Origin of the sequence: Streptomyces flavidovirens DSM 40150 (genome assembly GCF_000429085.1) — a bacterium.
GTDB lineage: Bacteria > Actinomycetota > Actinomycetes > Streptomycetales > Streptomycetaceae > Streptomyces > Streptomyces flavidovirens.
Map to the genome: position 1 here is coordinate 115,344 of NZ_AUBE01000003.1, position 112,465 is coordinate 227,808.

107 protein-coding genes, 1 other RNA gene, 1 pseudogene and 1 riboswitch (2 of these 110 only partly in view) are annotated in these 112,465 nt (G+C 71.5%); of the genes and pseudogenes, 50 read left to right on the plus strand and 59 right to left on the minus strand.

Annotation, left to right across the window (positions count from 1 at the left end; genetic code table 11):
• On the plus strand, positions 1-336 hold the end of the coding sequence (locus tag G412_RS0105765) for a steroid 3-ketoacyl-CoA thiolase (protein ID WP_028811225.1). It extends 834 nt beyond the left edge of the window; only the last 336 of its 1,170 coding nucleotides appear in the window; its start codon lies off the left edge, out of view; its stop codon occupies positions 334-336.
• 123 nt (positions 337-459) lie between these two features.
• On the opposite strand, the gene G412_RS0105770 is transcribed toward G412_RS0105765, so the two are convergent.
• The 7 genes from G412_RS0105770 to G412_RS0105800 all read right to left on the minus strand — a co-directional run bounded on the left by G412_RS0105770 (position 460) and on the right by G412_RS0105800 (position 8,401).
• A complete protein-coding gene (locus tag G412_RS0105770) occupies positions 460-867 on the minus strand; it encodes an aggregation-promoting factor C-terminal-like domain-containing protein (protein ID WP_028811226.1) in 408 nt (135 codons plus the stop codon).
• A gap of 275 nt (positions 868-1,142) precedes the next feature.
• The gene (locus tag G412_RS0105775) at positions 1,143-1,979 is read right to left on the minus strand and encodes an ECF transporter S component (protein WP_028811227.1); all 837 of its coding nucleotides are present in this window, start codon (positions 1,977-1,979) and stop codon (positions 1,143-1,145) included.
• On the minus strand, positions 1,976-3,832 hold the full coding sequence (locus G412_RS0105780) for an ABC transporter ATP-binding protein (protein WP_028811228.1): 1,857 nt from the start codon (positions 3,830-3,832) through the stop codon (positions 1,976-1,978). The genes G412_RS0105775 and G412_RS0105780 overlap by 4 nt, the downstream gene beginning before the upstream one ends.
• Complete coding sequence (locus G412_RS33480) at positions 3,829-4,944, minus strand: energy-coupling factor transporter transmembrane component T family protein (RefSeq protein WP_037647955.1); 1,116 nt, start codon at positions 4,942-4,944, stop codon at positions 3,829-3,831. The genes G412_RS0105780 and G412_RS33480 overlap by 4 nt, the downstream gene beginning before the upstream one ends.
• Complete coding sequence (locus G412_RS41560) at positions 4,941-5,657, minus strand: SCO2322 family protein (protein WP_106964038.1); 717 nt, start codon at positions 5,655-5,657, stop codon at positions 4,941-4,943. Before G412_RS41560 ends, G412_RS33480 begins: the two co-directional genes overlap by 4 nt.
• A 182-nt stretch (positions 5,658-5,839) precedes the next feature.
• On the minus strand, positions 5,840-7,105 hold the full coding sequence (locus tag G412_RS0105795) for an SCO2321 family membrane protein (protein WP_028811230.1): 1,266 nt from the start codon (positions 7,103-7,105) through the stop codon (positions 5,840-5,842).
• Positions 7,106-7,217: 112 nt separating this feature from the next.
• Positions 7,218-7,292, minus strand: a riboswitch (cobalamin riboswitch).
• A gap of 71 nt (positions 7,293-7,363) precedes the next feature.
• The gene (locus G412_RS0105800) at positions 7,364-8,401 is read right to left on the minus strand and encodes a Strvi_7410 family MBL fold metallo-hydrolase (protein ID WP_028811231.1); all 1,038 of its coding nucleotides are present in this window, start codon (positions 8,399-8,401) and stop codon (positions 7,364-7,366) included.
• A gap of 178 nt (positions 8,402-8,579) precedes the next feature.
• Between G412_RS0105800 and G412_RS0105805 the strand changes: the two genes are divergently transcribed.
• The 6 genes from G412_RS0105805 to G412_RS0105830 all read left to right on the plus strand — a co-directional run bounded on the left by G412_RS0105805 (position 8,580) and on the right by G412_RS0105830 (position 16,953).
• Positions 8,580-10,052, plus strand: coding sequence for an aldehyde dehydrogenase (locus G412_RS0105805; protein WP_028811232.1), 1,473 nt, complete (start codon positions 8,580-8,582; stop codon positions 10,050-10,052).
• The gene (locus G412_RS0105810) at positions 10,052-10,285 is read left to right on the plus strand and encodes a ferredoxin (RefSeq protein ID WP_028811233.1); all 234 of its coding nucleotides are present in this window, start codon (positions 10,052-10,054) and stop codon (positions 10,283-10,285) included. The genes G412_RS0105805 and G412_RS0105810 overlap by 1 nt, the downstream gene beginning before the upstream one ends.
• A gap of 155 nt (positions 10,286-10,440) precedes the next feature.
• Positions 10,441-13,038 (plus strand): class III lanthionine synthetase LanKC, encoded by a 2,598-nt coding sequence (gene lanKC, locus G412_RS0105815; RefSeq protein ID WP_028811234.1) that lies wholly within the window; start codon positions 10,441-10,443, stop codon positions 13,036-13,038.
• A gap of 80 nt (positions 13,039-13,118) precedes the next feature.
• Positions 13,119-13,238, plus strand: coding sequence for a SapB/AmfS family lanthipeptide (locus G412_RS38950; protein WP_106964031.1), 120 nt, complete (start codon positions 13,119-13,121; stop codon positions 13,236-13,238).
• A 117-nt stretch (positions 13,239-13,355) separates the two neighbouring features.
• The gene (locus G412_RS33485) at positions 13,356-15,086 is read left to right on the plus strand and encodes an ABC transporter ATP-binding protein (protein ID WP_051338166.1); all 1,731 of its coding nucleotides are present in this window, start codon (positions 13,356-13,358) and stop codon (positions 15,084-15,086) included.
• The gene (locus G412_RS0105830) at positions 15,076-16,953 is read left to right on the plus strand and encodes an ATP-binding cassette domain-containing protein (RefSeq protein ID WP_028811235.1); all 1,878 of its coding nucleotides are present in this window, start codon (positions 15,076-15,078) and stop codon (positions 16,951-16,953) included. Before G412_RS33485 ends, G412_RS0105830 begins: the two co-directional genes overlap by 11 nt.
• On the opposite strand, the pseudogene G412_RS37760 reads toward G412_RS0105830, so the two are convergent.
• Positions 16,879-17,403 (minus strand): annotated as a pseudogene (locus G412_RS37760) (response regulator transcription factor); the annotation flags it as partial. The gene G412_RS0105830 and the pseudogene G412_RS37760 overlap by 75 nt on opposite strands.
• 241 nt (positions 17,404-17,644) lie before the next feature.
• Complete coding sequence (locus G412_RS0105835) at positions 17,645-18,262, minus strand: TetR family transcriptional regulator (RefSeq protein ID WP_028811236.1); 618 nt, start codon at positions 18,260-18,262, stop codon at positions 17,645-17,647.
• A gap of 230 nt (positions 18,263-18,492) precedes the next feature.
• On the opposite strand from G412_RS0105835, the gene G412_RS0105840 reads away from it, so the two are divergent.
• The 3 genes from G412_RS0105840 (at position 18,493) to G412_RS0105850 (ending at position 21,761) form a co-directional block, all read left to right on the plus strand.
• Positions 18,493-19,809, plus strand: coding sequence for a glycosyltransferase family 4 protein (locus tag G412_RS0105840; protein WP_028811237.1), 1,317 nt, complete (start codon positions 18,493-18,495; stop codon positions 19,807-19,809).
• 129 nt (positions 19,810-19,938) lie between these two features.
• Complete coding sequence (locus tag G412_RS0105845; protein ID WP_028811238.1) at positions 19,939-20,694, plus strand: class I SAM-dependent methyltransferase; 756 nt, start codon at positions 19,939-19,941, stop codon at positions 20,692-20,694.
• Positions 20,691-21,761 carry a prenyltransferase/squalene oxidase repeat-containing protein gene (locus G412_RS0105850; RefSeq protein WP_028811239.1) on the plus strand — a complete coding sequence of 357 codons (1,071 nt, stop codon included), beginning with the start codon at positions 20,691-20,693 and terminating at the stop codon, positions 21,759-21,761. Before G412_RS0105845 ends, G412_RS0105850 begins: the two co-directional genes overlap by 4 nt.
• A gap of 15 nt (positions 21,762-21,776) precedes the next feature.
• On the opposite strand, the gene G412_RS0105855 is transcribed toward G412_RS0105850, so the two are convergent.
• From G412_RS0105855 to G412_RS0105900, 10 genes are all read right to left on the minus strand, one after another.
• Positions 21,777-22,070: a hypothetical protein gene (locus tag G412_RS0105855; RefSeq protein WP_028811240.1), complete on the minus strand. Its 294-nt coding sequence runs from the start codon at positions 22,068-22,070 to the stop codon at positions 21,777-21,779.
• A gap of 90 nt (positions 22,071-22,160) precedes the next feature.
• Entirely contained in the window at positions 22,161-22,613 is a 453-nt protein-coding gene (locus G412_RS0105860) for a type II toxin-antitoxin system VapC family toxin (RefSeq protein WP_037647865.1), read from the minus strand.
• Positions 22,592-22,852, minus strand: coding sequence for a ribbon-helix-helix domain-containing protein (locus G412_RS0105865; RefSeq protein ID WP_028811242.1), 261 nt, complete (start codon positions 22,850-22,852; stop codon positions 22,592-22,594). Before G412_RS0105865 ends, G412_RS0105860 begins: the two co-directional genes overlap by 22 nt.
• 27 nt (positions 22,853-22,879) lie before the next feature.
• Positions 22,880-23,890 (minus strand): LLM class F420-dependent oxidoreductase, encoded by a 1,011-nt coding sequence (locus G412_RS0105870; RefSeq protein ID WP_028811243.1) that lies wholly within the window; start codon positions 23,888-23,890, stop codon positions 22,880-22,882.
• 205 nt (positions 23,891-24,095) lie between these two features.
• On the minus strand, positions 24,096-25,283 hold the full coding sequence (locus G412_RS0105875; protein ID WP_028811244.1) for a cytochrome P450: 1,188 nt from the start codon (positions 25,281-25,283) through the stop codon (positions 24,096-24,098).
• Positions 25,270-25,980, minus strand: a complete 711-nt coding sequence (locus tag G412_RS0105880; protein ID WP_078606819.1) for a cyclodityrosine synthase — start codon at positions 25,978-25,980, stop codon at positions 25,270-25,272. The genes G412_RS0105875 and G412_RS0105880 overlap by 14 nt, the downstream gene beginning before the upstream one ends.
• Positions 25,981-26,221: 241 nt before the next feature.
• The gene (locus G412_RS0105885) at positions 26,222-27,094 is read right to left on the minus strand and encodes a DUF5336 domain-containing protein (RefSeq protein WP_028811246.1); all 873 of its coding nucleotides are present in this window, start codon (positions 27,092-27,094) and stop codon (positions 26,222-26,224) included.
• A 120-nt stretch (positions 27,095-27,214) separates the two neighbouring features.
• Entirely contained in the window at positions 27,215-28,228 is a 1,014-nt protein-coding gene (locus tag G412_RS0105890; protein ID WP_028811247.1) for an N-acetylmuramoyl-L-alanine amidase, read from the minus strand.
• Between the two features lie 22 nt (positions 28,229-28,250).
• On the minus strand, positions 28,251-28,898 hold the full coding sequence (locus tag G412_RS0105895) for a class I SAM-dependent methyltransferase (RefSeq protein ID WP_028811248.1): 648 nt from the start codon (positions 28,896-28,898) through the stop codon (positions 28,251-28,253).
• 40 nt (positions 28,899-28,938) lie between these two features.
• Positions 28,939-29,376: an ATP-binding protein gene (locus tag G412_RS0105900; protein ID WP_037647868.1), complete on the minus strand. Its 438-nt coding sequence runs from the start codon at positions 29,374-29,376 to the stop codon at positions 28,939-28,941.
• Positions 29,377-29,461: 85 nt separating this feature from the next.
• On the opposite strand from G412_RS0105900, the gene G412_RS0105905 reads away from it, so the two are divergent.
• The 3 genes from G412_RS0105905 to G412_RS0105915 all read left to right on the plus strand — a co-directional run bounded on the left by G412_RS0105905 (position 29,462) and on the right by G412_RS0105915 (position 32,038).
• Positions 29,462-30,310, plus strand: a complete 849-nt coding sequence (locus G412_RS0105905; protein ID WP_028811250.1) for a helix-turn-helix domain-containing protein — start codon at positions 29,462-29,464, stop codon at positions 30,308-30,310.
• The gene (locus G412_RS0105910; RefSeq protein ID WP_028811251.1) at positions 30,270-30,545 is read left to right on the plus strand and encodes a DUF397 domain-containing protein; all 276 of its coding nucleotides are present in this window, start codon (positions 30,270-30,272) and stop codon (positions 30,543-30,545) included. The genes G412_RS0105905 and G412_RS0105910 overlap by 41 nt, the downstream gene beginning before the upstream one ends.
• Before the next feature lie 302 nt (positions 30,546-30,847).
• On the plus strand, positions 30,848-32,038 hold the full coding sequence (locus G412_RS0105915) for a lipid-transfer protein (protein WP_028811252.1): 1,191 nt from the start codon (positions 30,848-30,850) through the stop codon (positions 32,036-32,038).
• 47 nt (positions 32,039-32,085) lie between these two features.
• Here G412_RS0105915 and G412_RS0105920 read toward each other — a convergent pair whose 3' ends face one another.
• The 3 genes from G412_RS0105920 to G412_RS0105930 form a co-directional block, all read right to left on the minus strand.
• A complete protein-coding gene (locus G412_RS0105920; RefSeq protein ID WP_028811253.1) occupies positions 32,086-32,910 on the minus strand; it encodes an MBL fold metallo-hydrolase in 825 nt (274 codons plus the stop codon).
• 52 nt (positions 32,911-32,962) lie between these two features.
• A complete protein-coding gene (locus G412_RS0105925; protein WP_244282864.1) occupies positions 32,963-33,520 on the minus strand; it encodes a TetR/AcrR family transcriptional regulator in 558 nt (185 codons plus the stop codon).
• 96 nt (positions 33,521-33,616) lie between these two features.
• Entirely contained in the window at positions 33,617-34,222 is a 606-nt protein-coding gene (locus G412_RS0105930; RefSeq protein WP_028811255.1) for a response regulator, read from the minus strand.
• A 319-nt stretch (positions 34,223-34,541) separates the two neighbouring features.
• Here G412_RS0105930 and G412_RS0105935 point away from each other — a divergent pair, with 319 nt between their 5' ends.
• The 3 genes from G412_RS0105935 to G412_RS0105945 are packed head-to-tail and all read left to right on the plus strand — an operon-like array spanning position 34,542 to position 37,476.
• Positions 34,542-35,396, plus strand: coding sequence for a MaoC/PaaZ C-terminal domain-containing protein (locus tag G412_RS0105935; RefSeq protein WP_028811256.1), 855 nt, complete (start codon positions 34,542-34,544; stop codon positions 35,394-35,396).
• A 27-nt stretch (positions 35,397-35,423) separates the two neighbouring features.
• On the plus strand, positions 35,424-36,500 hold the full coding sequence (locus G412_RS0105940) for a Zn-dependent alcohol dehydrogenase (RefSeq protein WP_028811257.1): 1,077 nt from the start codon (positions 35,424-35,426) through the stop codon (positions 36,498-36,500).
• 16 nt (positions 36,501-36,516) lie between these two features.
• Positions 36,517-37,476 carry a 3-oxoacyl-ACP reductase gene (locus tag G412_RS0105945; RefSeq protein WP_028811258.1) on the plus strand — a complete coding sequence of 320 codons (960 nt, stop codon included), beginning with the start codon at positions 36,517-36,519 and terminating at the stop codon, positions 37,474-37,476.
• 141 nt (positions 37,477-37,617) lie between these two features.
• On the opposite strand, the gene G412_RS40065 is transcribed toward G412_RS0105945, so the two are convergent.
• Together G412_RS40065 and G412_RS0105955 are read right to left on the minus strand one after the other, a co-directional pair.
• Entirely contained in the window at positions 37,618-37,773 is a 156-nt protein-coding gene (locus G412_RS40065; RefSeq protein WP_167546444.1) for a hypothetical protein, read from the minus strand.
• 110 nt (positions 37,774-37,883) lie between these two features.
• Positions 37,884-39,047: a hypothetical protein gene (locus G412_RS0105955; protein WP_208857844.1), complete on the minus strand. Its 1,164-nt coding sequence runs from the start codon at positions 39,045-39,047 to the stop codon at positions 37,884-37,886.
• A 297-nt stretch (positions 39,048-39,344) separates the two neighbouring features.
• Between G412_RS0105955 and G412_RS0105960 the strand changes: the two genes are divergently transcribed.
• From G412_RS0105960 to G412_RS0105970, 3 genes are read left to right on the plus strand one after another with little or no spacing between them, the layout of a single operon-like run.
• A complete protein-coding gene (locus G412_RS0105960) occupies positions 39,345-40,229 on the plus strand; it encodes a Nif3-like dinuclear metal center hexameric protein (RefSeq protein ID WP_028811260.1) in 885 nt (294 codons plus the stop codon).
• Complete coding sequence (locus G412_RS0105965) at positions 40,226-40,969, plus strand: CT398-like coiled coil hairpin domain-containing protein (protein WP_078606821.1); 744 nt, start codon at positions 40,226-40,228, stop codon at positions 40,967-40,969. The genes G412_RS0105960 and G412_RS0105965 overlap by 4 nt, the downstream gene beginning before the upstream one ends.
• Positions 40,970-40,971: 2 nt before the next feature.
• Positions 40,972-42,219 carry a bifunctional RNase H/acid phosphatase gene (locus G412_RS0105970; protein ID WP_028811262.1) on the plus strand — a complete coding sequence of 416 codons (1,248 nt, stop codon included), beginning with the start codon at positions 40,972-40,974 and terminating at the stop codon, positions 42,217-42,219.
• Positions 42,220-42,693: 474 nt separating this feature from the next.
• Here the strand turns inward: G412_RS0105970 and eda are convergent, their stop codons facing one another.
• Both eda and yaaA read right to left on the minus strand, forming a co-directional pair.
• Positions 42,694-43,311, minus strand: a complete 618-nt coding sequence (gene eda, locus G412_RS0105975; protein ID WP_028811263.1) for a bifunctional 4-hydroxy-2-oxoglutarate aldolase/2-dehydro-3-deoxy-phosphogluconate aldolase — start codon at positions 43,309-43,311, stop codon at positions 42,694-42,696.
• A 62-nt stretch (positions 43,312-43,373) separates the two neighbouring features.
• Positions 43,374-44,177 carry a peroxide stress protein YaaA gene (gene yaaA, locus G412_RS0105980; protein WP_028811264.1) on the minus strand — a complete coding sequence of 268 codons (804 nt, stop codon included), beginning with the start codon at positions 44,175-44,177 and terminating at the stop codon, positions 43,374-43,376.
• A 91-nt stretch (positions 44,178-44,268) separates the two neighbouring features.
• On the opposite strand from yaaA, the gene G412_RS0105985 reads away from it, so the two are divergent.
• Positions 44,269-45,711, plus strand: a complete 1,443-nt coding sequence (locus G412_RS0105985) for an RNB domain-containing ribonuclease (RefSeq protein ID WP_028811265.1) — start codon at positions 44,269-44,271, stop codon at positions 45,709-45,711.
• Here the strand turns inward: G412_RS0105985 and G412_RS0105990 are convergent.
• Positions 45,662-46,465, minus strand: coding sequence for a hypothetical protein (locus G412_RS0105990; RefSeq protein WP_037647873.1), 804 nt, complete (start codon positions 46,463-46,465; stop codon positions 45,662-45,664). The genes G412_RS0105985 and G412_RS0105990 overlap by 50 nt on opposite strands.
• The gene (locus tag G412_RS0105995) at positions 46,462-47,211 is read right to left on the minus strand and encodes a MerR family transcriptional regulator (RefSeq protein ID WP_028811267.1); all 750 of its coding nucleotides are present in this window, start codon (positions 47,209-47,211) and stop codon (positions 46,462-46,464) included. The genes G412_RS0105990 and G412_RS0105995 overlap by 4 nt, the downstream gene beginning before the upstream one ends.
• Before the next feature lie 142 nt (positions 47,212-47,353).
• On the opposite strand from G412_RS0105995, the gene rnpB reads away from it, so the two are divergent.
• Positions 47,354-47,757, plus strand: an RNA gene (gene rnpB / locus G412_RS37100) — RNase P RNA component class A.
• Positions 47,758-47,804: 47 nt separating this feature from the next.
• On the opposite strand, the gene G412_RS0106000 is transcribed toward rnpB, so the two are convergent.
• From G412_RS0106000 to G412_RS0106010, 3 genes are all read right to left on the minus strand, one after another.
• Positions 47,805-47,996: a hypothetical protein gene (locus G412_RS0106000; RefSeq protein WP_157839064.1), complete on the minus strand. Its 192-nt coding sequence runs from the start codon at positions 47,994-47,996 to the stop codon at positions 47,805-47,807.
• A 185-nt stretch (positions 47,997-48,181) separates the two neighbouring features.
• On the minus strand, positions 48,182-49,072 hold the full coding sequence (locus tag G412_RS0106005) for a PhzF family phenazine biosynthesis protein (protein ID WP_028811269.1): 891 nt from the start codon (positions 49,070-49,072) through the stop codon (positions 48,182-48,184).
• Between the two features lie 36 nt (positions 49,073-49,108).
• Complete coding sequence (locus tag G412_RS0106010; protein ID WP_028811270.1) at positions 49,109-49,861, minus strand: SDR family oxidoreductase; 753 nt, start codon at positions 49,859-49,861, stop codon at positions 49,109-49,111.
• Positions 49,862-49,953: 92 nt separating this feature from the next.
• Here G412_RS0106010 and G412_RS0106015 point away from each other — a divergent pair, with 92 nt between their 5' ends.
• Positions 49,954-51,630 carry an alkaline phosphatase D family protein gene (locus G412_RS0106015; RefSeq protein WP_078606822.1) on the plus strand — a complete coding sequence of 559 codons (1,677 nt, stop codon included), beginning with the start codon at positions 49,954-49,956 and terminating at the stop codon, positions 51,628-51,630.
• A 17-nt stretch (positions 51,631-51,647) separates the two neighbouring features.
• Here the strand turns inward: G412_RS0106015 and G412_RS0106020 are convergent, their stop codons facing one another.
• The gene (locus G412_RS0106020) at positions 51,648-52,652 is read right to left on the minus strand and encodes a Gfo/Idh/MocA family protein (protein WP_078606823.1); all 1,005 of its coding nucleotides are present in this window, start codon (positions 52,650-52,652) and stop codon (positions 51,648-51,650) included.
• Positions 52,653-52,732: 80 nt separating this feature from the next.
• Between G412_RS0106020 and G412_RS0106025 the strand changes: the two genes are divergently transcribed.
• Positions 52,733-54,016, plus strand: coding sequence for a multidrug effflux MFS transporter (locus G412_RS0106025; RefSeq protein WP_028811273.1), 1,284 nt, complete (start codon positions 52,733-52,735; stop codon positions 54,014-54,016).
• 40 nt (positions 54,017-54,056) lie between these two features.
• Here G412_RS0106025 and G412_RS0106030 read toward each other — a convergent pair whose 3' ends face one another.
• Positions 54,057-54,464, minus strand: coding sequence for a MerR family transcriptional regulator (locus G412_RS0106030; protein WP_028811274.1), 408 nt, complete (start codon positions 54,462-54,464; stop codon positions 54,057-54,059).
• Positions 54,465-54,513: 49 nt separating this feature from the next.
• Here G412_RS0106030 and G412_RS0106035 point away from each other — a divergent pair, with 49 nt between their 5' ends.
• The gene (locus G412_RS0106035; RefSeq protein WP_028811275.1) at positions 54,514-55,398 is read left to right on the plus strand and encodes an NAD(P)-dependent oxidoreductase; all 885 of its coding nucleotides are present in this window, start codon (positions 54,514-54,516) and stop codon (positions 55,396-55,398) included.
• Between the two features lie 268 nt (positions 55,399-55,666).
• Here the strand turns inward: G412_RS0106035 and G412_RS0106040 are convergent, their stop codons facing one another.
• Complete coding sequence (locus G412_RS0106040; RefSeq protein ID WP_037647878.1) at positions 55,667-56,992, minus strand: hypothetical protein; 1,326 nt, start codon at positions 56,990-56,992, stop codon at positions 55,667-55,669.
• A gap of 142 nt (positions 56,993-57,134) precedes the next feature.
• On the opposite strand from G412_RS0106040, the gene G412_RS0106045 reads away from it, so the two are divergent.
• Positions 57,135-58,151 (plus strand): small ribosomal subunit Rsm22 family protein, encoded by a 1,017-nt coding sequence (locus G412_RS0106045; protein ID WP_028811277.1) that lies wholly within the window; start codon positions 57,135-57,137, stop codon positions 58,149-58,151.
• Here the strand turns inward: G412_RS0106045 and ddaH are convergent.
• On the minus strand, positions 58,148-58,975 hold the full coding sequence (gene ddaH / locus G412_RS0106050; protein ID WP_244282866.1) for a dimethylargininase: 828 nt from the start codon (positions 58,973-58,975) through the stop codon (positions 58,148-58,150). The genes G412_RS0106045 and ddaH overlap by 4 nt on opposite strands.
• A gap of 192 nt (positions 58,976-59,167) precedes the next feature.
• Between ddaH and G412_RS0106055 the strand changes: the two genes are divergently transcribed.
• Both G412_RS0106055 and G412_RS0106060 read left to right on the plus strand, forming a co-directional pair.
• Positions 59,168-59,809, plus strand: a complete 642-nt coding sequence (locus tag G412_RS0106055; RefSeq protein ID WP_028811279.1) for a TetR/AcrR family transcriptional regulator — start codon at positions 59,168-59,170, stop codon at positions 59,807-59,809.
• A gap of 205 nt (positions 59,810-60,014) precedes the next feature.
• The gene (locus G412_RS0106060; protein ID WP_028811280.1) at positions 60,015-60,788 is read left to right on the plus strand and encodes a bifunctional DNA primase/polymerase; all 774 of its coding nucleotides are present in this window, start codon (positions 60,015-60,017) and stop codon (positions 60,786-60,788) included.
• A gap of 58 nt (positions 60,789-60,846) precedes the next feature.
• On the opposite strand, the gene G412_RS0106065 is transcribed toward G412_RS0106060, so the two are convergent.
• Positions 60,847-61,893, minus strand: a complete 1,047-nt coding sequence (locus G412_RS0106065) for an SCO2278 family lipoprotein (protein ID WP_028811281.1) — start codon at positions 61,891-61,893, stop codon at positions 60,847-60,849.
• A 139-nt stretch (positions 61,894-62,032) separates the two neighbouring features.
• Between G412_RS0106065 and G412_RS33490 the strand changes: the two genes are divergently transcribed.
• Positions 62,033-62,713: a PhzF family phenazine biosynthesis protein gene (locus G412_RS33490; RefSeq protein ID WP_051338167.1), complete on the plus strand. Its 681-nt coding sequence runs from the start codon at positions 62,033-62,035 to the stop codon at positions 62,711-62,713.
• Here the strand turns inward: G412_RS33490 and G412_RS0106075 are convergent.
• Both G412_RS0106075 and map read right to left on the minus strand, forming a co-directional pair.
• Positions 62,703-63,392 carry a biliverdin-producing heme oxygenase gene (locus G412_RS0106075; protein WP_028811282.1) on the minus strand — a complete coding sequence of 230 codons (690 nt, stop codon included), beginning with the start codon at positions 63,390-63,392 and terminating at the stop codon, positions 62,703-62,705. The genes G412_RS33490 and G412_RS0106075 overlap by 11 nt on opposite strands.
• A 149-nt stretch (positions 63,393-63,541) precedes the next feature.
• Positions 63,542-64,399: a type I methionyl aminopeptidase gene (gene map, locus G412_RS0106080; protein WP_028811283.1), complete on the minus strand. Its 858-nt coding sequence runs from the start codon at positions 64,397-64,399 to the stop codon at positions 63,542-63,544.
• 58 nt (positions 64,400-64,457) lie between these two features.
• Between map and G412_RS0106085 the strand changes: the two genes are divergently transcribed.
• The gene (locus G412_RS0106085) at positions 64,458-64,694 is read left to right on the plus strand and encodes a hypothetical protein (RefSeq protein ID WP_028811284.1); all 237 of its coding nucleotides are present in this window, start codon (positions 64,458-64,460) and stop codon (positions 64,692-64,694) included.
• A 379-nt stretch (positions 64,695-65,073) separates the two neighbouring features.
• On the opposite strand, the gene G412_RS0106090 is transcribed toward G412_RS0106085, so the two are convergent.
• Positions 65,074-65,676 carry a hypothetical protein gene (locus G412_RS0106090; RefSeq protein ID WP_028811285.1) on the minus strand — a complete coding sequence of 201 codons (603 nt, stop codon included), beginning with the start codon at positions 65,674-65,676 and terminating at the stop codon, positions 65,074-65,076.
• 92 nt (positions 65,677-65,768) lie between these two features.
• On the opposite strand from G412_RS0106090, the gene npdG reads away from it, so the two are divergent.
• The gene (gene npdG, locus G412_RS0106095) at positions 65,769-66,503 is read left to right on the plus strand and encodes an NADPH-dependent F420 reductase (protein WP_028811286.1); all 735 of its coding nucleotides are present in this window, start codon (positions 65,769-65,771) and stop codon (positions 66,501-66,503) included.
• Between the two features lie 78 nt (positions 66,504-66,581).
• Positions 66,582-66,767 carry a hypothetical protein gene (locus G412_RS0106100; protein WP_028811287.1) on the plus strand — a complete coding sequence of 62 codons (186 nt, stop codon included), beginning with the start codon at positions 66,582-66,584 and terminating at the stop codon, positions 66,765-66,767.
• On the opposite strand, the gene G412_RS0106105 is transcribed toward G412_RS0106100, so the two are convergent.
• On the minus strand, positions 66,757-67,551 hold the full coding sequence (locus tag G412_RS0106105) for a site-2 protease family protein (RefSeq protein ID WP_028811288.1): 795 nt from the start codon (positions 67,549-67,551) through the stop codon (positions 66,757-66,759). The two genes, G412_RS0106100 and G412_RS0106105, sit on opposite strands and share 11 nt — an antisense overlap.
• Before the next feature lie 106 nt (positions 67,552-67,657).
• On the opposite strand from G412_RS0106105, the gene G412_RS0106110 reads away from it, so the two are divergent.
• The gene (locus G412_RS0106110) at positions 67,658-68,188 is read left to right on the plus strand and encodes a DUF6578 domain-containing protein (protein ID WP_028811289.1); all 531 of its coding nucleotides are present in this window, start codon (positions 67,658-67,660) and stop codon (positions 68,186-68,188) included.
• Between the two features lie 4 nt (positions 68,189-68,192).
• Positions 68,193-71,759: an AfsR/SARP family transcriptional regulator gene (locus G412_RS0106115; RefSeq protein WP_028811290.1), complete on the plus strand. Its 3,567-nt coding sequence runs from the start codon at positions 68,193-68,195 to the stop codon at positions 71,757-71,759.
• 68 nt (positions 71,760-71,827) lie between these two features.
• On the opposite strand, the gene G412_RS0106120 is transcribed toward G412_RS0106115, so the two are convergent.
• From G412_RS0106120 to panB, 3 genes are all read right to left on the minus strand, one after another.
• Complete coding sequence (locus G412_RS0106120; protein WP_028811291.1) at positions 71,828-72,682, minus strand: ABC transporter permease; 855 nt, start codon at positions 72,680-72,682, stop codon at positions 71,828-71,830.
• Positions 72,679-73,719 carry an ATP-binding cassette domain-containing protein gene (locus G412_RS0106125; RefSeq protein WP_078606838.1) on the minus strand — a complete coding sequence of 347 codons (1,041 nt, stop codon included), beginning with the start codon at positions 73,717-73,719 and terminating at the stop codon, positions 72,679-72,681. The genes G412_RS0106120 and G412_RS0106125 overlap by 4 nt, the downstream gene beginning before the upstream one ends.
• A gap of 167 nt (positions 73,720-73,886) precedes the next feature.
• A complete protein-coding gene (gene panB, locus G412_RS0106130; RefSeq protein ID WP_028811293.1) occupies positions 73,887-74,750 on the minus strand; it encodes a 3-methyl-2-oxobutanoate hydroxymethyltransferase in 864 nt (287 codons plus the stop codon).
• Positions 74,751-75,057: 307 nt separating this feature from the next.
• Here panB and G412_RS0106135 point away from each other — a divergent pair, with 307 nt between their 5' ends.
• Together G412_RS0106135 and G412_RS0106140 are read left to right on the plus strand one after the other, a co-directional pair.
• A complete protein-coding gene (locus G412_RS0106135) occupies positions 75,058-76,080 on the plus strand; it encodes an endonuclease/exonuclease/phosphatase family protein (protein WP_028811294.1) in 1,023 nt (340 codons plus the stop codon).
• A gap of 136 nt (positions 76,081-76,216) precedes the next feature.
• A complete protein-coding gene (locus tag G412_RS0106140; protein WP_037647882.1) occupies positions 76,217-77,446 on the plus strand; it encodes an MFS transporter in 1,230 nt (409 codons plus the stop codon).
• A gap of 480 nt (positions 77,447-77,926) precedes the next feature.
• Here the strand turns inward: G412_RS0106140 and G412_RS0106145 are convergent, their stop codons facing one another.
• Positions 77,927-79,687: an NAD+ synthase gene (locus G412_RS0106145; protein WP_028811296.1), complete on the minus strand. Its 1,761-nt coding sequence runs from the start codon at positions 79,685-79,687 to the stop codon at positions 77,927-77,929.
• A 93-nt stretch (positions 79,688-79,780) separates the two neighbouring features.
• The gene (locus tag G412_RS33495) at positions 79,781-80,629 is read right to left on the minus strand and encodes a DUF4190 domain-containing protein (RefSeq protein ID WP_037647883.1); all 849 of its coding nucleotides are present in this window, start codon (positions 80,627-80,629) and stop codon (positions 79,781-79,783) included.
• A 193-nt stretch (positions 80,630-80,822) separates the two neighbouring features.
• Here G412_RS33495 and G412_RS0106155 point away from each other — a divergent pair, with 193 nt between their 5' ends.
• On the plus strand, positions 80,823-81,509 hold the full coding sequence (locus G412_RS0106155) for a DUF998 domain-containing protein (RefSeq protein WP_028811297.1): 687 nt from the start codon (positions 80,823-80,825) through the stop codon (positions 81,507-81,509).
• The gene (locus tag G412_RS0106160) at positions 81,506-82,432 is read left to right on the plus strand and encodes an alpha/beta fold hydrolase (protein WP_028811298.1); all 927 of its coding nucleotides are present in this window, start codon (positions 81,506-81,508) and stop codon (positions 82,430-82,432) included. Before G412_RS0106155 ends, G412_RS0106160 begins: the two co-directional genes overlap by 4 nt.
• Here the strand turns inward: G412_RS0106160 and G412_RS0106165 are convergent.
• The 3 genes from G412_RS0106165 to G412_RS0106175 form a co-directional block, all read right to left on the minus strand.
• Positions 82,401-83,081, minus strand: coding sequence for a DUF305 domain-containing protein (locus G412_RS0106165; RefSeq protein ID WP_028811299.1), 681 nt, complete (start codon positions 83,079-83,081; stop codon positions 82,401-82,403). The genes G412_RS0106160 and G412_RS0106165 overlap by 32 nt on opposite strands.
• Complete coding sequence (locus G412_RS0106170) at positions 83,081-83,728, minus strand: DUF3105 domain-containing protein (RefSeq protein WP_028811300.1); 648 nt, start codon at positions 83,726-83,728, stop codon at positions 83,081-83,083. Before G412_RS0106170 ends, G412_RS0106165 begins: the two co-directional genes overlap by 1 nt.
• A gap of 69 nt (positions 83,729-83,797) precedes the next feature.
• Entirely contained in the window at positions 83,798-84,187 is a 390-nt protein-coding gene (locus tag G412_RS0106175; RefSeq protein ID WP_028811301.1) for a hypothetical protein, read from the minus strand.
• 108 nt (positions 84,188-84,295) lie between these two features.
• On the opposite strand from G412_RS0106175, the gene G412_RS0106180 reads away from it, so the two are divergent.
• On the plus strand, positions 84,296-85,261 hold the full coding sequence (locus tag G412_RS0106180; RefSeq protein WP_028811302.1) for an LLM class F420-dependent oxidoreductase: 966 nt from the start codon (positions 84,296-84,298) through the stop codon (positions 85,259-85,261).
• 50 nt (positions 85,262-85,311) lie between these two features.
• On the opposite strand, the gene G412_RS0106185 is transcribed toward G412_RS0106180, so the two are convergent.
• Positions 85,312-85,701 carry a VOC family protein gene (locus G412_RS0106185; RefSeq protein ID WP_028811303.1) on the minus strand — a complete coding sequence of 130 codons (390 nt, stop codon included), beginning with the start codon at positions 85,699-85,701 and terminating at the stop codon, positions 85,312-85,314.
• 222 nt (positions 85,702-85,923) lie between these two features.
• Here G412_RS0106185 and G412_RS0106190 point away from each other — a divergent pair, with 222 nt between their 5' ends.
• Together G412_RS0106190 and G412_RS0106195 are read left to right on the plus strand one after the other, a co-directional pair.
• Complete coding sequence (locus G412_RS0106190; RefSeq protein ID WP_028811304.1) at positions 85,924-86,307, plus strand: hypothetical protein; 384 nt, start codon at positions 85,924-85,926, stop codon at positions 86,305-86,307.
• Positions 86,304-86,819 (plus strand): DUF6328 family protein, encoded by a 516-nt coding sequence (locus G412_RS0106195; RefSeq protein ID WP_051338168.1) that lies wholly within the window; start codon positions 86,304-86,306, stop codon positions 86,817-86,819. Before G412_RS0106190 ends, G412_RS0106195 begins: the two co-directional genes overlap by 4 nt.
• A 52-nt stretch (positions 86,820-86,871) precedes the next feature.
• Here G412_RS0106195 and G412_RS0106200 read toward each other — a convergent pair whose 3' ends face one another.
• The 3 genes from G412_RS0106200 to G412_RS0106210 all read right to left on the minus strand — a co-directional run bounded on the left by G412_RS0106200 (position 86,872) and on the right by G412_RS0106210 (position 89,538).
• Positions 86,872-88,404 carry a DEAD/DEAH box helicase gene (locus G412_RS0106200; RefSeq protein ID WP_028811306.1) on the minus strand — a complete coding sequence of 511 codons (1,533 nt, stop codon included), beginning with the start codon at positions 88,402-88,404 and terminating at the stop codon, positions 86,872-86,874.
• 331 nt (positions 88,405-88,735) lie between these two features.
• Entirely contained in the window at positions 88,736-88,939 is a 204-nt protein-coding gene (locus tag G412_RS0106205) for a cold-shock protein (RefSeq protein WP_028811307.1), read from the minus strand.
• 272 nt (positions 88,940-89,211) lie between these two features.
• Positions 89,212-89,538, minus strand: coding sequence for a MerR family transcriptional regulator (locus G412_RS0106210; protein ID WP_028811308.1), 327 nt, complete (start codon positions 89,536-89,538; stop codon positions 89,212-89,214).
• Between the two features lie 296 nt (positions 89,539-89,834).
• Between G412_RS0106210 and G412_RS0106215 the strand changes: the two genes are divergently transcribed.
• Positions 89,835-91,196, plus strand: a complete 1,362-nt coding sequence (locus tag G412_RS0106215; RefSeq protein WP_028811309.1) for a glutamine synthetase family protein — start codon at positions 89,835-89,837, stop codon at positions 91,194-91,196.
• Between the two features lie 75 nt (positions 91,197-91,271).
• On the opposite strand, the gene G412_RS0106220 is transcribed toward G412_RS0106215, so the two are convergent.
• Positions 91,272-92,237 (minus strand): MBL fold metallo-hydrolase, encoded by a 966-nt coding sequence (locus G412_RS0106220; RefSeq protein ID WP_157839065.1) that lies wholly within the window; start codon positions 92,235-92,237, stop codon positions 91,272-91,274.
• 207 nt (positions 92,238-92,444) lie between these two features.
• Between G412_RS0106220 and G412_RS33500 the strand changes: the two genes are divergently transcribed.
• On the plus strand, positions 92,445-93,182 hold the full coding sequence (locus G412_RS33500; RefSeq protein ID WP_037647885.1) for an SAM-dependent methyltransferase: 738 nt from the start codon (positions 92,445-92,447) through the stop codon (positions 93,180-93,182).
• A gap of 121 nt (positions 93,183-93,303) precedes the next feature.
• Positions 93,304-93,753, plus strand: a complete 450-nt coding sequence (locus tag G412_RS0106230) for an SRPBCC family protein (RefSeq protein WP_028811311.1) — start codon at positions 93,304-93,306, stop codon at positions 93,751-93,753.
• A gap of 24 nt (positions 93,754-93,777) precedes the next feature.
• On the opposite strand, the gene G412_RS0106235 is transcribed toward G412_RS0106230, so the two are convergent.
• Positions 93,778-94,311, minus strand: a complete 534-nt coding sequence (locus G412_RS0106235) for a pyridoxamine 5'-phosphate oxidase family protein (protein ID WP_244282867.1) — start codon at positions 94,309-94,311, stop codon at positions 93,778-93,780.
• Between the two features lie 107 nt (positions 94,312-94,418).
• Positions 94,419-96,650: a PIG-L family deacetylase gene (locus tag G412_RS33505; RefSeq protein ID WP_078606824.1), complete on the minus strand. Its 2,232-nt coding sequence runs from the start codon at positions 96,648-96,650 to the stop codon at positions 94,419-94,421.
• A 335-nt stretch (positions 96,651-96,985) separates the two neighbouring features.
• On the opposite strand from G412_RS33505, the gene G412_RS0106245 reads away from it, so the two are divergent.
• Entirely contained in the window at positions 96,986-99,976 is a 2,991-nt protein-coding gene (locus G412_RS0106245; RefSeq protein ID WP_028811313.1) for a bifunctional [glutamine synthetase] adenylyltransferase/[glutamine synthetase]-adenylyl-L-tyrosine phosphorylase, read from the plus strand.
• A 47-nt stretch (positions 99,977-100,023) separates the two neighbouring features.
• Here G412_RS0106245 and G412_RS0106250 read toward each other — a convergent pair whose 3' ends face one another.
• A complete protein-coding gene (locus G412_RS0106250; RefSeq protein ID WP_028811314.1) occupies positions 100,024-100,635 on the minus strand; it encodes a TetR/AcrR family transcriptional regulator C-terminal domain-containing protein in 612 nt (203 codons plus the stop codon).
• Between the two features lie 140 nt (positions 100,636-100,775).
• Between G412_RS0106250 and G412_RS33510 the strand changes: the two genes are divergently transcribed.
• On the plus strand, positions 100,776-102,332 hold the full coding sequence (locus tag G412_RS33510) for an APC family permease (RefSeq protein WP_051338171.1): 1,557 nt from the start codon (positions 100,776-100,778) through the stop codon (positions 102,330-102,332).
• Between the two features lie 11 nt (positions 102,333-102,343).
• Positions 102,344-103,918: an amidohydrolase gene (locus G412_RS0106260; protein WP_028811315.1), complete on the plus strand. Its 1,575-nt coding sequence runs from the start codon at positions 102,344-102,346 to the stop codon at positions 103,916-103,918.
• Between the two features lie 37 nt (positions 103,919-103,955).
• Here G412_RS0106260 and G412_RS33515 read toward each other — a convergent pair whose 3' ends face one another.
• The 3 genes from G412_RS33515 to G412_RS0106275 all read right to left on the minus strand — a co-directional run bounded on the left by G412_RS33515 (position 103,956) and on the right by G412_RS0106275 (position 107,610).
• Positions 103,956-104,864, minus strand: coding sequence for a phosphatase PAP2 family protein (locus G412_RS33515; protein ID WP_051338172.1), 909 nt, complete (start codon positions 104,862-104,864; stop codon positions 103,956-103,958).
• Between the two features lie 75 nt (positions 104,865-104,939).
• Positions 104,940-105,959, minus strand: coding sequence for a LacI family DNA-binding transcriptional regulator (locus G412_RS0106270; RefSeq protein WP_028811316.1), 1,020 nt, complete (start codon positions 105,957-105,959; stop codon positions 104,940-104,942).
• 25 nt (positions 105,960-105,984) lie between these two features.
• Positions 105,985-107,610: a glycoside hydrolase family 13 protein gene (locus G412_RS0106275; protein ID WP_028811317.1), complete on the minus strand. Its 1,626-nt coding sequence runs from the start codon at positions 107,608-107,610 to the stop codon at positions 105,985-105,987.
• Positions 107,611-107,920: 310 nt separating this feature from the next.
• Between G412_RS0106275 and G412_RS0106280 the strand changes: the two genes are divergently transcribed.
• The 4 genes from G412_RS0106280 to G412_RS0106295 form a co-directional block, all read left to right on the plus strand.
• The gene (locus G412_RS0106280) at positions 107,921-109,195 is read left to right on the plus strand and encodes an extracellular solute-binding protein (RefSeq protein WP_028811318.1); all 1,275 of its coding nucleotides are present in this window, start codon (positions 107,921-107,923) and stop codon (positions 109,193-109,195) included.
• Positions 109,196-109,214: 19 nt separating this feature from the next.
• A complete protein-coding gene (locus tag G412_RS0106285) occupies positions 109,215-110,225 on the plus strand; it encodes a carbohydrate ABC transporter permease (RefSeq protein ID WP_028811319.1) in 1,011 nt (336 codons plus the stop codon).
• Positions 110,219-111,097 carry a sugar ABC transporter permease gene (locus tag G412_RS0106290; RefSeq protein ID WP_106964039.1) on the plus strand — a complete coding sequence of 293 codons (879 nt, stop codon included), beginning with the start codon at positions 110,219-110,221 and terminating at the stop codon, positions 111,095-111,097. Before G412_RS0106285 ends, G412_RS0106290 begins: the two co-directional genes overlap by 7 nt.
• Before the next feature lie 93 nt (positions 111,098-111,190).
• Positions 111,191-112,465, plus strand: partial view of a glycoside hydrolase family 13 protein gene (locus G412_RS0106295; protein ID WP_028811321.1) — the 5' portion only. The gene runs 405 nt beyond the window's last position; only the first 1,275 of its 1,680 coding nucleotides appear in the window; it begins with the start codon at positions 111,191-111,193; its stop codon lies off the right edge, out of view.

The window sequence follows — 112,465 nt, forward strand, 5'->3', positions numbered from 1 at the left end:
GGATCCGACCCGCACTTCCACCTCGACGGGCCGATCGACGCGACGCGGGCGGTGCTCGGCAAGGCGGGCATGTCGCTCAAGGACATCGACGTCGTCGAGATCAACGAGGCTTTCGCGTCGGTGGTGCTGAGCTGGGCGCAGGTCTTCGAGCAGGATCTGGAAAAGGTGAACGTGAACGGCGGGTCGATCGCGCTGGGCCATCCGGTGGGGGCGACGGGGGCTCGGCTGATCGCTACGGCGCTGCACGAACTGGAGCGCCGGGAGAAGGAGTTCGCGCTCATCACGATGTGCGCGGGGGGTGCGCTGGCCACCGGGACGATCATTCAGCGGCTGTAGGTGTCCGCAGCGGCGTGAAGGCCCCGTTGCGGCCGACCATGGAGAGTCGGCCACAACGGGGCCTTCATCAAGTCCGCGTCGCGGATCGCTCAGTGACCTGAGGGCCGGCGTCGAACGGGCCGGTCAGTACCAGCCGTTGGACTGCCAGAAGCTCCAGGCGTCGCACGGGCTGCCGTAACGGTCGTTCATGTAGTCCAGGCCCCACTCGATCTGGGTGGCCGGGTTCGTCTTCCAGTCCGCGCCCGCGGACGACATCTTGGACGCGGGCAGGGCCTGGACCAGGCCGTACGCACCGGAAGAGGCGTTGCTGGCCTGCGGGTTCCAGCCGCTCTCGTGCTCGACGATCTTGTCGAAGCACGCGTACTGGGCGGCATCCGGGATCATCTGCTTGGCGACGGCCTGGGGGCTCGCGGCAGCGGCCTCGGAGACGCCGCCACCCATGACCACACCCACAGAGCCGAGCAGCACGGCAGCGCCGGCGGCGAAGGACTTGGGGCGGGAGACGAGGCGGTTGATGATCGGGAACGACACGTGAAGACCTAACGTCGGGTACGGGGGATGTCGCGGGCGGGCCGGTGGCGACCGGCGTACCGCTCCCGGCGACTGCTCCAATGAAGCAGGGCCGCAGCCGCGGCGCAATCACCCCGCTTACTAGCAGAACCCGTAAAACGGGCATATCGACCCGCCGTGCGCTAGCGGGTATCCGCGCTGGTCAGAGGGCTGGTGGAGGGGCCGGCGGCGGGGCTGTGGGCGTACTATCCGGCCTAGTCGAGGACCAAGGTCCTGTGGGCCCTCTCACCGCCCGGTCAGTGTCGCGGGCCCTCAAATGTGACCTGGGCCTCGAAGGCCGCACGTCGTGTGGCCCGGCGCAGCGCCTTGAGGAGAGTGGCGCCGATGGTGAGGGTCAGTACGACGGTGAGCGCCGCCCGGCCCAGGTCCCAGCCGAGGGATGTGGCGAGGCAGTACGCGAGGAAGCGGGCCAGGTTCTCGTGGAGCGGGTCGCCCGGATGGAAGGAGACGCCGGACGACATGCCGCCGATGTACGTCCAGCCCTGCAGGTTCATGACGGTGCCGTAGAGGAACGCCGCGACGCAGCCGTACGCCGCCAGCATCACCAGCTCCAGGCGGCCGCGCAGGCGCTCCGCGCCCGGCAGCAGGCCCGCCCCCATCGCGAACCAGCCCATGGACAGCATCTGGAACGGCATCCACGGCCCGACACCTCCCGTGAGCAGCGCGGAGGCGAACATCGTCACCGCACCGAGTACGAAACCGAAGCCGGGCCCCAGGACCCGCCCGCTCAGCACCATCAGGAAGAACATCGGCTCCAGGCCCGCCGTCCCCGCCCCGAGCGGGCGCAGCGCCGCGCCGACGGCGGCCAGCACGCCCAGCATCGCGACGGCTTTCGCGTCGAGACCGGAATCGGCGATCGTCGCGACGACGACGGCGACGAGGAGGGGGAGGAGGGCGGCGAGGAGCCAGGGGGCGTCCTGCGCGTGGTCGCGGGCGAGCCCCGAGGCGGGGTCGGCGAGCAGCGGCCAGCCGAAGGCGACCACCCCGATGGCGCTGATGAGCAGGAGCGCGGCGACGGAGCGGGGGCCCAGGCGGACCGGGCGTGCGGGGCGGGCCGGCTGTGTGTCGCTCATGCCGTCGTCCCGCCCAGCGCGTCGCGCACCTGCGTGACGGTCAGCCACTTCTGCGGGGCGAGGATCTTCGCTGTCTGCGGGGCGAAGGCGGGGGAGGAGACGACGACCTCCGCCGTCGGGCCGTCCGCGACGACCTCGCCGTCGGCGAGGATCACGACGCGGTGCGCGAGCTCCGCGGCGAGCTCGACGTCGTGCGTCGCCAGTACGATCGCGTGCCCTCGCGCGGCCAGCTCGCGCACCACGCCGACCAGGCGGGACTTCGCCGCGTAGTCCAGGCCGCGGGTCGGTTCGTCGAGGAGGAGGAGCGGGGGGCGGCCGGTGAGCACGATGGCCAGGGCCAGGGCGAGGCGCTGGCCCTCGGACAGGTCGCGCGGATGCGTGTCGTCCTGGATGCCGGGGAGCAGGTCGGCGACCAGGGCCCGGCAGGCGCCCGGTTCGGCGCCCGCGTCGCTGTCGGCCGCGGCGCACTCGGCGGCGACGGTGTCGGCGTACAGCAGATCGCGCGGCTCCTGCGGGACCAGGCCGACCTCGCGGACCATGTCGCGGGGACGGGTGCGGTGGGGGGTACGGCCGCCGACGGTGACGGTGCCGGAGGTGGGCTCGATCATGCCGACGAGGGCCGCGAGGAGGGTGGACTTGCCGGCGCCGTTTCGCCCCATGAGGGCGATGGTCTCGCCCGGCGACACGGTGAGGGCGACCCGGCGGAGGGCCTCGACGCGGGCGCGGCGGACACCGAGCGCGGTGACGGTGGCTACGGCGGTGGGGGTGGCTTCGGTAGTACCGGTGCCCGTGCCGGTGGCTTCGGCGGAGGGCGGCTCGGGGCGGCGGCGCCCCAGCAGGCGGGCGAGCTTTTCCCCTACCCGCCCCTTCCCGAAACTGTGGGCTCCGCCCCCGGACCCCCGGTCCTCAAACGCCGGACGGGCCGGGTCCTGCGGCGTGCCGGACGCGGTCAGCCTCTCCGGCGTTTGAGGAGCGGGGTCTGGGGCGGAGCCCCGGTTCCGGGAAGGGGCGGGGTGGGGAACGGCACCCGGCTCCGCGTCGGCCAGTCGCGTCCGCAGGTCCGTCGCCCGGCGGCGGGCGTCCCGTACCGAAAGGGGAAGCGGGGTCCAGCCCGCCAGGCGACCCAGCGCCACCACCGGCGGGTGCACGGGCGAGGCCGCCATGATGTCCGCCGGCGCACCCATGCGCGGCGCCTCACCCGCGCCCGGCAGCAGGATCACCTGGTCCGCGTACTGCACCACCCGCTCCAGGCGGTGCTCGGCCAGCAGCACCGTCGTACCCAGGTCGTGCACCAGGCGCTGCAACACCGCCAGCACCTCCTCCGCCGCCGCCGGGTCCAGCGCCGACGTCGGCTCGTCCAGGACCAGCACCTTCGGGTGCGGGGTGAGCACCGAGCCGATCGCCACGCGCTGCTGCTGGCCGCCGGAGAGCGTGGCGATCGGGCGGTCGCGCAGTTCCGCGAGGCCGAGCAGGTCCAGCGTCTCCTCGACCCGGCGCCGCATCACGTCCGGCGCCAGGCCGAGCGATTCCATGCCGTACGCCAGCTCGTCCTCGACGGTGTCGGTGACGAAGTGGGCGAGCGGGTCCTGGCCCACCGTCCCGACCAGATCGGCGAGTTCGCGCGGCTTGTGGGTCCGGGTGTCGCGGCCGTCGACCGTCACGCGTCCGCGCAGTGTGCCGCCCGTGAAGTGCGGGACGAGGCCGGAGACCGTGCCCAGCAGGGTCGACTTGCCGACTCCGGAAGGGCCGACGAGCAACACCAGCTCGCCCTCCGGCACGGTGAGATCCACGCCCCGGATCACGGGCGGCGCGGCGTCGTCATAGCTGACCGACACATTCTCGAACCGGATCACTGCGGAGTCTCTTTCACTACAGGAGGTGCGGGAGCCACGAATGCCGGGAGCAGGCCGATCAGTACGGACGCCGCAGGCCAGAGCGGGAATTCGGGGGCGACGAGAGGGATCACTCCGGGGTGCAGGGCCTCCGGATCGGCCGTGGCCGCCCAGATCATCAGCGCCGCGACCGCCGCCCCCGACCCCGCCACCAGCCACGCCCGTACGCCCCACGCGTCGGGCCGGTAGCGGGTACGGACGCTGCGCCGGCCGCCGAGGCGCAGCCCCGCCAGCGCGGCGACGAGCCCCCCGGCCATGACCGGCAGACCGTACGCCGCACCTTCGGCGGCCAGCAGTCCGTACGATCCGGCGCACACCCCGAGGAGCCCGCCGAGCGTCAGCGCGGTCGTCGTGTGCCGTACGGAGGGGGGGACCCGGGCGGTGCGGCCGTAGCCGCGCGCGTCCATCGACGCGGCCACCGCCACCGACCTCTCCAGCGCGCCCTCCAGAACCGGCAGCCCGATCTGGAGCACTGCTCCCACCCCACCCGTCGGCCGGCCGCGCAGGCGGCGGGCCGTGCGCAGCCGCACCACGTCGGCCACCATGTTCGGCGCGAACGTCATCGCGACGACGACGGCGACCCCGGCCTCGTACAGCGCGCCCGGCAGCGACTTGAGCAGCCGGGCCGGATTGGCGAGCGCGTTCGCGGCGCCCACGCAGATCAGGAGCGTGGCCAGCTTCGCCCCGTCGTACAGCGCGAAGACCAGCTGCTCGGCCGTCACGCGCCCACCGATCCGCACACCCTGCGCCCAGCCGGGCAGGGGCACTTCGGGGAGCGTGAAGAGGGTGTGGGTGCCCGGAATCGGTGAGCCGAGGAATGTCGAGAAGACGAGGCGGATGCCGATGACGAGCAGGCCGAGCTTGACGAAGGCGCCGTACGAACGCGCCCACGGCGCGTCCGTCCGCCGCGCGGCCACCACGTACCCGGCCACCCCGACCAGCATCCCGAGCAGCAGCGGATTGGTGGTCCTGGACGCGGCGGCGGCCAGGCCGAGCGCCCACAGCCACCACGCCCCGGCGTGCAGGGCGTTGCTGCGGCCGGCTTGGGGCGCGCGCAGGGTCATGGAAGTCATCCGCGGCGGCGGCGCGCCTGCCACACGCCCGCCGCGCCGAGCGCGAGCACGGCGGCGAGGCCGACGAGCAGCCCGGCGGAGGGGCCGCCGCCGCTGTCGTCGTCGGTGGTCCTGCCGGCGGTCGGGGACGCGGCGGAGCCGGTCGCGTCCTCACGGCCGGACACCTGGTCCCCGCAGCCCGTCTTCGGATAGCCGGAGATCGCGCAGAGCAGCGCCGTGCTGTTGTAGCGCAGCGGCTTCGCCACCGAGGCGAGCGCGTCGGCCGCGGTGGCGTCCGTACCGGTCCGGGCGCACGCGGTGCGCAGCGCGGGCGGCTGCTCGCCGTCCGGGGCGTCGGCCGGCATACCGGGGTCGATGACGACCGCGATCCGCTTGGCGCCGTCCTTGGCCGGCGTCCTGCCGCAGACGGCGTCGAAGGAGCCGGCCGCGTGGCGCGGCTTCGCGGAGTCCTGCGAGTCCTCACTCACCGAGAACCGGAACCCGATGACATCACCGTCGGCGGGCCTGGCAGTGGCGGGCCCCTGGGTGGCGTACGTCCACTCCCGGCCGTCGCTCTCCCAGAACGACCAGTAGCGGTAACCACCCGACGCCGCGACCCGCGCGGATGCCGCGTGTATGGATGCCGCTTGTACGGGCGTCACTTGCGCGGACGTCGCCTGTATGGATGCTGCCTGTGGGGACGCCTGCGCGGGTGTCGCCTGCGCCGATGCCAGCTGTGCGGACGCCGCCTGCGGGGGCGTCGCTTGCGCGGACGCCGCGTGTACGGATGCCGCCTCCGCGGCCGTCGCTTGCGTGGGCCCCGCCTGCGCGGGCCCCGCCGGTCCGACCAGCGCCGCGAGCGCTGCGGCGAGCGTGAGCAGTGGAGCCGTCAGGCGGGGGCGTGCGGCCGCGGTCGTCATAGCTGCTGGTTCTTCTTCTTGCGGCCGCTGAACAGGATTCCGGCGCCGACGCTCGCGATGAAGAAGACAGCCACGATCCACCAGGTGCCGAAGCCGCCGCCGTCGTCCTTCTTCTCATCGGCGGCATCGTCGGCGGCCTCGTCCGTGGCCTTGTCGGTGGCCTCCGGCGCCGGGCCGGTCGCATTGAGCGCCTTCACCAGGTCCGCGCCGCCGAAGCTCTTCGGGTCGGTGCCGGTCGCGTTCGCGGCGAAGATGAGCTGGGCGTACGCGGCGGGGCCGTTCCCCTTCGCCCAGGCGGCCGAGTTCCTCTCCAGCCACTCCAGCGGCTTCCGCGCCTGCTCGGCGCCGCCCTGCGCGGCCAGCGCGACGACGGCGTCCGCCGTGTTACCGAAGTCGGGCTGCGCCTTCGCGTCCTCGGCGCCCGGCATGGGAGGCGTGTCGAGGTGGCCGGTCCTGGCGAGTACGCCGTCGAGGTACGCGGCGCCGTTGGCGGCGGCCTGCGCGGGCGTCAGCTTCCCCTTCACGCACGGGACGGGCTCCTGGCCGGGCTTGTCGCCGGGCTTCTTGCCCTTGGCGTCCAGCCCCTGGCCGAGCCCGCCCAGTACCCCCGCCGCCGTCGCGTCGGCGTTGGGCGCGAGCTTGCCCGCCTTGTCCGGCTGGTACGCGAACGCGCCGCCGCCCGTCTTCGCGTCACACGGGACCGAGAAGGTGACGAGCGCGTCGTACGGCGACTTCTCCTCCTGCGACTTCACCTCGGCCGGCTTCTCGCCCGCCGCGGCCAGCGCGCCGATGACGACCGAGGTGGAGTTGGCGTCGCTCGGGCTGCCGGGGTTGTAGCCCCAGCCGCCGTCCTGGTTCTGCGCACCCTTCAGCCAGCGCACGCCCTTCTTCACCGCGGCGTCCTGCCCGCCGAGCGCGCTCAGCGCCTGCACGGCGGCGGCGGTGGCGTTGCTGTCCGTCATGGTCTTCGACGTGCACGGCTCGGCGGCGTCGGCGCGGAAGGACGCGAAGCCGCCGCTGTCACACTGCTGGCCGACCAGCCAGTTCACGGCCTTCGCGGCGGGCTTGACGCCCACCGTGTCCTGGGCGAGGAGGGCAAGCGACTGCCGCCAGACACCGTCGTACGTCGGGTCCGACTCGCCGTAGAGCCCCGAGGGAATCACGGGCTTGGGGGACGGCGCGGCGACGGCGGTCGTGGCGATGGCCGCGCAGAGTACGGCAGAAGCTGCGAGCACGGTGGCTGCGCTGCGGCGAAGGGTCATGACGGGCGGGGGCCTCTCCTGCTGAGGAGCCGGGCCCGGGCACGCGAAAACCACGCACCAGGCTCCGGTTCCGTATACCTCGACGGTGCCGAGCCAGTGGTCATGCCGGACCGGGCATTCCGACTCACCGCCTGGTAGGGGCGGATCACGGCTGCGGGGTCAGTGCCGGATTCGCACCGGCTTCCCCCAGAACGGCATGATGACGACTCGCACACTGTACCGGCCCCTATCAGGCGCCCCCGGTGGTGGTCCGCGTCTTCACACAGCGACGTACGTGACCGGGTCGCCGCCCGGCACCGCTTCCGCGTGGCCCAGCTTCACCAGGCGGCGCAGGTGTGCCTCCGCCTCGGAGACGGCGATGTTCCTCGACCCGTACGGGATCCGGTCCCAGGGCCGGTTCCACTCCATGCGTTCGGCGAGCTGCCAGGGGGTGAGCGGGGTGGCGAGCAGGGCTCGGAGGCCGCTGAGGCGGTCCTCGTGGTGGCCGAGGAGTTCCCGCACGCGGGCGGGGGCGTCGGTGAACGGGTGCTGGTGGGCCGGGAGGACCTCGGCCGGGGCGAGGCGTGCGACGCGTTCGAGGGAGTCCAGGTAGTCGCCCAGGGGGTCGGTGACGGTGGTGTCGTCGGGGTCCTCGTACAGGCCGATGTGCGGGCTGATGCCGGGGAGCAGGTGGTCGCCGGAGAAGAGGCGGCCGTTGCCGGGGAGGTTCGCCGGGTGGGCCTCCTCCAGGTGGAGGCAGACGTGGCCGGGGGTGTGGCCGGGGGTCCAGATCGCGCGCAGCCGGCGGCCGGTGAGGGGGAGCAGGTCGCCGGGGACGATCTCGCGGTCGGGGAGGGCCGCCGAGAGGCCGGGCAGGGTGCGCATGCGGCCCGACTCGCGGGCAGCGCGGAGCGGGGCGAGGTGGTCGTCGGGCGCGCCGGCGGCGGTGAGCCTGGCGGTGATGTAGTCGAGCCAGGTGCCGGGCTCCGCGCCGCGGGTCCGGCGTACGACGTCGGTGTCGGCGGCGTGCATGGCAATCCACGCACCGGACGCGTCACGCACCTGCCCGGACAGGCCGTGGTGGTCGGGGTGGTGGTGCGTGATGACGACGCCGTGGATGTCGGTGACCGACGTACCGAGCGCGGCCAGACCACCGGCCAGGGTGTCCCAGGAAGCGGGGTCGTCCCACCCGGTGTCGATCAGGACCGGCCCGTCGTCGGTGTCGAGGACGTGGACCAGGGTGTGGCCGAGCGGGTTGTCCGGAATGGGAACTTCGATCGACCAGACGCCGCCGTCGTGCTCGGTCACCTGCGACACGGGCCGTCCCCATTCCTTCGTCCACGACTAGAACTCGTTCCAATGGTCGCCCAAGCCGACTTCTTTGCAAAGGGGCGGTCCATGGACTCCACCGACTGGAACTGGTACTAGTTCTGATACATCGTCAGAAAACTGCAGGCGGGCGTCGGCCCGTGCGAGCCGTGGGAGGCAGGCAGTCATGACCGAGCTCGTGGAGCACCGGAAGCTGTACATCGGCGGCGAGTTGACCGACCCGCTGGGCACCGACGTCATCGAGGTCGTCTCGCCGCACACCGAGCAGGTCATCGGCCGCGTGCCGCACGCGTCCCGCGCCGACGTCGACCGCGCGGTGGCGGTGGCGCGCACGGCGTTCGACGAAGGGCCCTGGCCCCGGATGACGCTCGACGAGCGGATCGCCGTCGTCACGCGGATCAAGGACGCGATCGCCGTACGCCACGAGGAGATCGCCCGCAGCATCACGTGCGAGAACGGGACGCCGTACACCGCGAGCGTCATGATGCAGGCGCTGGCCGCGATGATGGTGTGGGACGCCACCATCGCCGTCGCGCGCGACTTCCCGTACGAGGAGCGGCGGACCGGCGTGCTCGGGCCGATTCTGGTACGCCGGGAGCCGGCCGGGGTGGTCGCGGCCGTCGTGCCGTGGAACGTCCCGCAGTTCACGGCGGCGGCCAAGCTCGCCCCCGCGCTGCTGGCGGGGTGCACGGCCGTGCTCAAGGTGTCGCCGGAGACACCGCTCGACGCGTACATCCTGGCCGACATAGCCACCGAGGCCGGACTGCCGCAGGGCGTCCTGTCGATCATCCCGGCCGACCGTGAGGTCAGCGAGTACCTCGTCGGGCATCCCGGCGTCGACAAGGTGTCGTTCACCGGCTCCGTCGCCGCGGGCAAGCGCGTCATGGAGGTCGCCGCGCGCAATCTCACCCGCGTGACCCTGGAGCTGGGCGGCAAGTCGGCGGCGGTGATCCTCCCGGACGCGGACCTCACCACGACCGTCGCCGGCATCGCCCCCTTCGCCTGGATGCTCAACGGTCAGGCGTGCGTGGCCCAGACCCGCATCCTCGCCCCCCGCTCGCGCTACGACGAGTTCGCGGACGCCTTCGCCGCCGCGGCCGGCGCGCTCAGGGTCGGCGACCCCCTCGACCCGGCCACCGAGGTCGGCCCCCTCGTCGCCAAGCGCCAGCAGCAGCGCTCCCTGGACTACATCAGGATCGGCCAGGAGGAAGGCGCGAAGATCCTCACCGGCGGCGGACGCCCGGCGGGCATGGAGCGTGGCTGGTACGTCGAGCCGACGCTCTTCGGCGGCGTCGACAACGCGATGCGGATCGCCCGCGAGGAGATCTTCGGCCCGGTCGTCTGTCTCCTCCCGTACGACGACGAAGGCGACGCGGTGCGGATCGCCAATGACTCCGACTACGGGCTCAGCGGCAGCGTATGGACCGCGGACACCGACCACGGCATCGACATCGCCCGCCGGGTCAGGACCGGAACGTACTCCGTGAACACCTTCAGCATCGACATGCTCGGGCCGTTCGGCGGCTACAAGAACTCCGGCCTGGGCCGGGAGTTCGGCCCTGAGGGATACGGCGAGTACCTGGAGCACAAGATGATCCACCTCCCCGCCACGTACACACCGGCGGACGGGGAGGCCTGATGGGAGACCGCTGGCACGTCGAGGTCGACCGGCGGGTGTGCATCGGCTCCGGCATGTGCGTGAACGTCGCGCCGGGCTCCTTCGCCCTCGACTCCGCCCGCCAGGCGCACCCGTCCGCCCCCGACCTCGACGCGAACGAGAAGGTCCTGGAGGCGGCGGAGGGGTGCCCGGTCGAGGCGATCGCGATCACGCTGACCGGCGGCGGGGAGACGGTCTTCCCGCGGGACGACTGACCGGCGGGCCACCCGGCCCGATTCCGCTCTCTCGAACGGATGCGAACGGTTCTTTACCTATGCGTACCTCACTGTCATGACGTGACAGGTGTGACTGTCGCGCCCCGGCCGGTGCGTGGAAATCTCTCGGTGTCACCGCAGCCGAGGGGGGACCCATGGACAACCGGTACGAGGTCTTCTGCCTCGCCGACAGACAGTTCTACGAGACCCCGGACCGTCTCTCCGCGGGACGGCCCGGCCCGTCCTCCCCGGTGCCGCTCTTCGAGGTGGCCCAGCGTGAACTGCCACCCGGGTGGCGGAGGTTCGTCTCCGGCGACTGGATGCACATCAACCCGGTCGACGCGCAGGGCGCGCCGCTGCCCGGCCGGCCGCTGCAGGGCTGGAAGATCCACGTGTCGGCCTGCCTGGACAACGCGGAGAAGACCGCCGCGAAGGTGTGGGACTACTGCGTCCCGCGAGCGATCCCGTTCAAGTTCGTACCCGGCCCGCAACCGCTCCACCTGCGCAACTCCAAGTACGCGGGGCGCGGCTCCAGCGGCAAGTTCGCGACGCTCTACCCCGCCGGCGAGAACGAACTGCACACCGTGCTCCGGGAACTGGGCGAACTGCTCGAAGGCGAGCCCGGACCGTACATCCTCACCGACCTCCGCTGGGGCGACGGCCCGCTGTACGTCCGCTACGGCGGCTTCGCGCACCGCTACTGCGTCGACGGCCAGGGCGCGCTCGTCCCGGCGATCGAGAACGCCGAGGGGACGCTCGTCCCCGACCTGCGCGAGCCGGGCTTCCACGTACCGGACTGGGTGGAGCTGCCCGCGTTCCTCGAACCGCACCTCGCGGCCCGTAACGCCACCACCACCAAGGACCTGCCGTACCGCATCGAAAGCGCCCTGCACTTCTCCAACGGCGGCGGGGTCTACCTCGGTGAGGACCTGCGCAGCGGCGAGAAGGTGGTCCTCAAGGAGGCGCGGCCGCACGCCGGACTCGCCGCCGACCGGGCCGACGCCGTCACCCGCCTGGAGCGGGAGCGGATCGCCCTGGAACGTCTCTCCGGGCTCGGGGTCGCCCCCGAGGTCCGTGACTGGTTCCTGCTCGGTGACCACCGCTTCCTGGTGATGGACCACCTGCCCGGCCGCACCCTCAACTCCTTCTTCGCGCAGCGCCACCCGCTGCTCGAACCCGAGCCGGACCCGGCCGCCGTGGCGGACTACACCCGCTGGGCGCTGCGCATCCACCGCGCCGTCGAGGAGGCGGTCGCCGCCGTGCACAGCCGGGGCGTCGTCTTCAACGACCTGCACATGTTCAACATCATGGTCGGGCCGGACGAGGAGTCCGTACGCCTCCTGGACTTCGAGGCCGCCGCGCACGTCGACGAGAACCACCGCCAGGCCATCGCGCACCCCGGCTTCATCGCGCCCCGCGAGCGCACCGGGTTCGACGTCGACCGTTACGCCCTGGCCTGCCTGCGGCTGGCGCTCTTCCTGCCGATGACCACCCTGCTGGTCGTCGACCGCGACAAGGCACGGCACCTGGCGGAGGTCGCCGCGCGCCAGTTCCCGGACGTACCGCGCGAGTTCCTCGACGAGGCGGTGGCGGTCATCCGCGGGACGGACACGGACACGGACACCAACACGGCTCGCGACCGGCAGCCGTACGTGCCCGTGGAGCCCGCCGACTGGCCGGGCGCCCGCGACTCGCTCGCCGCGGGCATCCTGGCCTCCGCCACACCCGGCCGCGACGACAGGATCTTCCCCGGCGACATCGCCCAGTTCGCGGACGGCGGCGGTCTCGGCATCGCGCACGGCGCCGCCGGTGTCCTCCACGCGCTCGGCCAGGCCGGTGCCGGCCGGTACGAGGAGGGCGAGGAATGGCTGCTGCGGCAGACCGGTCCGCCGCCGCTCGGCACACCGCTCGGCCTCTACGACGGACTGACCGGCGTCGCCCACGTCCTCGGCGGGCTGGGCCACCGCGACCGCGCGCTGGAGCTGGTGCAGCGGGTGCTGGAGGAGAAGTGGCAGCGGCTCGTCCCCGGACTGTACGGAGGGCTGGCCGGGGTCGGGCTTGTATTCGCCGAGCTGTCCCGCACCACCGGGGAAACGTTCCTGCGCCAGCGGGCCCTGGAGGCCGCCCAACTGCTCGCCGACCAGCGGGAGTCCGGCCATGGCAGCACCGGCAAGCGCGCCGGACTGCTGCACGGCGCCACCGGTCCCGCGCTGCTCTTCCTGCGGCTCTACGAGGACACCGGCGCGCCACAGCTCCTCGACCTGGCAGCCGACGCCCTGCGCGCCGACCTCGCGCGCTGCGTCCGCAACAGCACCGGCACCCTGCTCGTCGACGAGGGCACGCGCACCATGCCGTACCTCGGGGCCGGGTCCGTGGGCATCGGCATGGTGCTCGACGACTTCCTCTCCCACCGCGAGGACGAGGAGTTCGAGGCGGCGCGGGCCGACATCGTACGGGCCGCCCGGTCGCGCTACTACGCCCAGCCCGGACTGTTCAACGGGCGCGCGGGCATGGCCCTCTACCTGGCCAGGACGACGGCCCCCGAGGCGCGCCCCGCCCATCTGGCCGCGCAGCTCGAAGGCCTCGGCTGGTACGCCCTGCCGTACGAAGGCCACCTCGCCTTCCCCGGCGACCAGATGATGCGCCTGTCCATGGACCTGGGCACCGGCGGCGCCGGCGTACTCCTCGCACTGGCAGCGGCGCGCGGCACCGGCGCGCACCTGCCCTTCCTCCCGCCGCTGAGGCGGCCCTAGAACCGGTACGGCTCCGGCCCGGAGCCGTACCGCCCAAAAAAACCCGTCCCCACGGGAACGGACAACCGAAGGGAACCACCATGGCACTTCTCGACCTTCAGAGCCTGGACACCCCCCAGAGCGACGGCGGAGACCAGAGCAGCCTGAGCCTGCTGGCGTGCGACAAGCACAGCTCCAACAGCTTCCTGCTGTGTCTGTGACGTCGTGTCTGTGACGTCGAGAGAGACCTCTGAGGCGTACTGACACAGATGCGGCCCCGGCGGCACCGCTCGCCTCCGGGGCCGTACATCTGCGCGCACGAAGGGAGGGTGACGGGCATGAGCCAGGAGCTGGACCAATCCCGCACGGCCGACCGGCTGCTGCTCGAATCCGTCCGGCACAGCGCGCTCCCCGGCGCGGCGATCCTGGTCCTCAGTACCGCGGGCGCCGCGACCGGACTCGCCCTGCCCGCCGTGCTCGGCCACACGCTGGACCTGCTGCTCTCCGGGCGTCCCGCCACCACCTGGCTCACCGCCTGCGCGGCGCTCACCTGCCTGCTCGTCGTGGTCGACGCACTCGACGGCGTACTGGCCGGCACCACCAACGCCCGCTCCACCGCCTGGTTCCGGCGCCGCCTGCTGCGGCACGTCCTGGCGGCCGGGCCGCGCTGCACGGACCGGGTGCCGCCCGGCGACATCGTGGCCCGCCTGGTCGGGAACGCCGCTCACGCCGGTGGCGCCCCGGCCGCGCTCGCGGGCACGGTGGCCGCCGTGGTGACGCCCGTCGGCGGTCTCGTCGCCCTCGCGGTCGTCGACCTGTGGACGGCGGTGGCGTTCCTCGTCGGCATGCCCCTGCTCGTTCTGCTGCTGAAGGCCTTCGTCCGCGAATCGGGCGACAGTGTGGCGCGCTACCAGGAGAGCCAGGGCGAGATCGCCGCACGCCTCGTGGAGGCGGTGGGCGGCGCCCGTACGATCGCGGCCGCCGGCACCGCCCGCCGTGAGCAGGCCCGCATCCTGGAGCCGCTGACGGCGCTCTCCGCCCAGGGCTACCGGATGTGGCGGGTCCAGGGACGTTCCACGGCCCATGCCGCCGTGATCGTGCCGCTGCTCCAGATCGCCGTGCTGGCGGTGGCCGGAACACGCCTCGCCTCCGGTGAACTCTCGGTGGGCGGACTGCTCGCAGCCGCCCGGTACGCGGCGCTCGCCACCGGCATCGGCATGCTGGTCGGCCGCCTGAACGGCCTGGTGCGCAGCCGGGGCGCGGCCCGCCGCCTCGCCGCACTGCTCGCCGTACCGGCCACCGACCACGGCGACGCACGACTCCCGCCCGGCGACGGGACGCTGGAACTGCGCGGCATCACGGTCGCCCGTGGTGACCGTACGATCCTCGCCGGCCTCGACCTCACCGTCCCCGGCGGCACCTCGCTCGCCCTCGTCGGCCGCTCCGGCTCCGGCAAGTCCACCCTCGCCGCGGTCGCGGGCCGCCTCGCCGACCCCGACGCGGGTACGGTCACGCTCGACGGCGTCCCGCTGCACGAGCTGCCCCGCGAGGTGCTGCGCCGCGCGGTCGGCCAGGCCTTCGAGCGGCCGGCGCTGCTGGGAGGCACCATCGGCGGCACGATCGCCTTCGGCGCCGGTGAACCGGATGCGGCGGCGGTGCGGGAGGCGGCTCGTACCGCCTGCGCCGACGATTTCGTACGCCGCCTTCCGCTCGGCTACGACACCCCTTGCGCCGAGGCCCCGCTCTCCGGCGGCGAGGCCCAACGCCTCGGGCTCGCCCGCGCCTTCGCGCACCCCGGACGGCTGCTGATCCTGGACGACGCGACCTCCAGCCTCGACACGGTCACCGAGCTGCGGGTGGGCGAGGCGCTGACCCGGCAGGCCGGGGCCCGTACCCGCCTGATCATCGCCCACCGGGCCTCGACGGCGGCCCGCGCCGACCGGGTCGCCTGGCTGCACGAGGGCCGCGTCCGCGCGGTGGGCCCGCATGCGCGGCTGTGGCAACTGGCCGACTACCGGGCGGTGTTCACCGACACGGACGGAACGGACCACTCAGCCCATGACGACTGACGCACCCCGGCTGCGCACCGAGGGCCTGCGCTTCCTGAACCGGCGGCGGCCCGTACTGGCCCGGCTGGCGGGCTGGTCGCTGCTGGAGGCCGCGCAGACCTTCCTCTTCGGGTACGCCGTCGCCCGCGCCCTCGACCACGGCTTCCTGGCCGGACGCCCGGCCGGGGGACTGGGCTGGCTGGCGGCCGCCGCCGTGGCCGTCGCGGCCGGAGCGTACGGCACCGGGCGGGTTTTCCGGGCCGTCTCCGAGCTGGTGGAGCCCTTGCGCGACGGCCTCGTACGCCGTGTCGTCGGCCGGGCCCTGGCGGAGGCCGACCATGCGGCGGTCTCCCGGCTCACCCATCAGGTGGAGATCGCCAGGGACACCTTCGCAGGCCTGGTGATGGTCTCCAGGTCGTTCGTCTTCACGGCGGCCGGGGCGCTGGCCGGGCTGGCCTCGCTGGCGCCCGTTCTGCTGCTCGTGGTGGTGCCGCCGCTGGTTCTCGGCCTCGGCCTGTTCCTCGTGACGCTGCGGCCGATGGCCCGCCGCCAGGAGACGTTCCTGGCCGCCGACGAGGCGGTGGCACAGGCGCTCGACGCGACCGCCGCGGGGCTGCGGGACATCACGGCGGCGGGCGCGGAGACGCGGACGGCCGACGAGGTGGAGACCCGGTTCGCCGCCGAGTTCCGCGCCGCGCGCACCCTCGCCCGCTGGGGCGTGCTGCGGGTGCTCGCGGTGGCGGTGGGCGGCCGGCTGCCGGTGATTCTGCTCCTGGTGACCGCTCCCTGGCTGCTGAGCCGCGGCGCGACCCACGGCGACCTCGTAGGCGCCCTCACCTACCTGATGTACGCCCTGCTCCCGGCCCTCCAAAGCCTGATGCAGACCCTGGGCACGGCGGGCTCCCGCCTGACGGTCGTCCTGCGGCGCCTGACGGAGCGGGGACGCGAGCCGGCCGTTCCCGAGCCCGCCGAAGCGGACGGCGGGGGACCGGGGAACGTGCTCCCTGCCCCAAGCCCCCGGCTCGCCGCTCCGGAGCAGCCCGCCGTGGAGCTTCGCGGGGTCACCTTCGCCTACGGGCCGTACGCCGAGCCGGTGTTCAAGGGGCTCGACCTCATCGTCCCGGCCGGCGGTCACCTCACCGTCGTCGGGCCCAGCGGCATCGGCAAGTCCACCCTGGCCGCCCTCGTCGCGGGCCTGCTGGAGCCCGCCGTCGGCGAGGTCCGGCTCTGCGGAGAGCCCGTGCGCGGCGCCGTACACCGGCGGGTGCTGGTGCCGCAGGAGGCGTACGTCTTCTCCGGCGCCCTGCGCGACAACCTCACCTACCTGTGCCCGGACCCGCCCCCCGACCCCGCCGTGCTCGCCTCGGCCCGTGCCGTCGGGGCGTACGAACTGCTGCTGCGCCTGGGTGGCCTGGACGCCGCCGTGGCGCCCGGCGAACTGTCGGCGGGCGAGCGCCAGTTGATCGCCCTCGCCCGCTCCCACCTCGCACCCGTGCCGGTCGTCCTGCTCGACGAGGCCACCTGCCACCTGGACCCCGCCGCCGAGGCCCGCGCCGAACGGGCCTTCGCCGAGCGCCCGGACACCACCCTGATCGTCGTCGCCCACCGGATCAGCTCGGCCCGGCGCGCCGGCCGCGTGCTCGTGATGGACGGTACGCACGCCGTCTGCGGCAGCCATGACGAGCTGATCCGGCGCTCCGCCCTCTACCGTGATCTGGCCGGCGGCTGGTCAGAGCCAGCCGGCGCCCTGGGAGATCCGAATGGCGTCCACGCGATTGCGGGCCCCGGTCTTCCGGGTGATCGCGGCCATGTAGTTGCGCACCGTCCCGTTGGTCAGGTGCAGGCTGTGGGCGATCTCGGTGACGTCCGCCCCTTCGGCGGCGAGTGACAGCACGCTCAACTCGCGGGTGGTGAGCGGACTCCGCGCGGCCTCCAGGAATTCGCTCGCGAGGGAGTCGTCGAGGAAACGCACCCCCGAGGCCACCCGCCGTATCCCTTCGAGCAGCCGTTCCGCCGGGGCGTCCTTGCTGACGTAACCCTGGGCATCGGCCTCGTGCGCCCGCCGCAACAGCCCCGGCTTTCCGGCGCGGGCCAGCACGAGCAGCCCGCAGCCCGGATACGCGCCGCGGGCGCCCGCTATCTCGGCGGCGGCGGCCAGGCACGGTGATCCCGGCCCTTCCGCGTCGGCCACGCACACGTCCGGCGACAACGACCGGGCGCTGCCCAGCGCTCCTCCTGACGGGCTGGCGGATATCTCGATGTCGGGCTCCCTTTCGAGCAGTGCGGCCAGTCCGGACCGCACCAGACAGACGTCGTGCACGAGAAGAACGCGGATCATGCTGGTCACTGCCTGCTCCCCCTGGGTGCCCCTGCGTAGCTGTGCATGGACATGGCACGTCGCTCATTAGTACCCGGTGCGGCGGATGTCAGGGGTGCGGAATTTAGCCAATGGGGAGCGCGGGAGGCGCATTTCGGGCGCACGCGCCCCCTGCTTATGGGTGCGCGTGCCCCCCTTGCTTGTGTACGGCAAGCGCTGCGGCGGGGCGGTTGCATCGGCCGGACGGGTCAGGTCGGGCGGGTCAGGCCGGTCGCCCGGCCGGGCCGGTCAGGTCGATCAGCCGGCACACCGTCTCGATGTCGATCTTCACCTGGGCGATCGACGCCCGCCCCGACAGCCACGTGATCAGCGCCGAGTGCCAGGTGTGCTCGATGACCCTGACCGCCGACAACTGCTCCGGAGTCGGCGGCCCCGTCAGGTCCATCGCGTCCAGGATGATCGCCGTCGTCTGGCGGGAAACCGTGTCCACCTCGGGGCTGACGCTGCGGTCCGCGAAGGTCAGCGCCCGCACCATCGCGTCCGCCAGTTGCGGCTCCCGCTGAAGCGCCCGGAAGGCGCGCATCAGGGTCTCGGCGACCCGCTCGGCCGCGCTCTCGCCGGCCGGGGGCCGCTTGCGCAGCGTGGTGTGCATGTGCTGGAGCTGGTCCTGCATGGTGGCGACCAGCAGGTGGACCTTGGAGGGGAAGTAGCGGTACAGCGTGCCCAGCGCGACACCGGCGGCCTCGGCGACCTCGCGCATCTGCACCGCGTCGAAGCCGCCCCGGCTGGCGAGCTGAGCGCTGGCGTGCAGAATCCGGCGGCGGCGCGCCTCCTGGCGTTCCGTCAGAGGTGGCGACGAGGGCTTGACTTCCGCTGTCATACGTCCCATTCCATGGCATTTGTCCGTACGCCGGGCGTGGGGGACCGGACCCCCTGGGTGGCACAGCATGGCAGGGCACCTGCCGTGGCGCGAATCACCTGATCCGGCGCTTACGGTTGCGCTACCTGCCGGTAGATTCAGAGCTGGTCGGACGATCGATACTGAAACTTGTTCTAGGTTAGCGCCAGCGGCTACGCTCCGGCCAAAGAGCAGTGAGAAGGGGGCCGTGAGTGACCGCTGAGGCCATAGAGGCGCGCCCCCACGCGGGGGACCCCGCCCAGGGCGACCGACCGCTGCGCATCGCGCTCCTCACCTACAAGGGCAACCCCTTCTGCGGGGGCCAGGGCGTCTACATACGCCACCTCTCGCGCGAACTCGCCCGCCTCGGCCACAGCGTCGAAGTCCTCGGCTCCCAGCCCTACCCCGTACTCGACGAGGGCGTACCGCTCACCGAGCTGCCCAGCCTCGACCTGTACCGCAGCCCGGACCCCTTCCGCACTCCCCGGCGCGACGAATACCGCGACTGGATCGACGCCCTCGAAGTAGCGACGATGTGGACTGGCGGCTTTCCCGAACCGCTCACCTTCTCCCTCCGCGCCGGGCGCCACCTCGCCGCCCGCCGAGGCGAGTTCGACGTGATCCACGACAACCAGACGCTCGGCTACGGACTGCTCGGCAACCTCGGAGCCCCCCTGGTCACCACGGTCCACCACCCCATCACCGTCGACCGGCAGCTCGACCTCGACGCCGCCGAGAGCCGCCTCAAGCGGGCCTCCGTACGCCGTTGGTACGCCTTCACGCGCATGCAGAAGCGCGTCGCCGCCCGCCTGCCCTCCGTGCTGACCGTCTCCGGCTCCTCGCAGCAGGAGATCGTCGAGCACCTCGGCGTACGCCGCGACCGCATCCGCGTCGTGCACATCGGCGCGGACACCGGCCTGTGGTCGCCCGACCCGTCCGTCGCCGAGATTCCGGGCCGGATCGTGACGACGTCCAGCGCCGACGTACCGCTCAAGGGCCTCGTCCACCTCGTCGAGGCGCTCGCCAAGCTCCGCCCCGAACACCCCGGCGCGCACCTCGTCGTCGTCGGCAAGCGCGCCGAGGACGGCCCCGTCGCGCAGGCCATCGAGCGGTACGGGCTCCAGGGCGCCGTCGAGTTCGTCAAGGGCATCAGCGACCAGGAACTCGTGGACCTCGTGCGCAGCGCGCAGATCTCCTGCGTCCCCTCCCTGTACGAGGGTTTCTCGCTGCCCGCCGCCGAAGCCATGGCCACCGGCACCCCGCTCGTCGCCACCACCGGCGGCGCGATCCCCGAGGTCGCGGGGCCGGACGGCGAGACGTGCCTGGCCGTTCCCCCCGGCGACGCGGGCGCACTGGCCGCCGCGCTCGGCCGCCTCCTCGGCGACCCCGAGCTGCGCCGGCGCCTCGGCACGGCGGGCCGCGACCGGGTGCTGGAGCGGTTCACCTGGGCCAAGGCCGCCCAGGGCACCGCGGAGCTCTACCGCGAACGGATCGCCGCGCACAGCGCGGTGCGCGGGGGAGCCCGGTGAGACCTCGTTGACGCGGGCTCCGCAGCCGACGCGGACCCCGCACACCCCCCGCCGTCACGCGGCCCCAGCCACGCGCCCCCGATGGACTGGCGTCGCCGTAACCCACCTCCACCCGGAAGGGCAGACCCCGTGCTGACCGTGGACTTCTCCCGCTTCCCGCTCGCCCCGGGCGATCGCGTACTCGACCTGGGCTGCGGTGCGGGCCGGCACGCTTTCGAGTGCTACCGGCGCGGCGCCCAGGTGGTGGCCCTCGACCAGAACGGCGAGGAGATCCGCGAGGTCGCCAAGTGGTTCGCCGCCATGAAGGAGGCCGGTGAGGCCCCGGCGGGCGCCACCGCCACCGCCATGGAGGGCGACGCGCTCAACCTCCCCTTCCCCGACGCCTCCTTCGACGTCGTGATCATCTCCGAGGTCATGGAGCACATCCCCGACGACAAGGGGGTGCTGGCCGAGATGGTGCGCGTACTGAAGCCGGGCGGGCGCATCGCGGTCACCGTGCCGCGCTACGGGCCGGAGAAGATCTGCTGGGCGCTGAGCGACGCGTACCACGAGGTGGAGGGCGGGCACATCCGCATCTACAAGGCCGACGAACTGCTCGGCAAGATGCGCGAAGCGGGCCTGCGGCCGTACGGCACGCACCACGCGCACGCGCTGCACTCGCCGTACTGGTGGCTGAAGTGCGCTTTCGGCGTCGACAACGACAAGGCGCTGCCGGTGCGCGCGTACCACAAGCTGCTGGTCTGGGACATCATGAAGAAGCCGCTGGCCACGCGCATCGCCGAGCAGGCGCTGAACCCTCTGGTGGGCAAGAGCTTCGTGGCGTACGCGACCAAGCCCCACCTGCCGGTGACGTCGGCCACGTCGGTCGCGGCGGACGCCAAGTGACGATTCCCGAGCGTACGGAACACCTCGTCCTGCCCGGTGTCCTCACCGCCGGTGAGGCCGCCGAGACCGTGGCGGGCATCCTCGCCGTACAGCGCGAGGACGGTGCCATCCCCTGGTTCCGTGGCCACCACCTCGACCCGTGGGACCACACCGAGGCCGCCATGGCGCTCGACGCGGCCGGCGAGCACGCCGCCGCCGAGCGCGCCTACGCGTGGCTGGCCAGGCACCAGAACACGGACGGCTCCTGGTACGCGGCGTACGACGACGGAGACGCCCAGCGGGTCACCGACCGGGGCCGCGAGACGAACTTCTGCGCGTACATCGCCGTCGGGGTCTGGCACCACTACCTCGCCACCGGCGACGACGCGTTCATCGACCGCATGTGGCCGACCGTCTACGCGGCGGTCGAGTTCGTCCTCGGGCTCCAGCAGCCGGGCGGCCAGATCGGCTGGAAGCGCGAGGAGGACGGCACTCCCGTCAACGACGCGCTGCTGACCGGCAGTTCCTCCATCCACCAGGCACTGCGCTGTGCGCTCGCCATCGCCGAGCAGCGTGAGGAACCGCAGCCCGACTGGGAGCTGGCGGTCGGCGCGCTGCGGCACGCCATCCAGTCCCACCCGGAGCGGTTCCTCGACAAGAGCCGCTACTCGATGGACTGGTACTACCCGATCCTCGCCGGCGCGATCACGGGCCCCGAGGCCAAGGCCCGCATCGAGGCCGACTGGGACCGCTTCGTCGTCCCCGGCCAAGGCGTGCGCTGCATACTCCCGAACCCCTGGGTGACCGGCGGCGAAAGCTGCGAACTGGCCCTCGCGCTGTGGGTGATGGGGGAGTCGGACCGGGCCCTGGAGATCCTCCAGTCGATCCAGCACCTGCGGGCGCCGGACGGCATGTACTGGACGGGGTACGTCTTCGAGGGCAACCGGGCCATATGGCCCGAGGAGCTCACCACCTGGACGGCGGGTTCCCTGCTGCTGGCGGTGGCCGCCCTTGGAGGCGACGAGGCGACCACCGCGGTCTTCAGCGGCGAACGGCTGCCGCTGGGCCTGGACCCGGACTGCTGCTGACCGCGTCTCAGGACCTCAGTGGCGACGGACGACGTTGGCCAGGGCGTGCCCGGCGAAGAGGTACACGATCGCCGCGAGACCGTACCCGGCGACAACACGTGCCCAGGCCTCGTCGAAGGTGAACAGGTCGTGTGACCAGCCGGCCAGCCACCGGGCGGCGTCCTGGACGAAGTTCACCAGGTCGTTCGCGCGGTTGGCGTCCAGCAGGTACATCAGGATCCACAGGCCGAGGATGACGGCCATGATGTCGGCGACGACGATGATGACGGTCGCCGCCTGGTTGCTTCCACTGCGATGACGTGGGGACATGTCGAACGTGTTGCCGTTTTACGCCGGACGAAACCGGGCGGCACCGGTCCAGGCTTCACTGCCATCGGCCGCTGGGCTCGCCTTCGACGCCTACAAATCGTCCGGCAGGAGTCGGAAGGCATCGTGCGGGGACAGGGGGCGAATGGTGCGGAAGTCCTTCCGGTCCAGGGTGAGAACAGCGTCCGTCGCGTATTCGCGCGCCAGCACGGTGATGACGGCGTCGGTGAGGTCCAGGTCGAGATCGCGGTACCGCCGCTGGGTCAGGCGGGCGTCGGACAGTACATCGGCGCCCGTCTCGCCGATCGCGTAGCGGCCCGAGCGGGCGTGGGTCAGGAGCTGGTCGATTACGGCGCCTGCGGCTTGCTGCCCGAAGCGTCTGCTCACCAGGTGGTCGAGTTCGGCGAAGACGAGCGGCGCGATGACGACGAGCCCGGCGGCGTCCATGACCTCACGGGCCTGCTTGTGATCGCGGCAGCTCCGGTCGATGGACGCGATGATGCCTGAGGTGTCCGCGATGACGATCACGGGTGCCTCTCGTCCCATGAGCCGAAGCTGCTGTCGGTGTCTCGCAGGAGACTGTCGGAATTCTCGGCGAAGGTGGGGTCACCGCTGTCGAAGACGGGCAGCCCAGCGGGCTCGTCCCAGGTGCGGTTCTGGGCGATGGCAAGCCGCACGCCCTCGCGGATCAGCTCGGCCTCGCTTATCCCCTTCCGCGACGCGGTGTCCTTGAGCGCGCGAAGGTCCTGGTCCTCGAGATACACGGTCGTTCGCTTCAGGCTCATACGCGTATGGTACCGCAGCCATACGTTTCAGCAGTTCAGGTCCGCCAGTACGCGCAAGGTATGCGGGTCCGGGGCCGTTATCAGCAGGTCCGTGACCGGGCCCTTGCGCCAGAGGTCCAGGCGTTCCGCGATGCGCTCGCGCGGGCCGATGAGGGAGATCTCGTCGGCGAACGCGTCGGGGACCGCCCGTACCGCCTCCTCCTTGCGGCCCGCCAGGAACAGCTCCTGGATGCGGTGGGCCTCCGCCTCGAAACCCATGCGCGCCATCAGGCCGGCGTGGAAGTTGCGGGCCGCGTGGCCCATGCCGCCGATGTAGAAGCCCAGCATCGCCTTGACCGGCAGCAGGCCCTCCGCCACGTCGTCACAGACCTGCGCCCGCGCCATCGGCGCGACCATGAAGCCGGCGGGGAGCGCGGCCAGCGACGCCGCGTACACGTCGGTGCGCATCGGAGACCAGTAGAGCGGGAGCCAACCGTCGGCTATACGGGTCGTCTGCTCGATGTTCTTGGGGCCCTCCGCGCCGAGGAGGAGGGGGAGGTCGGCCCGGAGCGGATGCGTGATGGGCTTGAGCGGCTTGCCGATGCCGACGGCGTCCGCGCCCCGGTACGGGAGCGGGTGGAACCGCCCGTCCACCTCGACCGGCGCCTCCCGCCGCAGCACTTGGCGGATTACGTCGACGTACTCACGCGTCGCGGTCAGCGGACTCGCGGGGAACGGCCGCCCGTACCAGCCCTCGACGACCTGCGGACCCGAAAGCCCGAGCCCGAGCATCATCCGGCCACCGGAGAGGTGGTCGAGGGTCAGCGCGTGCATGGCCGTGGCGGTGGGCGTGCGGGCGGCCATCTGGGCGACGGCGGTACCGAGTCTGATGCGGGAGGTGTGCGCCGCGATCCAGGTGAGCGGCGTGAAGGCGTCGGAGCCCCACGCCTCGGCGGTCCACACGGAGTCGTAGCCCAGGCGCTCGGCCTGGCGGGCCAGAGCGAGATGGCCGGGGTCGGGGCCGCGGCCCCAGTAGCCGAGAGCGAGTCCGAGGCGCATCTCTGTTTCCTTCCGGGCGAGGACGGCCCAATACCTGACGGCTCGTCAGGCGGGGTGTGCGGGGCGACTGTACGACAACGGTCCCCCGCCCGGAAGGCGCGCCGCCCGAAGGCTCGGCGGCGCGGTGTCGCGGGTGTGGCCATGGCCCCGGCCGGGTTCGGCCGGGGCCATGGCTGCGGCGGGCGCCGTCCGGCGCCGGCGATCACTACCAGGCGATGGGCAGGCGCTCGGGGATGCGCTTCATGAACCGGGTCCGCCACACGAGTTGCTCGACCGGGACGGCGAGCCGCAGGCCGGGCATCCTCTCCAGGAGTACCTCGATCGCGATCTCGGCGTGCTTCTTGCCGAGGGCGGTGGCGGGGCAGTAGTGCGCGCCACCGCCGAAGGAGAGGTGCGCGCCGGCGTTGGCCCGGTCGATGTCGACGGTGTGCGGGTCGGGGAACATGGCCGGGTCGGTGTTGGCGGCCTCCACCAGGACGAGCACGAGCTCACCCTTCTTCACCTCGACGTCGCCGAGGCGGACGTCTTCCAGGGCCAGGCGCGGCAGGCCGTCCGCGATGGACAGGTTGACGCGGAGCAGCTCGTCCACGGCGGCGGGGATCTTCTCGGGCGCCTTGCGCAACTGTTCCCACACGTCGGGGTGCTGGATCAGGGAGAAGATCGCCATGGTCAGGAAGCCCATGGTGGAGATGACCCCGGCGCCGAACATGGTGACCCCGACAGTGGCGAGCATCTCGTCCGTCAGATGGTCGTAGTCGGGATTGCCGCGCAGGGCGGCGAGCTCGGCCATGAGACCGGTGGTGGCCGGGTCGTCGAGGCGGTCGACCATGTAGGCGATGTCACGGTCCCAGTTCAGGCGGGCGCCTGTGATGGGGCAGGCCGAGTTCATGAACGCGATGTCGAGGCTGGCGGCGAGGCGCGGTGCGTCGGCCTGCGGGATGCCGAGGATGCGGCAGTGGAGGTGCTCGGCGTAGGGATTGGTGAACCGGCCGCGCAGATCGACCGGCGGGCCGTAGTCGAGGATGTCGTCGACCAGGGTGGCGGCGTGGGCCCGCATCCAGTCGGTGAGTCCGTCCGTCTTGGGGTTGATCGCCTTGAGGACAGCCTTGCGCAGCCCGGCCCCGGTGATGTTGCCCATGTTGTTGACCACCTCGGGCGGGATGGTCAGCGCGTACTGCCGGGGCACGCCGGGTGCGGAGGTGTCCTTGAGACTGAACCGGGGATCTTCGAGCACCTGCTTGCACAGGGCGTACGAGGACACGAGCCAGGCCGGGTCACCGGCGATCGTGCGGACTCGCTTGACCGGCTCGGCGCGCAAGGCCTCGATCTCGGGCGGGAGCTGGTCGCCGCGAGGGGAGAACGGGAAGTCGAGGAGCGTGTCAGTGCTGGTCATGGCGGTGTCCTCCGGCGGGGGTGACGATGGCGTGGCCCTGGTTGCGCGACGCGCGCAGGCCGGGGCCGCGGGCGTACAGCAGATCGGCCAGGGGCAACGCCTGGTGGTAGCAGTTGAGCGACGACGAGACGCCGAGGATGGCCGGGGTGTCGAGGAACAACGGCACTTCGGCGCAGATGTACTGGAGACAGACCTCGCGCTGCTGGGCGGTGCTGTCCTTGCCGTCCAGGACTTTGGTCGACAGGAACGTGTCGACCAGGGTTTCGCACGTGACGCGGAACTCCGGATCGGTGGCGAGCAGATCGCCCAGATGCGCGTGGAGTTCGCGATAGGCGGGGCTGCTGGTCAGGTCCGACATGGGGCGGCCGCGTACGTGGGTGCCGGTGGGGTCGGCGCTCAGGGCGGCATTGGTAACCTTGGCACGTACGCCGCGGAGGTTCTTCACCGCCTTGCGGCGGGCCTCCTCCGGCGGGTACCCGAGCGCCTCGTACATCGCTCCGATGTGGAGGTCTGTATAGACGAGGTCGACCTGACGGAAGTTGCGGAGTCCCCAGTGGGCCAGATCGGTGACGCGCTGTGCGGAGAAGTAGGAGTTGCCCGGCGAGATGCCTATGACGGCGTGTTCTCCCTCGTCGGCGATCACCTGGCAGTGCGAGGTGTAGGGCTGAACGGTGAAGAGTTCTACTGCTGTGGTCAACAGAGGAATTGGTCCTTCGCGCCGCTAGTCCCTGGGAGCCCTGTGCCCCCGGTGTGGCGACGGCGTGAGGAAAGTACCCGATCTTGGTCGCGGCTTTCTACGCCAACCGGACAGTAACTATATTGCGGACAAGTCAGTTGAGTTTTCACCTTTCCGGCAGGTGAACTTTTGGTAGCCGTAACGCCAACGGCTCCTCACCCCGCGCGGGGTGAGGAGCCGTTGGCGTTACGCTGCTTGGCCGTCAGCCGCGCTGGATGCCGGTGGTGTCCTGCAGGACGCCGCGGCGGCCGTCCTGCGTCTGGGCGACCAGACCGGGACCGCGCTGCTCCACCGCCAGGTACCAGGTGCCGGGCGCCAGCTCGGCGATCGGCGTCGGCGAACCGTCCTCGGCGTACAGGGGACGGGCGACCGGCACCGCGAACCAGAACGGCGCGAAGTCGGCGGCAGCGGCGGGCGCACCCGTCTGCTGCCCCTGCGCGGCCGGAGCCTGCTGCTGCGCGTGCGGCTGCTGACCCTGCGGCTGCTGACCCTGCTGGGGCTGCGCACCGTACGGCTGCGGCTGACCAGGCTGGCCGCCGTACGGCTGCTGCTGGGCGCCGGGGTAGCCGTAACCACCGGGGCCCGGCTGGCCGGGCTGGCCACCGTACGGCTGGTGCGTGACCGGCTTCGGGGCGCCCATGAGCGGGGCCTTGAGCGCCGGGACGAGCGGGGCGGCGACGGCGGCGGCGGCGGCGAGGATCAGTGCCGCGAGCAGGCCGAGGATCTGGCCGGGGCCGGAGTCGCTGCCGTCGACGATCGTCCAGAAGGCGGTCCAGGCCGCGAAGACGGCGAACGCGACCCCGAACTGCCCGAGGTCGATACCGGCGATCTTCCGCTGCTGCGGCAGCGCACGGGACACCACGATGAGCGCCGCCGCGATCACACCCGCCAGGTAGACGCTCATCAGAAGGCCCAGGCTGTCCCAGGCGTTGCCGGAATCGATGGCCGGAGGGCAGAAGTTGCCCGAGCAAGCCGGCTTGTCGTACGACTTGAAATCGAGGAACGAGGCGATGAACAGCACCACCGCTGCTCCGATCACCACGCCGTCGCCTCGAGTGAGGGAGCGGATGTTCACTTTGAAGGTCCTTAGTGGGTCGACTCGTCGGGGCGGCACAGTGCGGAGCTCGGGGGCAGCTCCCCATCGTACGGATGAATCTATCGTCCCTCCGGCGGCGTCGGCCCCCGGGTATCAGACCTACCCGTTGAGGTAACTCCCGATGCCGTCGGCGATCCCCTGCGCCGCCTTCTGGCGCCAGCTCCCGTCCGTCAGCAGAGCCGCGTCCTTCGGATCGCGCATATTGCCGCATTCGATGAACACCTTGGGCACGGTCGACAGATTGAGCCCGCCGAGGTCCTTGCGTACGACCAATCCCGTGCCACCGCCCACGTAGTTGGACGGCGCGCTGCCCGTCGCCTGGACGAACTTGCCCGCGAGGCGTGTCCCCAGATCACGCGAAGGGCCGACGATCTTCGACGTATCCGCGGCGCCGCCCTTCACCAGGGCGGGCAGGATCACGTGGAAGCCGCGGTTGCCGACCGCCGAGCCGTCCGCGTGGACCGAGACCACGGCGTCGGCCTTCGCCTCGTTGCCGATCCGGGCCCGCTCGTCCACGCACGGCCCGTACGGACGGTCCTCGTTCTGTACGAGCTTGACCGTCGCGCCCTGCTGTTCGAGGAGGGTACGCAGGCGGCGCGAGACGTCCAGGGTGAACGAGGCCTCGGTGTAGCCGCCGTTGGTGGAGGTGCCCGTGGTGTCGCATTCCTTGCGGTGCGTACCGACATCAACGAGTCTGCTGATTTCACGCGTATGGCGGAAATTGCCCGGATTGTGGCCGGGGTCGACCACCACGACCTTGCCGGCGAGCGGCCCGGTCGCGGTGGGGTTCGCGACCGGCTTGCCCTGCTCCTGCGTCTTGGATGGGGAAGCGGTCGCCGCGGGCGGCGTGGTGGGAGCCGACGGCTTCGCGTCGGCCGGCGACGAGGCGGATCGGCTCTGGCTCTGCGCCTGACTCTGGCCCGGCAGCGGTACCACCTTCGGCGGATCGCTGTCGCCGGGGCCGCTCATCGCCTGCCACGCGAGCCAGCCCGCCAGGGCGGTCGGTACGAGCGCGGCGACCGCGACGGTGACGTTCCCCCGGCCGAAGCGGCGGGGAGAGGGGGAGGAGGAGGGGGAGGAGGGCGAAGTGGGGGGCTGGCTGTCGTACGACACCCGGCGATGCTATCCGGGCCGGTCAGATCCCCGAGGATGTACGGCGCAGGACACGAAGCGAGTCGGTCACCGAGATTTCGGTGAAGGCGCCGGACCCGAGTGCACGCTGATGCACGCGGTACGGCGCCTGGCCCCCGTCCGCCGGGTCCGGGAACACGTCGTGGATGACGAGCAGCCCGCCGACGGCGACGTGCGGGGCCCAGCCCTCGTAGTCACCGTTGGCGTGCTCGTCGGTGTGTCCGCCGTCGATGAAGACGAGACCGACCTCGCCGCCCCACACGGCCGCCACCTGCGGCGAACGCCCGACGATCGCGATCACGTGGTCTTCGAGGCCCGCCTTGTGGAGCGTGCGCCGGAAGGTGGGGAGCGTGTCCATCAGGCCGACCTCCGGGTCCACGACCGTCGGGTCGTGGTACTCCCAGCCGGGCTGCTGCTCCTCGCTGCCCCGGTGGTGGTCGACCGTCACAGCGACCGTGCCGGCCGCGCGGGCGGCGTCGGCCAGCAGGATCGTAGAGCGCCCGCAGTACGTACCGACCTCCACCAGCGGCAGCCCGAGCGCCCCGGCCTCGGCAGCGGCGGCGTACAGGGCGAGCCCTTCACGCACCGGCATGAACCCCTTGGCGGCCTCGAAGGCGGCGAGCGTCTCGGGCTTGGGCGCGGCGGCGGCCATGGGGTCCTCCGGTCAGGCGGCGTGCACGTGTACTGGGCGGTCACATCGTAGGCGGGCCCGAACATGGTTTCGCATCGCACTCGAACCAGACCGTCTTGCCGCCCGGCAGCGGCACCGTGCCCCAGCGGTCGGCCACGGCCTCGACCAGCAGCAGGCCCCGCCCGCCTTCGGCGAGCTCGTCGCCTCCGTGCACCGCGAGCGGCGGGCGGGGACACCTGTCCGTGACCTCCACCCGCAGCCCGCCCGGCCGGCGGAGGATGAGGAGGTTGCAGTGCCGGTCGGGTACGTGACGTACGACATTGGCGACGAGCTCGGTGAGGGCGAGCTCGGCGGCGTCGGTCAGCTCGACCAGGTCCCAGCGCGCCAGGAACATCCGCACCATGCGCCGCAGGTGCCGCGCCGAGTGCTCACCGACGGTGAAGCCCATGCGATAGCTGGCGTCAATTTGCGCTGATGCGGGGGCAGTTACGTGATTCATGTCACCAGGATGGCGTGGCGCGATTACGCTCGGCTACTGACCGAAAGGAACGCCTCACGGCGTTGAACTTGGGGGTGGCCTCCGCATGGTCAACATCCGCGATCTCGATCCCAGCGCATCGCCGCTGGACTACTACGGCTCCGAACTGCGCCGCCTGAGGGAGGCGGCCGGGCTCAAGCAGGGGCAGCTCGGTGACATCGTCTTCTGTACGGGCTCGCTCATCGGCCAGATTGAAACGGCACGCAAGGTGCCGACCCGCGACTTCTCGGAGCGGATCGACGCGGCGCTGGGGACGGGCGGGACGTTTTCGCGGCTGCTGGGGCTGGTGCTGCGGAGTCAGTTGCCGCACTGGTTCCAGGCGTATGCGGAGATGGAGGCGCGGGCGACGTACATCTCCTCGTTTCAGGCGCAACTGGTGGACGGCCTGCTCCAGACGGAGGCCTATGCGCGGGCGGTACTGGCAGGCCGGTCCGAGGGGAACGTCGATGCCCGAGTGGCGGCACGGATGGAGCGGCAGCGCATCCTTGAGCGTGAGAATCCGCCATTGTGCTGGGTGGTGCTGAGCGAGGCTGTCCTGCGTCAGCAGATCGGCGGCCGTGACGTCATGCGGAACCAACTCGCCCACTTGTTGAGCCTGCGGGGGCGGGAGTGGGTCAAGGTACAGATTCTGCCGTTCGAGACCGGCGCCCATGCGGGACTGATGGGCTCTTTCAACCTCTTGCGGTTCGAGGGTGACCCCGACCTCGTGTACACCGAGGACTTCGTCCAGGGCCATATGACGGCCAATCCTCAGGCTCTCAGGGAGGGTTCGCTCCGTTACGATCACTTGCAGGCTGCCGCGCTCCCCGTGGGGGATTCGGCAGCACGGATCGCCCGCGTAATGGAGGAGTGTTATGGACACCAACCAGAACCTGACGGGGGCGCAGTGGCGTAAGTCGTCGTACAGCGGTGACACCGGAGGCCAGTGCGTCGAGTGCGCCCCCCTGGGCGCCGCCGCCTGGCGCAAGTCGTCGTACAGCGGTGACACCGGCGGCGAGTGCGTCGAGGTCGCCACTCAGCCCTGCCGCATCGCCGTCCGAGACTCCAAGAACCCCGAAGGCCCCGCCTTCGCCGTCGCCCCCGCCGCCTTCGCGGCATTCGTCACGGCCGCCGCCGAGGGCGGCCTCTGAGGACCGTCGCCACACAGCTCCGCCCCGGTACCCGCGCATGCGCAGGTACCGGGGCGGAAGTCATTGCCCTCAGTGGAAGATGACCGAGCGATCGGCCAGGGTGTTACGAAGCCGCATGGGATTCCATTCATTTCGGTGAAGGCTTTGGTGCCTTCTGTCCGTTGCCCATGCTGATGTCCCACGATGTCCGCGTCACTCGAACGGGCGTAGCCGTATCGATTCCTCAGCCTCAATATGACCTTCCGTCAGATTGCAACGTGTTCTAGTCTGCCCGAGGCCGAAGGGGAGAGGGAGACGAGCTGATGAAGGCGTACATCGTCGGTGCCGGGATGACGAAGTTTGAGAAACCCGAGAGCCGTGACTGGCAGTACTGGGACATGGCGAAGGAGGCCGGGACCGAGGCGCTGGCCGACGCCGGGATCGCGTACCGCGACGTACAACAGGTCGCCGTCGGCTACTGCTTCCAGGCATCGACGGCCGGTCAGCGAGCGGCGTACGAACTCGGTCTGACCGGCGTCCCCGTCTACAACGTCAACAACAACTGTGCGACCGGTTCCACGGCACTGATGATGGCGCGGCAGTTCGTCGAAGGCGGTATCAGCGACTGCGTGCTGGCGCTCGGCTTCGAGAAGATGAAGCGGGGGGCGATGGGGGGCGGTTCGGACGGGGGCGACTTCGCGACTTCACCCGTCGCCCGGCATTACGGCGTCATGGCCGCCGCCCACGGCTTCGAAATGACCCCGCCCACCGCGCAGATCTTCGGCAACGCGGCGCGCGAGCACATGGAGCGGTACGGCACGACGGAGGCGCAGCTCGCGGCGGTCGCCGCGAAGAACCACAGGCACTCGGCGGACAACCCGAACGCGCAGTTCCGGGACGTGTGGACGGTCGACGAGATCCTCGCGGCGAAGACCATTCACCGGCCGCTGACGAAGCTCCAGTGCTCGCCGACCTCCGACGGCGCGGCCGCTGTGGTCGTGGTGTCCGAGCGCTTTCTCGTCCAGCACGGCTTGCACGGCAAGGCCGTTGAGATCGCCGCCCAGGCGATGACGACGGACACCGAGGAGTCCTTCGCCTCCGGTTCCTGCATCGACGTCGTCGGCAAGCCGATGTCGCGGGCCGCCGCACGTCAGGTGTACGAGGCGTCCGGGCTCGGCATCGAGGATGTCGACGTGGTCGAGCTGCACGACTGTTTCTCCGTAAACGAGCTGCTGACGTACGAGGCGCTGGGCATGTGCCGCGACGGTGAATCCGGCAAGCTCGTGGAGAGCGGCGCGACGACGTACGGGGGCCGCTGGGTCGTCAATCCCTCCGGCGGGCTCATCTCCAAGGGGCACCCACTGGGCGCCACCGGCCTCGCGCAGGCGGCGGAACTGACGTGGCAGTTGCGGGGGGAGGCGGGGGCGCGGCAGGTGGAGGGCGCGCGGGTGGGGCTGGCGCACAATATCGGCCTCGGCGGGGCGGCGGTGGTGACGATGCTCCGGGCGGCATGAGCCGAGGAGTGGGCGGGGCAGGAGACGGCGGCCGGCAACCGTGCGGATCACGGTCGGTCTTGGGTCGGCCATTGCTGCAACCGCTGGAATTCCCACGGGTCGTGGGCGCAGAACACCTCCGTACCGTCACCGAGTTCGGCCAGCCGGGCCACATTGCCCAGGCGCATGGCGCGGTCCACCTCCGCGCCGCGCTGCACCATTTCCAGTACGGGATGCGGGACGGGGGCGGAGCGGTCCAGTTCGCCGTGGTGGAAGTACGCGTCGCCCGCGTGCACCAGACGTCGGTCACCGGTCTCGACGACCACAGCCGCATGGCCCGCGGAGTGCCCTCCGAGCGGAACCATCAGGATCTCCGCGGGGAGCCCCCGCAGCGGCCGGACACCGTCGAAGCCGAGCCAGGGTTCGCCGTCCTGCTCCGCGTACGTGGTCCAGCGCGGCCCGTGTGCCAGTTGGGCCTGGCGGTAGGTGGCGCCGAGGTCGGCGCGGGCGGCGGCGAGTTCGGCCTCGTGTACGTGCACGCGCGCGTGCGGGAAGTCCCGCAGGCCACCCGCGTGATCGCGGTGGAGATGGGTCAGCACGATGTGCCGGACGTCCTGCGGCGCGAATCCCAGCCGCTCGACCTGCCGTACAGCGGGCAGCGCGGGGTCCAGTGACGGTTCGGCGAATGCGACCCAGTCAGGGCCGAGGCGCTCGTTCGGGTCCTTGACATCGGCAGTGCCGATGCCCGCGTCCACCAGCACCAGACCGTCGGAAGCGGTTTCGACCAGCAGGCAGTGGACGACCGCGCGGGCCGGTTCCAGGGGTGGGCCGCCAGGCCGGTCCACGGGGTCGATCTCCCGTAGGGAGCCACAGTCGAGATGATGGACACGCATGGCTTGCCCTTTCGGTCACGCAGGAGTCACGCGGGAGTCACGCGGGAGGAAGTCACACAGGAGAAGGGGAACGGCCGTCAATCAGGTCCCCGAGGTCGCGAGCCGTGCGGTGGATGACGCTCACATCGCGCCGTATCCGCGCCAGCAGCACCGCTCCCTGAAGGGAGGACAGCACCGTGTCGGCGAACGAGTCGGCGCGCTCTTCCCGAACACCCCAGCCGCGCAGCGCGGTGGCGAAGACGCTCTGCCAGGCCGCGTAGACGGCGTCGCAGGCGGCCCGGATCGGTTCGCTTTCGGCCGCGGCCTCCAGAGCCACAGTGGCCACCGGGCATCCCTTTTGGAACGCGGAGTCTTCGAGGGAGCGCGCGAAATGCTCGCCCACCGTGGCCAACGCGGTACGGGCGTCAGGCGCGGCCTCCATCAAACCGGCGAACACCTCGCCGAGTTCCCGGCCGGACAACGTCACAGCTTCGGCGGCCAGTTCCTCCTTGCCACCAGGGAAGTGGAAGTACAGCGAACCTTTGGGGGCGCGGCTGTCGGCCAGCACCTGGTTCAGCCCGGTGCCGTGGTAGCCCTGCCGCTGGAACAGCTCTGCGGCGGTGCGCAGCAACCGACCGCGTGTTTCGCCTCGCGCTGTCATGACCCCAAGAATAGACCGATTGGTCTAGAGAGGGAAATGGGAGCGCTCGGCACCTAACGCGAGGGCTCAGAGCCAGCCCTGCAGCCTCGCCGCGCGTACCGCCTCCATGCCGTTGCGGGTGCCGGTCTTGCCGATCGCCGACGACAGGTCGTTCCGTACGGTCGACTCCGGCAGGCGCAGTTTCCCCGCGATGTCGGCGACGGTCGCCCCGGCCGCCGCCGCGTTCAGTACGTCGCACTCGCGCGCGGTGAGCGGGCTCGGCCCGGAGCTGAGGGCCGCCGCCGCGAGGGCCGGGTCGATGACGGTCTCACCGGTCAGCACCCGGCGGATCGTCGCGGCCAGCTCCTCCACGGGGCCGTCCTTGACCAGGAAACCCACCGCCCCCGCCTCCATGGCGCGGCGCAGCCGGCCGGGCCTGCCGGAGGTCGTGAGGGTCACCACCCGGCAGTCGGGCACCTCGTCGCGCAGCAGCGCGGCGGCGTCGAGGCCGCTGAGGCCGGGGAGTTCGATGTCCAGGAGCGCCACGTCGGGGCGGGAGACGAGGGCGGCGTCAACGATCTCGTCACCCTTGGCCACCTGGGCGACGACCTCGATGTCCGCCTCCAGGCCAAGCAGCAGGGCGAGGGCGCCGCGCATCATGCCCTGGTCCTCGGCGAGGAGGACTCTGATCACGGGGTGGGCTCCAGTTCCAGGTCGTTGCCTACGGGCTGGTCGGAGCCTACGCCCGGCCGGTGTCCGTAATGCGCACATGCGCACATGCGCACATGCGCGCGTTCGGGTGAGCTGTCGGTCGCGATCCCGCAGAATTGACCTGACGGAGCGTCAGTGAGCGGTCTTCACAACTTCCGGGGCGTGCGTTATACATAGGCCCCATCGGCCTAGAACGCGTTCTAGAACGGGCGGTCCGCGGCCGGTCCCGCGCGACCTCGGTGCGGCCGACGGTGCGGACGGCCGCGCCGGGGTCTTCCATCTCCCAAGGAGCAGCATCCCCATGCCCATCGATGCCGCAAAGGCCCTCGCCGCCGAACCCCGCAGCGCCGAAATCGCCTGGGACCACAAGGACGTCCAGCTCTACCACCTCGGCCTCGGTGCCGGCACGCCCGCCACCGACCCCGACGAGCTGCGCTACACCCTCGAATCCCGGCTGCACGTCCTGCCCAGCTTCGCCACCGTCGCGGGCGCCGGCATGGCCGTGGTCGGTGGCCTCTCCGCGCCGGGCATCGACGTCAATCTCGCGCACGTCCTGCACGGTGGCCAGCGCATCGAGCTGCACCGCCCGATCCCCGTCAGGGGCAACGCGGTGCAGACGTCCAAGGTCCAGGCGGTGTACGACAAGGGCAAGGCCGCCGTCATCGTGCTGCGCTCCGAGACCGCCGACGACAACGGGCCGCTGTGGACCAGCGACGCCCAGATCTTCGTACGCGGCGAAGGCGGCTTCGGCGGCGAGCGCGGACCGTCCGCCCGCACCGAACAGCCCACGCACCCGCCGGACGTGGAGGTCGAGCGGCACGTACGCGAGGACCAAGCCCTCCTCTACCGCCTGTCCGGCGACTGGAACCCGCTGCACGCCGACCCGGAGTTCGCCAAGCTCGCCGGTTTCGAGCGGCCGATCCTGCACGGCCTGTGCTCGTACGGCATGACGCTCAAGGCCGTCGTCGACACCGTGCTCGGCGGCGACGTCGCGCGCGTCACCTCGTACAGCACCCGCTTCGCCGGGGTCGTCTTCCCCGGCGAGACCCTGCGCCTGCGGATGTGGAAGTCGCCGGGGCGCGTCCAGGTGTCGGTCACGGCTGTCGAGAGGGACGACGCGCCGGTACTGGCCGACACCACCGTCGTACACACGTGACCTGAACTTCGTGAAGGGAGCCGTACCGTGCGCGCAGCCGTACTGCACGAGATAGGGCAGGACAAGCTCGAAGTCCTCGACGACGTCGAGGCGGTGGGCTTCGGCCCCGGCAAGGTCAAGCTCCGCGTCCGGGCCACCGGACTGTGCCACTCCGACGTCTCCGCGATGAGCGGCGTACTGCCGCAGCCCGCCCCCTTCATACCGGGACACGAAGGCGCGGGCGAGGTGGTCGACATCGGTGACGGCGTCACCGGGATCAGCCAGGGGGACCGCGTCCTGGTCTGCTGGCTGCCCGCGTGCGCCTCCTGCCCCTCCTGCAAGCGCGGCCAGACGCACCTGTGTCTGGCCGGGCTCATGAACGCGGGCACGCCCAACTTCAAGCGCCCCGGCGGCGACGTCTTCGGCTTCGCCGGCACCGGCACCTTCACCGAGGAGGTGGTGGTGGACGCGGGCTGCGCCGTTCCGATACCCGACGACCTGCCGTACGAGATCGCCGCCCTCATCGGCTGCGGCGTGACGACGGGACTCGGCGCGGCCATCAACACGGCGCGGGTGGAGGCCGGTTCGTCGGTCGCCGTCATTGGTTGCGGCGGCGTCGGCATCTCGGCGATCCAGGGCGCGCGGGTGCAGGGCGCGGCGCAGATCGTCGCGGTCGACCCGGTAGCCTCGCGGCGCGAGGCGGCGCTGAGGTTCGGCGCGACGGAAGCGGTCTCGCCGGACGAGCTGGCCGACGCCAAGCAGCGCGTCACGGCCGGCGAGGGCTTCGACTACGTCTTCGAGGTCGTCGGCAAGTCGGCCACGGCCCGCACCGCCTACGAGACGACGCGGCGCGGCGGCACGCTGTGTGTCGTCGGCGCGGGCGCCATGGACGACTTCTTCCAGCTCAACATGTTCGAGCTGTTCTTCGACGAGAAGCGGATACTGCCGTCCATGTACGGGGGCGGGGACGTGCTCCGTTCGTACGAGCGGGCCATCGCGCTGTGGCGCGCCGGGCGGATCGACCTGGAGGGCCTGATCACCCACCGGGTGCGACTGGACGGGATCAACGACGCCCTGGACCAAATGCGTACGGGCGAGGCCCTGCGTACGTGCATAGAGATCTGAGGGGAGGGGACCACGGATGTCACTGCCACCGTCACCGGCACTGCCGCTCGACGGGCTGTCCGCGATCGTCACGGGCGCGGGCCGCGGCCTGGGCCGCGCGGAGGCCCTGGAACTGGCCCGGCTCGGCGCGCGCGTCGTCGTCAACGACTACGGGCAGCCGGGGCGCGACGGCTCGGGCGAGGCGTCGGCGGCCCCTGCCGAGGAGGTTGCCGCGGAGATCCGGGCGGCGGGCGGGCGGGCCGTGGCCCACCTCGGCGACGTATCGGACCATGAACAGGCGGGCGCACTGGTCGAGCTGGCCGTCGATACGTACGGAAAGCTGGACATCCTGGTCAACAACGCGGGCATTCTCCGCGACCGGATGGTCTTCTCGATGACCGAGGACGAGTGGGACTCGGTCATCCGCGTCCACCTCAAGGGCCACTTCAACACCACCCGCTTCGCGGCAGCTCACTGGCGGGCACGCTCCAAGGCGGCGGGGGCCCCGGTCTACGGGCGGATCGTCAACACCTCGTCGGAGGCGTACCTGGCGGGATCGGCCGGGCAGCCCAACTACGCGGCGGCGAAGGGCGGCATCGTCGGGCTGACGACGTCGACGGCGCTGGCGCTGGCGAAGTACGGCGTAACGGCCAACGCCATCTGCCCGCGGGCGCGTACACGCATGACCGAGGACGTGTTCGCCGGATTCGCGGAGCCGGCGGGCGGCGAACTCGACGCGCTGGCGCCCGAGCACGTGTCCCCGCTGGTCGGCTACCTCGCGTCGCCTGCGGCCGGGGGAGTCAACGGCCAGTTGCTCGTCGTCCACGGCGGCATGGTCGCGGTCATGGAACGGCCGAAGGTGGCGGCCAAGTTCGACACGGCGAAGGAGGTCTTCTCGTACGAGGAGCTGACGCAACGGCTGTCGCTGTACTTCGAGGACCGCCCGCCGAACGAGACGTTCGGGGCGGCGGAGGTACTGGGCCTGAAGCGGGGGTGAGGGGGGCGGCAGCGGCTTTGCGGGCGTGTCCCCAAACGCCGGACGGGCCGGATCTGACCGCTGAGCGGCAATTTCCGGCCCTTCCGGCGCTTGAGGAGCGCGGTCCGGGGCCGGAACCCCGTTCAGGAAGCGCTCCGCCCCCTACGCCCGGCGGTGGCGGCCGTGGGCCGGGGCGGTGGAGTCCTCCGTGGTGGCCGCACCTCCGCGGTGCCTGCCGGAGCGGTGGCCGGCGTCGTCCCGTTCGGCGGCCGAAGGCTGCGGCCGCGTCTGGGTCGTGTCGGTTCGGGCTTCAGACATGTTGGGAGATCCCCTGGAATCGCTGCGATCACTTTCACGTGGTGCAAGGCCCGCCCCGCCGTCACCACCGGCGTTCAGTCGCAACGACCGCGTAACACCAGGGCCCGAGTCTAACCACGTGCCCCGCGCCCGGTGAGGGGCGCCTGCTGGAGCGGTACGGGCTTGCACACCACAGGAGTGTCCGGAGCCGCAAACGGTTCCCCACCTGCGCATTCCACTTGTGGGGGTTCAGTGATCACCACGTCCTCCGGAGCCTCGACCCGAGCCACCCCGCACGGCACCACCCCCGTCGAGTACGGCAGTCGCAGCACCCCCTCGCGCGTCCAGAGCCCGGCCCCCGCCAGCCACCCCCGCGGCGGTGCGAGGTGATGCAGCCTGCGCCCCGCCGGACGCCACACCCCGACCCAGCTCCCCGCCGCCCCCTCGATCCGCAGCGCCACCGCGCAGCTCTCCGGCGTCAGTACCTGCCCCGGCTGCACCGCGAACGGCGTCACCGCGCAGTCGGCAGGCGCCAGCGACTCCGGGAATCGCACCGGCAGCATGCTCCCCAGCACCCCCCACCCCAGCCGCTCGTGCCCCGGCGCGTCCGACCGGATCAGCAGCAGCCCGCTGTCCGGATCGGCCAGCAGCAGCCGGTCGTTGCTGCCCTCCGTGATCTGCAGCAGCGGCGTCACCTCCCCGCCCCGCTCCAGGTCGACCGCCACCGCCTTCGTCACCCCGCCGGCCTCCCGGTCCAGGGCGAGCATCCGTCCCGTACGGTCGAGCCATACGCCGCCCGAGCAGCGCCCCGAGATCTCGGCGACGTGCTCGGGACCGAAGGCGCCGCCCGCCACCAGCCACACGGTCGTGGACCGTTCGCCCACGGACAGGGCGTACGCACGCGAGCCGTCCGGGGCCGGCGGCAGCAGCTCCAGCCGCTCGCACTCGACCGCGCCCATCGGCAGCTCGCCGGTGCGTGGTCCCGTCGGGTACAGCAGCGAGAAGGAGTGCCGCCCCGCGCCGCTGCCGAAGGCGTGCGAGGCACCTCCCTGCCGCCGGTGGATCAGCACCCGCCCGTCCGACAGGGGCAGGAGTCCGGTGTCCGGTTCCTCGGGCTGGTCGGCGGGCAGCGGCACGGCGTACGGCTCGGGGCCGTCGAGCGTCCACCGCTCGGGGAACCGCGCGTCTCCCGCGCCGGCCAGCCGCGCGGCGTAGGAACCGTCAGCGGCGATCGTGAACACCGTCTCACTCACCGCGTCGCCATCAGCCGCGGTCTCGATGGCACAGGCCGTCATCGGGCCATCACCTCCGACCACCGAAGCTAGTTTTCGCACTTCCTGCCGAACAACACGCAACCGCCCACTTCACACATAAGGGTGGCCACCGCCTGGTTCCCCTGAGATGACGGAGACGGGTGTGCTGGGCGATGCGCGGGTGGCGACAAAGTAAGCCGAACCTAACCTGTACCTGATCCTCGGCAGCCGGCTGTGCGCGCCGCCGAACAAGGTCCTCGACGACCCGCACGGCCACCTGGTCAGGCAGGCCGCCTATGCCATGACCGGCGGGGCACCCGGCGCAGGTAACCTGTCTGCGTGCCCCGTCTGTCTGAAGTCATCGCCGCACTCGACGCCCTCTGGCCCCCCGAGCGGGCCGAAAGCTGGGACGCGGTCGGCACGGTCTGCGGCGAACCCGACGCCGAGGTGACCCGGGTCCTGTTCGCCGTCGACCCCGTCCAGGAGACCGTCGACGAAGCGGTGAAGCTCGGCGCGAACCTCCTCGTCACCCACCACCCGCTCTACCTGCGCGGTACGACGACGGTCGCCGCATCCACCTTCAAGGGCCGCGCCGTACACACCCTCATCAAGAACGACATCGCGCTGCACGTCGCCCACACCAACGCCGACAGCGCCGACCCCGGCGTCTCCGACGCCCTCGCCGGAGCGCTGGACCTGCGGGTCACCGGGCCGCTGGTCCCCGACCCCACCGACCCCGAGGGCCGCCGCGGCCTCGGCCGCGTCTGCGAGCTCGACCCCCCGGCAACGCTCGGCCACTTCGCGGCCCGCGTCGCCGCCCGGCTGCCCGCCACCGCGCAGGGCATCCGCGTCGCCGGTGACCCCGACGCGCTCATCAGCACCGTCGCCGTCAGCGGCGGCTCCGGCGACAGCCTCTTCGCCGACGTACGGGCGGCCGGCGTGGACGCCTTCGTCACGGCGGACCTGCGCCACCACCCGGCCTCCGAGGCCCGCGAACACACCCCTCTCGCGCTGATCGACGCCGCGCACTGGGCCACCGAGTGGCCCTGGTGCGAGCAGGCCGCCGCACAGCTCGACGAGATCTCCGACCGTCACGGATGGGACCTGCGCGTCCACGTCTCCAAGACGGTCACCGACCCCTGGACCTCCCACCACGCCCCCACCACCGCCCTTCCGACGAGCGCTTCGCGCGCCCCCTTTGATTCTTCTGGAGCCCCCAACTGAACGCCGCGCCCGCCGACCAGATCCGTCTCCTCGACGTACAGGCCCTCGACCTGCGCCTGTCCCAGCTCGCCCACCGGCGCAGCTCCCTCCCCGAGCATGCCGAGATCGAATCGCTCACCAAGGACCTCGCGCAGCTTCGTGACCTGCTGGTCGCCGCGCAGACCGAGGAGAGCGACACCGCCCGCGAGCAGATCAAGGCCGAGCAGGACGTCGACCAGGTCCGCCAGCGCGCCGTGCGCGACCAGCAGCGCCTCGACTCGGGCGCCGTCTCGTCGCCCAAGGACCTGGAGAACCTCCAGCGCGAGATCGTTTCCCTCGCCAAGCGCCAGGCCGACCTGGAGGACGTCGTCCTCGAAGTCATGGAGCGCCGCGAGTCCATCCAGGAGCGGATCGCCGAACTGACCGAGCGCGTCTCCTCCGTCCAGGCCAAGGCCGACGACGCGACCGCGCGCCGCGACGCCGCGACTCAGCAGATCGACGCCGAGGTCGCCACGGTCACCAAGGAGCGCGAGGTCGCCTCCGCGACCATCCCCGCCGACCTCCTGAAGCTGTACGAGAAGCTCCGCGTCCAGTCCGGCGGCGTCGGCGCGGCCCGCCTCTACCAGCGCCGCTGCGAGGGCTGCCAACTGGAGCTCAACATCACCGAGGTCAACGAGGTGCGGGCCGCCGCCCCCGACACGGTCGTGCGGTGCGAGAACTGCCGCCGCATCCTTGTCCGTACGTCCGAGTCCGGCCTGTAGCCATGGGACGCAGCCTCGTCATCGAGGCCGACGGCGGCTCCCGCGGCAACCCGGGCCCCGCCGGTTACGGCGCGGTCGTCCTCGACCCGGAGACGGGAGAGACGCTCGCCGAAGCCGCCGAGTACATCGGCGTCGCCACGAACAACGTCGCGGAGTACAAGGGCCTGATCGCCGGGCTGCGCGCCGCGCACGCGCTCGCACCCGACGCGACCGTCCACGTCCGCATGGACTCCAAACTCGTCGTCGAGCAGATGTCCGGCCGCTGGAAGATCAAGCACCCGGACATGAAGCCCCTCGCGGCCGAGGCCGCGACGGTCTTCCCGCGCGTCCGCGTCACCTACGAGTGGATCCCCCGCGAGAAGAACAAGCACGCCGACCGGCTCGCCAACGAGGCGATGGACGCGGGCAAGAAGGGCAAGAAGTGGGAGGCGTCGGCCTCCACGGCCGACCTGGACTCCCGTGCCTCCGCCCCGCCGCGTGTGGTGGGCGACGCCGTGGCCGGTGCGGCCAGGGCCCGGGCGGCGCTGGGGCGCGCGGTCGCCGAGCCGCTGACCCTGCCCGACGCCGCGGAGGCCGAGCCCGCCCCGGCCGCCGCGACCGTGGGCTGGGGCGCCTCCGCCGACCTCGGTACGCCCGCGACCTTCGTGCTCCTGCGCCACGGCGAGACCGCGCTCACCCCCGAGAAGCGGTTCTCCGGGAGCGGTGGCTCCGACCCCGAGCTGTCGGCGGTCGGCCGCCGCCAGGCCGAAGCAGTCGCCACGACCCTGGCCGCGCGCGGCACCGTACAGGAAATCGTCAGCTCGCCACTGCGGCGCTGCCGCGAGACGGCGGACGCGGTGGCGGCGCGGCTCGGACTGGACGTACGCATCGAGGAGGGCCTGCGCGAGACGGACTTCGGGGCCTGGGAGGGCCTGACGTTCGCCGAGGTCCGCGAGCGGTACCCCGCGGACCTGGACGCCTGGCTGGCCTCCCCGAAGGCGGCGCCGACGGGCGGGGGCGAGAGCTTCGCCACCGTGGCGCGGCGGGTGTCGACGACGCGGGACAAGCTGATCGCCCGCTACGCGGGCCGCACGGTCCTGGTGGTCAGCCACGTGACGCCGGTCAAGACGCTGGTACGGCTGGCGCTGGGCGCACCGCCCGAGTCCCTGTTCCGCATGGAACTCTCGGCGGCGTCGCTGTCGGCGGTGGCGTACTACGCGGACGGCAACGCGTCGCTGCGCCTGCTGAACGACACGTCGCACCTGCGGTGAGCGGGGGCGGGGGCCGGGGCGTTGGGCGGGGGAACCGTTGGGTGCCGGTGGGTGTGCGCGTGCCGGGTGCCGGGCCCTACGGGAGCGGCATTCGGGACTGCATGATTTAGGCGCGTTGCGGGGGTGCCTGAAAGCCTCCCGGCGTCCAGCCCACAAATCACGCTTTACGTCCCGAACACCGCTCCCTACGGCCCCGGCCCCCTCCGGTGCGTCGTGGCGCGGCACCCTGCCGTTCGGGGAGGGAGGGGGAAAGCAGCCCGCGCTTCGGGCGGCCGGCACTGTTTCCACCGGCGGGAGGGGGCGGGGCGCGCAGGGGGTGGTGTTCGGGACGTAAAGCGTGATTTGTGCGCAGGGAGTGGGCGTCGTACAAGGGAACGCTGGGCTGCGGCTAAATCATGCAGTCCCGAACGCCGCCCCCGGAGCGGCCCGGCCCCGGCACCCACGCGCGGCCCCGGCGCCCCGGCTCGGCGCCGCCTACCGTCGCAGCGCTGCCGCCTCTCGGGCCAGGGTCTCCACGCGGGGCCAGTCCTTCGTGGTCAGTGCGGCCGGCGGGAGCATCCAGGTGCCGCCCACGCAGCCCACGTTCGCGAGGGCCAGGTACGACGGTGCCGAAGCCAGGGTGATGCCGCCCGTCGGGCAGAAGCGGGCCTGGGGGAGTGGGGCGCCCAGGGACTTCAGGTACGCCGTACCACCCGCCGCCTCCGCCGGAAAGAACTTCATCTCCGTCACGCCGCGCTCCAGCAGCGCCACGACCTCCGAGGCCGTCGAGACCCCCGGCAGGAACGGCACCCCGGACCCCTTCATCGCGTCCAGCAGCGTGTCCGTCCACCCCGGACTCACCAGAAAGCGCGCCCCGGCCGCCACCGCGTCGGCCACCCCGGCGGGGGAAATCACCGTGCCGGCCCCGACCACCGCGTCCGGCACCTCCGCCGCGATGGCCCGGATCGAGTCGAGCGCGGCCGGTGTCCGCAACGTCACCTCGATGGCCGGCAGCCCGCCCGCGACGAGCGCCCGTGCGAGCGGCACCGCGTCGGCGGCGTCCTCCAGGACAACGACAGGGACGACGGGCGCGAGGTCGAGCACGGAAGGCATGCCGCCATCCTGCCGCCGACGGGTGCTCTGTGCAACGACCGTTGCGCACAGTGCAACCACGCCTAGTGGATCTCTTTCACCACCACGTCCAGCGACCACGCCTTGCCCGCCTTCGCCGGAGCCGACGCCTCCACGACGTACCCCAGATCCCGCAGCACGGACACCAGCTCCGCCGGGTCGGCCGGAGCCGCGCCCGCCACGAGCAGGTCCCGTACGATCCGCCCCTTCGTCGCCTTGTTGAAGTGGCTGACGACGGACCGCTTCTCGACCCCCGCCGCGTCGATCCGCGCGTGCAGCACCCGCACGGTGGCCGTGCGCCCCGCCACGTCACCCTTCGGCTTCCAGGCCGCCGTGTACGCCGACGACCGCAGGTCAAGCACCAGACCGTCGCCCGCGGCCACCGGCATCGCGGCGGCCATCGGCTCGCGCCAGTACGCCCCCAGCGCGCCCAGTCCCGGCAGCTTCACGCCCATGGAGCACCGGTACGAGGGGATCCGGTCGCCGATCCCCACCGCGCCCCACAGCCCGGAGAACACCAGCAGCGACTGCCGGGCCCGCTCGCGCGCGGCGGCGTCCAGGGTGGCGAGGCCCAGCGCGTCGTACAGCACGCCGGTGTAGATCTCACCGGCGGGCCGGGCACCGGCGGTCCGCAGTCCGACGTTCTTGGCGATCTCGCCGCGCAGCCCCTCGCTCAGCCCGAGGACGACGCGGGCCTTCTCCTCGTCGGCGGCGCACAGCTCCACCAGCTCGTCCAGCACCGCGGCCCGCGCCCCGGTGAGTTCCGGCAGCGAGAGGGACTCCGGCTTCAGGGGCGCGCCGGCCCCGCTGGCGGCCTTTCCCTCGGACGGCGGCAAGAGCACGAGCACAGCGGAACTCCTTCGGATACGTACACACCAAAACGCCAGGGTAAGCGGAGCCCGCCATGCCGCCCGGCCCGACCGGACCTACGCTCGGACCATGCCCCGCCGCCATATCCATGTGACCGGTGCACCGGAGGCTCCCCTCCGGGCAGCCCTGCGCACGCTGCGCAGCACGCTCGATGTGCCGGACGAGTTCCCGGCCGAGGTCCTCGCGGAAGCGGAACAGGCCGCGAGGGCCCCCCGGCTGCCCGCGTACGACGCGACCGGCATCCCGCTGTTCACCATCGACCCGCCGGGTTCCGCCGACCTCGACCAGGCGATGCACCTGGCCCGCCGGGAAGGCGGCGGGTACCGCGTGCACTACGCCATCGCGGACGTGGCCGCCTTCGTCGCGCCGGGCGGCGCGCTGGACGCCGAGGCGCACCGCAGGGTGATGACGCTGTACTTCCCGGACGGGAGGATTCCGCTGCACCCGCCCCGGCTTTCGGAGGGCGCGGCGAGTCTGCTCCCGGACCAGACGCGCCCCGCCCTCCTGTGGTGCCTCGACCTCGACGCGCACGGCCGTACCGAGGCGGTCGACGTACGACGCGCGCTCGTACGCAGCCGGGCCAGGCTCGACTACTCCGGCGTCCAGCAGCAGATCGACGCGGGCACGGCCGAGGAGCCGGTCGCGCTGCTGCGTGACATCGGGCGGCTGCGCGAGGCGCTGGAGCGCGAGCGCGGCGGAATCTCGCTGAACGTCCCGGAGCAGGAGATCGTCGAACGCGGCGACTCGTACTTCCTCGGCTTCCGCGCGCCGCTGCCGGCCGATGGCTGGAACGCCCAGATCTCCCTCCTCACCGGCATGGCCGCCGCCGACCTGATGACCGCAGCGGGCACCGGCATCCTGCGCACCCTGCCCGCCGCCCCCGTCGGCGAGGTGGCGCGCCTGCGCCGGTCGGCGAAGGCGCTGCGCATCGAGTGGCCGCATCACACGTCGTACGCCGAGATCGTCCGCTCCCTGGACCCGACGAAGGCCGCGCACGCCGCGTTCCTCCAGGAGTGCACGACGCTGCTGCGCGGCGCGGGCTACACCGTCTTCACGGAGGGGAAGGTCCCCGACCCCGCCGTCCATGCGGCGGTCGCCGCCCCGTACACGCACTGCACGGCACCGCTGCGCCGCCTCGCCGACCGTTACGCGGGCGAGCTGTGCGTCGCCGCGGTCGCGGGCGAGGAGCCGCCGCAGTGGGTACGGGACGCGCTGCCCGGCCTCCCGCAGGAGATGGCGGCCGGCACGCGGCGGGCGAGCACCGTGGAGCGCGAGTGCGTGGACATCGTCGAGGCGGCGCTGCTCAGGGACCGGGTGGGCGAGCTGTTCAACGCCCACGTGGTCGATGTGCAGGAGCGCGACCCGGCCGTCGGCACCGTCCACCTGGACGACGTGGCGGTGGTCGGCCGGGTCGAGGGCGGCGACGGCGAGCTGCCGCTGGGAGAGCGCATCAGAGTACGGCTCACCCAGGCGGACCCGGGGTCGGCGAAGGTGCTGTTCGCCCCCGCGTGACGGCCGCCACGAGCGCGCGCGGGTCGTCGGCGTGAAAGCGCACGGCCCGCGTCTCGGCCCGCCCCCCGAGCGGCCGCAGGTAGGCGACGGGCTCGGTCAGCTCCAGCAGCACGGTGGTCTGCCCGCCCACGCTCAGGCCGAGTACGCCGTCCTCCTTGGCGTCGGAGTAGCGCCGTTCGACGCGTACGGACCTGATGGAGGCGGCCGGTACGCGCACGTCGTAGACCCCGCCGTACCGGATCCGCAGTGACCCGTCCGCGCCGACGACGTGCGGCCGGGTCACGCAGCCCGCGTGCAGCCCGAGGATCTGGACGACCGTGTAGACGTCAAGGAACAGCACGGTCGCGTGCACCGCCGGCCACGGGATGAGCAGCGCCAGCATCACCGTCTCGACGACGGCGACGAAGAGCAGGCCGTACATCATCGCGGTCTGCGGCCCGGTGTACGGCGCCGCGTACACCCCCGGCTCGACCCCGTGCCGCCGCCGCGCCACCCACAGCGCGAGACTGTGCAGCGCCCGCAGCTCGTGCCCGACGAGCCGCAGCACACGCACCGGAGCGGCGGCCCGCACCGCCGTCCAGCCCCCGGCGGCGTACAGCCGCCAGACGCGGAACGCCTGCCACACCAGGGCTGTGAGCACCAGCACCTCGGCAGCGACGATCACCAGGGGCGGCACCTCGGCCCCCGCCAGCAGACACATGACCAGTGTGATTTCGGCCGCCACGACGAAGAGCGCCGCAGCCCGCCCCTTCACCGCTCCATCCTGGCGGCGAGCAGCTCCATCACGCGTCGTACGACCGCCGCCTGCGCCGGAGCGAAGTCCGCCAGCATGGCTTCCCCGTACGCACCCGCCGCGGCGACAGGGCCCTGGGCCGGGATCGCTGCGAGCACCGCGTCCGGCACGGCCGCCGCGAGCTCGTCGGCGAGCGGGCCGATCCGGGGGTCGTCGCGAGAGGCGTCGGCGAGCGCGTCGATCCGCTCGTACAGCGCCAGTACGGCAGGGTCCCGGGTCATCGGTGCGAGGGCCCGCAGGACCTGATCGCTCTGCCCGTTGCCGGCCATCAGGGTCAGATGGGCCCTGTCCTTGGCCGCCGACGGCGAATCGGTGACCGGCAGACCGCCCAGCAGCTCGGCCAGCGCGGGCGAGACGGGCCCCTCGGCGGGCAGCGTCCCTGCCTCGGCCTGCGCCAGCAGCTCACCGAGCCGCGCTCGCCGCCGCCGGATCTCCGTCTCCTGAGTGGCGAGGTCGGTGTCCAGTTCGCGCAGTACGACGGCGAGTTCGGCCCCCGCGTCGTCGGCGAGGACGTCCCGCACCTCGTCGAGGCCGAGCCCGAGCTCGGTCAGTCGCCGGATGCGGGCCAGGGCGACGGCCTGCCGCACCCCGTACACCCGGTAACCGTTGGCCAGCCGCGGGGGCTCCGGCAGAAGCCCCTGGTGGTGGTAGTGCCGCACGGCGCGGGTGGTGACCCCGGCGAGCGCGGCGAGTTCTCCGATGCGCATGAGCCCCAGTAGAAACCTTGACGCTGCGGCAGGGTCAAGGGCGCCGCACCACGGGGCCGCACGCGACGGCATCGCGGGCCGGCGACGGCGGGCTTCGTCTGAGCGGGTACGTCCCGGCGGGTAGCATGGTCACCACGGCGGACGAGCCGGCCGGGCGGCCGCGTCAGTACCTTTCGGGGTGCTGCCGAGGAACGTCCGGGCTCCACAGGGCAGGGTGGTGGGTAACGCCCACCCGGGGTGACCCGCGGGACAGTGCCACAGAAAACAGACCGCCGGGGACCTCGGTCCTCGGTAAGGGTGAAACGGTGGTGTAAGAGACCACCAGCGCCTGAGGTGACTCAGGCGGCTAGGTAAACCCCACCCGGAGCAAGGTCAAGAGAGGCCGTCGCAAGACGGCCTTGCGCGGACGATCGAGGGCTGCCCGCCCGAGTCCGCGGGTAGACCGCACGAGGCCGGCGGCAACGCCGGTCCTAGATGGATGGCCGTCTCCCCGGCCGCCGCGAGGCGACCGGGCGACAGAACCCGGCGTACAGGCCGACTCGTCCGCCGCCCCTTCGGGGGCAGGCCCCTGATCTGCACTTGACGGTCGGGGGCTACCGGATGAAGACCAGCCGCTCCGCGAGTTCGTCAGCGAGTCCTGGCGGCACGTCGGCGTAGACCTCCAGCTCTTGGACGGAGTCGAAGCCGTGGCACGCGTCGCGGGCCTGGGCAACACGTTCGCCGAGTTCCGGTGTGAAGCCCGGCAGTGTGGTGCAAGGGTCGTGGCCGGTACGTTGGCGATACACCCTCAGCACGCGATCTCGGGTCAGTTCTGTTCGAGGTGGACCATGTCACTGCCCGGACCGTTGTACTGGATCTTCCCGAGGTGCGGTCCGGCCTTGTGCGTGCGGCCGCCTGGGTGGGGCCGGTGGCGGCGAGCCGGGGACCGCCGCCACGGCGAGCCGGGGGCCCCGCCGCCACCGGCGGGCGTTTACGCGGTCGGGGTGTCGGTTGGCTTCTCCGGGATGCGTGTGGCTGCGCCGCCGACCCTGATTCGCTTGTCGCCCGCGTGCAGTTCGACCGTCAGGACGCCCGGGCGTCCCATGTCGTCGCCCTGGTGGAGGGTCAGTACCGACTCCTCCGGTACGAGCGCCAGTTCGCGTGCGTACGCTCCGAACGCTGCCGCGGCGGCGCCCGTTGCCGGGTCCTCGATGACGCCTCCCACCGGGAACGGGTCGCGGACGTGGAACGTCGTCGCGTCCTCGCGCCACACCAGCTGAACCGTCGTCAGGTCGAGGCGGCGCATCAGCGCGGCCAGCCGCTCGAAGTCGTACGACAGCCGCGCCAGCCGCTCGCGGGTCGCGGCCGCCAGGATCAGGTGGCGGGCGCCGGCGTACGCGATGCGCGGCGGGAGCGCGGGGTCCAGGTCGGCGGCCGGCCAGTCCAGCGCCGCGAGTGCCTCCGCGACGTCGCTCCCGGCCGCGTCCTCGGTGTGCGGCTCGACACTGGTGAGAGTGGCGCGGTACGTGCCGTCCGGGCTCTCGGTCACCGTCACCGGAACCGTGCCGGCCCGCGTCTCGAAGAGCAGGTCGCCGGGGCGCCCCTGGTGCTCGGCGAGTGCCACGGCCGTCGCGACGGTCGCGTGGCCGCAGAACGGGACCTCGGCCTTCGGGCTGAAGTACCGGACCGTAAAGGCGCGTCCGGGCTCCAGCTCCTCCGTCAGGAACGCGGTCTCGCTGTAGCCCAGCTCGGCCGCCACGGCGAGCATGCCCGCGTCGTCGAGCCCGGCCGCGTCCAGGACGACGCCCGCCGGATTGCCGCCCTCCGGGTCGGTCGAGAAGGCGGTGTAACGCAGGACGTCGGTGTCGGTGAATGACTTCATACCGCGGCCAACGGCGGGCGGGGTCCCGGTGTTCCCTCAGCCTCGTCCGATGTACGGCATCGTCGTCGCCAGCACCGTCGCGAACTGCACATTTGCCTCAAGCGGCAGCTCCGCCATGTGCAGCACCGTGCGCGCCACGTCCCGTACGTCCATCACCGGCTCCGCCATCAGCTCGCCGTTCGCCTGGAGGATTCCGGCCTGCATCCGCTCCGTCATGTCCGTCGCCGCGTTGCCGATGTCGATCTGGCCGCACGCGATCCGGTAAGGACGCCCGTCCAGCGACAGTGACTTCGTCAGGCCCGTCATGGCGTGCTTGGTGGTCGTGTACGCGATGGAGTTCGGCCGGGGCGCGTGCGCCGAGATCGAACCGTTGTTGATGATCCGCCCGCCCTGCGGGTCCTGACCCTTCATCTGCCGGAACGCGGCCTGCGCGCACAGGAACGAGCCCGTGACGTTCACGTCGACGACCGAGCGCCACTCCTCGTACCGGATGTCCTCCACCGGCACCCCGCGCGGCCCGAACGTGCCCGCGTTGTTGAAGAGCAGGTCAAGGCGCCCGTACCGCTCGCGTACGGCGGTGAAGAGGGCGTTCACGTCGGCCGGAAGCGACACGTCCGCCGGTACGCACATCGTCTCGCTGCCCGCTTCCCGCGCGGTTTCTTCCAGCGGCCCGGTACGCCGCCCCGCCAGCGCGACCGACCAGCCCGCGCCCGCCAGTGCGAGTGCGACGGCCCGGCCGATGCCCGAGCCCGCTCCGGTCACGACGGCGATCTTCGTCTGAGGGTTCATGGCCCAGCAGCGTACGTGACACGTACATGAAAGCGCGGCGACGCCCCGCGGCACTCCAATGCCTCTGACAACAGCCGTCAGGGGAGGGGCAGATGACGACCACATCTGGGGCATCTGGGGCATCTGGTGCGTCCGGGGTAGCTGGGGCATCAGGCCATGGCCGTGGCCACGGCCAGGAGCTCAGAGCCGCCGCCCGGCACATCCAGCGCCGCAGGTTCCTCACCGTCACCGGAGCCGCCGCCGCGCTCGCCTTCGCGACGAACCTTCCGGGGACCGCCCAGGCCGCGGAGCTCGACGCCAAGCGGATCACTGACGACCCCTTCACCCTCGGCGTCGCGTCCGGAGACCCGCTCCCCGGGTCCGTACTCCTGTGGACGAGACTCGCCCCGAAGCCGTACGAGCCGGACAGCGGCCTCCCGCGCGCCCGCGTCCAGGTGCGCTGGGAGCTCGCCCACGACGCCCGCTTCCGCCGGACCGTCAGGCGCGGTCACGCCACCGCGCACCCCGAGTTCCACCACAGCGTCCGCGTCGAGGCCGGCGGGCTCGCCCCCGACCGCGTCTACTACTACCGCTTCCGCGCGGGCGACTGGATCAGCCCCGTGGGCCGCACCCGCACCGCGCCCGCCCGCGGCGCCCGTATCAGCGAGCTGCGGCTCGCCGCCGTCTCCTGCCAGGCGTACCACGACGGCTATTTCACCCCGTACAAGCACCTCGCGGAGGAAGACCTCGACGTCGTCTTCCACCTCGGCGACTACCTCTACGAGTACGCGGTGAACGGCGTCGGCGGCGCCCGCGCCTACACCGACCGCCGGCTGCCCGGTCACTTCAACCGCGAGACCCTCACGCTGGAGGACTACCGGCTGCGGTACGCCCTCTACAAGTCCGACCCGGACCTGATGGCCGCGCACGCCGCGCACCCCTTCGTCGTCACCTGGGACGACCACGAGACGGAGAACAACTACGCGGGCGAGACCCCCGAGAACGGCGTACCGCCCGAGGAGTTCCTGCTGCGCAGGGCCGCGGCGTACCGCGCCTACTGGGAGAACCAGCCGCTGCGCGCCCCGCAGCGGCCCGACGGCTCCGACATGCGGCTCTACCGGCGGCTGCACTTCGGGCGGCTCGCGCAGTTCGACATCCTCGACACCCGCCAGTACCGCTCCAACCAGGCGTACAGCGACGGCTGGAAGCTGCCGGGCCCCGAGTCCGAGGACCCGTCGCGCACCATGACGGGCGCGGAGCAGGAGCGGTGGCTCATCGACGGCTGGCGCGAGTCGCGGGCGCTGTGGAACGTCGTACCGCAGCAGGTCACCTTCGCCCGCCGCCGCAGCGTGAACGACCCGAAGGTCAGCATGGACGCGTGGGACGGTTACCCGGCCTCGCGCAGGCGGGTGCTCGACGGGGCCCAGGCGGCGGGCGTGGACAACCTCATTGTGCTCACGGGTGACGTCCACGTCTCGTACGCGTTCGACCTGAAGAGGGACTTCGAGGACCCGGACTCGCGCACCGTCGGCACGGAGTTCGTCACCACCTCCATATCCAGCGGGAAGGACGGCGCGGAGCGGCCCGCCAACTACGACCGTCTGATGCGGGGCAACGCGCACCTGAAGTTCTACAACGGCCGGCGCGGCTATACGACGGTCACACTCGGCGAGGACGCGGCGCGCGCGGACTTCAGGACCGTGTCCGCCGTCACGACGCCCGGCGCACCGGTCACGACGGCGGCCTCGCTCGTGACGGAGGCGGGAAACCCCGGCCTGAAGCCCGCCTAGAGCCTGTACGGCGGCAGCTACGCGTCGTCTCCCGGATAGCGGACGCCGATGCGGTCGCGTACCGCGTCGAGCGTCCGCATGACGGCGAGGCTGCCGGCCAGCGGGACGAGCGGCGACTCCTTCTCGCCCGCGCGCAGGCAGCGCATGACCTCGGCGGCCTCGTACTGGAGGCTGTGACGACCGTCCACCCCGGCGGTGAACTCCTCGGGCTCCGCCCCCTCCCGGTGCAGCACGAACCGGTCCGGACAGAAGAAGCCGCGCCCCAGCTCTATCCGGCCCTTCGTCCCCGTCACGGCCGCCGTGATGGGGGTGTCGGCCGTGATGGAACAGCTCAGCAGTGCCGTCGCACCCGAATCCCACCCGAGCAGCATCCCCGTGTTCAGGTCCACCCCCTCCGGTGACAGCAGTGCGTCCGCCTGTACGCGGTCGGGCTCGCCGAGCAGCAGATGCGCGAACGACACCGGATACACGCCGAGGTCGAGCAGCGCCCCGCCGCCGAGCGCCAGGTCACGCAACCGGTGCTCGGGGGCGAACGGTCCGGCGAGCCCGAAATCGGCGTGTATGGTGCGCACTTCCCCCACCGCGCCGCCCTGCACCAGCTCCACGAGCCGCCGGACGACGGGGTTGCAGTACATCCACATCCCCTCCATCAGGAAGCGGTCGTGGCGCCGGGCCACGGCGACCAGCTCCTCGGCCTCACGGGAGTTGAGCGTGAACGCCTTCTCGCACAGCACCGCCCGGCCGGCCTCCAGGCACATCCCGGCAGCCACCCGGTGCGCGGAGTGCGGGCCCGCGACGTACACGACGTCCACGTCCTCGTCCGTGGCGAGCTCCGCCCAACTGCCGTACGCCCGCGGTATCCCGAACCGGTCGGCGAACGCCTTCGCGGTGGCCGTCGTACGGGAAGCCACCGCGACCACCTCCGCGCCGTCGGTTTCCCGCATCGCGAGCAGGTCCGCGGTGAACGACGACGCGATGCCGCCGGTCGCCAGCACGCCCCACCGCACGGTTTTCTCGCTCATCCCAGCCCCCAGCAAAAATGTCTCGACCACACCGGACGAGCTGAGAGCATAGGTACGGATTCAACGACATGGAGATGCGAATGCCGGAGACAGGCCAGTCCACGCAAGGTCACATATCCGGCGCGGAGGCGGAAACCACAGCTCTTTCCTCCCCCTCCGCGCGTCGCACCAGCCTCCTGGTCACGCTGGTACTCGGCGGTCTCACCGCCCTGCCACCGCTGTCCATGGACATGTACCTGCCCGCCCTGCCCGAGGTCACGAGATCCCTGGGCTCGCCCGCCGCCACCGTGCAGCTCACGCTGACCGCGTGCCTGGCCGGCATGGCGCTGGGGCAGCTGGTCGTCGGCCCGATGAGCGACAGGTTCGGCCGCCGCAGGCCCCTGCTCCTCGGCATGATCGTGTACGTCGTAGCCACCGCGATCTGCGCCTTCGCGCCCTCCACCGAACTTCTGATCGCCTTCCGCCTGCTTCAGGGCCTGGCGGGGGCGGCGGGCATCGTGATCGCCCGAGCGGTCGTGCGTGACCTCTACGACGGCGTCGAGATGGCCCGATTCTTCTCCACCCTCATGCTGATCTCCGGCGTCGCGCCGGTCATCGCACCCGTGATCGGCGGCCAGGTACTCCGCCTCACGGAATGGCGGGGCGTCTTCGTGGTCCTCACCGCCGTCGGCGTCCTCCTCACTCTCGTGGTGTGGAAGTGGCTGCACGAGACGCTGCCGGTGGAGCGGCGGCACGGGGGAGGCGTCGGCGAAGCCCTGCGCACGATGCGCGGCCTGCTCGCGGACCGGGTCTTCACCGGCTACACGCTGACCGGCGGCCTGGCCTTCGCCGCCCTCTTCGCGTACATCGCCGCGTCCCCCTTCGTGGTCCAGGAAATCTACGGCGCGTCCCCCCAGACCTTCAGCCTGCTCTTCGGCATCAACTCGGTCGGCCTGATCACCGTGGGCCAGATCAACGGCAAGCTGCTGGTGGGCCGCATCAGCATGGACAAGGTACTGACCGCGGGCCTGCTCCTCATCGCCCTGGCGTCCCTCGCCCTCCTCCTCATGACCACCGGCGTCTTCGGAGAGGTCGGCCTACTCCCCATCGCGGCGGGCCTCTTCGTTCTGATGTCGTCGATGGGCCTGGCCCTCCCCACCACCAACGCCCTGGCCCTGATGCGCACCCCGCACGCGGCGGGCTCGGCGTCCGCGCTGCTCGGTACGTCGTCGTTCCTGATCGGCGCCATCGCGTCCCCCCTGGTCGGCATCGCGGGCGAGGCGACAGCGGTCCCGATGGCCGTGGTCCAACTGACCTGCGCCCTGGCCTCCCTGACCTGCTTCGCGGCGCTGTGCCGCCCGTGGCAGCGCGCGGCGGCGGTGTGACGTCGACGGCTGGGCTCCGTACCCACGGCCGGGGTGCTGCTCAGGCGGGGACTGGCTCCAGGTCGGCACCGTCAAAGGGCGGATAGCTCTCGGTGTCCATTCGCTCAGCCGCGTCAATGTAGTACGCAAGAGCGTCGCGGGATTGAGCGAGCCTGTCCATCTGATCGTCCAGTCGCCGCAGCCGTGACCGCATGGCGGCCAGCAACTCGGGACATCCGGGCAGCTCCGGGGCCTCTCCCACCGCACAGGGCAGCAGGTACGCGATGTCCTCGGAGGACAAACCGGCACCCAGCAGGTGCCGGATCTGCTTCACCCGCAGTACGGCGTTCTCGTCGTACTCGCGGTAACCGTTGGCGCCGCGGTCTGCCTCCAGCAGGCCATGGGCCTCGTAGTAGCGCAACTGATGGGCGTTGACGCCCGTCCGACGACTCAGTTCCCCGATCAACATCGAAACCTCGCTTGACCTTCACACCGGCATCAACGTTGACGATCCTGTCATGACCAACAAAACCGATACACCCGTGACAGTCATCGGACTCGGACGGATGGGCCAGGCACTTGCCGGTGCGTTCCTGAAAGCCGGGCATCCCACAACCGTGTGGAACCGCACGACCTCCAAGGCCGATCAACTGGTGGCCGAGGGTGCCCAGCTGGCGCCAACGGCTGGCGACGCGCTCCAGGCCGGTTCCCTGACGATCATCTGCGTCACCGACTACCAGGCCATGCAGGAGCTGCTCGGCGCGAGCGATATCGAACTGGACGGCACGACGTTGATCAACCTGACCTCGGGCGACTCGGCCCAGGCCCGCGAAACCGCCCAATGGGCCGAGCAGCGCGGCGCCCATTACCTGGACGGCGCCATCATGGCCATTCCGCCGGCGATCGGGACCGCCGAGGCGGTCATTCTGCACAGCGGGCCGCAGTCGGACTTCGAGGCACACAGGTCAACACTCGACGCGCTCGGCACCGTCACCTACCTCGGCGCGGACCATGGGCTGGCGTCCCTGTACGACGTGGCCGGCCTGGCCATGATGTGGAGCGTCCTGAACGCCTGGCTCCAGGGCACTGCCCTGCTCAGGACGGCCGGTGTTGACGCCGCAACGTACGCGCCGTTCGCGCAGCAGATGGCTGCCGGTGTGGCCGAATGGCTGCCCGGATACGCCAAGCAGATCGACAGCGGCTCCTTCCCGGCCGAGGTGTCGGCCCTGGAGACCGAGGCGCGGACGATGACACACTTGATCGAGGAGAGCGAGGCGGCGGGCGTCAACGCCGAACTGCCGAAGTTGATCAAAGCGATGGCGGACCGCTCGATCGCCGCGGGACACGGTGGGGAGCAGTACCCCGTGCTGATAGAAGAGTTCGGCAAACCCCACGACGACTGACCGAGACAACGTCCGCCCTGGCGTCATCCTGGCCCCACCGTGCCGGTGGAGTTCCTGCTGCACGCCAGGTCCGCGACGCGCCGATCGGGATCTGCTCCCGATCGGCGCGACGGTGACATCGCTTCACGGCGGTCGGGCAAGAGGGCTGGGCCCCCGCGGCATCACGCCGTGTGGTGTGGCAGTACGGGCCCGGCGACTGTGGGGTCCATGGTGGCTCGTCCGGCGGTGCGGAGTGCTGCCTGGACCGTACGACCGGCCGCTCGTCCTCTCACCTCCGGCGGGCGTAAGCGATCAGGTGGGGGCGGTCCTTGCGGTCGGTCCAGGGGAACAGGGCCGTGCCGGCCACCTCCACCGCCGGAACGTGCACGTTCGCCGGGAGTGCCGTGGGGCGTGACGTCGTGAGGTCGGCCTCCACGGGGGTGTGCGTCGCCGTTGTGCCGTACGCGATGCCTGTGTCCGTCGCCACCGTCAGAGACAGCGGCTTCGTGCCGTCCGCCTCCTCGAAGCAGTGCCCCGCCCCCGTCTCCAGGTCGAAGCCGAGGCTCCCGGCCACCACGTACCGCCCCTCCGGCGCGACCGCCGCCCGCGGGTACGTCCCCGGCTCTATGGCCGGCTTCCGGCACTCGGCGTCAGCCAGCGACTTCCCCGTCGTCGCGTCGTGCACCGCCCACACGTCGTAGTCGGCCGCGCCCTCGCTGCCCCGCTTCTTCTTCCACCGGGCGAGAATCCGGCCGTCCACCACCGACGTCGGCACCCCGGAGGCCGGCTCCGTCCCGGCCGGCGCGGTCTTCCGGCTGTGCCAGCCGCCCCGCACCCAGAACTCCCGGCGCCCGCTCACCAGCACCCCCTTCTCCGTCACCGCCCGCACCTGGGTCTCCACCCGGCACTCCCCGCACCCCTTCGGGTAGCGGAGGTCGGCCGGGGCGACGCGGGTCACCAGGCCTGTCGCCGGGTCGACGACCGCGCTGTCCGCGCCACCGTCGCTGACGAGGATGCCGGGGCCGGCCCCGTTCACGCTCGGCACGTCGGCCCAGGGCAGCTCGACCCGCTGCTGCGTGCCGCTCTCGACGTCGTACACGTCGAGCGCCACGATCATGTCGGCGGCCGACAGCGCGTCCTCGCCGACCCTCCCGTACGACCAGGTGACGAAGAATTCGCGGCCGTCCTTGGCCACGGCGAACAGCCGGGGAAAGTGCTCCGGGTCGGACAACGGCTGCCACGGGTCGCCCGCCCACCGCGTCTTCCCGCTCGTCGCGTCGACGGTCCGCAGACGGAAGCGGGTGGCGGACACCCGTTCCAGGTAGCCGACGCGCCCCGCGCTCGCGGCCACCGCGTAGTCCGGCGAGACACCGGTGACCTGCCAGCCCCGCTCATTGGTGTACGCCGAGGGAACGGCCAGCCGCGTCGCGGGCCCGGCCGCCGCGCTCTTCCTCGCGGGTGCGGAGGACCGGGGGGCCTTCCGTCCCCTGTCGGCATCGGCATCGGCGCCGGCGCCCGCGTCGTCGCCACCGCCGCCGCACGTGGCCAGCAGGAGCAGCAGCGCCAGAACGATCACACCGGCCACCAGAGCCACCCGTACGACCCGCTGTCCCATGGTCCCCCCGAGGGTCACGTCAAGGGCGTCAGCGTAGCAACTGCCGCTCGCGCCGGATCAGTTCGGCCACACCCCGCCACCGGCCGCTCCCGCCCGCCACCGGCGGCCTCCGGCGTGCCCCGGAAGTGCCTAAAATTTGAAGGTGAACTCCACCCTCCCCACCGCAGAAGCCCTGCGCAGCGCACTCGCCGGACTTCTCGACGGGCTGCCGCCCAAGCAGGCCGCGCAGGCCGTCGAGCGGCTGATCGCGAACTACCGGGGCACCACCCCCACCGGCGCCCCCGTGCTCCGCGACCGCTCCGACGTCGCCGCGTACGCCGCGTACCGGATGCCCGCGACCTTCGAGGCGGTACGTTCCGCGCTCGCCGCACTGCGTGACGCGGCCCCGGAGTGGATCCCGGCGACGCACACGGACATCGGCGGCGGGACCGGCGCCGCGACCTGGGCCGTGGCGGAGGCGTGGCAGGAGAAGGCGGCCAGTACGGTCGTCGACTGGGCCGAGCCCGCCCTCGCGCTCGGCAGGGAACTGGCCGAAGCCTCCGGTTTCCCCGCCCTGCGCGCCGCGACCTGGCAGCGCTCACGGATCGGATCGGCGCTCCGGATCGAGAGCACTGATCTCGTCACGATCTCGTACGTCCTGAAGGAACTCACCCCAGCCGACCGCGCCACCCTCGTCACCGAGGCCGCCCGCGCCGCCCGGGCCGTCGTGATCGTCGAACCCGGCACCCCCGACGGCTACCTCCGCGTCATCGAGGCCAGGCAGCAACTGATCGACGCCGGCCTGAGCGTCGCCGCCCCCTGCCCGCACAGCGGCGCCTGCCCCATCGAGCGCGGCACCGACTGGTGCCACTTCTCGGCCAGGGTGAGCCGCTCCTCCCTCCACCGCCAGGTCAAGGGCGGTTCGCTGCCGTACGAGGACGAGAAGTTCAGCTACGTCGCCGCCGTCCGTGGCGAAGTGGACGCGGACCCGGCCGCCAACCGCGTGATCCGCAGGCCGCAGATCCGCAAGGGCATGGTCCTGCTGGAACTGTGCGCGAAGCCGGAGGAACTCACCCGCGAAACGGTCACCAAGAAGCGCCACGGCGACCTCTACCGGGCGGCCCGCGACATCGACTGGGGCGACGCCTGGCCGCCGCCGCCCCCGTCGGACACGCCCTAGCCGCGAGGCTCGCCGCGCAGCTCCTGCGTGCAGCACTTCACGCTGCCGCCGCCCTTCAGAAGCTCCCCGAGGTCCATTCCCACCGGTTCGTACCCGCGCGCCCGCAGTGGTGCGAACAGCCCGAGCGCGGTCTGCGGCAGCAGCACGTGCCGCCCGTCGCTCACCGCGTTGAGCCCGAGCGCCGCCGCGTCCGCCTCCTCGGCGATGATCGCGTCGGGGAAGAGCCGGGCGAGGACGGCCCGGCTGCCGGGGGAGAAGGCGCCGGGGTAGTACATGACGTCGTCCGTACGGTCGTCGAGGACGGCCAGCGCCGTGTCCAGGTGGTAGTAGCGCGGGTCGACGAGGTCCAGGCCGATGACCGGGCGGCCGAAGAACTCCTGCGCCTCGTCGTGCGAAAGCGGGCTGGAGCGGAAGCCGCGCCCGGCGAGGATCCACGACGAGGTGACCGCGAAGTCGCCCTCGCCCTCGTTGATGTGCGCGGGCTCGCAGATCTCGGTGAAGCCGTGGGCGCGGAACCACTCCAGGTGCGCCTCGGCCTCCATGGCCCGTTCCGCGTACGCGAACCGGGCGCCGAGCACCCGCCCGTCGACGACGGTGGCGCCGTTCGCGGCGTACACCATGTCGGGCAGACCGGGTCTGGGGGTGAGGAGTTCGACGGTGTGGCCGAGGCTCCGGTAGCGGTCGCGCAGGTCTTCCCACTGGGTCAGGGCCAGCGGCAGGTCGACCGGCTTTCCGGGGTCCATCCAGGGGTTGATGGAGTACGTCACCCTGAAGTGCTCCGGGGGGCACATCAGGTAGCGGCGGGGCGAAGCGTCACGAGGCAATGAGGGCTCCTCACGAGCGGCATGAGGCCTGGGGCATGGGGCGCCTGCGGCCTGGGGGCACAGCGTGTGCGTGACAGCCATGGTCCGCCGAACAGGGCCGTCGCGCAGTGAACCGATCGGGTGGTTCCGTACTGGTCAGCTCGCGTCCACTCGACGAGACGTGCCGTCTCGCCGCACTGGTAGATTGGCCGCATGGCCGAGACCCGAAACCCCAAGCCCGCAGCCAGAACCCCCGACTCCACGCGCCGCAGCGAGCGCTCCCGCCGCGCCATCTACGAAGCGGCGCTCTCCCTCGTCGGCGAGGTGGGCTACACCAGGACGACGATCGAAGGCATCGCCGCCCGCGCCGGCGTGGGCAAGCAGACGATCTACCGCTGGTGGCCCTCGAAGGCCGCCGTCCTGCTCGAAGCCTTCATCGACCTCGGCGAACAGGCAGCGCAGGCGGCGGGCGCCGAGGACGGCGCGTACGAGATCCCGGACACCGGCGACCTGGCGGCCGACCTGAAGGCGGTCCTGCGCGCCACCGTCGACGAACTCCTCGACCCGAAGTACGAAGCCCCCTCCCGCGCCCTCACCGCCGCGGGCATCGTCGACCCCGCCTTGGGCGCCGAGTTCGTGGAGAAGCTGCTCGAACCATCACTCCAGCTTTACGTGAAGCGGCTGCGCGCGGCCCAGGAAGCGGGCGACGTACGCACCGGGATCGACCCGCGCATCGCGCTGGAGCTGCTCGTCGCCCCGCTCGCCCACCGCTGGCTGCTGCGCACCCTCCCGCTCACGCACGAGTACGCCGACGCCGTCGTCGACTACGCACTCGGCGGCCTCGCGCCGCGCTGAGGCCGGCGCGGGACCCCGCATGCCGCTGAGGTGAGTTCGCTCACGGAGTTCGCCGTACGTTCACCGCGAGGCCACTTATCGGGGCAAAGGCGCCAATCGCACCACCGCTGTGGTATCGGCCCGCGTACCCCGGATGGGGACTGCGGCCACCCGAGGCGCAGGATGGTGGCAGCATGGACAGCACAACGCTGAGGTGAGGGGTTGAATGGGCGCCGATTTCGGCCGCTATCGCGGCACAGAGAGCAGGCAGACAGTGGAAAGCAGACTGCCCCAGTGGCTGCGCCGCCGCCCGAAGGCCACCGACGCCGGCGACCTGGCCGAGAGCCGCGAGGCCCTGCTCCTGGCCGCCGCCGCCGCGGGCCTGCCGCTCGCCCCCGCCGCGCACCCCGCGGGATACCGATGTTCGTGCGAACGCGTCGGGTGTCCCACCCCCGCCCGGCATCCCGTCTCGTTCGCCTGGCAGACCCAGTCGACCACCGACGCCGCGCAGATCAAACGCTGGGCCGAGGGCCAGCCGCAGGCCAACTTCATCACCGCCACCGGCATGGTCCACGACGTACTCGACGTACCGCTCGAAGCGGGCCGCAGCGCGCTGGAGCGGCTGCTCGAAGCCGGGGTCGACGTCGGCCCGGTGGCCGAGTTCGGCGCCAGCAACGGCGACGACGCGCGCCTGCTCTTCTTCACCGCCACCCGCGGCACCCCGGACGACGAGGACGAGTGGTGGCCGTGCGAGCTGGACTGCCACCCCGAGACGATGGACGAGCATCCGGGGCTGCGCTGGCACTGCCGGGGCAGCTACGTCCTCGTACCGCCGGCGAAACTTCCCGGCGAGCACGGGGTGAGCTGGGTCCGTGGCCTCGAACACCCGCTGCCCGACCCGCTGACGCTCCTGGAGACGCTGACCGACGCGTGCGCGCGGTACGTCGGCGAGGACGACCCGGACGACCACCACGCGGTGGCCTGGCCGCTGGGCCGCTGAGCAGCCGGGGCAGCTCAGCCGCCGGAGCGGCTGAGACCGCCAGGGGCAGGGGAGCGGTTCACGACCCCTTGGCGGCCGTGAGCCCCTGAATCCGGGCCAGTACGGTCACCTGCGGCTTCCCCTTGCCCGCGCCGGCCCCACCGGACCCGCCCGCGGCCCCGCCCGCCGCGTCCTTCGGCGGCACCAGTACGACCTGGCTGGAGACCCGCTCCTTGGTGAGCTTGGTCTTCGCCGTGCCGGTCATCAGCGCCCGCACGTCGGCGTTGAGGTCCAGCCGGACCCCGTCGGCCACCGTCTGCTGCTCGAACTGGCGGGTGGCGAAGAACACCGTCGCCCCGCCGTCCTCCGTGACCAGCCCCAGCGGCGCGAACATCCCGGTGTCCAGCGCCTGGTCGAGGTACTGGACCGTGCGTCCGACCTGCCGCGCCGTCTTCTGGCGCATCTGGCGTACGGCGGAAGTGTGCGGCCCCGGCGCGAAGTTCTCGGGCTTGCCGTCCTGCATGTACGACGCGTACTGCACGCTCAGATCCTTCGGCGGCACCACGAGTCCGGGCGCGTCCGGCGCCACCGGCTCGGCCCAGCCGTCCTTGTCCTTCTTGAAGGCGGGCATCTCGTCCGGCGTCAGCACCGACAGGTGCGAGACCTCCCACAGCTGGTTGGCCCCGCCGCGTACGAACACCAGCAGCCAGCGCGTGTCGAGCCGCCCGCCGTCCTTGTCGCGGTTGCTGTCGGTGTCCGCGACGAACCACCGGGGCCAGCCGGCCTTCTTGGGGATGGAGTACTTCGCGTCGGTCAGCTCCAGCGGATCGTGGCGCGGATTCCCGTTCGGGCTCTGCGCCTGGCGCGCCTTGAGGCCGGCCTGATTGATCGCGCCGAGCGCACCGGTGACCCGGCCCGCGTCGAGGGCCGGATCGTACGCCTTGTCCGCCTTGTTGTACGCGGCCGTGAAGTCCTTCAGGGCCTGCGCGGCTTCGGACTCCGTCGCCGCCGGTACGACTTCCAGCTCTCCGTGCACCGTCACGCACCCGCTCGCCGTCAGCGACAGCGCCGTCGCGAGCGCCGTTCCCAGCCGCCTCAGCGTGCTCCGCCTGCCCAGCCTGCTCATGCGCTGCCTTCTGTGTCTTCGTGCCCACCGACTTCCGGAACCCTACCGGGGACGGGAAAGGCGCGGGCGTGGGGATCAGCTACAGCAGCCACACCGTGACCTGGACGACGGAGGCGCGGGCTGGTGCTTCAATGCCGGGGTGAACGAACTCGACGTACTCCGCGTCTTCTGCGGCCCCGACGGACGCCACGGCAACACCCTCGGCGTCGTACGCGACGGACGTGCGTACCCCGACGAGGCATCCCGGCAGGCCCTCGCCGCCGAACTCGGCTTCAGCGAGACCGTGTTCGTCGACGACCCCGAGCGAGGCCTCGTCGACATCTACACGCCCGGTCTGCGCCTCCCCTTCGCCGGACACCCCCTGGTCGGCACCGCCTGGCTGCTCGACCTGGAAGTGGTCAACCCACCGGCGGGGGAGGTGTGGGCGCGTGACGACGGCGAGTTCACGTGGATCACGGCGCGCGCCGAGTGGGCCCCGCCGCGCCGCCTCCAGCAGTACGCGTCGGCGGCCGCGGTCGACGCGCTGCCCGCGCCGCCGCCGGGCGAGGGCTGGCTGTACGCGTGGGCCTGGGAGGACGAGGCGGCGGGCAGGGTCCGCGCGCGGGCGTTCCCGCGCCGCGACGACGGGATCAGGGAGGACGAGGCGACCGGCGCCGCTGCGCTGCTGCTCACCGCCGAACTGGGCCGCGCCCTGAACATCACGCAGGGCCGCGGCTCCCAGATCCTGACGGCGCCGGGCCCCGATGCCACGATCGAAGTCGGCGGCCGCGTCCGCTTCGCGCCACACCCGCCGCACGCACCGCAGGGGTTCACGCGCTGAGCGGGAACTCTCCGCCCAGCTCACGGAAGACCGCCCCGTTGAAGTCGAAGGCGCGCTTGCACTCGTCGATGATGCGCTGCTTCTCCAGGTCGTCCGCGTTCACCTGGTCCAGCAGCTCCCGGTAACTCCGCTTGAAGGCGGCCGGGTTGGAGATGTCCTCGAAGACGTAGAAGCGCACCCCGTCGCCCTTGCGCTCGAAACCCCAGGTCCGTTCCGCCTTGTCGCGGATGATCTGGCCGCCGGACAGGTCGCCGAGGTAGCGCGTGTAATGGTGCGCCACGTACCCGGCCGGCCAGTCGCGGGCGCACTCGGCGACGCGGGCTGCATACGCCGCGGTGGCGGGCAGCGGCTCGGCCCCTTGGCGCCAGTCGGCGCCGCGCAGGTGCGCCAGGTCGCGTTCCAGCTCGGCGGTGCGCATCAGCTCGGGCTGGATGAACGGGCCGGCGACCGGGTCGTGCGCGAGCGAGTCGGCGCCGTCCTCCAGCGCCCGGTAGACGAACCAGAGCTGCTCGGTGTAGCGCGCGTACGCGTCGACGGAGAGCCTTCCGCCGAGCAGGTCGCTCATGAACGTGGAGGTCTCCGCCTCGGTGTGCTGTTCGTGCGAGGCGACGCGGATCAGCGTGGAGAAGGGGGTCGCGGCGTCGGTGGCACTGGCGGCTGCTGTGGCGGTGGCGTCCAAGGCGGACCTCCGGGGACCGAGGGGACGGGAAAGGAAGAGCCTGCGGTGGCAGCACGCGCAGCCGCCACCGCCGATCTTCCTGCTTAGGTATGCCTAAGTCAATGAGTTCCCGACGACCTGTCGGTAAAAACGCTACCGCGCTGATCCGTTCACGGCAGCGTGAGAATGTCCGCGCCGGTCTCCGTCACCACCAGCGTGTGCTCGAACTGCGCCGTCCGCTTCCGGTCCTTCGTCACGACCGTCCAGCCGTCTTCCCACATGTCGTACTCGTGCGTACCCAGCGTGAGCATCGGCTCGATGGTGAACGTCATGCCGGGCTGCATCACCGTCGTCGCGTGCGGGCTGTCGTAGTGCGGGATGATCAGCCCGGAGTGGAACGACGAGTTGATGCCGTGCCCGGTGAAGTCCCGCACCACGCCGTAACCGAAGCGCTTGGCGTACGACTCGATGACCCGCCCGATGACGTTGATCTGGCGCCCCGGCCTGACCGCCTTGATGGCGCGGGCCAGCGACTCGCGGGTGCGCTCGACGAGTAGCCGCGACTCCTCGTCGACGTCACCGCACAGGTACGTCGCGTTGTTGTCGCCGTGCACACCGTTGATGTACGCCGTGACGTCGAGGTTCACGATGTCGCCGTCCCGCAGCACCGTGGAGTCCGGGATTCCGTGACAGATGACCTCGTTGACCGAGCTGCACAGCGACTTCGGGTAACCGCGGTAGCCGAGGGTAGACGGGTAGGCACCATGATCGATCATGAAGTCGTGCGCGACGCGGTCCAGCTCGTCGGTGGTCACACCGGGCGCGATGTGCTTGGCGGCCTCCTCCATCGCCTGCGCGGCGATGCGGCCCGCGATGCGCATCCGCTCGATGGTGTCGGAATCCTGGATCTCCGGGCCGGTGTACGGCGTCGGCGCCGGCTTCCCGACGTACTCGGGACGCCGGATATTGCCGGGAACGGAACGGGTGGGAGAGAGCTCCCCTGGTACGAGCAGCGACTGGCCAGACATGCAAGCGAGTGTATCCAGCCGCCATCGGGCAGCATGGCGACAGAGGAAGGAGCCGACGATGGCCCTGTTCAAGAAGCGCACAGCCGGGAAGCCGGGCGAATGGTTCTACTGCCTGGAGCACAAGAAGGTCGAAGAGGGCCCGGAGTGCCCGGCGAAGGACCGTTTCGGCCCCTACGTGACGCGTCAGGAGGCGCAGCACGCGATGGAGACCGCGGCTGAGCGCAACCTCCAGTGGGAGACGGACCCGAAGTGGCACGACAAGGACACGACGCAGCCGGGCGAGGAAGGCACCTGAGAGACCTGCCCCGCCGCTCCTCAAACGCCGGAGGGGCTGAGGATTGCCGCTGCGCGGCATATCCACCCCGTCCGGCGTTTAAGGACACGCCCGGAGGGCGTCCGGGGGGCATCTGGGGGCGTGCCCCCAGTGCGAGAAGGGGCGGCTAGGGGAGCCCCACGCAGCGGACCCACCCCGGCCCCCGCCGCCTCGCACCAAACCTGCACCGGCGCCCGCTGCACCGCGCCGCACCCACCGCGCCCGCCGCCCCGCACCGCACCCGCACCCGCCGCCCCGCCCGGCGCCCGCACCGCACCCGCCGCCCCGCACCCGCGCCGCCGCCTACCACCGCCCCCTACCACCGCCGCCCCCAACCCACCACCGTCTCCCACGACCGCCCCTACCACCGCCCCGGCGGCGGGGCCGTGAGCTGGTCGGCGAGGCGGGAGAGGCGGTCTCGGAAGCGCCGCCGTCCTCTCGGCGCCGGCAGGCTGTTCTCCCCCGCCGCCGCACTGACCAGGTGCTGCACGGTATCCAGATCCACCTCCCCGTCCACCGGCACGGACAACGCCTCGTGCGCCAGCCCCCGGATCTCCCGGTCCCCTCCGTCCAGCGACAGCACCGTCGCCCCGGCCCGCCGCGCGTCGTGCACCCGCTCCAGCAGCCCCGCCTCCGGCTGCTCCGGCGCCACGACGAGCAGCGTCTCGCCCCGGCCCGCCGCCTCGATCCTCCCCAGGCCCACCGACAGGTGCGCCGGTTCCCCGGGCCGCACCCGGTGGCGTACGAGCGTGGGGTTCAGTTCCGGGAGCCCGGACCACGCCGCCTCGTCCACGAGATGCGCGGCCAGGTGCCACGGCTCGTACACCTCGGTCCCCACCAGCAGCAGCCCGCCGCCCTGCGGTACGACGGAGGACCGCAGCGCCCCGGCGAACCGCCGCGTGGCCGGCAACCACTCGGTCCCGTCGAGGACTTCGCGCAGCAGGGCGACACGTACGGCATCCATGCGCTCGCATCCTGCCGCACCTCGCCGCCGGCTGCCCGCGAATGCCTCCGCCTCACCCGTACGAGCGTGCTACCTGCAAGTAGGGTCGGCCCATGACTTCCACTGACAACAGCACCGGCAGCGCCCAGCAGCCGGCCGCCGAGCCGGCCAGGGCAGCCAAGGACCCCTGGGACCTCCCTGACGTGTCCGGCCTGGTCGTCGGCGTGCTCGGCGGGACCGGCGACCAGGGGCGCGGGCTCGCGTACCGCCTGGCCAGGGCCGGCCAGAAGGTGATCATCGGCTCGCGCGCCGCCGAGCGGGCGCGGAGCGCCGCCGGCGAACTCGGCCTCGGCGTCGAAGGCGCGGACAACGCGGAGTGCGCGCGCCGCAGCGACATCGTGATCGTCGCCGTGCCGTGGGACGGCCACGCCAAGACGCTCGAAGCGCTGCGCGAGGAGCTGAGCGGCAAGCTCGTCGTCGACTGCGTCAACCCTCTCGGCTTCGACAAGAAGGGTGCGTACGCCCTGAAGCCCGAGGAGGGCAGCGCCGCCGAGCAGGCCGCCGCCCTGCTGCCGGACTCGCGCGTGACCGCCGCCTTCCACCACCTGTCGGCCGTCCTCCTCCAGGACGAGGCGATCGAGGAGATCGACACCGATGTGATGGTGCTGGGCGAGGCCCGCGCCGACACCGACATCGTGCAGGCCCTGGCGGCCCGTATCCCCGGCATGCGCGGCGTCTTCGCCGGCCGGCTGCGCAACGCCCACCAGGTGGAGTCCCTGGTCGCCAACCTGATCTCGGTGAACCGCCGCTACAAGGCGCACGCGGGCCTGCGCGTGACCGACGTGTAGGAGCTACGTCCCGGAGCTGTCGGGGCATGGTGGACACTGGACTGGAAGCATTCCGCACCCGGACAGGAGCCGCCCCCCATGCCCCGCCTCGCTCTGTACGCCCTCCTCGTCTGCGTCCTCGCCGTGGCCGCGGCGGTGGTGTCCTTCGTCCAGGGCAGCTGGCTCGGGGTCGTCTGGATCCTGCTGGCCGCAGTCGCCTCCAACATGGCCTGGTACTACGTCCGCAAGGCGAAGGCCGGCCGCGGGACCCCCGTCACGGGCTGACCGGCGCCCCGGTCTCCGGCTCGCCCTCCCAGAACTGGTAGAACTCCCGGCCCGTCCGCCAGTCGTCGACCCCCAGCCCCCGCAGCACGGCGTCGACCGCGTCGAAGAAGAGCCCCCCGACCTCGGGGATCCACAGCACGGCGAAGACCAGCAGCAGCCCGAAGGGTGCGAGCGGCTCGACCTGGCGGCGGATCCGGTACGACAGCCAGGGCTCGATCACGCCGTATCCGTCCAGTCCCGGCACCGGCAGGAAGTTCAGGATCGCGGCCGTGACCTGGAGCAGTGCGAGGAACCCGAGCGCGTAACGGAACGGATCCGGGACGCCGTCCAGCGCGTCCAGCCAGAACGGCGCGGTGCACACGAGCGCGAACAGCACATTGGTCAGCGGCCCCGCCGCCGAGATGAGGCTGTGCTTCCAGCGGCCCTGGATGCGCCCCCGTTCGATGAAGACCGCGCCGCCCGGCAGGCCGATGCCGCCCATGATCACGAAGAGCACGGGCAGCACGATGCTGAGCAGCGCATGAGTGTATTTAAGAGGATTCAGGGTCAAATACCCCTTCGCGCCCACCGAGATGTCGCCGCTGTGAAGTGCGGTGCGGGCGTGCGCGTACTCGTGCAGACACAGCGAGACGATCCACGCGGACGTGACGAAGAGGAAGACGGCGAACCCCGTACTCGCCGAGAACTCGGTCCACACCGCCCAGCCGGAGACCGCCATGACGGAGACGATCCCGAGGAAGACGGGACTGATCCGCCGGTCGCGGCGGGTGAGGGCGGTGGTCATGGGCGGGTCTCCAAAGGTGGCGGCAGGCCGGACAGCAGGACTGCCTACCCAGCGGGACTACAAAAACGTCTCGCGCGGCAACGGTAGTTCCGGCGAAGCTGCATTCATGACGCTGTGGCGAATCATGTACGAAAGCTGGCAGATGGAGTGCTGCGGCGAGCCGTTCTCGGTCGGCGACGAAGTGCGCTGGCCGCTGGCGCTGCATGAACCGGACGAGGTCACGGCCCACGCGTCGTGGGAGGACACCTACAGCGAGCTGGAGCCGGCGGGCGACGGGCTGGTGAGCGGCCCCGGCGTCACCGCTCTCTACGCCGGGGAGCCGCTCAGCCGCCCGGTCGTCGGACTCCTCGCCGTCGAGACGCACGGACCGCAGCCGGACGACGTCCCCGAGACCGTCGGTACGGTCCGCTCCATCCAGGTCGTCACCGAGGGGTACGCCGAGACGCACGCGGGGTCGCGTTCGTACGAGCCGGTGGCGGGAGAACGGTGGCTGCGGATGACCGGAACCTGCCCGAAATGGTTCAGCGACGAGACGCTGCCGGACCGCGGGGGCCGGGGCTACCGGCGCGTCGAGACGGGGGCTCTGGTGGAGTTGGAGACGCCCGGCGGTCCGGTGTCCGCGCGTCCCGGACAATAGGCCCGTGCGCTACCGCATCCTCGGACCCACGCAAGCACTCCGCGACGACGGCACGCCGATCGCCGTCGGCGGGGCACGGCTGCGTGCCGTGCTGACGGTGCTGGCGCTGCGACCGGGGCGTACGGTCACGGTCGGCGCCCTCACCGACGAGGTGTGGAACGGCGAGCCGCCCGCCGACGCCACAGGCGCGCTCCAGGCCCTGGTCGGCCGCCTGCGCCGGGCCCTGGGCCACGCCGCGATCGCCTCCGCGGACGGCGGCTACCGGCTGTGCGCCGACCCGGACGACGTGGACCTGTACCGCTTCGAGCGACTGGCGGGGGAGGGCGCGCGGGCCCTGAACGACGGCGATCCGGGCAAGTCGGCGGAACTGCTGGAGGAGGCGCTGGGCCTGTGGCACGGGCCGGTCCTGGCCGGCCTCCCGGACCGTACGGCTCAAGCGGCCCGCTGGGAGACCCGCCGCCTCGCTGCCCGCCACACCCGCCTGGCCGCCCTCCTGGCCCTGGGCCGGGCGGAGGAGACCCTGCCGGAGCTCGCCGCCCTCTGCGGCGACCACCCGCTCGACGAACACCTCCAGTCGCTGCGCCTGCGCGCCCTGCGCGACACGGGCCGTACGGCGCAGGCGTTGGCGGCGTACGAAGAAATCCGCCGCGACCTGGCGTCCCGCCTGGGCACGGACCCGTCCCCCCAACTCCGCGCCCTCCACACCGAACTGATCACCCTGCCCAACACCTCCGCTCCCGCCCCATGGCACACCCCCACCCCGGCCTCACCTGCGACGCTGCCGGGTGGGGACGTGCCGGGGCGCTCCCCGCAGGGCGTTGAACGCAACCCCCGCGAACGAACCAATGCAGTACCCGAACGTTCGACGCCCGAGGAGACGCCCCGGCGCGGCACCGCCCCCAACGCCCCCGCACCCGCACCCCCGGCTTCACCTGCGACGCTGCCGGGTGGGGACGTGTCGGGGCGAACCACCGCCCCCAACGCCCCCGCAACCGCACCCCCGGCGCCCGAAAAGCCCCTGCCGCACGGAAACCTGCGGGCCCGCTTGACCTCCTTCGTCGGGCGTGAGGCCGACATCGCCGCCATCACCGCCGACCTCGGGCGGTCCCGTCTAGTCACCCTGCTCGGCCCGGGCGGCTCCGGGAAGACGCGGCTGTCGCAGGAGGCCGCCGAGGCGGCCAACGGCGCCTGGCAGGAGGGCGTCTGGCTCGCCGAGCTCGCCCCCGTCGACGACCCCGACACCGTTCCCGAAGCCGTACTCGTCGCGCTGGGTGCCCGCGAGACCGTGCTGCGCGGCGCCGGCGCCGAGGAACTGCGCGCCGCGGACCGGCACGGCGACGACCCGCTCCTGCGCCTCGTCGAGCACTGCGCCCGCCGCCGGATGCTGATCCTGCTGGACAACTGCGAGCACGTCATCGACGCCGCCGCCCGCCTCACCGAGGAACTCCTGGCCCGCTGCCCCGGCGTGACCGTACTCGCCACCAGCCGCGAACCGCTCGGCGTCCCCGGCGAGACCGTCCGCCCCGTGGAACCGCTGCCCGCCCCCATGGCGCTGCGCCTCCTGGCCGAACGCGGCGCCGCCGCGAAACCCGGCTTCCGTATCGACGACGACCCGGCCGCCGCCGCCGAGATCTGCCGGCGCCTCGACGGCCTGCCCCTCGCCATCGAACTGGCCGCCGCCCGGCTCCGGATGCTCACCCCGCGCCAGATCGCGGACCGCCTCGACGACCGGTTCCGGCTCCTGACCGGCGGCAGCCGCACCGTACTGCCGAGACAGCAGACGCTGCGCGCGGTCGTCGACTGGTCGTGGGACCTGCTGGACGAGGCGGAGCGGGCGGCCCTGCGCGCCCTGTCCGTCTTCGCGGGCGGCTGCGACCTGGCCGCCGCGGAAGCGGTGTGCGGCCCCGACGCACTGGACCTGCTCGGCTCGCTCATCGACAAGTCACTGGTAGTGGCGGCCCCTTCGGGCAACAAAACGGCCCCTTCGGGCAACGGAACGGCCCCTTCGGGCAACCGCACCATGCGCTACCGCCTCCTGGAGACCGTCGCGGAGTACGCCGCCGAACGCCTCGACGAGGCAGGCGACCGCCCCACCGCCGAGCGCCGCCACCTCGTCCACTTCCGCGAGCTCGTCCGCCGCGCCGAACCCCTGCTGCGCGGCCGCGAACAGCTCGCCTGCTTCAGCCTCCTGGAGGCCGAGTACGAGAACCTGCGCACCGCCCTGCGCCGCGCCGTCGCCGCCCGCGACGAGCACGAGGCACTCTGCCTCGTCCACTCGCTCGCCTGGTACTGGACGATCCGGGGCCTGCGCGGCGACGCCCGCCACTGGTCCCGAGCCGCCGCCGAACTCGGCCCCGACCCCTTCGCCGAGCCGGCCCCACCCGCTCCCGCCCTGCACGAGCGGTGTACGGACACTCCGCCGCCCATGGCGCCGGAACTGCTGCTGGAGGCCAGGCGAGGGGCGTGGCTCATCCACCTGGCGAGCATGAACCACGAGCTCGACGTGTGGACCGGCGACGAGGCGACGGCATGGCTGCGCCGCATAGTCGACGTCTACCGGCCCGGCCTGCCGCAGACCTGCCGCATGCCGGGCAACCTCTGGGTCTACGCGGTCATGCTCACCGGCAGCTCCGGGCAGCTGCAGGAGGTCGTCAACCGAACCGTCGACGCCTGCCGGGAGTACGGCTACACCTGGGAGCTCGCCATGGCCCTCCAGGTGCGGGCCAACATCCTCGCCAACCGGAGCGACTGGGGCGGCGATGCCGGCCGCGACGCCGACGAGAGCCTGGAGATCTTCACCCGGCTCGGTGACGCCTGGGGCAGGGCCGAGGCCCTGGCCGCCCGCGCCGAGGCGCGCGAGCGCACAGGTCAATTCGCGCTGGCCGCCGAGGACTTCCGCGCTGCGATCGGCCAAGCGGACCTGCTCGGCGCCCAGACCCAGGTGGCGTTGCTGCGGGCACGGCTCGCCGGCGTACTGCTGGAGACCGGGGACGGTGAGGAGGCCGAGGCGATGCTGCGCGCGATCCTGGCCGAGGTCGAACAGCACGGTCACGAGTCGGAGCCCGCAGCCCGCATGTTCCTGTCGATGCGGCTCGGCCGCACAGGGCGTACGGACGAGGGGCGAGAGCAACTGGAGCTGATGCGCGAGTCCTTCAACCGCTCCAACCTCGCGCTTTTCGCAGGCTTCGTGCTCGGCCTCCTCGCCTGGATGGACAACCTGGACGGCCGGTACGAGGAGGCCCTCGGGCACGCCCGCGAGGCGTTGGAGAGTTCACGCGAGCCGCTGTCCCGCATCGTCGCCCCGCAGATGCCCGCGATCCACCTGATGACGGTGGCCGGTGCCCTGGCAGGGCTGGGCGGCCCCGGCCGTGCCCGCGACGCGGCGCGGCTGCTCGGCGCGTACGAGGCGCTGCTCCCGTCCGGCCACTTTTTGGCGACCCAGGAGCGCGAGGCGAGTGCGGCCGCCGAGGTGGCGGCCCGCGCCGCGCTGGGCGACGCCGCGTACGAGACGGCGTACGCCGAGGGCGGCGGCCTCACCCTGGATGAGGCCGCCGCCCTCGCCCGCCGATGACGAGCCCGGCGCACCTGAGAAACGCCAGCAAGCACTGACAACGTAACCCAACCTAACCTAACGTAACGTCAGGTTTTCTTACGGAACTTCGAGATCGCCAACGGCGCCGTCACCAGCGTGATGGCCGCCGCCCACGCCAGCACCATCCACACATCGCGCGCGACGGGCCCGCCGATGAACAGTCCGCGCGCCGCGTCGGCGAGGCTCGACAGGGGGTTGTAGTCGGTGAAGGTCCGCAGCCAGCCCGGCATCGTCGAGGGCGGGGTGAAGATCGAGGACCCGAACTGCAACGGCATCAGCACGAGCATCGCCATCCCCTGCACGGCCTGCGCCGTCTTCACCGACAGCCCGATCAGGATGAAGATCCACATCAGCGATGCGCCGAAGAGCAGCGAGAGCCCGACGGCCCCCAGCACGTGCAGCGGCGACGTGTCGACCGACATCCCCAGGACGAAGCCCACCGCCAGCAGGATCGCGAAGGCGACCATCATCCGGCCGACCTCGACGACGATCTTCGCTATGAGGACGGAGGACCGGGCGATCGGCATCGTACGGAACCGGTCCATGACCCCCTTCTGGAAGTCCTCGTTGATGCCGGTGCCGACGGCCATGGAGACGTTCAGTCCCATCATCGCCATCAGACCGGGGACCAGATAGCTGACGTACTCGTCCTGCTTGCCGTTGCCCGCGACCGCGCCGCCGAAGACGAAGACGAAGAGCAGGGTGAAGACGATCGGCATCAGCAGGACGTCGAACATCGACTGCGGATCCTGCTTGATCTGGAGGGTGTTGCGGCGGGCGAGCGCGCCGATGTGCCGCAGATTGGCCCGCAGCCCGATCCGGCCCTCGCCGCCGTGGGCCTTCACGGGCGCCGGCGCCGGTGTCTGTCCCGTGGCCGCCGGTGTCACTGTCGCCGCGCTCATGCCGCGACCTCCTCGCGCTGGTGGTCCGCTGCCGACTCGACGGTCCCGGCCGCCGCGTCGCTCGTCTTCTCGCCCGTGATGGCCAGGAACACCTCGTCCAGGCTGGGCAGATGGGTCCCTATGTGCGCGATGCCGAAGCCGCGCGCACCCAACAGTCCGACCACAGCGGTCAGTTGCTCGTCGCTCAGGATCGGTACGTACAACAGCCCTTCGCCGGCGTCGACCTTCGAGCCGGCGATGCCGTCGAGGCCCGCCTCGCGCAGCGCCCGCGCCATGGCGGGCAGCAACGCCGGGTCGGTCGGACGGACCTCCAGGGTGCGGCCGCCGACCTTCGCCTTGAGCTCGTCGACCTTGCCGCCCGCGATGACCCGGCCGCGGTCGATGACCGTCAGTTCGCTCGCTAGCTGCTCGGCCTCCTCCATGTACTGGGTGGTGAGCAGGACGGTGACCCCCTCGCCCACCATCCGCTTCACCTCGTCCCACACTTCATTGCGGGTACGGGGATCGAGACCGGTCGTCGGCTCGTCCAGGTAGAGCACGGCGGGCTGCCCGATCATCGACGCCGCCAGGTCCAGGCGCCGCCGCATGCCGCCGGAGTACTGCATCACGGGCTTCTTCGCGGCCTCGGTGAGCGAGAACCGCTCCAGCAGCTCGTCGGCCCGCCGCCGCGCGTCCTTGCGGGACAGATCGAGCAGCCGCCCGATCATGTAGAGGTTCTCCCAGCCGGCGAGCTTCTCGTCGACCGAGGCGTACTGCCCGGTCAGGCCTATGGTGCGGCGCAACTGCCGGGGCTGCTTCACCACGTCGTACCCGGCCACCACGGCCGTGCCGGCATCCGGCTGGACCAGGGTGGACAGGCAGCGCACGAGAGTGGTCTTGCCGGCGCCGTTGGGCCCGAGGACACCGAGCACGGTGCCTTCCCGTACGTCCAGGTCCACGCCGTCCAGTGCCTTGGTCTCGCCGTAGTGCTTGACCAGTCCCCTTACCTCGACGGCGTTGGCCGCGCCGCCTGTGGGGTTCTTGTCGAATCGCGTCATGCCGACCATGAGAGCAGCCGCCACTGACAACGCACCGACAGAACGCCGACAGAACGCCGACAGCCCGCCGATGGGGGATGTCGGCGGGCTGTCTGTGGTGCGGCAGTGGCTTCGTTCCGGACTGGCAGTGGCTTTGGTCCGGACTGACGGACTACCGGACTGACGGACTAGTGGAAGGTGTGCTCCTCCTGCGGGAACGTTCCGCCGACGACGTCGCCGGCGAACGCCTTCGCCGCGTCCCCGAGGGTCTGCCGCAGGTTCGCGTACTGCTTGGTGAAGCGCGGCACCTTACCGCCCGTCAGACCCGCCATGTCGGTCCAGACGAGGACCTGCGCGTCCGTGTCGGGCCCCGCGCCGATGCCGACGGTCGGAATGTGCAGCGAGCGCGTCACCTCGGCGGCCAGCTCGGCCGGTACGAGTTCCAGCACGACCGCGAAGGCGCCCGCGTCCTGCGCCGCCTTCGCGTCCCGCAGCAGCTGGTGCGCGGCCTCGTCGCTGCGCCCCTGGACCCGGTAGCCCATGGTGTTGACGGACTGCGGCGTAAGGCCCAGGTGAGACATGACCGGAATGCCGGCCTTCACCAGCAGCTCGGTCTGGGCGTGCGAGCGCTCGCCGCCCTCCAGCTTCACCGCGCCCACGCCCGCGTCCTTGATCAGCCGGGTCGCGTTGCGCAGGGCCTGCACCGGGCCTTCCTGGTACGAGCCGAAGGGCAGGTCGCCGACGATGAGGGCGCGCCTGGTGCCCCGTACGACAGCGGCGGAGAGCAGCGTCATCTCGTCCATCGTGACGGGCACGGTGGTCTCGTAACCGAGGTGACAGTTGCCCATCGAGTCGCCGACGAGCATGACCGGAATCCCGGCCTCGTCAAAAACAGACGCGGTCATCGCGTCGTACGCGGTGAGCATGGGCCACTTCTCGCCCCGCTCCTTGGCGGCGGCGATGTCGTGGACGGTGATGCGGCGAGTGCCCTTGCCGCCGTACAGCGCCTTGCTGCTGTCGGCGGATGTCTTCTGGGCAGCCTGAAGCGTCATGACCAACGGCTCCTTCGAAATCTCGAGGCGCCCTGACGGCGTCCCCGGACCACGTCCATGGTGGCATCCCGGCGGTACCCACGGGAAGTGGGGACCCGCACCCGCGCGCAGGCACTGGCTGGTTTGTGCGCGTTTCGTCACAGGGTTCGGATGGCGCCCGCGAACCGGAACCCGTCGCGCCACCCTGTCGTCCTCGTGGCAGTACGGCCGTCGTGTTGCGGCGGCGGGGAAAGACACCGGCCATCCCCTAGGGTCAGACGGGGGGCAGGGCGGTGTGCACGGCAAGGCAGTCAGTGAGGGCAGCGGAATGGCGCAGGCGTACATGACGGACACGGGGCACGGCAGCTCAGGGCATGAGCGTCCCGGATCCCGGTTCCGGCGCCACCTCGGGAGCCTGCGTCACGATCGCGGGATCTGGCGGCGCGGCATCATCCTCGGCGTGTGTGCGGTCCTGCTCACACTGCTGATGGTCTTCCACGCGGAGATCCCCAACAAGGTCGGCAACCTCGGCAGCCTCACCGAAACCTTCCTGCCCTGGCTGGGCGTGGGCATCCTGCTGCTGCTGGCCGGCGCCGTGCTGCGGCGCTCGGCGACCGCGCTCGTCGCGCTGCTGCTGCCGGCCATGGTCTGGCTCAATCTCTTCGGCGGCCTGCTCACCGACAAGACGTCCCCCGGTGGCAACCTCACGGTCGCCACGCACAACGTCAACGCCGAAAACCCCGACCCCGAGGCAACGGCCCGCGAACTGGCCGATTCCGGTGCGGATGTCGTGGCGCTTCAGGAGCTGAAGGCGAGCGAGGTGCCGGCGTACGAGCGGGCGCTGTCCGACACGTACAAGTACCACTCGGTGCAGGGCACGGTCGGCCTGTGGAGCAAGTACCCCATGACGGACACGCGGCCCGTGGACATCAAGATGGGCTGGACCCGGGCTATGCGCTCGACGGTGACGACCCCGGAGGGCCAGGTCGCCTTCTACACTGCCCACCTCCCGTCGGTACGGGTCAAGGTCAACGCCGGCTTCACGGCCGGGCAGCGTGACGAAAGCGCCGACGCGCTGGGTGAGGCGATCGCCCGCGAGCCCGTCGGCAAGGTGGCCCTCCTCGGCGACCTGAACGGCACCATGAACGACCGGGCCCTGAACGCCGTCACCTCGCAGATGCGGTCCACGCAGGGTGCGGCGGGCGACGGCTTCGGCTTCAGCTGGCCCGCGTCGTTCCCGATGGCGCGGATCGACCAGATCATGGTGAAGGGGATCAAGCCGATGTCGTCGTGGGCGCTGCCGGAGACGGGCAGCGATCACCTTCCGATCGCGGCGCGGGTCGAGCTCTGACGGCCGCGGCCCGGCGCACACCCGGCCGCACGCCTCTCGCAACCCGGCGTTTACGCCGGGGAACATTTCGCCTGAGAGACTTTGTTCAGTACGGGAACGTACTCGCCCACGCCCCCTGCCACTGAAAAGGTTTTTCATGCCCAGGCCGCCCCGGCCCGTAGCTCTGTTCGCCCTCGCCGTCAGTGCCTTCGGCATCGGCACCACCGAGTTCGTGATGATGGTCCTGCTGCCCGATGTCGCGGACGACCTGGGCACCTCGGTGCCCACCGCCGGCCACCTCGTGTCGGCGTACGCCATCGGCGTGGTGATCGGCGCCCCGCTGCTCACCGCGCTCGGCTCGCGCATCCCGCGCAAGCGCATGCTGCTCCTGCTCATGGCCCTCTTCACGGTCGGCAACCTCGCCTCCGCCCTGGCCCCCGGTTTCGGCTGGCTGGTCGCGGGCCGGGTGCTCGCCGGGCTGCCACACGGGGCGTTCTTCGGGGTCGGCGCGGTGGTCGCGGCGCGGCTGGTCGCGGACGGGCGGCAGGCGCGGGCCGTCGCGACGATGTTCCTGGGCCTTACGGTCGCCAACATCGTCGGCGTACCGGCGGCGACGCTGCTCGGACAGCACCTCGGCTGGCGCGCGACGTTCCTGGTGGTGGCGGCGATCGGGCTGGTCGCCATGGCGGCGCTGGCCCGTCTGGTTCCGTACGTCCCGCTCGACGCGCGGCAGAGCGTACGCCGCGAACTGCGCACGCTCGGCAACCGTCAGGTACTGCTCGGGCTGCTTACGGCGGTCTTCGGCTTCGCCGGCGTCTTCGCGGTGTACTCCTACCTGGCCTCGATGACGACCGAGGTCATGGGCTTCGGCGAGTCCTCGGTGACGCTGGTCCTGGCCCTGTTCGGCATCGGCATGACGCTGGGCGCGCTGGCGGCGGGCCCGCTGACCGACCGCGCCCTGCGCCCCACGCTCTACGGCTCACTGGCCGTGCTCGCTGTCGTTCTGCTGGCGTTCAACTACACCGCGCATGTGCGGTGGGCGGCGCTGGCCACTGTGGTGGTGCTGGGTGCGGTCGGCTTCATGACCACGACGCCGCTTCAGATGCTGGTCATGAACAAGGCCAAGGAGGCGCCCACGCTGGCGTCGGCCTCCAACCACTCCGCGTTCAACCTCGCCAACGCGGGCGGCGCGTGGCTCGGCGGCATGGCGATCACGGCGGGCTGGGGCTGGATGTCTCCGACGCTGGTCGGCGCGGTGCTGGCGGCGGCAGGCCTCGCGATCGCGGTGACGGCGGGCCTCCTGGACCGGACGCCGGCGTCGTCCCGCTCCCGCGTGGTCGCCTCCGGCGCGGGAGCTCCGGAACGGGAGCGCGACACGGTGGCGTGACGGGGGCCTTTTCCCCACCCCGCCCCTTCCCGAACTGTGGCTCCGCCCCAGGCCCCGGTCCTCAAGCGCCGGACGGGCTGGATGCAGCCGGGGGTGCCGCCGGGGCTCCGCCCCGGACCCCGCTCCTCAAACGCCGGAGGGGCTGGAGGTGCCGGGAGCGGGGGAAGTGCCCGATGAGCGTGCTGCCGGGGCTCCGCCCGGGACCCGCTCCTCAAGCGCCGGAGGGGCTGGAGGTGCCGGGCAGGGGGGAGTTCTGCGGCCCTGGCCGCAGAACTCGGTCCGCCCTGGCGGCAACCAGTCAGCCCGCGCTGCGGTAACCATTCAGCCCGTCCGGCGTTTGAGGACACGCCCGTGGGGTGTCCGGGGGGCCTGGAGGGCTTGCCCCCGCGCGGCGGAGTCGCACATGTCACGGCCGGGAAGGGGCGGGGCGGGTCGGGGAACGCTCGCCGCAGGCGGCCCGCACCCCGCTCGCCCCCGGCGTCAGCCGAACTCGCGCCACCGGTTGGTGATCGGCAGCCGGCGGTCCTTGCCGAAGCCCTTCGCGGAGATCTTCGTGCCCGGCGGGTACTGCCGCCGCTTGTACTCCGCCGTGTCCACCATCCGCAGCGTCTTCGCGACCAGCGCCCGGTCGAAACCGGCGGCGACGATCGACTCCAGGCCCTGGTCCTTGTCGACGTACAGCTCCAGGATCCGGTCCAGGACGTCGTAGTCCGGCAGCGAGTCGGTGTCCACCTGCCCCGGCCGCAGCTCCGCGCTCGGCGGCTTGGAGATCGAGCTCTCCGGGATCGGCGGCGTCTGGCCCCGCTCCTCGGCCGCCTTGTTCCGCCACTTGGCGAGCGCGAAGATCCACGTCTTGTAGACGTCCTTGATCGGCCCGTACGCACCGACCGAGTCGCCGTACAGGGTCGAGTACCCCACCGCCAGCTCGGACTTGTTGCCCGGCGCGAGCACGATCTGGCCCTCCTGGTTGGAAATGGCCATCAGCGTCGTGCCGCGCAGCCGCGACTGCAGGTTCTCCTCGGCGAGCCCGGTCAGGCCGAGCGAGTCCATGTACGCGTCGAACATCGGCTCGATCGCGACGGTCCGGTAGTTCAGCCCGGTACGCCGTGCCAGCTCCGCCGCGTCGCCCTTGGAGTGGTCCGAGGAGTACTTCGACGGCATGGACACGCCGTACACGTTCTGCGCACCCAGCGCGTCGCACGCGATCGCGGCCACGAGCGCCGAGTCGATGCCCCCGGAGAGCCCGATCAGGACCTTGCTGAAACCATTCTTGGCGGCGTACGCGCGAAGTCCCACGACCAGGGCCGAGTACACCTCCTCCTCGTCCTCCAGGCGCTCCGCGTAACCGCCCGTCAGCTCGGGCTCGTACGCCGGCACCGGCTCCTCCGAGAGGATCACGCGGTCGATGTGGAGGCCGTCGTCGACGATTCCGGCCGGAGCTTCCCCGCTCGGCGCCGCTGCCGGCAGGTCCAGGTCGAGCAGCATGCTGCCCTCCGAGAACTGGGGGGCGCGCGCGATGACTTCGCCGTCCTTGTCGCAGACGATCGAGTCGCCGTCGTAGACCAGTTCGTCCTGGCCGCCGATCATCGCGACGTACGCCGTCGTGCAGCCCGCCTCCTGGGCGCGCTTGCGGACCAGTTCCAGCCGGCTGTCGTCTTTGTGGACCTCGTACGGCGAGGCGTTGATGGAGAGGAGCAAGCCCGCCCCGGCGGACCGGGTGGCCGGCACGCGGCCGCCGTCCTGCCAGAGGTCCTCGCAGATGGCGAGGGCGACATCGACGCCGTGCACCCGGATGACGGGCATCGAGTCGCCCGGCACGAAGTACCGGAATTCGTCGAAAACGCCGTAATTCGGGAGGTGGTGCTTGGCGAAGGACAGCGCGACCTTGCCGCGGTGCAGCACGGCGGCGGCGTCCTGCGGGGACCCGGCCGGCTGGCCGTAGCGCGGCTGGGCCTTCTCGCAGCGGTCGAGATAGCCGACGACGACCGGGATCTCCCCGAAGCCCTCCTTTTCGAGGCGCACCGCGAGCGCGCGCACGGCGTCGCGGGAGGCCTCGACGAAGGACGACCGCAGCGCGAGGTCCTCGACGGGGTAACCGGTCAGCGCCATCTCGGGGAACGCCACGAGGTGGGCGCCCTGCTCGGCGGCGTGCCGGGTCCAGTGGACGATCGATTCGGCGTTGCCGGCGAGGTCGCCGACGGTCGAGTCGATCTGATTCAGAGCGAGGCGTAGTTGAGGCACGCGCCCCAGTCTAATCGTCTGTCTGACGCGATGCCCTGGGGGATCCGGCACCGGCCGCCCGGATCACGTGGCCGCCCGGATCACTTGGCCGGATCACTTGGCCGGGCGGATCCAGATGGTGTCGTCGTACTCCATCAGGTCCGGGCTGAACTCGACCCGTATCCGGTCGGCCGCGTCGGGCGGCAGGGAGTAGGCGTACTTCCCGACGGACCGCTTGCCGGGCAGGAGGTTGCCGGTAAGGACCTTCTGGCGGCCGCTGCCGTCGATCAGCAGCTCCGCGTCGGCCCCGTCGGCGTCGCGGACGTTCGGCAGGCCCGTCTTGAAATCGACCGCCTTTTTGCCGTCGTTGACGGCGATGACCGTCACCTGGAGCGCTTTGTTGCCTTTCGCGTGCCCCATGGCGAAGTCGTCCGGCACGAACGGCTCCGGCTCGGAGATCGTGATCTTCAAGCCGTTCTCGTACGTGTACGTCTCGCCGAAGGTCAGGTTCCTGGCCTCCTCCGCCGCGGCCGACGCCGAGGCCTGCGCCGACGCGGACGCCTCCGCCGACGCCTCCGCGGCCTCCATCGCCTCGTTCTCCTCCCGGATGTAGTCGGCGAACACCGTGACCCTCGAGACGGTGAACACTCCGCCGCCGACGGCGAGCAGGAGACCGACGACGCCGAGGACCATGCCGGTGAGTGCCATGCCCCTGTTGGTCGCCATGCCCTTGCGTACGTGGCCGAGCCCGACGATGCCGAAGATCAGCGCCAGCAGGGCGGGCAGCCAGGACATCCAGAACAGGAACACCATGAGGCCGAGGACGACACCGGATATGCCGAGCACCAGGGCCGTGACACCCATGCCGTTACGGGGCTGCGCCGGCGGAGGCGGGGGCGCCTGGAAGCCGGTCGGAGGCGAGCCCCAGGGGCTCTGGTCGGCGGGCGGGGCGGGCAGGGTCATCCGACGTCCTTCAGGCGTGGCGAACGAGAGTTCGACGAGATTAGCAGCGAGGCTTGTCGGGCTCATTGCCTCTGTCCGGGGCAGGTCCCGCGACAGATCCCGTGGCAGGCCCCACGGCGCGTCCCCGAGCCACCGGTACCGGCCCATCCCGGTCGCCGCCGGGCCGTAATTCCGAAGTAACGTTCATCTCACTATGCCCACTGCGTCCCTCCGCGGCACCCGGCCCATCGCCGTCCTCCTCGCGCTCGGCGCCACCGTGTACACCGCCTGGGTACTCGAAGCGGTCCTGGCGACCGGCCTCGACCCCCTGCGCACGTACGTCAGCGAACTGGCCGCAGCCGACCAGCCGTTCGGCGGCCTCTTCCGGGTCACCGACCTCGTCGCGGGTCTGCTGATCCTCGCGGGCGCGCTCTGGGTCTGCGTCAGGTACCGCCCGCGCGGCCTGTGGGACGTCACCGGCTGGGCGGCCCTCGCCGTCTTCGGCGCCGCGACCGCCGCCGACTCCCGGCTGCCGCTGAGCTGCGCGCCGACCGCGGACGCGGGCTGCGCGGTCCGCGAGGCGGCCGGGTTCGTCCCGGCCACCCATGCGGCGCACGCGTGGAGCAGCAGCATCGCGTCGACCGCGGCGGTCGTCGCCGTCGTGGCACTCACCGTCGCGGCCCGCCGCCACGGCCGCCCCTCACCCCTCGCCCGTTCGGGGCCGGCCCTCGCGGCGGCCGAACTGGCGGCCACCGTCTGGACCCTGTCGTCCATCGCCGCCTTCGAGGCCGGAAACGGCCTGTGGCTTCTGGGCGCCGGACAGCGGCTCCAGGTCCTCTTCGCGGCGGTCTGGCTCGTCGTGCTCGCGTGGTCGATCGCACGCGAGAAGCTGTACGAGTGACCTCGACGGGGAGTTTCATCAGGATCGGCGGTACGGCGCACCACGTGGTCGTCGAAGGCAGCGGCCCGGTGTGCGTGCTGAGCGCCGGCCTCGGCATGAGCTGGTTCGACTGGGACCCCGTAGTGCCGCTGCTCGCACCCTTTCGCACGGTCGTACGGTTCGACCGCCCCGGCCACGGCCTGAGCGCCCCCGCCCCCACCGCCACGCCCCCCACCGCCGCCGGCGAAGCGCACCGCATCGCCGCGATCCTCGACGCGCTGTCCCTGGACGGCGAAGGTGATCACCGCCCGGCCACCGTCGTCGGACACTCCGTCGCGGGGTTCCACGCGGAGGCGTTCGCCCGCCTGTATCCGGCCCGTACGGCCTCCGTCGTGCTCCTCGACTCCAGCGTCGAGGAGCACGCCCGCAGGCCCGCCGCCCCCGCCCTGCGCACCGCGCTGACGCGAGTCCTCGGCACGGCGCTGAGTGCCGCCGGGGCCCCGGCGGCACTCGGGCCGCTCGCGCGCCGCGCGGTGGTGCGGGCCGGCAGCGCGGACCCGGCGGGCAGCGGCGGCGACCCGGCCCCGGCCGCGCTCGTACGCCGCTGCTACCGCACCTCCCGCGTCCTGCGCGGGGCGCTCCGGGAGAACACCCACTACCGCGCGGTCGCCGCCGGACTCCTCGCCCTGCGCGACCGCTTCCCGCTGCCCGACGGCGTCCCGGTCACGGTCCTCGCGGCGTACGACGGCAGAGGCGGACGCGGTTCGACACGCTGGCTGGAGCGTCAGCGCGGCCTCGCGAGCAGCCTCGGCGCCCGCTTCGAAGTCGCCGAGCCCTGCGGCCACTTGGTGATGCTGGACCGCCCGGACGCGGTGGTCCGGGCGGTCCTGGCGGCCGGACGGGCGGCCCCGGTCAGGGACGGGGCGCCGCGCCCCGCGCCTTGAGCAGGTCGGCCATCAGCGCCAGCTCCGACTCCTGGGCGTCGACCATGCCCTGGGCCAGCGACCGCTCCGTGCCGACTTCGCAGCGGTCGGCGCAGCCCCGGGCCATCGTGACGCCGCCCTTGTGGTGGTCGGTCATCAGCTGGAGGTAGAGGATCTCCGCCTGCTTGCCGTCCGCCTCGCGGAGCTTCGCCAGCTCGGCCCTGGTCGCCATGCCGGGCATGAGCGACCCGTCACGCACCTCGTGCGCCCCGTGCGACCCGTGCCCGCCCTGCTCCGGGCCGCCCTTGGCCATCCAGGCCATCGGCTCGTCCGAGGAGACCTTCGGCAGACCCCACAGGTCCAGCCAGCCGAGCATCATGCCCCGCTGGTTCGCCTGCGTGTTGGCGATGTCGTACGCCAGCCTGCGCACCTCTTCGTCCTTCGTGCGGTCGCGCACGATGAACGACATCTCCACCGCCTGCTGGTGATGCACCGACATGTCCCGTGCGAAGCCCGCGTCCGCGGAATCCTCGCCAGGCGTACGGGCCGCAGCGGAACCGCCACTGCCACCGCCCTCGTTCCCGTTCCCGGCGGCGACCGTGACAGCCCCCGCCGCGAAGAGCATTGCCAGCACCACTGCGGTGACGGCTGCCCAGTACGTACGGGTCATCACTGAGCCATTCCACCCGTGCACGCCGCACCGGGCTCGGGCGTCTGCGGCCCCTGCACGTACTTCGTGAAGAACTGGTCGACCCGCGGGTCCGTGGCGCTGTCCACGGTCACCTGCTTGCCCCACGCGCTGAGCATGAGCGCACCGGCCTGGTCCTTGACCGGGCTCATCAGCGAATACGGGGTCTTGCCGACCTTCTCGGCGAGCTTCTTGACGTCGGCGTCGGACGCCTTGTCGTTGTACGTCACCCACACCGCGCCGTGCTCCAGCGAGTGCACCGCGTTGACCTTGGGGATTTCCTTCTTGTAGACGTCCCCCTCGCAGTTCATCCAGACCTGCGAGTGGTCGCCGCCCACCGGCGGCGTCATCGGGTAGGAGACGTCCTTGGTCACGTGGTTGCGCCCGAGCTTCTTGGCGTCCCAGGACTTCTCGCTCTTCACGGGCGCTTTGGCCTGGGCGACCTTCTGTTCCTTCTTCTCCGACTCCTGGAGGAAGACGTACGAGCCGAATCCGACCAGGCCGGCCACGACGACCGCGCTGACGCTGATCGTGATGATCCGGTTTCTGCGCTCGCGCGACTGCTCGGCGCGGCGCATCTCCTCTATTCGGGCCTTGCGCGACGCGTTGGCGGTCTTGTTGGAAGCCATGGTGTAAGTCCTTCGCCTGCTGAGAGGGGGGTGGGGAAAAGCGGAGAGTCCCGGCTGCGGGCGGCCCGGCTACGTCCGCATCACCTGAAGGACATGGCGCCCCGGCGCACGGGGAAGCGCCCCGGCGGCGCGCGCCGGATCAGCGCCGGCGGGGGGTGCGGAGTACTGCGGCTCGGCGGTCACCGGCGTGGCCGGCGGCGGCGCGGTGAGCACGGCGGGGGACAGGTGCGGGAAGGCGCCGCAGTGCTGGGAGTCGTACGGGCAGATGTACGCGGGCCCGTGCTGCGCGGGAGCGGCGGCCGGCGCGGCGGCGACGGGCCCGTGCTCCTCGCGGGGCTCGGAACCGGCACCCAGACAGAAGAAGAGCGCGGCGAGCAGCGTCGCCACGGCGCTCAGCAGCGCCGTGGGACGTGTGGTGCGCCCAGTGCGCCCGGTGCGGGATTGCCGCCGTCCCCCCATGGGCGGAAATCGTAGTGTGCGGCGGCGCTCCGTACGCCCTGCGGGCCGCATCCGTCGCATCCGGTGGGGCGGATGTTTTGTGCCCCGGCGATCGGCAACCCGTCCGTCATGGTGCAAATCGGATACACGATGATGACTGAGCAGGCCGGTCCCCGCGACCTCGTCGACCATGTGGTCGCCGCGGAGAGGGCCGGCTTCGACTTCTCCGTGACCTCGGACCACTACTTCCCGTGGCTGGTTGAACAGGGGCACGCCCCGTACGCGTGGAGCGTCCTCGGCGCGGCGGCCCAGGCAACCTCCCGCATCCCCCTGATGACGTACGTGACCTGCCCGACCGTTCGCTACCACCCCGCCGTCGTCGCCCAGAAGGCCGCGACCACGCAGTTGCTCGCCGAGGGCCGGTTCCGGCTCGGCCTCGGCTCCGGCGAGAACCTCAACGAGCACGTCGTCGGTGCGGGCTGGCCTGCCGCACACGTCCGCCTGGAGATGCTGGAGGAGGCCGTGGAGATCATCCGCGCGCTGTTCGCCGGCGGCGACGTGAGCCACCACGGCACGCACTACGACGTCGAGAACGCCCGGCTCTGGGACCTGCCCGACCGGCTTCCGCCGATCGGCATCGCCGTCTCCGGCGAGCGGTCCTGCGAGCTCGCGGGCCGCCTCGGCGACCTGGTCATCGCCACCGAACCCAAGAGCGAACTCCTGGACGCCTTCGACCGCCACGGCGGCAACGGAAAGCCGCGGATCGGGCAGTTGCCCGTCTGCTTCGACACCGACCGGGACGCGGCGGTCCAGCGGGCACACGAGCAGTTCCGCTGGTTCGGCGGCGGCTGGAAGGTCAACGCCGAGCTGCCCGGGCCCGCCGGATTCGCGGGGGCCACCCAGTTCGTACGGCCCGAGGACGTCGCCGACTCCATTCCGTGCGGCTCGGACGTCGAGACGTTCGTCGAGGCGGTACGGCCGTACGCCGAGGCGGGCTTCACGGAGATCGCCCTGGTGCAGGTCGGCGGCGAGCACCAGCTGCCGTTCATCGACTGGGCGGAGAAGGAGCTGCTGCCCGCGCTGCGCGAACTCTGAACCGGCGCCCGGCGGCCGCCCCCGAAGTCCCCGGCGGCCGCCCCTCCGGGTCAGCGCGGAGCGAACCTGTGGGCCAGCGTGAAGGAGTGCCCGGCCGGATCGGAGTACACGCGTTCGTCGCGCGGTCCGCTGTTGTTCTTCGTGTCCACGGGCCGCGCGCCGAGGCTCACGGCCTCGCGCTCCGCCTCGTCCATATCGCCGCGCTCCACCAGAATGCGCAGGTGGGCCTGTTGCGAGTCGTCCGGACGCGGCCAGCTGGGCGGCGCGTAACCGTGGTCCCTTCGTACCGCCAGAAAGACGCCCTGCCCGCCCAAGACCTCGACGAAGTCCGGGTTGGTCCCCACCCGGACCTCCGCGTCGAGCAGGCCGGCGTAGAACTCCGCCAGCACCTCGGGTTCGGCGCAGTCCAGGACCAGAACGCTCTGTTTCGCGACAGTCATGTGCTCTCCCCAGTATCCGCAGCGGGCCGGACGGCCCATGAATCGCGTACCCAGCGGGTGCGACGGCACACGGACCGTCACGGAGCGCGCCCGGCCGATGGCATGAGCCGATGGCATTACGGCCGGGGGAGCGGGTACACGCTGCTCGCCGTCTCCGGTCGCGCTCGCGATCCCGGCGGGTGAGCCTGGGGATCGGCGACGACGAGAGAAAGAAGCCTCACAGTGAACAGCACGGAACACCCCGGCACGCAGGTCCTGGTGGAACTCACGGGCAGCTCCAAGGAGGACGCCAACGCCGTCTTCGGCGCGCTGTGCACCGCCTTCGAGTCGGACCGCAAGGCCGACGAGGAACTGCACAACGGCATGAACGGTCGCCCGATGGTGTGGAGTGCGACGTACGACGTGTTCGAGGTCCGGGAGCAGGCCGCTCCGGCACGCCTTTCGGCGCCCGTGACCGTCACGCTCCAGGGCGGCTACCGCGCGGTGGACCGGGTACGTGAGCAGCTCCAGTCGGCCTTCGCGGTGCGCGAGGAGGGTTCGGCCTCCGGCGACCAGGAGAAGGAGCTCCAGCTGCGCCTGGAGAGCGGGCCCGGGACATCGCCATGACGGACGGGGGCGGGACGGGCGAGCAACCGGAGACCGACCTGCGCCGGGGCCGCCACGAGACCGAGGAAGAGCGGGCGGACCGGCTCTGGGTGGAGCTGCTCCAGGAAGTGCGGGTCGCGCAGACCGGCGTACAGATCCTCTTCGGCTTCCTGCTGACCGTCGTCTTCCAGCCGCGTTTCACCGATCTGTCCCCGACCGACAAGGACATCTACGTCGTCACGGTCGTGCTGGGGGCGGCGACGGTGGGCGCGCTCGTCGGCCCCGTGTCCTTCCACCGCCTGGTCACCGGACGCCGGATCAAGCCGCAGACCGTCCTGTGGGCGTCGAGGCTGACCGTCGTCGGACTGGTGCTGATGCTCGGCACGATGGCGTCCGCGCTGCTGCTGATCCTGCGCGTGGCGATGCATGACGCCACCGCGCTGTGGCTGGTCGGCGGCCTGGTGCTGTGGGTTGTCCTGTGCTGGTTCGTGCTGCCCGTCTGGGCCCGGTACGCCAGTGCGGGCAGGCACTGACCGAAGCCAATCCCTGCCCGCACCTGGTACGAATCCTGCCGTGCTGCCGTGCTTACGCGGCGCCGCCGCGGCTGCTGCCCGCGCTGTTGCCGCTGCTGCCGCCGTAGGACCGGCGGCGCGCCTGCGCCGGAGCGCTGCGGCGCCCGCGCTGCGAGGACGCGCTGCGCGCCGGGCGCTCCCTGACCGGCGACGAGATGGTGACGGGCACGCCCGAGGGCGCCTGCGCACCGGTGATGCGGGTCAGCTCGGCGTCGCCGGAGCGGACCTGGGCCGTCTGCGGGGTGATGCCCGCGGCCTGCATCAGGCGGGACATCTCGCGGCGCTGGTTGGGCTGCACCAGGGTGACGACGCTGCCGGACTCGCCCGCGCGAGCGGTACGGCCGCCGCGGTGCAGGTAGTCCTTGTGGTCGGTCGGCGGGTCGACGTTGACGACGAGGTCGAGGTTGTCGACGTGGATGCCGCGGGCGGCGACGTTGGTCGCCACCAGCACGGTCACGTGGCCGCTCTTGAACTGGTCGAGCGTGCGCGTGCGCTGCGGCTGCGACTTCCCGCCGTGCAGCGCGGCCGCCCGTACACCACTGGCCAGCAGGTCCCGGGTCAGCCGGTCGACCGCGTGCTTGGTGTCCAGGAACATGATCACCTTGCCGTCGCGGGCGGCAATCTCGGTGGCCGTGGCCTGCTTGTCGGCGGGGTGGACGTGCAGCAGGTGGTGCTCCATCGTCGTCACCGCGCCCTGCGCGGCGTCGACCGAGTGCACCACCGGGTCGGTCAGGTAGTTGCGTACCAGCTTGTCTACATTGCGGTCCAGGGTGGCCGAGAACAGCATCGTCTGGCCCTCGGGCGCGACCTGCTGGAGCAGCTCGGTGACCTGCGGCATGAAGCCCATGTCGGTCATCTGGTCGGCCTCGTCCAGCACCGTGATCTTCACCTGGTCCAGGCGGCAGTCACGGCGGTCGATGAGGTCCTTCAGCCGGCCCGGAGTCGCCACGACGACCTCGGCGCCGGTGCGCAGCGCGCCGGCCTGGCGGCCGATCGACATACCGCCGACGACCGTGGCGACGCGCAGCCGCACGGCGCGGGCGTACGGCGTGAGGGCGTCGGTGACCTGCTGGGCCAGCTCACGGGTCGGTACGAGCACCAGGGCCAGCGGCTGACGCGGCTCGGCGCGCTTTCCGGCCGTCCTGGCCAGCAGCGCGAGCCCGAAGGCGAGGGTCTTGCCGGAGCCGGTGCGTCCGCGGCCCAGGACATCGCGGCCGGTCAGCGTGTTCGGCAGGGTGGCGGCCTGGATCGGGAACGGCGTGGTCACGCCCTGCGCGGTGAGCGCCGCCAGCAGGGGCGCGGGCATGTCCAGCTCGTCGAAGGCCTCGACCGCGGGCAGCGCCGGCGTGACGCTGACCGGAAGGGCGAATTCACCCTGCGGCGCGGAGGAGCGGCGCTGGGGGGAGCGGCCGGAGGAGCCGGAGGAGCGGTTGGGCGCCGCGGGGCGGAAGCGCTCGCCGCGGTCGCTGGTGCGGCCGGCGTAGTTGCCGCCGGCGCGGGTACGGGAAAATCGTTCACGGTCGTTCGAACGTGCTGCGCGGTTCATCTGAACCCTCCTCGATGGGCACGTATCGAGGAATTCCGGGCAGCAGTGACCGAGTGAGTGACTGCCGCAAGAAATCGCAAGAACGAGCCGGTAATTAAAAAGCCGAAATGAAGCCGGTGAAAAGGTTTGAATCTCTTTTGGCCGGGAGCTTCGAAGTGGCTGCAGTGCCGCACAAAGAAAGTGCGGACGTGGCGGGGCGACGAGAATCGTGGCCGACCGCTCATGAGTCGGTCGCGCGATAGGGGCGACCGAGTCGGGGCAACGATTCAAAGCAACGAGACGGGGCCCGCACCCTCAGGTGCGGGCCCCGACCGTGTAGTACGCGTCAGCGTCAGGCGGGAACGATGTTCTCGGCCTGCGGGCCCTTCTGGCCCTGCGTGACGTCGAAGGTCACCTTCTGGCCTTCCTGAAGCTCACGGAAGCCCTGGGTGGCGATGTTGGAGTAGTGGGCGAAGACGTCAGCGCCGCCACCCTCCTGCTCGATGAAGCCGAAACCCTTTTCGGCGTTGAACCACTTCACGGTGCCAGAAGCCATGTCATTCTCCTTTGGAGCAGTGCCGGAGGCCGCCCTGTGCGGACTCCGAGTCGCGTTGCCGCGATGATTGCCCCGTCCGGAACAAAGCACCGGAAATACGAAAGTGCGCCCGCAACAGGTGAGTCGCGGGAGCACTTGAAGTTTGGGAACCACAACTGCAACTGAGATCAACAGTAGCACGGTGCGGCGGACGCGCCAGAGGTCTTTCGTCACATCCGCCGTCGCGCCATAAACCCTCCATGCACGCCGCTTTAAATTCTGCAGTTGCCGCACTAGGTATTTTGCTCGCGCAGTTGCTCGTTCATGCGCAGGGCGTCTTCCAACTGGTCCTCGAGGATGACGATCCGGCAGGCGGCGTCGATGGGGGTGCCCTGGTCGACCAGTTCGCGGGCCCGGGCGGCGACACGCAGCTGATACCGGGAGTAACGCCGGTGGCCGCCCTCGGAGCGCAGCGGCGTGATCAGCCGCGCCTCGCCGATGGCCCGCAGGAACGCGGGGGTGGTGCCGATCATCTCGGCAGCCCGGCCCATGGTGTAGGCGGGGAAGTCGTCGTCGTCGAAGCGGTCGGCCTTGGTGGTCCGATGGGTTTGGGCGGTCACTTGCACCATCTTCTGTAGCGCTCGGGGCGGACACTACGAGTGTGGCATGTCTGCTCCGGCCGTGGCAGATTTTCCTCCGCCGGCGCCCCAGCATGGGGCAGTCCCGGCGTGCCGTGGGCACTATGGGGGAAGCGGGCGGGGTAGCGCACACGGGCGTTCACCCGCACGGCGCCGGATGTAGATCCCAGGGGCCGCAATGTGTTGGAAACCGTGTGGTGGGATGCTCGGGTGCCCCGACGTGCGCCCGAGGCGTGGGAGCAGGCGGCTTGACCAGCAAGGATGGGTAGGAAGACCAGATGGATAAGCAGCAGGAATTTGTGCTCCGTACGCTGGAGGAGCGCGACATCCGGTTCGTACGCCTGTGGTTCACCGACGTACTCGGCTTCCTGAAGTCGGTCGCGGTGGCCCCGGCCGAGCTTGAGCAGGCGTTCGACGAGGGCATCGGCTTCGACGGCTCCGCGATCGAGGGCTTCGCCCGCGTATACGAGTCGGACATGATCGCCAAGCCGGACCCGGCGACCTTCCAGATCCTTCCGTGGCGGGCCGAGGCCCCCGGCACGGCCCGGATGTTCTGCGACATCCTGATGCCGGACGGCTCGCCGTCCTTCGCGGATCCCCGGTACGTACTGAAGCGCATCCTCGCCAAGACCTCGGACCTCGGCTTCACCTTCTACACGCACCCCGAGATCGAGTTCTTCCTGCTGAAGAACAAGCCCCTCGACGGCACCCGGCCGACGCCGGCCGACAACTCGGGCTACTTCGACCACACCCCGCAGAACGTCGGCATGGACTTCCGCCGCCAGGCGATCACCATGCTCGAATCCATGGGGATCTCGGTCGAGTTCAGCCACCACGAGGGTGCCCCCGGCCAGCAGGAGATCGACCTCCGTTACGCCGACGCGCTCTCGACGGCCGACAACATCATGACGTTCCGCCTGGTCATGAAGCAGGTGGCCCTCGAACAGGGCGTACAGGCCACCTTCATGCCGAAACCCTTCTCCGAGTTCCCCGGCTCCGGCATGCACACCCACCTCTCCCTCTTCGAGGGCGACCGCAACGCGTTCTACGAGTCGGGCTCGGAGTACCAGCTCTCCAAGGTCGGCCGCTCCTTCATCGCGGGCCTGCTCAAGCACGCCGCGGAGATCTCCGCCGTCACCAACCAGTGGGTCAACTCGTACAAGCGCATCTGGGGCGGCTCCACGCGCACGGCCGGCTCCGGCGGCGAGGCGCCCTCGTACATCTGCTGGGGCCACAACAACCGCTCCGCGCTGATCCGCGTCCCCATGTACAAGCCGGGCAAGACCGGCTCGGCGCGCGTCGAGGTCCGCTCGATCGACTCGGGCGCGAACCCGTACCTGACGTACGCCGTCCTGCTCGCCGCCGGCCTCAAGGGCATCGAGGAGGGCTACGAGCTCCCGCCGGGCGCCGACGACGACGTCTGGGCCCTGTCCGACGCCGAGCGCCGCGCGATGGGCATCGAACCGCTCCCGCAGAACCTCGGCGAGGCCATCGCCCTGATGGAGCGCAGCGAACTGGTCGCCGAGACGCTGGGCGAGCACGTCTTCGACTTCTTCCTGCGCAACAAGAAGCAGGAGTGGGAGGAGTACCGCTCCGAGGTCACCGCCTTCGAGCTGCGGAAGAACCTGCCGGTGCTGTAGGTCTGCAGGTGAGGATGACGGGAGAGGCCCGCGGTCGGTGACCGTGGGCCTCTCGGCGCAACGCCTCCCCTGGGTTTACAGGGCCAGCGTGTGCAGGTGGCGTGGTTCGAGTACCTCGGCGCCGTAAGCGTGGACAGTGGCGCGCAGGGCGGTGATGGCGTCCTTGCCGATGCTGTCGGGCAGGTTGGGGGAGAGGAGCGGCGTGAGCATGTCGTCGTGGTGGCTCGGTACGACTACGGGCGGTCTGCCGAGCACCTCCATGGCCCGTTCCACGTAGCGGTGCACCGCGGCGTGGCCGCTGACGCCGAGCACCAGTACGTCGGGGCGGGCGCCTTCGAGCTCCCGGTCGGCGAGGTTCGCGGTACCGCTGAGGAACATCACCCGCAGCCGGTCGCCCACGGTGACCTGGTAGGCCAGTGTCCCGCCCTCGCGCATGTCGCCCAACGTGCGGACGTGGCGCGGTGGATCCGTCAGTGTGCCCGGTGCGAAGAAGCCGTGATCGCCGTACTGGCTGTGCAGACTGCGGAATACCTCAACGGTGTACGCCGGCGGCTGAGCGGTCGGACCCGCCGGGAACCGCAGCACTTCACCGCCGCCGACCACGAGGCATTCGTCCACGCGTTTGCTCTGCGTACCCATGGCGCGCAGCAGGTGCCAGCTCGTCTCCCCGCACAGCGTGCGGATCGATTTGCCGCGCCACTGACGGCGGTTGAGCAGGTGCGGGACATCGAGCAAGTGGTCGAAATGCCCGTGCGTGACGAGCATCAGCTCCGGCGCTTCGGGGAGGTGGCGACCGACGATTGTCTCGATGGTCGAACTGTCCGGCTCCAGCCGCCTGTCCGGGTCGATGGCGCTGCCGCCAGGCACCCGGTATTCCTGGCGGGAGAGATAGGGGTCGACCAGGATGCGGCGTCCGTCGAAAGCCAGCTCCCAGCCCGCTACGCCCAGCCAGCGCAGCGAGACGTCGCTGCCTGCGCGTCGCTGCCGTGCCGGCTCGCCCGTTGCGGCGGACGCCGTGCCCGTACCCACTCCAAGGGCCATGCCGGCAGCCGCTCCCGCCATCGCACCCCGCAGTAATCCGCGTCGTCCGACTCCGTCACCGGTTTCGCATGCACCACACATGAAGCCTCAGTTCGTTGATCGTAAGGATTGTCTGATCAAGGACGCGGCGACCGAGCCCCGCGGTTGCCGGGCGTGACCGGGCAAAAGCCGGTGCGGTCGGAGCGGTGGCGGTGGGAGGGTGCGTGGATGAATCGATCGCTGATGTCACGGCTGGCCCATGCCACGCATCCCGTCGCCGCCCCGCTCGACGACGAGTCCGTACACCGGCTGCTCGGGCGGGCCGTGGTCCGGGGGGACGAGCGGCTGCTCGATCTGGGGTGCGGGCAGGCCGAATGGCTCGTACGGGCACTGGAGGCGCATCCGGAGGCGACGGCCGTGGGGGTCGACGTATCGAAGGACGCTCTGGCGGAGGCACGGAAACAGGCCGAGGCCCGCGGGGTCGGAGAGCGGCTGGTGCTGCATGAGGAGGATGCCGGGGCGTTCGCGTCCGGGCGGGGTTTCGACGTGGTGATGAGCGTGGGGGCCACGCATGCCTTCGGCGGGCTGATGGGCACGCTTGCCGCAGCCCGCCCGCATCTCGCGCCGGGCGGGAGGGTGCTCGTCGGTGACGCGTACTGGGAGGCGGAGCCCGGCGCCGAGGCGCGGCGGACGCTCGGTGAGTACGCGGACCTGGCGACCACCGTGGACCGGGTGGTCGCGGACGGCTGGACGCCGGTGTTCGGGCACTGCAGCAGCCGTCAGGAGCTGGACGACTACGAGTGGCACTGGACGGGGGCTCTCGCCGAATGGGCCCTGGACCATCCCGGCGATCCCGCCGGCCAGGAGGCTCTCGCGGCGGCGGGCCGGCATCGGTCCGAGTGGCTGCACGGCTATCGAGACTGCTTCGGCTTTCTCACGTTGGTGCTGCGGCCCACCACCCCGTAGCGGGTACGACGCCGGTTTCCCGGTCCTGGTACGGCGGTCCTGGTACGGCGGTCCTGGTACGGCACTCACCCGAGTGGGACCATTTGAGTGAACGCCCGATCAACCCCATCAAGGGGGCGAGATGTCAGCGATCAAGGAAACCATCGACATAGCGCGCCGCCCCGAAGACGTCTTCTCCTACGTGACCGACCCTGCCCACCTTCCCGAATGGCAGGCGAGCGCGGTGTCGGTGCGCCAGGTGGACGACGCGCCTCTGGCCGTGGGCTCGCGCGTTGTGGTGACCCGGAGGGTCGGTCGTCGGGAAATCCCGATGACCATGCAGGTCGACGAGCTGGAAGCCCCGCGGAGCTGGCACATGCACGGTATCGACGGCCCCGTCCGAGGGGATGTGACCGGCACGATCGAGCCGCTCGGTGACGGTGAGCGCTCGCGCCTGACCCTGTCCCTCGACTTCGAGGCGCACGGGATCGGGAAGCTGCTCGTTCCGCTCGTCGTCCGTCCGAATGTGCGCAAGGAAATGCCGCGGAACGAGGAGCGGCTGAAGGCCCTCCTTGAGGGGAGCGCGACCTGAGCAGTTGTCCGGATCAGCTCCGGGTCAGCTGAAGAGCCAGCGGGTCTGGCTGTAGACGCCCTTGCCGAAGCCGAAAGCCGCGACGGGCGCGACACGGAACACCACCGCCCGGTCACCCTCGTGGGAGAACGCCCCGTCGCGTACGTCGAAGTGCCAGTCCGCGCCGTACTTCGCCTCGTACGCCGCGGCCAGGCGCCGCAGCCGTGACTCGTCCCTCTCCCACACCGCTTTTCCTTCGACCACCAGGTCGAAGCCCTCGCGCAGGGTGTTGGCGCCGGTGGTGAGGGCGACGTGCGGGTTGGTGGCGAGGTTCTTCGCCTTGCGTTCCGCCGGGCCCGTACAGAAGTGCAGGGCTTCGTCCTGCCAGACGGCCAGCAGCGGGGTGACGTGCGGGCGGCCGTCCGGGCGTACGGTCGTCAGCCAGAACAGCTCGGCCTGTTCGAGGCGCGTCACCGCTTCCGACCAGGGAGTGGGGCTGGCGTTCTCGTCGCTGTAGCGGCCGTCCAGATCGGTCCGCGGTTCCGGAGTGTGCTGGTCCATGTCCCGGTGGTCGTCCATGGTGGTTGCCTCTCGCTCGCGGTCTGTCTTTCCTCCATTACCTCTCAGGAAGACAGACCGTGAGCGGGAGCGAAACTCAGCGGCACCCCGGCGGCACCCCGGCGGCCTCAGTGGACGTCCGGCGCCGGCCTGCTCGTGACCGGGGCCGGGCCCACCGGCTGCCAGGCGGAGGCGTCGCTTCCGGTCCAGTAGAGGCGGCCGTCCAGCGCCACCGCCGCGACGGAGGTGTTGCCCGCCGTGTCCGTGGTGGACGCGGGAGCGCCCCCGAAGAGGAAGTTGCCACGGTTCCAGCGCGGTACGCCGGCCCGTCCCGGCGGGAGGACGGCGGTGCCGAGCAGGCCCGAGCCGTCGCGCGCCGCCAGCAGCCCGCCGGTGGCGCTCACCGGGCCGAAGCCCGCCCGGCCGCCGAGGTCGGTGACCGCGTCCGTCGGCGCCGCGGCGGTCACCGCGCCCGCCGATGCCCCCGCGGTGAAGCGGACGGCGAGGACCGTGCCGGAGCCGGGCTTGCGGAAGTACAGGCGTACGCCATCACCGTCCGGACGGACCGTCGGGGGCACCGGCGTCGCGGGCAGGGCGGCGGGAACGGGGCCGCGCAAGGGGGCGCCGGGCGAGTCCTGGGTCCAGACGACGGTAGACGTGAGGGTCTGCGCGAAGACGTAACCGCGGCCCTGGCTGTCGACGGCCGCCGCCGGGTCGCCGAACACCTGCTGACCGCCGAGCGCCCGCCACGGGGCCCAGCTCCCGTCGGGGAGCTGCGTACGGGAGCTGAGTGCGTGGCCGCCGTCACGCAGGTAGACCGTCGCGCGGCCCTCGCGGTCCACCGTCACCGCCGGGGCGCTGATGTCCAGGGATTCGGGCGCGTGGCGGGAGTGCGGCATGCCGAGGGACTGCCAGGGGCCGAAGGGGCCGCCCACGGAGCTCTGTACGGCGGTGACGACGTCCCTGCGGTAGCCGACCGGACCCTCGAACGACGTGCGGGTGCCGAAGAGGGCTATGCGGCCGTCGGGCAGCTTCTCGGAGGTGATGCCGCTGTCCAGGCCGGTCCCGCCGAGCAGGGTCGGACCGGTCCACGCGGGCTCCGGCGCCGATCGGGCGCCGGGCCGGGACCCGGGCCGCGAGCCGTCCTTCGTGCCCGGCTCCCGGTGCCAGACCGCGAGGCGCGTGTCCAGTACGGAGAACGCCCACAGCTCGCCCTCGCGCGCGCCGCTCTGGAGCCACGAGGTGCTGTTGTTGCGCGAGTGGCGTATGCCGTACACCCAGCCGGGGCCCGTGGGCCGTCCCGCGACCTTGCGGTCGCCGCAGCCGGCCTCCGCGTCGCAGTAGTTGTCGGGGTAGTCGGTCCAGGCGTACGTCTTCAGCGTGTCCAGCTTCTCCCGCACCGCCTCCGGGCCCAGGACGTGCGGGAGGCTGCCGTTGAGGTAGCCGAGGTAGTTCTGGACGGTGAAGTGCGGGTGTTTGCCCGTCTTGCCGTACTCGGTGAGCGCCAGTTGGGCGAACCGGGCGCCGTACATGTGGTCCTGGTGGTCCGGGAGTATGTGCGGCGTGGACTCGCGCCCGTTCGTCGGGTCGAGCATCCGTACGAACGTCGGCTGGAAGCGCTTCAGCAGCCCGGTGATCGTCTGGACGACCTGGTCCCTGGTGTACGAGAAGGTCTCCGCGACCGGCGTACCGGACGACAGCTCCGACTCCAGGGTCCGCACCTGGCCGTCCCACAGGCCGTGCAGGCTGTGCGGCCGGTTCGCGGCGCTGGCCCCCGCCTCGTGGAGCTGTATCCAGACCAGGCTGACCTCGGGACGCGCCTTCAGCGTGTTCAGCTCCGCCCAGCCGCCGCCGTCGGTACGGATCGCGGAGCGCTGCCAGGGGCTGGTGCGGTCGCCGGTGGCCATCTCGGCGTACGCGGCACGTATGCCGTTCTGCCGGGCCTCGGCGTACCGCTCCTTGTCGGGGGCGGGCAGGGGGACGCCCTTGTTCTTGCCACCGCGGAAGGAGTTGACGCCGTCCGCCTCGCCCGCCGTCAGGTAGACCGAGGTCAGGCTGTGGCCGGTGCGTATCGACTGGCTCAGGTCGGGGTTCATGAAGAACAGGTCGTCGTCCGGGTGGGAGACGATCTGCATCACGGACTCACCCGCCGCGCGTACCGGCTCCGCCTCGCCGGCTCCTCGACCCGTGTCCGCCGTGCCCGCGGTCACGGTCCTGGCCGCCTTGGGACCGGAGGCCGCGAGGGGAACGGCGGGACGGGCGAGCTGGATGCCCGTCACCGTCAGCAGCAGAGTCGCGAGAACGACGCTGGGCAGAGCGCGGCGCGGCAGGCGGGAGGTACTACGGGCCCTGGGCGGCATAGGAACGGTGCTTTCGGTGTGCGGAGGTACGGCGTACGGGATGGGGTGCGCCCAGGACGGCGCTGATCATCGCGCAGACTGTGGAGCAGAAGTGAAGAGGGTTTCATGCAGCATCCGGTTCATCGGCGCCGAAAACCGGTGATGTTGCGGATCTCACTGGCCTTCTCCGTCACAGCCCGTGGGGCAGCCGGGCCGTCGTACCCTCCGGCCGTGGCCCCTGCCGCCGCTCCTGCGGATAGGCTCGTGAGCCGGACCTTTACCGGACGGGTTGATTTACCGGACGGGTTGACCGGACGGGTTGTACGGACCGTGGGACAGCCGGAGCGGGAGGCAGCATGTCGGCGCCGGGGCGCAGGAGCAGTACCTTCACGCGGCTGCTGCGGCACGGTTTCACCGATCCGTCCGCCGCCGAGCGGCTGCTCGGCACGCCTGAGCTGGCCGCCGTACGCGGCAACCCGGTGCTCCTCGACGCGCTCGGCGCGACCGCCGATCCCGACCTGGCGCTGCTCGGGCTCGTACGGCTGGTGGAGGCCCAGGACGAGGGCGAGCGGCGCGTCTTCCTCGACACCCTCGTCAGCGCCAAGCCCATGCGTGACCGGCTGCTCGGGGTGCTCGGCGCGTCCGAGGCGCTCGGTGACCACCTGGCCCGGCATCCGCGCGACTGGCACGCGCTCGTCATGTACGAGGCGGCGGACCTCCACCCCGGAATCGCCGAATTCGAGCGGTGTCTCGCCGATGCCACCGACCCGGTGTCGCTGAGGGTCGCGTACCGGCGCTGCCTGCTGTCGATCGCGGCGCGCGACGTGTGCGGTACGACCGATGTCGCGCAGGCCGCCGCCGAACTGGCCGACCTGGCGACCGCGACCCTGCGGTCCGCGCTCGCCATCGCCGGCAAGGCCGCTCCGGAGGACGCCGCCATGTGCCGGCTCGCCGTCGTCGCGATGGGCAAGTGCGGCGGTCACGAGCTGAACTACGTCTCCGACGTGGACGTGATCTTCGTGGCGGAGGCGGCGGACGGCGCCGACGAGGACAAGGCGATCCGCGCCGCGACCCGGCTCGCCTCCCACCTCATGCGGATCTGCTCCGAGACGAACATCGAGGGCACGATCTGGCCGGTCGACGCGAATCTGCGGCCCGAGGGGCGCAACGGGCCACTGGTGCGGACGCTCTCCAGCCACCTCGCGTACTACCAGCGGTGGGCCAAGACGTGGGAGTTCCAGGCGCTGCTCAAGGCGCGCGCGGTCGCCGGCGACCTGGCGCTGGGCGAGGCGTACGTCAACGCCGTGTCGCCGCTCGTGTGGCAGGCCGCCGAGCGCGAGAACTTCGTCTCCGACGTGCAGAAGATGCGCCGCCGCGTCGTCGACAACATTCCGGCCGCGCAGATCGACCGCGAGCTCAAGCTGGGGCCCGGCGGGCTGCGGGACGTCGAATTCGCCGTACAGCTACTCCAGCTGGTGCACGGGCGAAGCGACGCGACCCTGCACCAGGGGTCGACGCTGGGGGCGCTGGAGGCGCTGTCGGCGGGCGGGTACGTGGGGCGGGTGGACGCCGTGCAGCTCGACGAGGCGTACCGCTTCCTGCGCTCCATGGAGCACCGCATCCAGCTCTACCGGCTGCGCCGCACGCACCTCGTACCGCAGGACGAGGCCGATCTGCGGCGGCTCGGGCGCTCGCTCGGGCTGCGCACCGAGCCGGTCGCCGAGCTGAACCGGGCGTGGCGGCGGCACGCGTCGGTGGTGCGCCGCCTGCACGAGAAGATCTTCTACCGGCCGCTGCTCGACGCGGTCGCGCAACTGGCGCCCGGCGAGATCCGGCTGAGCCCCAAGGCGGCGGGACAGCGTCTCGAAGCGCTCGGATACGCCGATCCGGCCGCCGCCCTGCGGCATCTGGAGGCGCTCGCGTCCGGTGTGACGCGCAAGGCGGCCATCCAGCGGACGCTGCTGCCCGTGCTGCTGGGCTGGTTCGCGGACTCCGCCGACCCGGACGCCGGACTGCTGGGCTTCCGCAAGGTGTCCGACGCGCTGGGCAAGACCCCGTGGTACCTGCGGCTGCTGCGGGACGAGGGGGCGGCGGCGGAGAACCTGGCGCGCGTCCTGTCGGCGGGGCGGCTCGCCCCCGACCTGCTGCTGCGGGCGCCCGAGGCGGTGGCGCTGCTCGGCGACCCGGAGGGGCTGAAGCCGCGCGGGCGGGCGCATCTGGAGCAGGAGGTGCTGGCGGCGGTCGGGCGCGCGGACGGCGCGGAGGCGGCGGTGGCGGCGGCGCGCGGGGTGCGGCGGCGGGAGCTGTTCCGTACCGCCGCGGGCGACCTCATCGGATCGTACGGAACCGAGGAGAGCCCGGCGGAACAGGACCCCGGCGCGCTCGTCGACCGCGTCGGCAACGCCCTGACCGACCTGAACGCCGCCACGCTGGCCGGCGCGCTGCGGGCCGCTGTGCGCGCGCACTGGGGGGACAGGCTGCCGACCCGGTTCGCGGTCATCGGGATGGGGCGCTTCGGCGGCCACGAGCTGGGTTACGGGTCCGACGCGGACGTGCTCTTCGTGCACGAGCCGTGGGACGGCGCGGACGAGCAGGAGGCGGCGCGGGCGGCGAACACAGTCGTCGCCGAAATGCGGCGCCTGCTCCAACTCCCCACCTCCGACCCGCCGTTGCTGATCGACGCCGACCTGCGGCCGGAGGGCAAGAGCGGACCGATGGTACGTACGCTCGCCTCCTACGCTGCGTACTACCGGCGGTGGTCGCTGGCCTGGGAGAGCCAGGCGCTGCTGCGCGCGGAGCCGATGGCGGGGGACGCGGACCTCGGGCGGCGGTTCGTCGAGCTCGTCGATCCGCTGCGGTACCCGAAGGCGGGGCTCGGCGAGGACGCGGTGCGCGAGATCCGGCGGCTCAAGGCGCGCATGGAGTCCGAGCGGTTGCCACGCGGTGGGGACCCGACGCTGCACGCGAAGCTGGGGCGGGGCGGGCTGAGCGACGTCGAGTGGACGGTCCAGCTGATGCAGTTGCGGCACGGCGCGACGGTGCCGGGCCTGCGGACCACGCGCACGCGCGACGCCCTCGCGGCGGCGCGGGAGGCGGACCTCATCGCGGCGGACGACGCGGCGGTCCTCGACGAGGCGTGGGTACTGGCGACGCGGGTGCGCAACGCGGTGATGCTGGTGCGGGGGAGGGCGGGCGACACGTTTCCCTCCGACGGGCGGGAACTGGGCGCGGTGGCGCGGTACTTGGGGTACGAGGCGGGGCACGTGGGGGACATGCTGGACGACTACCGGCGTACGACGCGGCGGGCTCGGGCGGTGGTTGAGGAGCGGTTCTACGGGGCGGTGTAGGGGGCGGGTGGGGTGCCGGTGCCGGTGCGTGCGCAGCGGACCCGGTGTCACGTACCCGTCGGCAGTAGCGTCCGGCAGTGGGCGATGAAGCCTTCCAGTGCCAGGTCGAACGCGGCGTGCGTGCGGCGGGGGCCGGCCGCCGCGAGGGATCGCGCCAGCCCCGGCGTTGTCGTCTCGTCCGGGAGTTCCCACATCGTCTCCGGCGCCGCCATGTCCAGCGCGGAGCCCAGCACCAGGTTCTCCAGCGCGCTGATCACGACCATCACGTCCGCCGTCCCGAAGCCCGCGTCCAGCAGCAGCCGTACCGCGCGCTCGTACTGGCCGAGAACCTTCGGCGCGCGCACCGGTGAGGTCATGAGCAGCGGGATCGCCCGCGGGTGGGCGGCGAACGCGGCGCGGTACGAGCGGGCCCAGGCGTTCAGCGCGGCGTCCCACGGCTCCAGCTCCAGGGTCGAGGTGTCGATGGCGGAGACGACCCGTGTCCGCAGCAGCTCGACGATCCCGTCGCGGCCCTCCACATGGTGGTAGACCGACCCGGTCTGCACCCCCAGCCGCCGCGCGATCTGCGGAACGCTGAACTCCCCCTGCCGGTCGACGAGCTCAAGAGCCGTCGTCGTGATGCGCTCCCTGTCCAGCAGCGGTGTGCGTGGCCGGCCCATGTCGGTCCCCTCGAACTCAGGTCTTCCCGGATCCCCATCCGGAGGCTACATTGCCCGAAACCAGAAACCGAAAGCCTTTAGGTTATGGGTTCTCCGGTCGCCCCTGCCTCCCCGCCTGCCGCAGAAGGGCCTGTCCCCGCATGTCTGTGACCCCCAAGACCTCACCGGAGAGAACCGGGCCGGCCGCCGAGCCGCCCACCCTCCGCCGCGCCACCCTCGGCACCTCGGACATCGTCTTCTTCGTCGTCTCGGCCGCCGCCCCGCTCACCGTCATGGCCGGCGTCGCGCCCCTGGCCATCGTCCTCGGCGGCATCGGCGCTCCCGCCGGCTACCTCATCGCCGGCATCACGCTCGCCGTCTTCGCCGTCGGCTTCACCACCATGAGCCGCCATGTCCGCAGCGGCGGCGCGTTCTACGCGTACATCGCCCAGGGCCTCGGCAAGCCCGCCGGCATCGGCGCCGCCCTGCTCGCCATGGTCGGCTACAACGGCATGGAGATCGGGGTGTACGGCCTGCTGGGCTCAGCCACCGCCGAGACCGCCGAAGCGCTGTGGGGCGTCCACATCCCGTGGCTCCCGGTGTCCCTCGCCGGGCTGCTGATCATCTGGTACGGCGGCTTCCGCTCCATCGAGTTCGGCGCCAAGCTCCTCGGCGTGCTGCTCGTCGCCGAGACCGGCATCCTCGTACTGCTCGCCGGCGGGGTACTGATCAAGGGCGGCGCGGACGGACTCTCGGCCGCCTCCTTCGCCCCCGGCAACGTCCTGGTCCCCGGTACGGCGGTCGTCCTCGCCTTCGCGTTCACCGCGTTCACCGGCTTCGAGTCCACCGCGATCTACCGCCGCGAGGCACGCGACCCCGGCCGCACCATCCGCCGCGCCACCTACATCGCGGTCGCCTTCCTCGGCCTCTTCTACGCCTTCGTCGTCTGGACCGTGATCCAGGCCTTCGGCGACGACGAGGTCGTCAGGGCCGCCACCGACGACGCGGGCGGCCTTTTCTTCGCGGCCATCACCACCTACGTCGGCGGCTGGGCGGCCGACCTGATGCACATCCTCATCGTCACGAGCATCCTGGCGTCGCTCCTCGCCTTCCACAACGCGATCAACCGCTACGGCCTGGCCCTCGCCGAGGAAGGCGTACTCCCCAAGACCTTCGGCAGGGTCCACCGGCGCCACCGCTCCCCTTACGTCGTGGGCGTCGCCCAGTCCGTCCTCGGTCTTGCCGTCGTGCTGGCCTTCGCCCTCGCCGGCGCCGACCCGTACACCCAGCTGCTTCTCTGGGTGAACACACCCGGCGGCATCGGCCTGATGGCGCTCCAACTGCTCGCCGCGATCGCCGTGCCCTTCTACTTCCGCCGCATCTCGCACACCGAGGGCGTCCTGCGCACGGTCGTCGCGCCCACCGTCGCAGCGGTGCTGCTCGCCGCCGCGATCTGGCTGGTCGCGTCGAAGATCGACGTGTTCACGGGCGCCTCGCCGACCGTCAACACGGTCCTTCTCGCCATCGTCCCCGCGACCTTCGCCGTCGGCCTCGGCCTCGCCCGGCGCCTGCGCCGCAGCCGCCCCGAGGTGTACGCCCGCTTCGGAGCGGAGCCCGAACAGCCCGACGCCGAGCCGCAGCCCGAGCAGCCCGCCGGGCCCGGGCCCGGGTCCGCGCCCGCCGCAGCCCTTCCCGCCCAGGCCGATCCAGCCCAGTAAGGAGCCCCACCGTGCCCGCAGCCGATCTCGTCCTCACCGGATCCCGCGTCCGCACCCTCGACCCGGCCCGCCCCGAAGCCACCGCCGTGGCCGTCAAGGACGGACTGATCGTCGCCGTCGGCGGCGAGCCGGAGGTACAGGACTGGCGCGGCCCCGGCACCGAGACCGTCGACCTGACCGGAGCCACCCTCACCCCCGGCCTCGTCGACAGCCACAGCCACCCCGTGTGGGGCCTGGAGATGTCCACCGGCCTCGACCTGTCCGCCGTGCGCGACCTCGACGCGTTGCGCGCCGCCCTCGCCGGCGCGCGGCGCGTCGAAGGATGGATCATCGCCTGGGGACTCGACCACAACGCTTTCGGCGGCCGCGCCGTAGACCGCGCCCTGATCGAGGACGCCGTGGCCGGCGCCCCCGCCTTCATCCGCCTGTACGACGGACACTCGGCCCTCGCCAGCGGCGCCGCCCTCCAGGCCGCCAAAATCACCGGGCCGCGCACCTTCGCCCAGCGCTCGGAGATTGTCTGCGACGCCGAAGGCCGCCCCACGGGGCACCTCATCGAGCACGCGGCCATGGACCTCGTCGGTGCGATCGTGCCCAGGCCGTCGTACAGCGAGCGCCGCGCCCGCCTCGGTGAGCTGCTCTCCGCGATGGCCGCGACCGGCCTGACCGGCGCCCACGTGATGGACCTCGGCGGCGACTGCCTGGAGTTGCTCGCCGCGGTCGAGGAGACGCGGGACCTTCCCGTACGGCTCCTCCTCGCCCCGTGGTGCATGCCGGGCGCCGGCACCGCCGAGCTCGGCGAACTGGTCGCGCTGCAGAAGGAGTCGGGCCGCCTGTGGCGCGTCGGCGGCGTCAAGTTCTTCATGGACGGCACGGTCGAGGGCGGCACCGCATGGCTGGAGCACGCCGACTGCCACGGCCAGGGAACGCAGGCGTTCTGGCCGGACCCGGCGGCGTACACCGAGGCCGTGCGCCACCTCCACACGGCGGGCGTACGTACCGCCACCCACGCCATCGGCGACGCCGCCGTACGGCACGTCCTGGACACCGTCGAGTCCCTCGGTGCCGGCGCTCGTCTGCGCCACCGTATCGAGCACATCGAGACCGTCCCCGAGGACCAGATCGCGCGCTTCGCGAAGCTCGGCGTGATCGCCTCGATGCAGCCGCCCCACACGGCGTACACCCGCGCCGACCACACCGACGAGTGGTCGAAGCGGCTCGGTGACGAGCGGGCGGCCCGCGCCTGGCGCTGCCGCGATCTGCGGGACGCGGGCGCTGTGCTCGCCCTCGGCTCGGACTGGCCCATCGCCCACTACGACGCCCGCCAGGTCCTGGCCACCGCCCGCGCCCCGCGCGGCGCCGCCGAGGCCGGGCGCTCGCTGACCGGCCTGATGTCCCTGGAGGGCTGCACCACGCACGCGGCGGTGGCGGCGGGCGAACAGGACGTCTCGGGCCGCATCGCGCCGGGCCTGCGCGCCGACCTGACGGCCTTCGGCCTGGACCCGGTCGAAGCACCGGCCGACGAGGTGGCCGAGGCGCCGGTACGGCTCACCGTCACCGGCGGAAAGATCACCCACCGGGGCTGAGAGCGGGCCGCGCACGCGAACGTGACGTGCGGCCCGGCTACGACGCGCGCTGCGACGTCCGGACCGGCCACATGCGGCGGCCGGTCCGGGGCCGGGACGCGTCCTTGGCGACGAGCTTCGGCAGGCGGCTCGGGAGCGCCCCGTACCAGCCGCTGCTGAGGGCGTAGCCGAAGGCGAGGCACAGCAGGCCGCCGACCGCGTCGAGCCAGAAGTGGTTGGCGGTGGCGACGATCACGACCAGCGTCAGCGTCGGGTAGAGCAAACCGAGGATCTTGGCCCAGGGGACGGTGGCCAGGGCGAATATCGTCACACCGCACCACAGGGACCAGCCGATGTGCATGGAGGGCATCGCGGCGTACTGGTTCGACATGTTCTTGAAGTTGCCGGAGGCCATCGAGCCCCAGGTGTGGTGCACCAGGACCGTGTCGATGAAGCCGTGGCCGTTCATCAGCCGGGGCGGCGCAAGAGGATACAGGTAGTAACCGAGCAGGGCGATACCCGTAGTCGCGAAGAGGACCAGGCGGGTCGCGGCGTAACGGCCGGGATGGAAGCGGAAGAGCCAGACCAGCACGCCGATCGTGACGAGGAAGTGCAGTGTCGCGTAGTAGTAGTTCATCGACACGATCAGCCATGTCACCGAGTTCACGGCGCGGTTGACCGTCTCCTCGACCGCGATGCCCAGATTCTGCTCGGTCTTCCAGATCCAGTCCGCGTTGCGCAGGGCCGCGGCCTTCTGCTCCGGGACGGCATTGCGGATCAGCGAGTACGTCCAGTAACTCACCGCGATCAGCAGGATTTCGAACCAGATGCGCGGGTGACGCGGCGCGCGCAGCCTCTTCAGAGCGGCCGACCGTGCGGACGGCTGCTGCCGCTGCTCCTCGTCCGCCACGGGTGAGAGGTCGGTGGCCGTCCGGCCTTCCACAGTCTTCACGGTCGCTTCACCCATGGGGAGAGAGTCTGCCAGATGAGGACCACCCTTCCGATCATCCTCCGGTCGGGTGACGCATGCACGTGCTGCGCGCTATGGGCGGGGCCCCGATGCCGTTGAACCTCGTACTACCAGCTCGGGCATGAAGACGAATTCGCTGTGCGGCGCGGGGGTGCCGCCGACCTCTTCGAGGAGCGTACGGACCGCCGCCTGGCCCATCGCCGTCACCGGCTGCCTGATGGTCGTCAGCGGAGGGTCGGTGAACGCTATGAGCGGTGAGTCGTCGAAGCCGACCACCGAGACATCGCGCGGTACGTCGAGGCCGAGGCGCCGGGCGGCGCGGATCGCCCCGAGCGCCATCATGTCGCTGGCGCAGACGATCGCCGTGCAGCCCCGCTCGATCAGGGCGGAGGCGGCGGCCTGGCCGCCCTCCAGGGTGTAGAGGGAGTGCTGGATCAGCTCCTCCGCCTCCTCGGGGGTCAGGCCCAGCCGCTCCTGCATGGCGGCGCGGAACCCCTCGATCTTGCGGAGTACGGGAACGAACCGCTTCGGGCCGACGGCGAGGCCGATCCCGGTGTGGCCGAGCGACGCCAGGTGCGTCACGGCCAGCCGCATCGCGGCCCGGTCGTCGGGGGAGATGAAGGGCGCCTGGACCTTCGGTGAGAAGCCGTTGACCAGGACGAAGGGGACACCCTGGGCGCGGAGCTGCTCGTAACGCTGCATGTCGGCGGTGGTGTCGGCGTGGAGGCCGGAGACGAAGATGATGCCGGAGACCCCGCGGTCCACGAGCATCTCGGTGAGCTCGTCCTCGGTGGAGCCGCCGGGGGTCTGGGTGGCCAGGACCGGGGTGTAGCCCTGGCGGGTCAGGCCCTGGCCGATGACCTGGGCCAGGGCCGGGAAGATCGGGTTTTCGAGCTCGGGGGTTATGAGGCCGACCAGTCCCGCGCTGCGCCGGCGCAGGCGTACGGGGCGCTCGTATCCGAGGACGTCGAGCGCGGCAAGTACGGATTCACGGGTGGCCGCGGCAACCCCCGGCTTGCCGTTGAGCACGCGGCTGACCGTCGCTTCACTGACCCCCGCCTGGGCTGCGATGTCGGCAAGCCGTGCGGTCATGGGAGTGGACTGTACCGGGCGCATGTCAGATTGCCCACCAAGCGCACGAATCGGCCGGGAGGGTGACCGTACCGCCGTCTTCGGCAGGCGCGTCGGAGGCGATCAGGAGGCGGCCGGGGGTGGGGAGTTCGGCAGGGCGGGCCGTGGTGTTGAGGGTGCACACGACGCCCGGGCGGCTGAAGATGAGCAGGCCGTCGGGATACCCGCCGGGGGCCTGCTCCCAGGTCATGGGCCCGTCGCCCAGGCCCGGAAGTTCGCGGCGCAGGGCGAGCGCGGACCGGTAGAGCTCCAGAGTGGAGTGCGGATCCCCGGTCTGGGCCTCCACGGTCAGGGTCTTCCAGGTGTCGGGCTGCGGCAGCCAGGCCGGGGCCGCACCCTCGGGCGAGAAACCGTACGGCGGTGCGTCGCCCGACCAGGGCATCGGCACCCTCGATCCGTCACGCAGGCCGTCCTGGCCGTCGGTGCGGAAGAAGGAGGGGTCCTGGCGGACCTCGTCGGGCAGGTCGGTGACCTCCGGCAGGCCCAGTTCCTCGCCCTGGTAGAGGTACGCCGAACCCGGCAGCGCCAGCATGAGCAGCGCGGCGGCGCGGGCCCGGCGCAGCCCCAGGGTGTCGTCCCCGCCGCCGTAACGGGTGAGGTGGCGGACCACGTCGTGGTTGGACAGGACCCAGGTGGTGGGGGCCCCGACGAGGGTGGTCGCGGCGAGCGACGTCTCGATCACGGCGCGCATCGCCTGCGCGTCCCACGGACAGTTCAGGAACTGGAAGTTGAACGCCTGGTGCAGCTCGTCGGGGCGTACGTACAGGGCGAGCCGCTCGGGCGTGGGGGCCCACGCCTCGGCGACGCCGATGCGCTCACCGTCGTACGAGTCGAGGAGCCTGCGCCAGGAGCGGTGGATGTCGTGGACGCCGTCCTGATCGAAGAACGGCAGCACCTGGGTGCCGATCATCTTGGCCTGCTCGCGGGCGCCGATGTCGGGCAGGCCCTCGGCCTTGACCATGCCGTGGGCGACGTCGACGCGGAAGCCGTCCACGCCCAGGCCCAGCCAGAAGCGCAGGATCGAGTCGAATTCCTCGTGGACCTCGGGGTTGTGCCAGTTCAGGTCGGGCTGCTGCGGCGCGAAGAGGTGCAGGTACCAGTCGCCGTCGGGGGTGCGGGTCCAGGCGGGGCCGCCGAAGACCGACTCCCAGTCGTTCGGCGGCAGTTCGCCGGCTTCGCCCCGGCCGGGGTGGAAGTGGTAGCGGTCGCGGGCCGGGCCGCCCTGCTGGTCGGCCAGTGCGGCCCGGAACCACGCGTGCTGGTCGGAGGTGTGGTTCGGGACGATGTCGACGATCACGCGCAGGTTCAGGTCGTGCGCCGTGTTGATCAGTTCGGCGGCGTCGTCGAGGGTGCCGAAGAGCGGGTCCACGGTGCGGTAGTCGGCTACGTCGTAACCGCCGTCGGCCTGCGGTGAGGCGTAGAAGGGGGTGAGCCAGACGGCGTCGGCGCCCAGGGCGGCGATGTGCGGCAGGCGCTCGCGGATGCCGCACAGATCACCGATGCCGTCGCCGTCGCTGTCGGCGAAGGAGCGCACGTACACCTGGTAGATGACGGCGTCGCGCCACCAGCCGCGCTCCGGTGCCGTCCGGGTGGGTGCGAGCTCCTGCGTCATGAATGGTCCCTCTCGTACGGGTGGGCCGGGGGCCCGGGTCGGTCACTACGAGATCAACGCCGGTGCACCTCGAAAGTAACAGTCCTGCAAGTCCTTGCGGTAGTGCTTGCAGGTGTGGCCGCAAGCCCGTTAATGCCTCTGCGCCCTGTCTGACAAGGGGTTCGGAGGCAACCGTGAGGACACGCCGACGTAACGATCGGCTGCTCTTGCGGAAAATCTTCGCAAGGTCTTTCGGTCGTCTTTCATCCTTGTTACGTTCCTCGACGACCCGGCGCCGCGACGGAGCGGTTCGGCAGTTGAAGGAGTTCAGATGCGACGTGGCATAACGGCCACCGCCCTGGTCGCGACCCTGGCGCTCGCGGCGACCGCATGCGGCACAGACAGCGGTGAAACCGGTGACAAGAAGGCTTCGGGCAAGCTGTCCGGCACCGTCACCTGGTGGGACACCTCGACCGTCGGCAGTGAGGACAAGGTCTTCAAGAAGCTGGCGGAAGGCTTCGAGAAGAAGCACCCGGACGTCGACGTCACGTACGTCAACGTTCCGTTCGGTGAGGCGCAGAACAAGTTCAAGAACGCCGCACAGTCCGGCTCCGGCGCCCCCGACGTGATCCGCTCCGAAGTCGCCTGGACTCCCCAGTTCGCGGACCTCGGCTACCTGGCACCGCTGGACGGCACCGCCGCGCTCAAGAACGACAAGGACTTCCTGCCGCAGGCCGCGGCCAGCACCAAGTACAACGGCAAGACGTACGCGGTGCCGCAGGTCATCGACTCGATGGGCCTCTTCTACAACGAGAAGATCTTCAAGGACGCCGGCGTCGAGGTGCCCAGGACCGTCGACGAGCTGAAGACCGTCTCCAAGAAGATCAAGGACAAGACCGGCAAGACCGGCCTCTACCTGCGCGGCGACGACGCGTACTGGTTCCTGTCCTTCCTCTACGGCGAGGGCGGCGACCTGGTCGACGCCAGGAGCAAGAGCGTCACGGTCGACCAGGAGCCCGGCGTCAAGGCCATGAAGGTCGTCAAGGAGCTGGTCGACTCCGGGGCCGCCAAGACGGACGCCACCGACGGCTGGGAGAACATGCAGTCGGCGTTCAAGGACGGCAAGGTCGCGATGATGATCAACGGCCCGTGGGCCGTCGCCGACACCTTCGCCGGCCAGGAGTTCAAGGACAAGGCCAACCTGGGCATCACCCCGGTCCCGGCCGGCAGCAAGGGCCAGGGCGCCCCGCAGGGCGGCCACAACCTCGCCGTGTACGCGGGCTCCAAGAACCTCGAAGCTTCGTACGCCTTCAGCGAGTACATGACCTCCGCCGAGAGCCAGGAGCTGGTCGCCAAGGAGCTGAGCCTGCTGCCGACCCGTACCTCGGTCTACTCCCGGCCGGGAGCATCCGGCAATCAGATTGTCGGCTTCTTCAAGCCCGTCGTCGACAAGGCCGTCCAGCGCCCCTGGATCCCGGAGACCGGCAGCCTCTTCGAGCCGCTGAAGGTCGAGTACACCAAGGTCCTCACCGGCCAGACCACCCCGGAGAAGGGTGCCAAGGCCACCGGCGACCAGTACCGCAAGCTCCTCAAGGGCTGGAAGTAACAGGAAGGCAGGCCGACTGATGGCTGTCCACACCAGCCAGTCGGTGGCGAAGGCCGCGGGCGACGACATCGCCCGCGGCCCCAGCCGCGGTGCTGGCAAGACGCCGGGCAGGTTCCGGCGATCGCTCTCGACCCACTGGTACGCCTGGACGATGGTCGCCCCGGTGGTGATCGTGATCGGCGTGATCATCGGGTATCCGCTGTTCCGCGGCATCTACCTGTCGATGACCGACGCCAACGAGCGCAACGTCGAGCGCAGCATCGGCGTCAACCACATGCCCGCGACGTACGAGTTCGTGGGCCTCGACAACTACGCCGACGCGCTCACCGGCGACCAGTTCCTCGGCACCCTCGGCTGGACCCTGGTGTGGACGGTCTCCTGCGTCAGCGTCACGTTCCTGCTGGGCCTCGGCCTCGCGAACATCCTCAACCGCAGGATCGCTGGCCGCTCCTTCTACCGGATGATGCTGATCCTGCCATGGGCCATCCCCGGCTTCGTCTCCGTCTTCGCCTGGCGCTTCCTCTACAACGAGGACCGCGGCTTCCTGAACCGGATCCTGGCCGGCGGCGGCATCGACGCGGTGCCGTGGCTCAACGACCCGACGATGGCGAAGATCTCGGTCATCGCCGTCAACGTCTGGCTCGGCGTGCCGTTCATGATGGTCGCCCTCCTCGGCGGCCTCCAGTCCATCGACAGCTCCCAGTACGAAGCCGCCGAGATGGACGGCGCCGGCCCATGGCAGCGCTTCCGGCACATCACCCTGCCCGGACTGCGCCCGGTCAGCGCCACCGTGATCCTGCTGAGCACGATCTGGACCTTCAACATGTTCCCGGTGATCTTCCTGCTCACCCGCGGCGGACCCGGCGAAGCGACCCAGATCCTGGTCACCCAGGCGTTCAAGTTCTCCTTCGAGATCAGCCCGCGTGACTTCGCGCAGTCCTCCACGTGGGGCGTACTGATCCTGATCCTCCTGATGTTCTTCGCCGCGGTCTACCGGCGAGTGCTCCGCAAGCAGGGAGATGTCTGGTGACCACCGCCTCCACCCCGCCCGCCCCCGTCGCGCCGAACGCCCCGCTCCGCGGCCGGCGTTCCCCGCTGGCCTCGGCCGGCCTGCACGCCACACTCGTCGTCGCGTCCGTGATCGCTGTGTTCCCCGTGCTGTGGGTCCTGCTGACCTCGCTCAAGCCCGCGGCGTACGCGACGAGCACGGACTTCGTCAAAGACACGACGCTCGCCAACTACACGAACCTGCTGAACGACACCCCGTTCCTCACCTGGTTCGCGAACTCGCTGCTCGTCGCCGGCCTGACCACGGTCATCGGAGTCTTCGTCGCCGCCACCACCGGCTACGCCGTGAGCCGCTTCCGGTTCCCCGGCAAGCGCGGCCTGATGTGGACGCTGCTCATCACGCAGATGTTCCCCGTCGCGGTCCTGATCGTGCCGATCTACAACATCATGTCGAGCATGGGCCTGCTCAATCAGCCCGTCGGCCTGGTGATCACCTACCTCACCATCGCCGTGCCGTTCTGCGCCTGGATGATGAAGGGCTTCTTCGACACCATCCCGCGCGAGATCGACGAATCGGGCCAGGTCGACGGCCTCACCCCGTTCGGCACCTTCTGGCGGCTGATCCTGCCGCTGGCCAAGCCCGGCATCGCGGTGACCGCGTTCTACTCCTTCGTCACCGCCTGGGGCGAAGTGGCGTACGCCTCCGCCTTCATGGTCGGCGACGAGAACCTGACCCTCGCGGGCGGACTCCAGAAGTTCGTCAACCAGTACGGCGCCCAGTGGGGCCCGATGGCCGCGGCCTCGGTCCTCATCGCCATCCCGGCCGCGCTGGTCTTCCTCTTCGCCCAGCGCCACCTGGTGACCGGCGTGTCCGCCGGAGCGGTAAAGGGCTAGCGCGCTCTTCTCTCATACGCCTCATACGTCGGCGGCGCCGGACCCGCACACACGACCCGGCGCCGCTCCCACCCCATGACTTCCAGGGACGACATGACCCAGCACCTCGCTGCCCCCACCGCCCCCACCCGTGGCAACCACACCAGTGGAACCGGCACCGGCTGGTGGCGTGACGCGGTGATCTACCAGGTCTATCCGCGCAGTTTCGCCGACGGCGACGGCGACGGCATGGGCGATCTCGAAGGGGTACGCCGCCGCCTCCCGTACCTCAGGGACCTCGGCGTCGACGCCGTCTGGCTCAGCCCCTTCTACGCGTCCCCGCAGGCCGACGCCGGCTACGACGTGGCCGACTACCGGGCCATCGACCCGATGTTCGGCACCCTCCTCGACGCCGACGCACTGATCCGCGACGCCCACGACCTGGGTCTGCGCATCATCGTCGACCTGGTGCCCAACCACTCCTCCGACCAGCACGAGTGGTTCAAGCGCGCCCTCAAGGAGGGCCCCGGCTCCGCCCTGCGCGAGCGCTACCACTTCAGGCCGGGGAAGGGAGAGGCCGGTGAACTCCCCCCGAACGACTGGGAGTCCATCTTCGGCGGCCCCGCCTGGACCCGTACGACCAACCCCGACGGCACGCCCGGCGACTGGTACCTGCACCTCTTCGCACCCGAGCAGCCCGACTTCAACTGGGAACACCCGGCCGTGGCCGACGAGTTCCGCTCCATCCTCCGCTTCTGGCTCGACATGGGCGTGGACGGCTTCCGCATCGACGTGGCGCACGGCCTGGTCAAGGCCGACGGCCTGCCCGACCTCGGCAGCCACGACCAGCTCAAGCTGCTCGGCAACGACGTCATGCCCTTCTTCGACCAGGACGGCGTCCACGAGATCTACCGCTCCTGGCGGCAGATCCTCGACGAGTACCCGGGCGAGCGCATCGGCGTCGCCGAAGCGTGGACGCCGACCGTGGAGCGTACGGCCAACTACGTGCGCCCCGACGAGCTGCACCAGGCCTTCAACTTCCAGTACCTGGGCACGGACTGGGACGCGGCCGCGCTGCGTGAGGTCATCGACGCATCGCTCGCCGCGATGCGCCCGGTCGGCGCGCCCGCCACCTGGGTGCTGTCCAACCACGACGTGACCCGGCACGCGACCCGGTTCGCCAACCCGCCGGGTCTCGGTACCCAGATCCGTACCCCCGGCGACCGCGAGCTGGGCCTGCGCCGCGCCCGCGCGGCGACGCTGCTCATGCTGGCCCTGCCCGGATCGGCGTACGTCTACCAGGGCGAGGAGCTCGGGCTTCCCGACGTCACCGACCTGCCCGACGAGGCCCGCCAGGACCCGTCGTTCTTCCGCGCGGAGGGCCAGGAC

Bases quoted from the DNA above. Each gene is read 5' to 3' on its own strand.
- G412_RS0105775 (WP_028811227.1), bottom strand. From the start codon at position 1,979: ATGAGCGACACACAGCCGGCCCGCCCCGCACGCCCGGTCCGCCTGGGC.
- G412_RS33480 (WP_037647955.1), bottom strand. From the start codon at position 4,944: ATGACTTCCATGACCCTGCGCGCGCCCCAAGCCGGCCGCAGCAACGCC.
- G412_RS0105795 (WP_028811230.1), bottom strand. From the start codon at position 7,105: ATGACCCTTCGCCGCAGCGCAGCCACCGTGCTCGCAGCTTCTGCCGTA.
- G412_RS0105805 (WP_028811232.1), top strand. From the start codon at position 8,580: ATGACCGAGCTCGTGGAGCACCGGAAGCTGTACATCGGCGGCGAGTTG.
- G412_RS0105810 (WP_028811233.1), top strand. From the start codon at position 10,052: ATGGGAGACCGCTGGCACGTCGAGGTCGACCGGCGGGTGTGCATCGGC.
- lanKC (WP_028811234.1), top strand. From the start codon at position 10,441: ATGGACAACCGGTACGAGGTCTTCTGCCTCGCCGACAGACAGTTCTAC.
- G412_RS38950 (WP_106964031.1), top strand. From the start codon at position 13,119: ATGGCACTTCTCGACCTTCAGAGCCTGGACACCCCCCAGAGCGACGGC.
- G412_RS33485 (WP_051338166.1), top strand. From the start codon at position 13,356: ATGAGCCAGGAGCTGGACCAATCCCGCACGGCCGACCGGCTGCTGCTC.
- G412_RS0105830 (WP_028811235.1), top strand. From the start codon at position 15,076: ATGACGACTGACGCACCCCGGCTGCGCACCGAGGGCCTGCGCTTCCTG.
- G412_RS0105835 (WP_028811236.1), bottom strand. From the start codon at position 18,262: ATGACAGCGGAAGTCAAGCCCTCGTCGCCACCTCTGACGGAACGCCAG.
- G412_RS0105855 (WP_028811240.1), bottom strand. From the start codon at position 22,070: ATGTCCCCACGTCATCGCAGTGGAAGCAACCAGGCGGCGACCGTCATC.
- G412_RS0105860 (WP_037647865.1), bottom strand. From the start codon at position 22,613: ATGGGACGAGAGGCACCCGTGATCGTCATCGCGGACACCTCAGGCATC.
- G412_RS0105865 (WP_028811242.1), bottom strand. From the start codon at position 22,852: ATGAGCCTGAAGCGAACGACCGTGTATCTCGAGGACCAGGACCTTCGC.
- G412_RS0105870 (WP_028811243.1), bottom strand. From the start codon at position 23,890: ATGCGCCTCGGACTCGCTCTCGGCTACTGGGGCCGCGGCCCCGACCCC.
- G412_RS0105875 (WP_028811244.1), bottom strand. From the start codon at position 25,283: ATGACCAGCACTGACACGCTCCTCGACTTCCCGTTCTCCCCTCGCGGC.
- G412_RS0105895 (WP_028811248.1), bottom strand. From the start codon at position 28,898: ATGGCCGCCGCCGCGCCCAAGCCCGAGACGCTCGCCGCCTTCGAGGCC.
- G412_RS0105900 (WP_037647868.1), bottom strand. From the start codon at position 29,376: ATGAATCACGTAACTGCCCCCGCATCAGCGCAAATTGACGCCAGCTAT.
- G412_RS0105905 (WP_028811250.1), top strand. From the start codon at position 29,462: ATGGTCAACATCCGCGATCTCGATCCCAGCGCATCGCCGCTGGACTAC.
- G412_RS0105910 (WP_028811251.1), top strand. From the start codon at position 30,270: ATGGACACCAACCAGAACCTGACGGGGGCGCAGTGGCGTAAGTCGTCG.
- G412_RS0105915 (WP_028811252.1), top strand. From the start codon at position 30,848: ATGAAGGCGTACATCGTCGGTGCCGGGATGACGAAGTTTGAGAAACCC.
- G412_RS0105920 (WP_028811253.1), bottom strand. From the start codon at position 32,910: ATGCGTGTCCATCATCTCGACTGTGGCTCCCTACGGGAGATCGACCCC.
- G412_RS0105935 (WP_028811256.1), top strand. From the start codon at position 34,542: ATGCCCATCGATGCCGCAAAGGCCCTCGCCGCCGAACCCCGCAGCGCC.
- G412_RS0105945 (WP_028811258.1), top strand. From the start codon at position 36,517: ATGTCACTGCCACCGTCACCGGCACTGCCGCTCGACGGGCTGTCCGCG.
- G412_RS40065 (WP_167546444.1), bottom strand. From the start codon at position 37,773: ATGTCTGAAGCCCGAACCGACACGACCCAGACGCGGCCGCAGCCTTCG.
- G412_RS0105955 (WP_208857844.1), bottom strand. From the start codon at position 39,047: ATGACGGCCTGTGCCATCGAGACCGCGGCTGATGGCGACGCGGTGAGT.
- G412_RS0105970 (WP_028811262.1), top strand. From the start codon at position 40,972: ATGGGACGCAGCCTCGTCATCGAGGCCGACGGCGGCTCCCGCGGCAAC.
- eda (WP_028811263.1), bottom strand. From the start codon at position 43,311: ATGCCTTCCGTGCTCGACCTCGCGCCCGTCGTCCCTGTCGTTGTCCTG.
- G412_RS0105985 (WP_028811265.1), top strand. From the start codon at position 44,269: ATGCCCCGCCGCCATATCCATGTGACCGGTGCACCGGAGGCTCCCCTC.
- G412_RS0105995 (WP_028811267.1), bottom strand. From the start codon at position 47,211: ATGCGCATCGGAGAACTCGCCGCGCTCGCCGGGGTCACCACCCGCGCC.
- G412_RS0106005 (WP_028811269.1), bottom strand. From the start codon at position 49,072: ATGAAGTCATTCACCGACACCGACGTCCTGCGTTACACCGCCTTCTCG.
- G412_RS0106010 (WP_028811270.1), bottom strand. From the start codon at position 49,861: ATGAACCCTCAGACGAAGATCGCCGTCGTGACCGGAGCGGGCTCGGGC.
- G412_RS0106015 (WP_078606822.1), top strand. From the start codon at position 49,954: ATGACGACCACATCTGGGGCATCTGGGGCATCTGGTGCGTCCGGGGTA.
- G412_RS0106020 (WP_078606823.1), bottom strand. From the start codon at position 52,652: ATGAGCGAGAAAACCGTGCGGTGGGGCGTGCTGGCGACCGGCGGCATC.
- G412_RS0106025 (WP_028811273.1), top strand. From the start codon at position 52,733: ATGCCGGAGACAGGCCAGTCCACGCAAGGTCACATATCCGGCGCGGAG.
- G412_RS0106030 (WP_028811274.1), bottom strand. From the start codon at position 54,464: ATGTTGATCGGGGAACTGAGTCGTCGGACGGGCGTCAACGCCCATCAG.
- G412_RS0106035 (WP_028811275.1), top strand. From the start codon at position 54,514: ATGACCAACAAAACCGATACACCCGTGACAGTCATCGGACTCGGACGG.
- G412_RS0106040 (WP_037647878.1), bottom strand. From the start codon at position 56,992: ATGGGACAGCGGGTCGTACGGGTGGCTCTGGTGGCCGGTGTGATCGTT.
- G412_RS0106055 (WP_028811279.1), top strand. From the start codon at position 59,168: ATGGCCGAGACCCGAAACCCCAAGCCCGCAGCCAGAACCCCCGACTCC.
- G412_RS0106060 (WP_028811280.1), top strand. From the start codon at position 60,015: ATGGGCGCCGATTTCGGCCGCTATCGCGGCACAGAGAGCAGGCAGACA.
- G412_RS0106065 (WP_028811281.1), bottom strand. From the start codon at position 61,893: ATGAGCAGGCTGGGCAGGCGGAGCACGCTGAGGCGGCTGGGAACGGCG.
- map (WP_028811283.1), bottom strand. From the start codon at position 64,399: ATGTCTGGCCAGTCGCTGCTCGTACCAGGGGAGCTCTCTCCCACCCGT.
- G412_RS0106085 (WP_028811284.1), top strand. From the start codon at position 64,458: ATGGCCCTGTTCAAGAAGCGCACAGCCGGGAAGCCGGGCGAATGGTTC.
- G412_RS0106090 (WP_028811285.1), bottom strand. From the start codon at position 65,676: ATGGATGCCGTACGTGTCGCCCTGCTGCGCGAAGTCCTCGACGGGACC.
- npdG (WP_028811286.1), top strand. From the start codon at position 65,769: ATGACTTCCACTGACAACAGCACCGGCAGCGCCCAGCAGCCGGCCGCC.
- G412_RS0106100 (WP_028811287.1), top strand. From the start codon at position 66,582: ATGCCCCGCCTCGCTCTGTACGCCCTCCTCGTCTGCGTCCTCGCCGTG.
- G412_RS0106105 (WP_028811288.1), bottom strand. From the start codon at position 67,551: ATGACCACCGCCCTCACCCGCCGCGACCGGCGGATCAGTCCCGTCTTC.
- G412_RS0106110 (WP_028811289.1), top strand. From the start codon at position 67,658: ATGACGCTGTGGCGAATCATGTACGAAAGCTGGCAGATGGAGTGCTGC.
- G412_RS0106120 (WP_028811291.1), bottom strand. From the start codon at position 72,682: ATGAGCGCGGCGACAGTGACACCGGCGGCCACGGGACAGACACCGGCG.
- G412_RS0106125 (WP_078606838.1), bottom strand. From the start codon at position 73,719: ATGACGCGATTCGACAAGAACCCCACAGGCGGCGCGGCCAACGCCGTC.
- panB (WP_028811293.1), bottom strand. From the start codon at position 74,750: ATGACGCTTCAGGCTGCCCAGAAGACATCCGCCGACAGCAGCAAGGCG.
- G412_RS0106135 (WP_028811294.1), top strand. From the start codon at position 75,058: ATGGCGCAGGCGTACATGACGGACACGGGGCACGGCAGCTCAGGGCAT.
- G412_RS0106140 (WP_037647882.1), top strand. From the start codon at position 76,217: ATGCCCAGGCCGCCCCGGCCCGTAGCTCTGTTCGCCCTCGCCGTCAGT.
- G412_RS33495 (WP_037647883.1), bottom strand. From the start codon at position 80,629: ATGACCCTGCCCGCCCCGCCCGCCGACCAGAGCCCCTGGGGCTCGCCT.
- G412_RS0106155 (WP_028811297.1), top strand. From the start codon at position 80,823: ATGCCCACTGCGTCCCTCCGCGGCACCCGGCCCATCGCCGTCCTCCTC.
- G412_RS0106165 (WP_028811299.1), bottom strand. From the start codon at position 83,081: ATGACCCGTACGTACTGGGCAGCCGTCACCGCAGTGGTGCTGGCAATG.
- G412_RS0106170 (WP_028811300.1), bottom strand. From the start codon at position 83,728: ATGGCTTCCAACAAGACCGCCAACGCGTCGCGCAAGGCCCGAATAGAG.
- G412_RS0106175 (WP_028811301.1), bottom strand. From the start codon at position 84,187: ATGGGGGGACGGCGGCAATCCCGCACCGGGCGCACTGGGCGCACCACA.
- G412_RS0106180 (WP_028811302.1), top strand. From the start codon at position 84,296: ATGGTGCAAATCGGATACACGATGATGACTGAGCAGGCCGGTCCCCGC.
- G412_RS0106185 (WP_028811303.1), bottom strand. From the start codon at position 85,701: ATGACTGTCGCGAAACAGAGCGTTCTGGTCCTGGACTGCGCCGAACCC.
- G412_RS0106195 (WP_051338168.1), top strand. From the start codon at position 86,304: ATGACGGACGGGGGCGGGACGGGCGAGCAACCGGAGACCGACCTGCGC.
- G412_RS0106200 (WP_028811306.1), bottom strand. From the start codon at position 88,404: ATGAACCGCGCAGCACGTTCGAACGACCGTGAACGATTTTCCCGTACC.
- G412_RS0106205 (WP_028811307.1), bottom strand. From the start codon at position 88,939: ATGGCTTCTGGCACCGTGAAGTGGTTCAACGCCGAAAAGGGTTTCGGC.
- G412_RS0106215 (WP_028811309.1), top strand. From the start codon at position 89,835: ATGGATAAGCAGCAGGAATTTGTGCTCCGTACGCTGGAGGAGCGCGAC.
- G412_RS0106220 (WP_157839065.1), bottom strand. From the start codon at position 92,237: ATGGCCCTTGGAGTGGGTACGGGCACGGCGTCCGCCGCAACGGGCGAG.
- G412_RS33500 (WP_037647885.1), top strand. From the start codon at position 92,445: ATGAATCGATCGCTGATGTCACGGCTGGCCCATGCCACGCATCCCGTC.
- G412_RS0106230 (WP_028811311.1), top strand. From the start codon at position 93,304: ATGTCAGCGATCAAGGAAACCATCGACATAGCGCGCCGCCCCGAAGAC.
- G412_RS0106235 (WP_244282867.1), bottom strand. From the start codon at position 94,311: ATGGACGACCACCGGGACATGGACCAGCACACTCCGGAACCGCGGACC.
- G412_RS33505 (WP_078606824.1), bottom strand. From the start codon at position 96,650: ATGCCGCCCAGGGCCCGTAGTACCTCCCGCCTGCCGCGCCGCGCTCTG.
- G412_RS0106245 (WP_028811313.1), top strand. From the start codon at position 96,986: ATGTCGGCGCCGGGGCGCAGGAGCAGTACCTTCACGCGGCTGCTGCGG.
- G412_RS0106250 (WP_028811314.1), bottom strand. From the start codon at position 100,635: ATGGGCCGGCCACGCACACCGCTGCTGGACAGGGAGCGCATCACGACG.
- G412_RS33510 (WP_051338171.1), top strand. From the start codon at position 100,776: ATGTCTGTGACCCCCAAGACCTCACCGGAGAGAACCGGGCCGGCCGCC.
- G412_RS33515 (WP_051338172.1), bottom strand. From the start codon at position 104,864: ATGGGTGAAGCGACCGTGAAGACTGTGGAAGGCCGGACGGCCACCGAC.
- G412_RS0106270 (WP_028811316.1), bottom strand. From the start codon at position 105,959: ATGACCGCACGGCTTGCCGACATCGCAGCCCAGGCGGGGGTCAGTGAA.
- G412_RS0106275 (WP_028811317.1), bottom strand. From the start codon at position 107,610: ATGACGCAGGAGCTCGCACCCACCCGGACGGCACCGGAGCGCGGCTGG.
- G412_RS0106280 (WP_028811318.1), top strand. From the start codon at position 107,921: ATGCGACGTGGCATAACGGCCACCGCCCTGGTCGCGACCCTGGCGCTC.
- G412_RS0106285 (WP_028811319.1), top strand. From the start codon at position 109,215: ATGGCTGTCCACACCAGCCAGTCGGTGGCGAAGGCCGCGGGCGACGAC.